The organism is Rhizobium sp. BK602 (assembly GCF_014195095.1).
Taxonomy (GTDB): Bacteria; Pseudomonadota; Alphaproteobacteria; order Rhizobiales; family Rhizobiaceae; genus Rhizobium.
Window position 1 is genome coordinate 1 of sequence record NZ_JACIBC010000002.1, and the last position, 112,404, is coordinate 112,404.

The window sequence follows — 112,404 nt, forward strand, 5'->3', positions numbered from 1 at the left end:
TATCGATATCCATGACCGAACTCCAAAAGTCAGCCTTGAATCTGATTTGCTCCTTCTTGGAAATCCCAAACCCTTAATTCGTCACCACAGCCTAGAGCATTTCCGTTTTAGATGGAGGCACGGAAATGCTCTATCACTTTGTTTTCACGCAGTTCCGGAGGCAAAACTGCTTCGCACCCTTGCTGGAATTGCTCCAGGTCAGATCGAAGCGCCTCCATCGATAATGATATCCTGGCCTACGACATAGGCGGCGGCACTGGAAGCGAGCCAGATCGCCGCAGTCGCGATTTCATCTGGCCGCGCGACGCGCTTCGACGGATTGGTCGCGGCGATTCGACTGTCACGGGCGGCGCGATCCTCGCCCGGCCGCATGGACATGGTCGTATCGACAGGGCCGGGGCAAAGGCAGTTGATCCTGATGCCATGAGGGATCGCTTCGAGCGCGGCCGTGCGGCTCAGCGAGCTGACTGCTGCCTTGGATGCCGCATAAGCGCCCAGCGACGGACGTACAAGCTTTGCGCCGATGTTAGAGCCGATATTGATGACCGCGCCGCCACCGCCTGCTTTCATCTTCAGGATTTCGTGCTTCATCGACAGCCAGAGACCAAGCACGTTAACCGAGAAAACGCGCGAAAACTCTTCTGCCTCCATCTCGTCCGTGGTGCCGGAGGCGATCATGCCGGCACAGTTTACCGCAATGTCAAGCTGGCCGATCTCGTTAAAGGCCGCCGAAAGGGCAGCCTCGTCCGTAACGTCCACGGCGAAAATCCTCGCAGTTCCACCAGAGCTGCGGACTACTTCGGCGGTGTCTTCCAACTCGGACCTGCGCCGGCCGATTAGGATGAGGCTGGCTCCCTCAAGCGAAAAAGCGACGGCGATGCCGCGCCCAATCCCGCCGCCGGCACCGGTCACGAGGACGGTCTTGCCGATGAATGCTGCGTTGCCCATAATTGCTCCATTTATGTAATGATCGACACATAATTATGCAATTGGCGAAGCGTTGTCGAGCGCATTATATGTTGAACGACACAGAAAGGGAGCGGCTTATGACCGAGCGTGGGCGTCCGCGGCGCTTCGATAGAGTGGAAGCCTTGGAAAAGGCCCTGATGGCATTTTGGCATAGAGGCTATGAGGCGACCTCAATGAACGATCTTGTCGTGGCGATGGGAATAAATTCGCCCAGTATCTATGCTGCTTATGGTTCGAAAGAGGCATTGTTTTCCGAAGCCGTGCAGCATTATCGTTCGCATTACGCAGCGGCTTTGCTTGAGGCGCTAAACGGCGCGCCGGACGCGGCGACCGGCCTCTCGGCCATGTTCGAGGCGGCGATCGATCTTTTTACTGGGCCGGATCGTCCGCACGGATGCTTCATTGTCTCGGCGGCGGCTGGGAATGCGCCAGAGGCCAGCGCAATACAGGAGGAACTTTCCCGGCTTCGTCGCGAGCGAAGCGACGAGATCGCCGCGCGGATACATCGGGATGCAATCGCCGGCCGACTCCACTTGGATTTAGAGATCCAAGCTCTGGCGGATCTTTATACGGCGATCCTTCAAGGTATGGCGATCGCTGCACGCGACGGTGTTACGAGAGCAAGATTGTCCAAACTATATGTTCCGTCGATCACTGCATATCTCACGACCTGTTCCAATCAGTAGGAGTGAGAGGATGCGCTCTAGCAATTCCAGAAAAGAGCATGGCGGATTTCCGTCCGATGGCACATTCATACGGCAGGCCATGCGATACCCGTCACTATCGTGATTTTCAGCGATCAACCTGTCTTGGCCGCTACGCCTTCGGATAAATCACGCCCTTGCGCAGGATGATATTCCCGTAGAGCCTCGGCTCGCTGGTCTGCACCAGCGCATGCGCCTGCTTCACCCGCTCGTAGAATTCCGCCGGCAGCAGCGGCACGACCCTGATATCGGGCACATGCCGGGCGCAGACCTCGATCATCTCCGCATGCACCGGATCGACCGCGTCGCGGTCCTGCCGCACGGTCGCCCGGAAAATCGCCTGCGGCACGAAGTCGTCGATCGGCAGGACGCTGAGCACGGCATCGAGCACCCGCACGACGCCGTGGCCATCGAGGCGGATCAGCCGGCGGGCATGTTCGAGACCCGGATAATTGCCGTCGACGAGGGCGATCTCGTCGCCGTGGCCCATGGCGCGCAGTGTTGCCAGCAGTTCGGGGCTCAACAGCGGGTCAATGCCCTTCAGCATGTTCTATCTCCTTGAAGAGGATGTTTTGGTCGATGAGGTAGCGCGCGAAGATCGGCAGGCTGGCGCCGCCGATGGCACGCGCCTGCGGTCCCACGGCGCCCTCGATGATTTCGGGCATGACGACGCCCTGCAGGTCGAGTTCCGCGGCCGCCTTGGTGGTGGCGCGCACGATCCGTTCGCGCACCCAGTCCGGAAAGCCGCCATCGATGACGGCGGCGCTGAAATCGATGACCGAGGCGGAGGCGACGATCGCCTGCGCCAGCGCCTTTGCCGTGTCCTGTATCCAGATTTCCAGCGGCTCGCCGAAATCGATCCAGTTGTCGGCGGAATACCAGAGCGGCCGGGGATCGAAACCATAGTCGCGCAGCAGGTTCTCCAGCACGAAGATCGAGGCGATCTCCAATAGCTGCCGGTTCTCGCCATTGCGGCCGCGCACCGGCAGGGGGCCGAGCGCGCCGGCGGTCCCGGTCCGTCCGACGAAGATCGAGGAGTTCAGCACGATACCGCCGCCGATGAAGGAGCCGATGAAGAAATAGACGAAATCGGGATAATGCGGACCGACGCCGAAGACGAGTTCCGCGCCGCAGGCGCTGGTGGCATCGTTTTGCATATGCACGGCATAGGGCACGCGCGTCGCGATTTCCGATTGCAGGTCGAAGCCGCGCCAGACATCCATCGCTCCCTCCGGAGCGCCGACCTCCTCCGCCCAGTTCCAGAGTTCGAACGGGGCGGCGACGCCGAGCCCGGCAAGCCGGGCGCGTTCCTCGCCGCTGAGGCGCGATTCCAGCTCCTGGATGCCGGAGGTGACGAAGGACAGGATGTCCTGGGGCAGCGGATAGGGATAGGTCTGATGGAGCTGCATCCGGATCTGCCCGACGAAGTCCATCAGCACGAGATCGGCGCTGCGCCGGCCGATCTTGACGCCGAAGGACAGCACCGCATCCGGATTGAGCCGCATCGGGATCGACGGCTGCCCGACGCGGCCGCGCACCGGCTCGCCGCGCGACAGCAGCCCGTCCTTCTCCAGCGCCCGCATGATGACGGAGACCGTCTGCGCCGACAGGCCGCTGCGCCGGGCGATATCGGCTTTCGACAGGGCGCCGTGCCGGCGCACCAAGGAGAGCACCAGCCGTTCGTTGTAGGCGCGCACGCGAACCTGATTCGCACCCCCGCTGGGGTCGAGAATCAAGGGTGATGCCGGCGCATCCGGGTGGTCTTGCAGGGGAGACATTGGCCCGCTCCTTCCATCATGGCCATGCCCTATTTTTCATCAAAATGCCATATCCGATTAATAATTCAATCGGATTTATTTATTGACAGAACGAAATCTTTAGGCTCAGATATAGGCCGTCGAGGACGCAGGCATGGCTTTGGAGGAGGTCCATTCGGGAAGAAATCCAGTGGACATGGTGCGTTCTAACCGGACTCGAAGTGAGCCGGGACTGCCGGGAGGTCCCGGTCTTTCAAACATTGGGAGGATTGAATGAAGAAATCCGTTATTTCCGCAGCATTCGCCGCTCTGGCGATCGGCGTCGCCTTTGCCGCTCCGGCCAAGGCCGCCGGCGTATCCGCCTGCCTGATCACCAAGACGGACACCAACCCTTTCTTCGTCAAGATGAAGGAAGGCGCGACCGCCAAGGCCAAGGAACTCGGCGTGACGCTGAAGTCCTATGCCGGCAAGATCGATGGTGACAGCGAAAGCCAGGTCGCCGCGATCGAAAGCTGCATCGCCGACGGCGCGAAGGGCATTCTGATCACCGCTTCCGACACCAAGGGCATCGTCTCCACGGTCAAGAAGGCGCGTGACGCCGGCGTGCTGGTCATCGCTCTCGACACGCCGCTGGAGCCGGCCGATGCCGCCGACGCGACCTTTGCCACCGACAATCTTCTGGCCGGCAAGCTGATCGGCGAATGGGCCAACAAGACGCTCGGCGACAAGGCCAAGGATGCCCATATCGGCTTCCTCGACCTGACGCCGTCGCAGCCTTCCGTCGACGTTCTGCGCGACCAGGGCTTCATGATCGGCTTCGGCATCGACCCGAAGGACCCGAACAAGATCGGCGACGAGACCGATTCCCGCATCGTCGGTCATGACGTGACCAACGGCAACGAGGAAGGCGGCCGCAAGGCCATGGAAAACCTTCTCCAGAAGGACTCCAGCATCAACGTCATCCACACGATCAACGAACCTGCCGCTGTCGGCGCCTACCAGGCGCTCAAGGCCGTCGGTCTGGAAAAGCAGGTGCTGATCGTGTCCGTCGACGGCGGTTGCCCCGGCGTCAAGTCGGTCAAGGAAGGCGTGATCGGCGCCACCTCGCAGCAGTATCCGCTGATGATGGCTGCCCTCGGCGTCGAGGCGATCAAGAAGTTCGCCGACTCGGGCGAAAAGCCGAAGCCGACGGAAGGCAAGACCTTCTTCGATACCGGCGTCTCGCTGGTCACCGACAAGCCGGTTTCCGGTCTGAAGTCGATCGACACCAAGGAAGGCCTCGCGAAGTGCTGGGGCTAAGCCTCTCCTGAATGTGATATGATCCCGTCTGAAAGCCGCGTCACCTCAAGGGTGGCGCGGTCCCTTGGGCGGGAACTACACGGTCGCGATATCAACGCCGGTCGGGTTTGACCCGGTCGGCTTCAACAGCCGGCAGTTTCCGCGTGGTTCGGCGCGGTAGCGGAGGAATACAATGTCCGGAGCACAGGAATTCGAGCGTGTTCTCGACGGCAGCGACAAGAACGTTGCCTCGTTCGAACACCGTGATACCTCTCTTCTCAAGCGCGTGCAGCATTTCCTGCATTCGACCCCGGCCGCAGTGCCGTTGATCGTGCTGGTGCTGGCAATCGCCATTTTCGGCGCCACCATCGGCGGGCGGTTCTTCTCCGCCTATACGCTGACGCTGATCCTGCAGCAGATCGCCATCGTCGGCATTCTCGGCGCGGCGCAGACGCTGGTGATCCTGACAGCCGGCATCGATCTTTCGATCGGGGTGATCATGGTCATCTCCTCCGTCATCATGGGCAATGTCGCGGTCACCTATGGCCTGCCGACGCCGGTCGCCATCATTGCCGGCATGGCCGCGGGCGGTATCTGCGGTCTGCTCAACGGTTTCCTCGTCGCCAACATGAAGCTGCCGCCGTTCATCGTGACGCTCGGCACCTGGAACATCGTCATGGCGACGAACTTCATCTATTCCGCCAACGAGACGATCCGCGACACCGATGTCGACGAAAAGGCGCCGCTGCTGCATCTGTTCGCCGCGAGCTTCAGGGTCGGCGGCGCGGTGCTCACCCTTGGCGTCATCGCCATGGTGCTGCTGGTGCTCGGTCTCTGGTATATTCTCAACCACACGGCCTGGGGCCGCCACGTCTATGCGGTCGGTGACGATCCGGAAGCGGCAAAGCTCTCCGGCATCCAGACCAAGAAGGTGCTGCTCGCCGTCTATGGCGTCTCGGGCCTGATCGCGGCCTTCGCCGCCTGGGTCTCGATCGGCCGCAACGGTTCGGTCTCCCCGTCCTCCGCCGTGACGGACTTCAATCTTCAGGCAATTACCGCGACCGTGATCGGCGGCATCTCGCTCTTCGGCGGCCGTGGCTCGATCCTCGGCACGCTGTTCGGCGCCATGATCGTCGGCGTCGTCTCCATGGGCCTCAACATGCTCGGGGCCGATCCGCAGTGGAAGGTCCTCCTGACGGGCGTGCTGATCATCGGCGCCGTCGCGATCGATCAATGGATCAGAAAGGTATCGGCATGACCACCGGCGAACCCATCCTCACCGCCCGCGGCCTCGTCAAGCGCTATGGGCGCGTGACCGCGCTCGACAATGCCGATTTCGATCTCTATCCCGGCGAGATCCTCGCCGTGATCGGCGACAACGGCGCCGGCAAGTCCTCGCTGATCAAGGCGATTTCCGGCGCGGTCGTCCCCGATGAGGGCGAGATCAAGCTGGAAGGCAAGCCGGTTCATTTCCGTTCGCCGATGGAGGCCCGCGAGGCCGGCATCGAGACGGTGTATCAGAACCTGGCGCTGTCGCCGGCGCTCTCGATCGCCGACAACATGTTCCTCGGCCGCGAGGTGCGCAAGCCTGGCATCCTCGGCTCCTGGTTCCGCATGCTCGACCGGCCGGCGATGGAAAAGCGCGCCCGCGACAAGTTGACCGAGCTTGGCCTGATGACGATCCAGAACATCAACCAGGCGGTGGAAACGCTCTCGGGCGGCCAGCGTCAGGGCGTGGCGGTGGCACGCGCCGCAGCCTTCGGTTCCAAGGTCGTGATCATGGACGAGCCGACGGCGGCACTTGGTGTTAAAGAAAGCCGCAAGGTGCTGGAACTGATCCTCGACGTGCGCGCCCGTGGCTTGCCGATCGTATTGATCTCGCACAATATGCCGCATGTCTTCGAGGTGGCGGACCGTATCCACGTCCATCGCCTCGGACGCCGGCTGACCGTGATCAATCCGAAGGAATACACCATGTCCGACGCCGTTGCCTTCATGACCGGCGCCAAGGCGCCGCCGGCCGAGACCGTCGCCGCATGAGCGCATCGCTCGACGATATTGCCGGCGCGATCATCGCGCGCGCCGGCAATGTAAAGCGTTTCCTGGTGGCCATCGCAGGCCCGCCGGGTGCCGGCAAATCGACCTTGGCCGATAATGTCGCCGAGGCGTTGAAGGCGAGGGGCGAGAGCGCCGAAGTCCTGCCGATGGACGGCTTCCATATGGACAATGCCGTCCTGATCGAGAAGGGCCTGCTGAAGCGCAAGGGCGTGCCGGAAAGCTTTGACGTCCGTGCCTTCCTCGATATCGTCAGGGCAGTGCGGGCCGCCGATCAGGAAGTGCTGGTGCCGGTCTTCGACCGCTCGCGCGAGATCGCCATCGCTTCGGCCCGCGTCGTCTCGCCCGATCACCGCTTCATCGTGATCGAGGGCAACTACCTGCTGCTCAATCAGGGCAAGTGGGCGGAGCTGGAAGGCATGTTCGACTATTCGATCATGCTCGCTCCGCCGATCGAGGTTCTGGAGCAGCGGCTGTGGGACCGCTGGAAGGGCTACGACCTCGATGACGCCGCCGCCCACGCCAAGGTCTACGGCAATGATCTGCCGAACGGCCGCCTGATCCTGGAAAACCGCCGTCCGGCAGACGCTACCGTCGACATCGTGCAGGGCTGAGCCCCCGCATCATTTCCTTGGCATCGGCGATTGTTTTACAATGGCGGTTGGTGTTATCGAAGCGCGACACCACAAAGCATGAGCCCGAAAAGTGCGAAGCGGTTTTCGGGCGAGATCATGCACCTATTTCCAGAGGTTCGCGCCCATGCAAAAGCTCACCATCCGCCGCCCCGACGATTGGCATCTGCATCTGCGTGACGGCGCCATGCTGGAGGGCGTGATCGGCGATACCTCCAGGCATTTCGCCCGCGCCATCATCATGCCGAACCTCGTGCCGCCCGTCGTCACCACGGCGGATGCGACCGCCTATCGCGAGCGCATCCTGAAGGCCCTGCCGTCCGGCGACCGTTTCGAGCCGCTGATGACGCTCTATCTCACCGAAGATACCAGCCCCGACGATCTCGAAGAGGGCAAGAAGAGCGGTCTCATCACCGCCGTCAAGCTTTATCCGGCCGGCGCGACGACCAATTCCCACGGCGGCGTGCGCAATTTCGACAAGGCGATGCCGGCGCTGGAGCGCATGGCCAGGATCGGCCTGCCGCTCTGCGTGCACGGCGAAGTGACCACGCCGGAGGTGGATATCTTCGATCGCGAGGCCGTCTTCATCGAGACCGTGCTCGACCCGTTGCGCCAGCGCCTGCCCGAACTGAAGGTCACCATGGAGCATGTGACCACGGCCGATGGCGTGAATTACATCAAGTCGGCCAAGGCCAATCTCGCCGGCTCGATCACCACGCATCACCTGATCATCAATCGCAACGCTATCCTCGTCGGCGGCATCCGGCCGCACTATTACTGCCTGCCGGTCGCCAAGCGCGAAAACCATCGCCTGGCGCTGCGGGCGGCCGCGACGAGCGGCGATGCCAGGTTCTTCCTCGGCACCGATTCAGCCCCGCATGTCGATCCCCTGAAGGAATGCGCCTGCGGCTGCGCCGGTATCTATACCTCGATCAACACCATGAGCTGCCTGGCGCATGTCTTCGAACAGGACGGCGCGCTGGACAGGCTCGAGGCTTTCGCCTCGCTGAACGGCCCGGCCTGGTACGGGCTGGCGCCGAACGAGGAGCGGATCACGCTGGTCCGCCGCCCGGAAGCCGTCACTTTCCCGGCCAAGATCGAGACCGGCGCGGGTCCCGTTACCGTCTTCGATCCGATGTTCCCGCTGCATTGGGACGTCGAAGGCTGAGACGGCTCTGTCTGGAGAGGTTCAGCGTTTGTCGGAATCGATGAACCGCTCTATCCTTTTGTTTTGACGTAATTCCGGGCGCCGATAAAGGATGTTTGCAGATCTTGAGGCATTGCAAGTAATGTCTCAATATCTATCAATGGATAGATGGCTATTTATTATCTGACGTAACCGATTTGATACCCTTGAAGGGTAGTGTGCCGCCGATCCCCTACGGTGCGGAATGAAACCGTCCAAGGAGCAGCATGCAGCTAGACTATAATTCTCTCCTGCTGGCCTTGGGGGTGTCCTCATCCTGTCTTGCGGTGACTTTGGTGGGAAGCTGGCTGGCCCGCCGGCCGGAGACGTTTCTGCTGACCTGTTCGGCGGGGCTTGCGCCCATCGTCGGCGGCATCTTCTGCTACGGCGCCTATGTCGACAATCCGCGGCCGATGCTTGCCATCCTGACCAGCCTACTGTTTTACATTGGTTTTTCGATCATATGGGCGGCGGGATACCAGTTCCGTATGCGCCGGCTTTCCATCGACCGCGTCCTGCTGGGAAGCCTTGTCGGCATTGTCGCCTCCGTGCCGGCCATGCTCGCCGGTTATGACGGTCTGGCGTTCATGGTAGAGAATAGTGTCATTGCCGTACTCCTCATGCTGACGGCGCGCGAATATTGGCTGAGCCGCTGTGAGGCGCCCGTACCGCTCTACGGCATGAGCGGGCTCTATGCGCTGACCGCCGTGTCCTTTGTTCTGTGTGCCGGGGTTCTGATCTGGGACGGCAAACTCGTGCTCGGTCATGCGCCGGATAATTGGGCCGAGGATATCAGCCTCGCCATCTGCATCGCGGGCATGACGGGCATTGGCGCCCTGTCGCTGTCGCTGCATCAGTGGCGTCAGGCGGCCCATCATCGGCTGGAGGCGATCACCGATCCCTTGACCGGACTGCGCAACCGGCGGGCTTTGTTCGATCTCCATCGGCATCGTCCCTTCGGCCCGTCGACGGCGGTGATCGTTTTCGACATCGATCGCTTCAAGGCCGTCAACGACCAGCATGGCCACGCTGCCGGCGACATCGTGCTGAAGCTTTTCGCCGAGGAACTGTCGGCTGGCTTACGGGCCTCCGATACGGCGGCGCGCCTTGGCGGCGAGGAATTTGCACTTGTCCTCGACAATGCCTTGTCCGGCCAGGCCGAGCAGATCGCCGAACGGGTCCGCTGCGCTTTCGCCGCCCGCGAGATCACCGTTGAAGGCAAGCGCTTCGCCTGCACGGTCAGCGCGGGCATCGCGCTTGGCACAGCAAAAGGCATCGCTTTCGACAGCGTACTCAGCGCCGCCGACAAGGCGCTTTACGCCGCCAAGCGCAACGGCCGAAACCGCGTCGAAGTTGCGGCCTATCTGCATACGGTCATGCCGGACGCGTCCCGCACGGCGTCCTGAGCCGGCCGGGAGGAATTTTAGAACAGGGCGCGGACGAAGGCACAGGCGGCGAGCAGCGATGCCCCCGTGCGCAGATGGTTCCATTTCGTCCAATCGCCGAGATAGGTCGCCCAGAGCGTGGCGGCCTCGGTCGTACGGCCATCGACCTTGTCCAGCGCGTCGTTCAGCGGCACGTTGAAGACGATCGTCGACACGAAGGTGGTGACGATATAGAGCGCCGCGCCGGCCAGCATCAGGATGCTGACGCCGCCGCGCCAATGCACGATCGCCATCACCGCGATGAACACCGACAAGGCAAGCGTCACAAGAAACACTGCCATGAAAGGCGATCGCAGGATCGTCGTGTTGATCGACTGCATGGCGGCGATGCCCTGTTCGGCGGGAAGCCGGGCAAAAGCCTGCATGATGAAGGTCGAGAACGCAAAGAAAATACCGGCGATGAGACCGCTGCCGAGCGCGGCGGCGATGAGAGCGATATTCGTGATCGGCACCATGAAGCTCCTCCTCTTCAAAATGTGACTGATTCTCTCACTCCCCGACTGTGATAGGCTCTTTTGCGGTGCTCTGCGACATCTTTGCCGATAGCACGGCCTCATTGAGATGCGGCGCGTGCAAATCCCCTGAACTGTCTGGAAACCGCCGCTGCTAGCTGCTATTGCCGCAGGAATGTCCCGATGAGCGAAGGAGGCCCCGCATGACCCAGATGACATTTTCCGACCGTGCCGTCATGGCCGAACTGGTGGCGAAGATGCTTTGGGAGATCAAGGCGGTGCATTTCAGTGCCGAGAAGCCCTACAAGCTCGCTTCGGGCATGGCGAGCCCGGTCTATATCGATTGCCGCAAGCTCATCTCCTATCCGCGCATCCGTTCGACGGTGATGGATTTCGCCGCGAGCCTCATCGTGCGCGATGCCGGCTTCGAGCAGTTCGATTGCGTCGCCGGCGGCGAGACGGCGGGCATTCCCTTCGCCGCCTTCCTGGCCGAGCGCCTGAACCTGCCGATGATCTATGTCCGCAAGCAGCCGAAGGGTCATGGCCGCAACTCGCAGATCGAGGGCCATATGCCCGAAGGCGCCCGCGTGCTTGTGATCGAGGATCTGACGACGGCGGGCGGCAGCATGTTCACCTTCATCGACGCCATCCGCGCTGCCGGCGGCATCGTCGATCACGGCATGGCGCTGTTTTACTATGGCATCTTCCCCGAGGCCGAGGCGCGCTTTGCCAATGGCAAGGTCCGGCTGCATCATATCGCCACCTGGCGCGACGTGCTCGCCGTCGCCAAGGAGCAGAAGCTGTTCGACGATAAAACTCTCGAGGAAGTGGAAGCCTTTCTCAATGGGCCGCTCGCCTGGTCCGGCCGAAATGGCGGCGTGGCGGAATTGCCGACGAAGTGATGCTTTGCTTTTGCCGCAAAGTTATCTAATCGATTTATAGAACCAGACCGACATGCGCTCCAGGGAGGCCGGAATGATATTGTGCTGTGGCGAAGCTTTGATCGACATGCTGCCGCGGGATACGACGTTGGGCGAAAAAGCCTTCGCGCCCTATGCCGGCGGCGCGATCTTCAACACGGCGATCGCGCTTGGCCGCCTCGGCGTTCCCACCGGTTTCTTCACCGGTATCGCCGACGACATGATGGGCGATATCCTGCGCGAGACGCTGGCGGCGTCCAAGGTGGACTACAGCTATTGCGCCATCGCTCCCCGCCCGAGCACGATCGCTTTCGTCAAGCTGGTCAATGGCCAGGCGACCTATGCCTTCTATGATGAAGGCTCCGCCGGCCGCATGATCACCACGGCCGACCTGCCGACGCTGGGCGACGATTGCGAAGCCCTGCATTTCGGCGCCATCAGCCTGATCCCCAATCCCTGCGGCGAGACCTATGAAGCGCTGCTGAAGCGCGAATATCAGAGCCGCGTCATCTCGCTCGATCCGAACATCCGCCCCGGTTTCATCAAGGACAAGGCGGCGCATCTGGGCCGCATCAGCCGCATGGCCGCCATGTCCGACATTCTGAAGTTTTCCGACGAGGATCTGGAATGGTTCGGCATTCCCGGAAACCACGACGAGCTCGCCGCCCATTGGCTGAACCAGGGCGCTAAGCTGATCGTCATCACCAAGGGTGCTGAGGGGGCCACGGGCTATACCAAGTCCCTCAAGGTTTCCGTTCCCAGCGAGCGTGTCACCGTGGTCGATACGGTCGGCGCCGGCGACACCTTCGATGCCGGCATCCTGGCCTCGCTGAAGATGAACGGCCTGCTGACCAAGGCGCAGGTTGCTGCGCTGGACGAGAAAGCGTTGCGGGATGCGTTGGCGCTCGGCGCCAAGGCTGCCGCCGTCACAGTGTCGCGTGCAGGGGCCAATCCGCCCTGGGCGCATGAGATCGGGCTTTAATCAACCCTACCCTTGAGGGGGAGGGTCGGCACGCAGTGCCGGGGTGGGGTGATTTAGCCATTCCGACGCGGAAAGCCCGTCACCCCCACCCGCCGCTTTGCGGCGACCTCCACCTCAAGGGGGAGGTAAATAGGCGCCTTACTTCTCCAGCTTCGCCAGCGCAGCCACCAGCCCCTGCGTCGAGGAATCGTGGCCGGCGGCGCTTTCCTTGCCTTCGATGACCGGGAGCAGGCCGGTGGCCAGTTCCTTGCCGAGTTCGACGCCCCACTGGTCGAAGGAGTTGATGCGGAAGAGCACGCCTTCGACGAAGACGCGGTGTTCGTAGAGCGCGATCAGGCGGCCGAGGGCAAACGGCGTCAGCTTGTCGTAGACGAAGGTGATCGACGGGCGGTTGCCAGTGAAGACGCGGTGCGGCGCGATGAAATCGGCTTGTCTGTCGTCCATGCCCTTGGAGGTGAGCTGGGCCTTGGCCTCCTCGAAGGTGCGGCCTTTCATCAGCGCTTCCGACTGCGCCAGGCAATTGGCCATCAGCAGCTCGTGCTGATGACGCAGATCCGGCTCGAAACCATTGGCGGCGATCATGAACTCGGCCGGGATGATGCTCGTGCCCTGGTGGATCAACTGGTAGAAGGCGTGCTGGCCATTGGTACCGGGCTCGCCCCAGACGACCGGGCCGGAATTGCCCTCGACCGGCGTGCCGTCGATGGTGACGCCCTTGCCGTTCGATTCCATGTCGAGCTGCTGCAGATAGGCCGGGAAGCGCGACAGGCGCTGGTCGTAGGGCAGGATGGCGCGCGTCGGATAGCCGAGCACGTTGCGGTGATAGAAGCCGATGACGCCGAGCAGCAGCGGCAGGTTTTCCCTGAAAGGCGCCTTGCGGAAATGATTGTCCATGGCATGGGCGCCATCGAGGAACTTGCCGAAATTCTCCGGGCCGATGGCGATCATCAGCGGCAGGCCGATGGCCGACCAGATCGAGTAGCGGCCGCCGACCCAATCCCAGAAGCCGAAGACGCGCTCGCTGTCGATGCCGAAGGCGGCGACCTTGTCGAGCGCGGTCGAAACGGCGGCGAAATGGTGCTGCACAGCCGCCTCGCCGAGTGCCTTGGCGATAAAGTTGCGCGCCGTCTGGGCGTTGGTCATCGTCTCGACGGTGGTGAAGGTCTTGGACGCGATGATGAAGAGCGTCGTTTCCGGCGAGACGAGCTTCAGCGTGTCGGCGATATGGGCGCCGTCGATGTTGGAGACGAAATGCGCGCGTGGGCCGTCATGGAAGGGGGCGAGCGCCAGCGTCGCCATGACCGGGCCGAGATCGGAGCCGCCGATGCCGATATTGACGACGTCGGTGATCGCCTTGCCGGTGGCGCCTTTCAGCGCGCCGGAGCGGATGCCGTCGGCGAACTTGCCCATGGCGGCGAGCACGCCGTCGACATCGGGCATCACATCCTTGCCGTCAACGAGGACGGGCGTATTGGAGCGGTTGCGCAGCGCGGTATGGAGAACGGCGCGGTTTTCGGTGAAGTTGATGGCAACGCCGGAGAACATTTCCTCGCGCTTGGCGGCGACGCCGCCCTCGGCTGCGAGCTTTTCAAGCAGTGCCAGGATCTCGTCATTCACCGCCGTCTTGGAATAGTCCATCAGCAGGTCGTCGAAGGCGGCGCTGAAGCGGGAGAAGCGTTTGGGATCAGCGGCGAAGGCGGCGCGGATATCGGTCGCTTTGGTGGCCGTTGCGGTGCTCTTCAGTTGGTCGACGAGGGCGTTCATGGGGGCTCCTTGCGGTTCGCGCCGCTTGCCGTCTGGCGAGGGCAGGGCACTTAATGTTTGGTCGCGAAAACTATTCGCTATGTAGGGCGTAAATCAAGTTCACCTATCCGGCAAAACGAAAAAAGCCGCTCGCTTTTTCAGCGAGCGGCTTTTGCAATCGCACGGAATTATGTCAACCGCGCAACTCCTTGCGCAGGATCTTGCCGACGTTCGATTTCGGCAGTTCGGTGCGGAACTCGATGAAGCGCGGCCGCTTGTAATTGGTGAGGTTGGCGGCGCAATGCGCCTTGACATCGGCTTCCGTCAGGGCCGCATCCTTCTTGACGACGAAGAGCTTGACGGCCTCGCCGGAATGCTCGTCCGGTATGCCGATGGCGGCGGCTTCCAGAATGCCCGGATGCATGGCGGCGACTTCCTCGATCTCGTTGGGATAGACATTGAAGCCCGAGACCAGGATCATGTCCTTCTTGCGGTCGACGATCTTGGTGTAGCCGCGTTCATCCATGAAACCCATGTCGCCGCTGCGGAAGAAGCCGTCCGGCGTCATCACCTTGGCGGTCTCCGCCGGCTGCTTCCAATAGCCAGCCATGACCTGCGGCCCGCGGATGCAGATTTCGCCGACCTCGCCGAGCGGCAGGGATTTGCCGTTCTCGTCGCGAATGTCGAAATCGGTGCCGCTGATCGGCAGGCCGATCGTGCCGGAGAATTCCGAACTGTCGAAACGGTTGGCGCTGGCGACTGGCGAGGTCTCGGAAAGACCGTAACCCTCGGTGATCCAGGAGCCCGTCATCTTCTGCCAGCGCTCGGCAACCGGCCGCTGCACCGCCATGCCGCCCGCCAGCGTAGCGGTCTGCGACAGGTCGAGCTTGGCGAATTCCGGATTGTTCATCAGCGCGTTGAACAGCGTGTTGAGGCCGGGGAACATGTCGAACTTGTGTTTGCCGAGTTCCTTGATGAAAGCGGGAATATCGCGCGGATTGGCGATCAGCAGATTATGCGCGCCGAGCGACACGCCCATCAGCGAATTCACCGTCAAGGCGAAGATGTGATAGAGCGGCAGCGCGCAGACGAAGTTGAGCTGCTCGGGCCGTGGTTTGTTGATATAGGCGCTCGCCAGCCAAAGCTGCAATTGCAGCTGGTTGGCAAGCAGATTGGCATGGGTCAGTATCGCGCCCTTGGCCACGCCCGTCGTGCCGCCGGTATATTGCAGGAAAGCGATGTCGCTGCCGGTGAGCCCTGCCGCGTGCAGCGGCAGCCGCGCGCCTTCGGCAAGCACGGAGGCAAAGCCGCGATGGCCGGGAATGGACCATGCGGGCACCAGTTTCTTCACCTTGCGGACGATGAAATTGACGATATGACCTTTCACACCGAGCATCTCGCCGAGCGAGGTGACGACGACATGGCGCACATCCGTATGCGTCAGCACCTGTTCGACCGTATGCGCGAAATTTTCCAGAACGAAGATCGCCTTGGCGCCACTGTCCCGAAGCTGGTGCTCCAGTTCGCGCGGAGTGTAGAGCGGATTGACGTTGACGACGACGAAGCCGGCACGGAGGATGCCATAGGCGGCGATCGGGTTCTGCAGCACGTTCGGCATCATGACGGCGACGCGGTCGCCCTTCTGCAGGCCGAGGCTTTGCAGCCAGGCGCCGATCTTGCGCGTTTGGGTGTCGAGGTCGCGATAGGTGATGGATTTGCCCATGCTGGTGAAAGCGGGCCGGTCGGCGTAGCGGATGCAGCTTTCCGCCAGCAACTCCGCAAGCGATGCATGCTCCAGTGGCGGCAGTTCGGCCGGCACGATGTCGGGATAGGAATTAAGCCAGATCTTGTTGACGACCGGTCCACCCGAAGGAGCGGAAACTGAATTCATGCGCACGTCCTCCCTGACGCATCCTCGCGCGCCGCGCTTGGGCCGCGGCGCCTATCTAGCGTGGCATTCTCCGGCTGAAAAGTCTCCCACTTTTCGCGCCGCCAACGCTAGGTTCTCAAGCCTTGGCATCGAACTGCATGGACGCTATCTAACTTTAACGTAAACGTCAACAATTGCGCGATGTTAATCCTTTTTTCATAATTTTGAAAAAAGCACTGGAACTTTTGCGATAACAGCGCGTTAATGGGCCGTGGGCGAAAACCCATCGGAGCATCGTGCCTTTCGCAAGTGCGAGGGATCTCGGACGCTCCAAACTTTATGTGAAGCGTATCCAAAGGGAGGTGCGCACATGCATAAACAGAGTGCCGATACGATGAGCCATGACCTCTATGTCAAGGACATGTCGATGCTGGTCGCATGCGACCGGGTCGAGGGGTCCAGGGTATTCGGTTCGGACGGCAAGCAGATCGGTCATATTGAGCGCCTGATGCTGGAAAAGAGCGATGGGCGCATTGCTTTCGTCATTCTGAGCTTCGGCGGCTTTTTCGGCATCGGTCAGGAACACTACCGGCTGCCGTGGGAAAAGCTGCGCTATGACGCCCGCATTGACGGCTATCGCATCAACATGACCAAGAATGATGTCGAAAAGGCCTGCCGATTCATCGGCAAGGACGATGCCGCCCTTCAAAAGGACCACGGCCACAAGAGCCACGACTATTTCGGCGTGCCGCCTTACTGGATGTAGGCGCGCGAAAGGGCAGGGCGGATGAGCCTCGCTTGCGCGGGGCTATAGGCATGTCCGGCCTATTGAAACCGCCCGTGCCTCTGGAGCACTTCGATCCTGTAACCATCGGGATCGGTGACGAAGAAGAAGAGCCCGAAGAGCTTTCCATCGCGATTGAGTTCGGTGATCTTGCCGGGGGTCAGCCCCAGCGAGGAAAACCGGGCATGCTCCTCGTTGAGTTCGTCGACCGAAACGGCGAGATGGCCATAGGCCTCGCCGAGCGGATAGGGCTCCGTGCGGCCCTGATTGACGGTCAGTTCCAGTTCGAAGCCGGTCTCGCCATTGCTGAGATAGATCAGCGTGAACGTCGGAAAGGCGATGCGGTCGGCGACCTCCAGCCCGAAGGCCTTGCGATAGAAATCGACCGAGCGCGCCTCGTCGAGAACGCGGATCATCGAGTGGATCATCTTGGCCATCGGTATCTCCATAGCTCGTTCCAACATCGCAATGACGCCAATGCCATCCGCTGCCGGTCAAGGCAAGCGGCGGCGATGTCATATGCCGCATTTAAACTTACATTCGGGGCTTCTGAATTTCGAGATGCCTGCGTAGACTGCCGGACGGTCTTGGGGGAGGAAATTCATGTACTACGCCATCCTGGCCTATCACGAAGAAGGCGTCGTCGAATCCTGGAGCAAGGAGGAGGATGCGGCGCTGATGACCGAGTTGCTGGAAATCAACGACCGTCTCGTCGCCGAGAAGTCGCTCGGGCCGGCGGCGCGCCTCGGCGCGACCCGCGGCGCCGTCACCTTGCGGGGCAAGGGGGCGGGACTGGTCATCGACGGCCCCTTCGCGGAAACCAAGGAACAGTTGCTCGGATTCTACGTGGTTGATTTTCCGACGCTCGATGCCGCGGTCGCGGCGGCGCGCGACCTGCGCCGCGTCAATCCGACCGCCGTCTATGAGATCAGGCCGATCTCGCTCTATCTGCCCGGAGCGCCGTTGAATTCGGGGGAAGGCGGTTAGAAAGGCCAACTACGCTTCAGAGGCGCACTAATCTCAAGCTGTGAACAAGCTGATAGTTATTGTTGCCCTGAGCAACCTCTGTAAGCTCATTGCCTCCCCACGTTTTTGTTGTCAAATGGAGATGGTCTCTATTATCGGCGAGATAGCTCAGCTTCTTTAACAGTAGCGATAACCCTTCAGAATCGAAGCATATTGAAATCTCGCCGTGTGAGCCTTTTTCGTGCTCGACTGTTAGTATCACTGGCCTCGCCCCCTCATTTCAAATTTCCTAATCTCCGATGGACAAAAATAGCTATCCCATCAATTGACATCGACGCGCAGCTTTTCGCTAGAGCCGTTTTGTTATCAATGCGCCTGCACGCCGATCTTCCGTGTCACGGCATGCTCGATCATCTCCATGCCATCATAGATCAGCACCGCCATCAGGCCGACGATCAGGCCGCCCTGCAGGATGAAGGCGGTGTTGTCGTTGACCAGCCCGGCGATGATGACTTCGCCGAGTGACTTGGCGGCGACGGTGGAGCCGATCGTCGCCGTGCCGATATTGATGACGGTGGCGATCTTCAGCCCCTCGATGATCAGCGGCAGGGCAAGCGGCAGCTCGACGCGCAACAGCCGCTGCCAGCCGTTCATGCCCATGCCGTCGGCGGCATCGAGGACCGAGGCCGGCACCTGCTGCAGCCCGGCCACGGTGTTTTCGAAGATCGGCAGCAATGCGTAGAGGAACAGCGCGATCAGGGTGGGCACCGCGCCGAAGCCGGTGGTCGAGATGGCGAGTGCCAGCACGGCAACCGGCGGAAAGGTCTGCCCGGCATTGGCGATCGCCCGCGACAGCGGCAGGAAATCGGCGCCGATCGGCCGCGTGACGAAGATGCCGCCGAGAACGGCCAGAATGCCGCTTGCGGCGATCGAGATCAGGATCAGTTCGAGATGGCTGAGCGCCAGGCTCGGCAAGCTGTTTTGCGTATAGATCGGCGACGCCCCGAATTTGGTCAGCGGCGCGAGGACGGGCGTCAGCCATTCCGGACGGAACAGCAGCACCAGCAGCAGCGCCAGCGCCAGAAGGCGGAAGAGGTTGGCGGCGAGAAATTTCATGCTTTGCGGCCCAGCTCGATCAGATGCCGCATCGAGATCGAGCCGACAGGCACCTTGCGCTCGTCCTCGACCGCCGCCTCGTCGGCGCCCTGCCAGATCATCTCCGCCAGCGCGTCGCGCAGGTTGAGCGTCTGCGACAGGCTATAGCCGAGGCCCGGCCGTGGCGGCTGCATGCTTTCCTTCAGCGGCAGCAGCGACATCAGTTTCAAGGCGCGGTCGGACGTACCGGTCAGCTGCTGGACGAAGGGATCGGCCGGCTCGGTCAGGATCTTCTCCGGCTCCGAACATTGCAGCAGCTTGCCGCCGCTCATGACGGCGATCTGGTCTCCGAGATGGAAGGCCTCATCCATGTCATGGGTGACGAGGATGACGGTCGTGCCGAACTGCTTCTGGATGGCGAGAAGATCGTCCTGCGCCTTGCCGCGGATGACCGGGTCCAGCGCGCCGAAGGGCTCGTCCATCAAGAGCAGTTCCGGCTCCGCCGCAAGCGCGCGGGCGACGCCGACGCGCTGCTGCTGGCCGCCGGAAAGCTGGCTCGGATATTTGCCGGCAAAGGTGCCGGGATCGAGGTGAAAGAGAGCGAGGAGCTCTTCGACGCGGCGGTCGATCCGCGCCTTCTCCCAGCCGAGCAGCTCGGGAACGGTGGCGATGTTCTGCGCGACGGTTCGATGCGGAAACAGCCCGTGTCCCTGGATGGCATAGCCGATACGGCGGCGAAGCTCGGTCGCCGGCACGTTCATGATGTCCTCGCCGCCGACCGAGATGTGTCCATCGGAGATCGGCACCAGCCGGTTGATCATCCGCATCAGCGTCGATTTGCCGGAGCCCGACGTGCCCACGATGACGGTGATCGTGCCCTTTTCCATGCTCATGCTGACATTGTCGACCACGGTGGCGCTGCCGTAGCGCTTGGTGACACCCTTGAGCTCGATCATGCTGGTCATGCGCTTTGTCCCCGGATGCTGTCGATGACCGCATCGAGGATGACGGCCGATGAGAAGGCGAGAAAGACGGTCGGCACGGCGCCGAGCAGCACCAGGTCGTTGGCGGTCTGGCCGATGCCCTGGAAGATGAAGGTGCCGAAGCCGCCGCCACCGATCAGCGCCGCGACGGTGACGAGACCGATCGCCTGCACCAGCACGATGCGGATGCCGGTGAGGATGACCGGAAAGGCGAGCGGCAGGTCGATGCCGGTCAGGATCTGCCGGCGCGTCAGGCCCATGCCGGCGGCGGAATCGCGCACGGAAGGATCGACGCCGGCAAGGCCGACGACGGTATTGGCGACGATCGGCAGCAGCGAATAGATCACCAGCGCCACCAGGGCCGGCGCCACGCCGATGCCCTTTACGCCGATCGCGGCGGCCAGTGGCACGTTGGCGGCGATATAGCCGAGCGGCAGCATCAGGATGCCGAATAGCGCCAGGCTCGGAATGGTCTGCACCAGGCTCAGCGCCCGCAGCACCACGGCGCGTATGCGCGGTTGCCAGTAGCAGAAGATACCGAGCGGCAGCGCAAGCAGGATGGCGATGGCGACCGAGCCGAGCGACAGGACCACATGGCCGAGTGCCTCGCTCCAGAACTTGTCGGCATTGTTGGCGTATTCCTTCATGATCGACAGGTTGTCGAGCAGGCCGGACCGCAGCACGCCGCCGAGGATCGCGGCATAGAGCGCGAGCGAGGCGACCCGAAGCCAGGGCGTCAGCTGCAGCTTCACCAGCGCATCCGAGATCACCAGGCCGAGGGCGGCGAGCAGCGCCCAGAAAGCGCCGCCCGGCGTGATGCGGGCGACGGTACTGCCGGCGGGCGTCGCCGCCGTCGAGACGAGACCGAGCGTGACGATCAGGAAGGCGATGGTCAGCGTGGCGATGCCGAGGCGGGCAAGCGGGCTGCGCAGGAAAATCGCGGCAAGGGCGGTGGCGGCGAGAAGAACCAGCAGCGTGAGCGCGGCCGGCTGGGCGAGGAGCTGCGTCAGCAGCTGCGGCTTGCCGGCGGCGATGCGGTTCGCCTTGACGATGATGAACGGCATCAGCGCCGCCGCCGCCACGCCTCCCGTCACCAGCACCACCCCGAGGCGGTCCACCCTGCGAACCGCGCGCGCATCTTCCATCAGGCAAGCTCCGTCAGCGTATGGTCCGGAAGAGCGCGTAGCCACGCATCCGCCGGATCATGCCCCATCAAATTCCTGCGGTCCCACTTTATCAAAGCGGGACCGCAAGGGTAGCCGGTCGAGATTACTTCAGGAAGCCATTGTCCTTGAGGTAGGATTCGGCGACGGCCTTGGCCGGTTCGCCATCCACCTGGATGCGGCCGTTGAGCTTGCGCAGCACGTCGGCGGTAAGGCCCTTGAAGACCGGAGCCAGAACCTCTTCGATCTTCGGATTGGCCTTCAGCACGGCTTCGCGGACGATCGGCGTTGGCGCGTAGACCGGCTGCACGCTCTTGTCATCCTCGAGAACGGTCAGTTCCGCCGCTTCGATGGCGCCATCGGTGCCGTAGACCATGGCGGTGTTGACGCCGTTGGTCTGGTCGGCCGCCGCCTTGATCGTCGCCGCGGTGTCGCCGCCGGACAGCACGACTTCCTGGTCGGGCTTCAGCTGGAAGCTGTAGGTCGTCTGGAAGGCCGGCAGCGCCGCCGGCGAATTGACGAATTCGGAGGAGGCCGCGATCTTCACCGGCCCGCCGCCGGCAACCCATTTGCCGAAATCGGACATGGTCTTCAGCTTGGCCGGGCCGGCGACATCGTTGCGCACGGCAATCGCCCAGGTGTTGTTGGCGGGCGACGGCGTCAGCCAGACGATCTTGTTGGCGTCGTAGTCGAGCTTCTTGGCGAGGTCATAGCCCTGCTGCAGGTTCTTCCAGGCCGCGTCGTCGGCCTTGTTGAAGAAGAAGCCGGCATTGCCGGTATATTCGGCATAGATGTCGATTTCGCCCGAGGTGATCGCCTTGCGCACGACCGGCGTGGTGCCGAGCGCGATGCGATCCTGCGCCTTGATGCCGTTGGCGTTGAGCGTGGCAAGGATGATATTGCCGAGCAGGGTGCCCTCGGTGTCGATCTTGGACGAAACCACGACATCGGCGGCGCTGGCGCCGCTGGCAACGAAAGCCGCGAGCGTGGCGGTGAGTGCAAGCTTCTTGAACATGACGTTTCCCTCTGTACCCCGTTGAACCTTTGTTTGCGTATCCGCTCGGATTTCAGGGCCGGTCCGGACACGCAATCTGTAACCGCGGGTCGAAATACCCGCGGGCGAAGTCCTGTCTGCATCGGGAAGTAGCGCTCATCCTCGAAAAATCGATGATGCGCCGATCCGCCACCCGCAGTCGCCGCGCGATTATGACGAGGGTGCCCGGCATAATCGCGGAAATAGTTTTCTTTTTTCGGGGGCAAGCGTGTTTGTTTTTGTTCCCCTTACCCGTTTGCCGCTGTTCCGATCTCCTTTTGATTGTGGGATCAGCTGGACGGCTCCCGCACGATAGCCGCTACCTCTCTGTTTTGGGATATCTTTTTTCAAGAACACATCATATCGTCGCGCGTCTCGGCCGGAAGCATTGGGCGCCGGCCTGAAAGGAGCCTTGGCTTGTATCTCGGGGCATTGTTCGTCGCCGACATGGTGTTTTCCGTCGGTTCCGTCCGGGAGACCGCCCGCCGGCTCTCCTTTTCCGCCTCGACCGTATCGGGCGCGCTTCGGCGGCTGGAGACGGAGCTGGCGATGAAGCTCGTCGAGCGTGCCTCCGGGGAGCTTGCCACCTTGCTCGCCAGCGCCAAGGTGAAGAAGGGCCTGCAGCCGATTCTCGCCGGCATGCGCGCGCTTTCCGCCCTGACCAGGGAGCCGCCGGCGCCGGAAGCCTATGCGCAATGGGCGGCCCGCCTGCCGTTGAAGATCGCCACCATCGAGCGCTTCCTCGAGGTCGCCGATCAGGGGAGCATCAATCGCGCCGCGCGCCGGCTGCGGCTCGGTCAGCCGCAGCTTTCGCTGCAGATCGCCAATCTCGAGGAACTGTTCGGCTGCCGCCTGTTCGAGCGGCAGGCGCAGGGCTCGATGTTGACCGAGGCCGGGCGCGAGATCCATGCCATCCTTGCCGGGATCGCCCATGCCTGGGACGAGATGAAGGCGACTTCGGACGAGCGGTTCCAGCGGGTGGCGCGCGCCGTGCGCATCGGTTCGATCATTCCGACCGGCTCGGAAAGCTGGGTGGCCCGCTCGCTCGCCAGCCTCGTGGCCCGTTGGAATGTCAGCGGCAACCGCAACATGCTGTCCTTGATGCTGATGACTGCCGACGATCTGCGCGAGGCGCTGCGATCCGGCCGCATCGATGTCGCGATCGTCGATTCCGTCTTCGGCCTCGACGCCTTCGAGCATATGGAGCTGCTGGCGACCGACATGGTGGCGATCGCGCCGCCCGACAGCACGGAGGCGACGGTGGCGGCGCTGGTGGACAATCATCCGCTCTGCGTGCCGAGCCCGCGCACCGGTATCGGCAATGCGGCGACGGCCTTCGGCTATGACAGCGGCGACCGGCGCCGCTTTCGCGGCCGCGACATCACCTCGGCCGATTCGCTGCCCGTCATCGTCGATCTCGTCGCCAATCACGGCTATGTCTCTTTCCTCGGCCGCGTCAGCGCCATGCCGATCGCCGACAAGGTCCGCATCGTCGATCCGGAAAAACCGCTGCCGCTGTCCTATTATCTCGCCCATAACGGCCGGAAGGCCTCGGTCGATGCCTGCCGGCTGATCCAGCAGGCCGCGCATGAACTGGCGGCGGGGTAATAGCGGCTCGGCACTGCATTTTCCCGCAAGGATTACTGGGAACCGCCGGCCGGCAATCCGGAACCATGGCCTTACCTTCGGCGTTATTCCTCTGCCCGCGCGAATGCGGGAAATGATGCGATCCTCGGGGCCGGCGCGGCGTCGCCGGCCCGGGCGGATCGCTTTGGAGGAGAAGAGAAATGAGGATCGTTGCAACAGCTCTGCTGGCGCTGGGTATCCTCGCTTTGCCGGTGACCAGTGCCGACGCGCATCGCCGCCACCATGGTCACTGGCATCATCGCTACGGCCCCAGCGTGATGATCGCGCCCGGTTTCTTCGGCGTCTATGTCGGCCCGAGCTACGGTCATCGCTACTATTACCGCGACCGCTACTGGCGCGGCGATGACTGGGAATATCGTCGTTGGCATCGCCCCTATTGGCGCGATCGCTATTACGACCCGTGGGATTGATCGCGCGGGACGGATCGCCGGCGCGGCGAGTGGAAGCATGATGTGAAAAACGGCGCTGGAGGGCGCCGTTGAGATGCGATTGTTCGTCGAGATCGCCGGTCAGACCGGGTTCAGCACATGCACGGCGCGGTCGGCCATCAGATCCTTCACCTTCTCGCCATAGGCGGCCATATGCGCCGCAGCCGCATGCGCCTTCAGCGCCGCCAGGCTTTCCCATTTTTCAACGACGACGAAGGTATCCGGCCCAAACGCCGGATCGGCCCCCTCGACATCCACCACGGCGGTATATTCGATGCAGCCGTCTTCGGCATGCACGGCCGGAACATTCGCCTGAAAGGCTTCGAGCACTTCGGCCCGCTTGCCGGGCTTGGCGGTGAGGATGGCGAGAACGTGGATCATGGTGTTTTCCTTGAAAGACGTGGGTGAGGCTGTCGTGGACGTGCCAGGCGGGGGCCGATTCAGGGGCCGGGTTTGAGGAATAGCATAGATCGGCAAAGGCTGAATGCTTGACTTCATTTTTGTGGAGACGCAATTTCTAGTCAGGCGTGAACTTTGACACGTCTAGCCATTATCGCGCGAGAGGGGCTTGCGCCGGCTAATCATGTGAGAGGGAAAAATGGGGCTTTCCGTACAAGAGCAGATGCTGATCGAACAACGCGTGACCAATGAGGCGAAATCCGTTGGCGCGGCCTATCTGCTTTGGTTTTTTCTCGGCTATTTTGGCGCCCACCGCTTTTATCTCGGCAGGGTCGGCAGTGGCGCCGCGCAGTTAATCTTGCTGGTGTTGGGCTGCCTGACGGCGTTTGTTTTTGTTGGCGTCGTTCTTCTGGCCGCGCTCAGCATCTGGTGGGTTATCGACGCGTTCCTCATCCCGGGAGTGATTGCCGAACAAAAGGGTATAGTTCGCCAGCGTCTGACCGATGATGCTCTCTATATGAACCGGCAGGCGGAGGAGCCGAAGCGCACCGTCATTCCAGGGCATGTGTGAAAGACACGCGATTTAATCAGCCAGATGCTCGCCGTCGTCCTTCGCCGGGACGATGGCTTTTATATCGAACCTCGTGCGTTTTAGCTTCGCCATGGCGGCGCAATGCAATGGCATCTTCGGGCGTATATATTTGAGAAAACTGGTGCCGCTTACGTGACTCGAACACGTGACCCCATCATTACGAATCTTAGACTCTGAGTTGAGTACGTTGACGAGTGTAACTCTCATTCACTGACGCTCATGCGTCTAACCATGCCGTGTTTCAGCCCCGTATGGTGTCTGTTTTTCATTTCGCTGGCTCAGACCTATCATCAGGCAATAAATGGCGGCTTGGGCCTATGGTTCATGCCCTTGAGACTATGAAAATAGACAGAAAATCAATCTGTTAGCTAATGGCGGCTTTGGAAACTTCCTCCGATATGGTTCACATATGGCGCCATGCACCATGAACTCTCCAAATTCCCAGTTTTCTTTCCTCAATTTCTACTTAAATTATTGATTTCATATAACAAATCTCATGATGAGGATTCACTTCTATCCCCAAATATGCTATCAGGGAGAGTCCACTTGGAGTCCTGTAGGTGGATGCCGCTAAGGCTATTCATTGGGGTATTCCATGGCTACACTTCGCCTCACTTCTAAGTCGCTTATCCAACCCGTCAAAGTCGCTATCGCTGACCAAAGATCATTACATATTTGGGACACAGAACTGTCCGGCTTTGGCTGCTATATCTCTCCGAAAGGCAAGATCAGTTGGCTTGTTCAACGATGGACAGGTGGCAGGGAGAGCGGCAAGGCTACTCGGCAGGTCATCGGTAAGGGTGATCTGATTGATCTACAAGAAGCCCGTCAGATTGCGAGGCGTGTCCTCTTGGATATCGACAGCGGGATTGATGTCGTAGAGAGGAAGCGTGAAGCGCGTAAGCCCAAGGTTCAGCAAGCTACGATTACCGTCTCTGAGGCTATCGAAAAATTCTCCGATCTTTCCGCACCATGGAATTCAGGCAGGACGGAAACATACCTGTTAGAACGACAGCGGAGATTATCGGTAGGGCTGGCTGAACATTTGTCTAGTCCCCTGTCTGGAATTCAAAAGGCTGATATCAGGGTAGCGCTCGATAAGAAGGAAACTCAGAGCACAAGACAAGCTTTGTATGCCGCTTTGTCGCCGTTCCTATCATGGTGCCTCGAAAACGATCTGATCGAAATAAATCCTTTGGCCTCGATATCGGCAATACCGCCTGTCGCATCTCGTGAGCGTGTCCTTACGAAACCGGAGATCAAAGCCCTATGGTCGGCTTCATATCATATGCCTGATCGTTGGGGTTCATTCTATCGGCTTCTCCTGTTGACCCTACAACGTCGCGAAGAGGTGTCCGGGATGCACTCGTCTGAGATTGATTTCGATAAGGTAGAATGGACAATCCCGAAGGAGCGGACCAAAAACGGCAAGGTTCATATCGTCCACCTATCATCAATGGCGTCGGCTGAGCTGGCTCAAGCTCAAGGGTATATATTCCCTGCTTCCAAGGTCAGATTGAGGGGCGAAAAGACAGAGGCTCATATCTCTGGGTATTCGAAAATGAAGTCCAAGCTAGACGGATATATGAAGGCGGAGCTTGCCAAAGAAGAGCACGAATTCAAACCGTGGCGTGTTCATGATCTTCGAAGGACTGCGGCGTCTGGACTGGCTGAAATGGGTGTCCTACCCGAGGTGATCGAACGGATACTCAACCATACATCGGGTGCAGCGGGTGGATTGAAAGCGGTCTACCAGCGATACGAATATATGAAGGAACGGAAAGAGGCGCTTGAGGCTTGGGGCGGATGTGTCGCTGAGTTGGTCGGGGCGAAGATGAAAGCAGTTGCGCAAGCCTCTTGATTTCTGCCTGAATATGATGCTCAATCGTGCCTATGAGGCTGCTCTCAGAGAAACGGCCGTCATTGTACTACTTTGGCAAGTAGCAGATTGTTGCCCCCGCGTGAGCGCATAAGTGCGGATCGAAAGGCTAAGTGAAGCGGATAAGGCAAGCTGCTACGAGATAGGTGCCTAGGGCAATCGCCCAGAAGAGACCTATTGATGTGGCTACTGTCCCGGAGAGGGTGTCTTGCTTTAAGCGACCCTTATTCAGTTTACGGGACTACTGAATCTCCCTTCTTTTTTGACGTGTTAAGTTTGCCCTCAAGGGGACATGCTTTCCTTGACTCATGGAGGCTTGCTGGCGAGCTTAGGTTATCTCACGCTACATTCTACCCGCAAGAAGAGGAGCGCTCTCTGTGGCCTTCTGTGTGGCAAAGGGAGTTATGTGCTTAGATATGCAATGAAGTGGAAGTAAATTCTTAGAATATCAGGTTCAATTAGGGCGGATGACCTATCATCTATAAATATAATTCGAAATAATTTGTTTAAATTTAATTTTTTGCTTGACTTTTTCGAAAAAATAATGAATGTATAAGTATAGGATTAAGTGATTCTATGTATATATTTTAAATAATCCACTCGAATTTCAATTTTATATCTTGACAAATCGAGAAAATTATTGCAAGGATAACTGTAAGGATAGAGTGATTTTGCTCGTCCTTAAATTGACTAACGTCTTAGTTGGTCTAATTCTTGATGCTGGCTGATTACGCCAGAGGACACAGGCTCCTAGAAGCACACGGTCCAATAACCTCAACCACATCTAAAATCGAACGAATCTTCATGCCGTTCCCGGTTCAGCACGGAACGAAGTTCCTTTGAGGGCTTCGCCCGAAATGAGCTCTGAGCGGACGAACCATGATTCCAGAAAGGAACACGCATACAAACATGAAAACGAGAACGAGTTACGTCGTTTATGGGGGGACGCCAAATCCTCCTAGCAAAGAACCAATAACCATTGACGGCTCATTTCCCAACGCAGGGAAGATTTCGGATTATTTTCCAGAGAAAGCCGAAAACAAGAATATGATCCGTGAAGTCGAAGATTGGATGAAAGTCATCGTCAAAGAAAAGAAGTCTGGCGATCTAATCGACTGCGTCATCTTCAAATCGGAAAGCAACAGTGGGACTAAGTTCTTCCTGATTGGCTTTTCAAAGTCCCGACCTGAGGGTGCGCGTGGGCCAATAGGTAAATTCGATACGCCCGAGCAATGCAATGGGAAGTTTAGAAGCTTCCAAGATGCACAGCAAGCACTCAGGTTCTGGATAGATAACCCCGCATCTGGTGTCGAATACGTCGATGATGAGCGGAAGTACAGAACGTGGACTCGGTAATCCGGGCGACACCTCATGTCTTCGCGACTGAGGAAACTAACTTAAAAAGTATTTTAAAGCAAAAGGATAAATAACAATGGCATTCAACTTTTACAAAGACCCTTCTTTCAAAAAGCCGTTTAGCGAAATGAACAAGGCGGAACGCGATCTCGCTATCTATGAGCTTAACACGTATATCAATGAAGTCTTCGATTCCCATCTCTCCGACGACATGATTGCCTATCTCGGCCAAAATCTCGCCCGTGCCAAGCGAGGGCAAAAGCCCAATGAACATTTGGGTTTGTCTGACACTCCGGTTCAGTCAGGCGGGGCTCATGAGGGGGAGTACGTCAAGAATATCTTCAGCTTGAAGACTAAGGACCCCTTCGACTTTTAAGGAAACGCTGATGAAAGCTAGGCCCATTACGATTGGCCCTGATGGAAGTGTCCGTGTTCCTCTTGCTCGAAACGGAGAGGCCGAAGCGATGATTGATTTCGAGGATTATCAAACCCTCATTTCACTCGGGGTTTCTCCGAATTGGCAACAGACTGGCCGGTCAGTATCGGCAAGGACACCTAAGGGTAACATGCTTGTCGGACGCATTCTGATGGATGCTAAGGCAGGGCAGAGAATGCAATACAAAGATGGCAATCCGCTGAACCTCAGACGAGATAATCTCTCGATACGGGAAGGTGGCTTTTCTGTCGTGAACAACCTTGAGCAACTGACTGCGGCTTGAGGCGAAGTACGGCTACGACAAGCGTAGCTTGGAAGTACCTTCTATTTGACTCATAGAGGCTCATGGAGAGCGTTCCGTGTATTTTGGTTATAGATGTAGCTGAAATGGATGAATGACTCTGTACGGGCTTCCGTGAGTCAATGAGGGCAGTAATCCGTAGTATATAGGATGTATATAGGAGAATATGGATACGAACGAAGCAACTAGATTTCTGAAATACCTGACGCATAAAAATATACACGATAAATATGTTTCGGACCAAGATCATTTGTTTCAACTATACCCTGAGAAGGGGCGAGATGGATTGGTCCCAAGGAAGGCACAGCTAGGACGATTGGCGTCGTCCCTCAAAGATTTCGAAAAGGCTCAAGAAGACGGTTATGCAATTGGTGTCACTGTCAATTTCGTTACTGGCAACAATCGGGTAAATGAAAACGTCCTGTATTACCGTGCTGTCTGGCATGACGATGACGGCAAGGGCTTCAATGGGGACGGCATGCCGGAGCCAACACTTGTAGTGGAGACCAGTCCTAATCGATTCCATCGTTATTGGTTTATCGACCGAAGCAAGGGCGAGATGACGACAGACGAATGGACGGGTATCATGGAAGTCATGGCCTGTGTGTATGGTTCCGACAAGGGACACCCTTGCCAAGCTCTCCGGTTGCCCGGGTCCTATCATCAGAAGGGCGAACGTCATCGTGTCGAGATCGTTGGCGGGACTGAAAATCTGTATTCTGTATCTGAACTGCGGGAAGCCTTCGGGACGATGGCGGATTACGGCCTAGATGAGGTTGATGATCTTCGGGCAACACCGATTCCTGTCGATTGGGAGCAAGACCGCGAGCGGATAGCAAAGGCCCTGAAGTCCCTGTCTTCCGATCGCCGGGATAAATGGTTTGCCTATGGCGGAGCGATCTATGACGCCTGTGGTGGTGCCATCGAAGGATTTCGGATTTGGGATGATTGGTCCCGAACTTCCGAGAAATATGATCCGGCTACCCAGGTTGAATATTGGAACAAGGAATTTCCAAAGCGAGGGAATGCCTCCAACAAAACTGGTCTCGGGACGATTTTCCGGGATGCCATCGAAGCAGGTGCTAACCCGGATAATGTCTTTCTACTCCCCCATGAGGAGCAGCAACCCGAGTACGATTACATCGATTTCTCGACCGCAAAGCTTGATGATGACGAGTTTCCGAAAGCCGTCATAAACGAGGTACGAAAGACATTTGACGGGTTCGGCCATAAGCCTTCTGAGGCGCACTATGGCGGATTGGAGGATATTGCCAAGACGTTCCACAGGATGGCTGGCGGGGCTCTCGCTCCCAATTTTTTCCTAAGCGCACTGCCTTGCGGGATGGGAAAGACGACGGTCGTAACCGAATGTACCAAACAGCTTTTGGATTGGCCGACGTATAAGAACGCTGGCGTCATTTATTTTCTGTCGAGGATTGTGGAAATCAACACTCTTGTCGAGCGTATGGGACTATCGAAAAATGATTTCGCGGTTCTGGTATCGGAAGGTCGGCAAGGCGATGTCAAAAACCACGGCAACCCCGAGCCAACGAAAGCCAGAGTCCTCTTTACGACGCACGAGCAACTGAAGAGGCGGCTTGAAGGCGGACAACAGTTCGAAGAAATCGACAAGCTCTTTTACAAGAGCCGTCCTCGAACGGTTCGGGTTTGGGATGAAACGATTGTCCCAAGTAGGGCGCTGACATTGGAGAAATACGGCGTTAGCAGCCTCCTGCGTACTCTGGCAAAGAATGGCTATGGCGAGCTTGCACACGAGCTTGATTGCTGGACTGGCGCAATCGGGGGCTTAGAGACAGGCGAAACCGTCAACGTACCTGTCGTGAATGAAGTCCTGACATCGCTTCAGGATTTCCGCGAGATGTTCAACGATACCGACGACAAAGATAATGCCGAAGCACTGTGGAAGCTGTCGGGACGTAGAGCACGAATTAGGCGGGATAACCTATACGGCGCAACGACCCTTGATTACGACGACACTCTACCCAAAGACCTAACCCCAATGTTGATCCTTGATGCAAGCGGGGAGCTTCGGAAGACATACGCCTTTTGGGAGAAATACCGGAAGGACTTGGGCGGCTCGCTAAAATTTCTGCGTTCACCCCCGAAAACGTATCATGGACTGACGATCCATCATTGGAACAAAGGGGCTGGTAAGGCTGCGAGCAACGATTGGAAGAGGGCCGGGGAGATCGCTGAGGGCGTCGTCAAGGCAATCAATACCTGCGTTCCGGTAGGCGAGGAAGTCTTAGTTATCCATCATAAACAGGGGAGGGTCAAAGGCAAACCCGGTCCTGATATGGAAAGGCTTGTCCGCGAGGGCGGGTTAAATCCGAATGCCAAGGTTCAATTTCTGACGTACGGGAATCACACGGCGACAAACGAATTTGCTCACGTCAAACACGTCGTCCTTGCTGGTATCCTCCAATACAATGAAGCTCAGTACGAGGCGTATGGACGCGGTGCGAAAAAATCGAAAACAGAAGACGAGTTTTCGGATAGCGATTTGCACAACGTTCGTGTCGGAGAGATCGCCCATAATATCTTTCAGGCAGCTTGTCGCGGTCAAGTCAGGGTAGCTCAAGGCGGGGATTGTCCAGAAGGGTGCCACCTTTGGATCATCTTCCCGAACGACAGAAAGAAAGGCTTCTCTCAGAACCATCTAGCGAGAGTCTTCCCTAGGGCTGAAATCATCGATTGGGAACCATTCGGAAAGCAGCTTACCGGGAAAGCAAAGCAAGCTTTCGAATTCATTCAGAGCGTCTTTGCTGGCCCGACTATTGAGCTAAAGGCATCCGCCGTCATGGAGCACTTGGGAATGCAGAAGTCTGACTTCTATAAACTCATGGTTAGGCCAGATGTGAAAGCGGCTCTTGAGACCGAAGGCATCGAATTGGTCAAACCGAGAGGCCTGCCCGCCTACCTCACACTGGAAGTTCCATCCAAAGCCTTACCTTGGGAGACAGGGACCATCGAAGGCGCGGGGGCTTTAAGCTTTTAGTTCGAGGAAAAAACATGGTGTGGGGAAACGCTTATATAGATTACCCCTTATAAGTGAATCCCTACACCTACCTTGGGGATGACGGGCGGGGATACCAGAAGAATTTCCGTTTCGAGAGCCTGAGGCAGTCCCTCTTCTTTCTTCTCGTACTCATGAACCGAAGGTTCCTTAGGCCCCGCCCGGGTCCATAGATAAATACATATCTTTGATGCCGACAGGAATTGAGACACGAATTCCTTGGTTGATAAAATGCTGAAGTACATCTTCGAAGTATGCCTTAGATGGTCGGCTCCCCGCTATAACGGCAAGTTCACGACCCGCAGATGTAAGAATGGCTGACCCCGTAGAAAGGCTATTTCCTTGGTCTCTCTGAAATTCAAGGACTACAGTACGTCCATAATACCATACGTGAATATATTTAGGGAGATTAGGTCGGATATAGCCTGATGCTGTTGCATGTTGAATCAATCCCATGCTTTCGAGTTCCGCCAGATCGCTAAAACTCATTGAATATCCATCCTCATCTCTGGATGCCTTGACTTCTTTTGTAAAGATTGGGGTAAGATTACCGACCACCCATAAATTTCGGCAGAACCTTGTAAAAAGCTCCGCCTCTGTCCTACTCATTTGAGCAACGATATCCATAGTTCTCCGAGAAAACGAACCGGTCTTGTTGGCTTCCCCTGCTAGTATCTTTGCCCAGACAGATTGCATCTCTTCGTTCGAGACCAATCGGGCCTTCTCAAAAAGATACCTGACAAAATCTTCGTCTAGCTCTTCCGGCTTCGCTTCCGCCGAGAGGTGAGGAATAGCCTGTGCTGTCACAGATTCGATGTTCTCTTGATTCTTTTCCTCTTCGAGAACCATCCGCTTGACGGCACGCTCTCGGGTTTCCGTAATCTCAAGGTCAGTGAGTGCTAGAATCTTCTTTGCGTCAGCTTCAGCTTGCGCCACCCTTCTAATTTGCCAAGGCTTTGCAATCCCGCCTACTGCATCCGACACACGATTGATCAGAGCCTCTCCAGTCTTGCCTGTTGGAATCGGTACAAGCATTTTAAACCTCTAAGCCCTGCCAAATTTTCCAAAGACAATGAAAAGAGTAGCACCAGCCAATGCGCCTAATAGCGCATAGTAGCTACCGTCCTGTGTTGGGCTCCAAAGCCATTCTCTGAAGCTCAATAAACCTTTGAATTTCTCTGCTGCGATAAACCCTGCTAGGATTGCCAAGGTTGACCCTGCGATAGTTGCTGCTAGAAGCTTTGTCAGATATCCGCCTTGCACCTGCATCCCCGACTGATTCTTGAGTTGTACAGAGATTCAGCCAGATTCAACTTAAAGAGTCGAGGACATTTCGAATGACTATCCTGTGAATAGCCTTTGCCGAAAACAGGGTAATTTCTGTGAGAAAATTTCAGGGTGCCATACACTATACACCCTTGGGGACCGAACCCCCTGCTACCCCCTGAAGGGCTTTTCGACAGGGTGAGGATATTCTCTGTATCAATGTGAGCGAAAGCGAATACCCATCGAGCACGCGGGCCGTCGTTCATGTCGGTCTAGCTTAGAGATTCTTCTAATCGTGCCCGCTCATGCCAACGTCATTAGATTTATGCCGCTTTAGCTCAGCTGGTAGAGCCAGCGAGCTGGTCGAGCGCGGGTTAGTGTTCGGTATCTAATTGAATATGCACAGGGAATGACAAAAGGAAATGGTGCCGCTTACGTGACTCGAACACGTGACCCCATCATTACGAATGATGTGCTCTACCAACTGAGCTAAAGCGGCATTCAAGGGGCGTTCGGTGCGGCCCCGCGATTTGCATGGCGCTGATACAGTCAATGCGGAGAGATTTCAAGCGCTCAAATCGTCAAATGGCAAAAAAGCGGTCGGCTTGTGAAAAACCGGCCGCCTTCAGAGGGTGTCTCAGAGCGCGAGCCGGGCGCGGGCCTGGTGGTATTCTCTCTCCAGCCGGTCGACCAGTGCGGCGGCGGGCTCGATGGCCTTGACGGCGGCGATGCCCTGGCCGGAGCCCCAGATGTCCTTCCAGGCCTTGGCGCCGGTCGTCGCCGTTTCGAAATCCATTTTCGAGGGGTCGGCTTCCGGCAGCTTGTCCGGGTCCATGCCGGCGGCGAGGATCGAGGGTTTCAGATAATTGCCGTGTATGCCGGTGAAGAAGTTGGAATAGACGATGTCGGCCGCCGCGCCGTCGACGATCGCCTGCTTGTAGGCGTCGACCGCGCGGGCTTCTTCAGTGGCGATGAAGGGCGAGCCGATATAGGCCATGTCGGCGCCCATCGCCTGGGCCGCCAGGATCGCGCCGCCATTGGCGATGGCACCGGCCAGCAGCAGCGGCCCGTCGAACCATTCGCGGATTTCCTGCACCAGCGCGAAGGGCGAGAGCTGGCCGGCATGGCCGCCGGCGCCGGCCGCCACCGCGATCAGCCCGTCGGCGCCCTTGCGGATCGCCGAATTGGCATGGCGGTTGTTGATGATGTCATGCAGGACGATGCCGCCATAGGAATGCACCGCCGCATTGACCTCCGGCACGGCGCCGAGCGAGGAGATGACGATCGGCACCTTGTATTTGACGCAGAGCATCAGGTCGTGCTCCAGCCGCTTGTTCGAGGTGTGGACGATCTGGTTGACCGCGAAGGGTGCCGACGGGCGCTCCGGATGGGCGGCGTCATAGGCGGCGAGATCCTCGGTGATCATCGCCAGCCATTCGTCGAGCTGGCTTTCCGGCCTTGCATTCAGCGCCGGGAACGAGCCGACAACGCCGGCCTTGCATTGTGCCAGCGTCAGCGCCGGATGCGAGATGATGAAGAGGGGCGAGGCCACGACCGGCAGCCGCAGGCGTTCGGTCAGGATTGCAGGAAGAGCCATGAACATCATCCGTATTTGACGTTTACGAAAACGTCAAAGGGATAGCAGATGTGTTGCGGGAGGGGAAGATGGTGATGAGGCAGTGGGCAGTAGGCAATAGGCAATGGGCAATAGGAAGGGGGATGGAGAGGCTTGACCGGCCACGCACCCGGAGTTTCCTCTACTGCCTACTGCCTACTGCCTACTGCCTACTGCCTACTGCCTACTGCCTACTGCCTACTGCCTACTGCCTACTGCCTACTGCCTCCCCATTTGTGTCGTCTTTCCCCTTTATCCCCGCCCGACTGTCCGCCGATGATTGGCAGAGACTTGCACATTGCCGGTCGGCACGTTACCGAATCCGGTTAGCGAATGGTAAAGAAGCTGGTTGTTTTGCCGCCAGAGCAATTTCCAGGAAAACTGCGCAGCGGTTTTCCGTCCAAATTGCGCAAAAACAATCGCTCTAGAGTATGCGGGCGTATTGCGAGTAAGAGTAAAGGACCTGATGTGAGCGGATTAGAAACGGCTATCAGAAATGCCCTGGAGCGATCCGATCGCGCCAATCCGGAAATTCGGGCCCGTATCTATCAGTCGGCTCGCCAGGCACTGGAAGCCGGACTTCGCAAGCAGGACATTACCGATATCGACGTCGTTGCCGCCCAGCGCCAGCGCCTTGAGGCGACGATCCGGCAGATCGAGGGCGAGGAGCGCTCCCATCCCGCTGTAATGCCGGAGCCGCAAGCGGTGCCTATTCCCTCGGTGACGCCGCAGGCCCGGCAGCCGGCGCAGCACGAGGATCGTGAGCCGGAGATGAGCGTGCGCGGCGAGACGCGCGACCGGCCGATCGCTGCGTCCGGGCCCGACGCCATCGAGCCCGATGCGCCGGCCGGCGATTTCGGCGACATGCGCGCCGGCCCCTCCGATCATCTCGGCGTCGACAGCGACGTGCCCCATGCCCAGGCGCCGGCGGCGGCCCGGTCGATGAATTTCAAGCCGGAACGCGCCGCCGTTCGCCGCAAGCCGCGCAAGATCTTCTCGCGGCTGCTGGTCTTCTGCATCCTGCTCGCCTGCCTCGGCGTCGGTGCCTGGTGGGTGAAGACCTCGGGCGTGTTCATGACGGCGGCGCAGCGCGACACCAGCGTTCCCAATCCGCCGGCCCATGTCGATTCCCAGGATTTCAGCGGCAGCAACAGCGACGACGATACCGCCGATGACGACGACAATAGCGGCCCCGTCAATCCGGGCCTGGCGACGATCGATCCGCAGAACAGCTTCTCCGACGAATGGATCGAGATCTTCAAGCCGACCGATGCGGCGAAGGTCGTCAACGGCATCCAGTCGAAATCCGAGAACGTCTCGGAAAACGAAGGCCCGGCGGTGCGGCTGACCTCGGCGAGCGTCGGTCCGGACGGCAATGCCTCCATCGAAGTGCCCGCCAACGTGTTGCAGCAACTGGCCGGCAAGTCGTCGACCGTCGCGCTGACGCTGCAATCCACCTCGGACACGCCGACGCAGATCACCGTCGAATGTGATTTCGGCTCGCTCGGCAATTGCGGACGGCATCGTTTCAACGTCACGCGCCAGAAGACCGACGCCCTGTTCCAGGTGCGCTACGATCGTTCGCTCGCGCCGACGGCGGCGGGCCATCTGGTCATCAACAGCGATCTCGACGGCAAGGCACGCGGCGTCAACATCTACGCCATCCGCATCCTGCCGGGCCAATGAGGCGTTCGCGCCGTCCTATTTGAGGATCTGCGCTCCCGAGCCGAGGATCTTGTCGTCGATCTTGCCGATCGCCTTGTCGTCCTTGCCGTCGTAATCGAGCGTCAGCAGGATGTGACGGATGAGGTTCAGGCGGGCGCGGCGCTTGTCGTTGGCGCGGATCACCGTCCAGGGCGCATAGTCCGTATGCGTGTCCTTCAGCATGCGGTCGCGCTTCTCGCTATAGTCCTTCCATTTCGTCAGCGCCGCGATATCCATGGAGGAGAGCTTCCAGACGGCGCGCGGATCGTGGCGCCGGTCGTGAAAGCGCTTGAGCTGCATTTCCCGGCCGATATCGAGATAGAATTTGAAGAACAGGATACCGTCCTGAACGATCAGCCGCTCCATCCGCGGTGCCTGCTTCAGGAATTGCTCGTATTGCTGCGGTGTGCAGAAGCCCATGACCGGCTCGACACCGGCGCGGTTGTACCAGGAGCGGTCGAACAGCACGAATTCGCCCGCCGTCGGGAACTGCGCGACATAGCGCTGGAAATACCACTGCCCCGCCTCGCGGTCGGTCGGCTTGGTCAGCGCCACGACGCGCGCAAGGCGTGGGTTCATATGCGCCGAGGTCGCCGCGATCGAGCCGCCCTTGCCGGCAGCGTCGCGTCCCTCGAACAGCGCCATCACCCGCTTGCCGGTCGCCTGCAGCCAGAACTGCACCTTGATGAGTTCGATCTGCAGCTTTTCCAGCTCTTCGAGATACTCCTCATCCTTTAGCTTCTTCTTGTAGGGATAGCCGCCCGAACCTAGCGCTTCCGTGTCGATCCATTCGGGCAGCACGGGATCGTCGACATCGAATATGCGTTTCTGACCGTGGATATCCAGTTCCACCGCGCGGCTTTCCACTTCTTCCGCCATGCGCTCTGCTCCCCGCAATTGGCGCCCTCCGGGCGTTGCCCTTTGGACGCGGCAAAAAGACCACACGGGCAAGTTGGGATATTTATCCTGTCTTTTCAAGCCTTTTGCCGATCGCCACCCTCGCTGTTACATTTATTGTTGTCAGTGGCCCGCCGCTGTGGATAGGGCCAAAAACTTCTGTCATGAATCGTCGCTAAGACGCGGAGTCTTGATGTCCGCGATGGCAGGCGAAGGGACGGGTGCACTTGCAAGACGAATGGTCATTCCTCAGGAAGCTGGCGGCGCGGTTGCGGCAGGAGATCGCCATTCTCATCCTGGCCACGCTCATCGCCATCCTGGCGCTCATCGAGGGGATCGGTGCGGGCTTCGTCTTCTGGCTCTGGGCGGCGGCCGTTTTCGTGGCGTTGACCCGCGCGCCGCTGGTCGAGCAGGCGGAACCTCCGCCGCCCGCCGAGCCGCGGCCGGTCGATCCGGAAACCCTGCTGCGCACCGTCTCCGCCGGCCTCGCAGCCCTTGACATGCCGGCGCTGATCATCGACCGCGAGGCATCGGTCCTGGCGCAGAACCCGGCGGCCGAAAAGGCATTCGGTGCCTTTCCAGCCGGCGCGCATATTTCCGCCAAGCTGCGCTCTCCGAGCGTGCTCGACATGGTGCGCGAGACCATCGCCACCAATGCGCCCAACCAGATCGAACATTCCGAGCGGCTGCCCTCCGAGCGCGTCTACATCATCCGCATCGCACCCGTCGAGCTGCCGGATATAGAGATCGAGCCGGGCATGTTCTTCGTGCTGTCCTTCCGCGATATTTCGGAGCTTCGCCACATCGACCGCATGCGTTCCGATTTCGTCGCCAATGCCAGCCACGAGCTGCGCACGCCGCTCGCCTCGCTGCGCGGTTTCATCGAAACCATCCAGGGACCGGCCAAGGCGGACCCGAAGGCGCAGCAGCGTTTCCTCGGCATCATGTTCGATCAGACGACGCGCATGAGCCGCCTGGTCGACGATCTCCTGTCGCTGTCGCGGCTGGAACTGAAGTCGCATATCGCGCCGGATCAGAAGGTCGATCTCGTGCCTCTGCTCGGACATGTGCGCGATTCACTGCTGCCGTTGGCCGGCGATCTCGACGTCACCATCAACCTGCATCTGCCGCCGGCAAAGGCGGAGGTGCTCGGCGATCGCGACGAACTGGTGCAGGTTTTCGAAAACCTCATCGAGAATGCCTGCAAATATGGCCAGGAAGGCAAGGTGGTCGACGTTTCGCTTCTGAGCGAGCCGGGTCAGGCCGTCGAAGTCGTCGTCTCCGACCGGGGGCCGGGCATCCCGGCCGAACATGTGCCGCGTCTCACCGAACGCTTCTATCGCGTGAATGTCGAGGACAGTCGTTCCAAGAAGGGAACCGGCCTCGGACTCGCCATCGTCAAGCACATTCTGACCCGCCACCGCGCCAGACTGATCGTCAAGTCGGAAGTCGGCAAGGGAACGGATTTTACCGTCCGCTTCTGACAGCTTCTGTGAATCCCCGTCATCATGTATGAATTATCCCATTATTTTCAACGGGATGACTCGTCATAATTGTTTCATGCGCCTGACATAAAAGGTCGATGCTTCGACCGGTAAGAAGGGGATGCTGAAAAGGTGGGTGCGCCGTCCGCCACAGTGCTCTTCAAAGCTTGTTAGGGGATTCGTCATGAATGCTTTGAAATTGTCCATTCTTGCATTGGTTGCATCGTCCACCTTTGCCGGCGTTGCCGCGGCCCGTGATCAAATTCAGATCGCCGGCTCCTCCACCGTGTTCCCTTATGCGAAGATCGTTGCCGAAACCTTCGGTGAGACCTTTACCGGCTTCAAGACGCCGGTCGTCGAATCCGGCGGTTCCGGCGCTGGCCTGAAGGAATTCTGCAAGGGCGTCGGCGCGGATTCGATCGATATCGCCAATTCCTCGCGCCCGATCAAGGGCAGCGAAGTCGAGGCCTGCAAGGCGGCGGGCGTCACCGATATCCAGCAGGTCAAGATCGGCTATGACGGCATCGTCTTCGCTTACGACAAGGGCAATCCGGACATCAAGTTCGTGCCCGCCGATCTCTACAAGGCGCTCGCCGCCGAAGTTGTCGTCAATGGCAAGCTGGTCGCCAACCCTTACAGGAAATGGTCTGAGATCAATCCGGCGCTGCCGGATTTCGAAATCGCCACCTATATTCCGGGCGAAAAGCATGGCACGCGCGAAGTCTTCGAAGAGAAGGTGCTCGCCGCCGGCTGCAAGGAGTCCGGCGCGCTCGACGTCATCAAGACGACCGTTTCCGATGCCGCCCAACAGGCCAAGACATGCATCGCCGTGCGTAAGGACGGCGTGGCAGTCGATATCGACGGCGACTATCCCGAGACGCTCGCCCGCATCAACGCCAACAAGCACGGCGTCGGCGTCTTCGGCCTGTATTTCTTCCAGAACAATGCCGACAAGCTGAAGGTCGCGACCGTAAGCGGCGTCGTACCATCGGGTGCCACGATTGCCGACGGTACCTATCCGGTCTCGCGCCCGCTGTTCTTCTACGTCAAGAAGGCGCATCTCGGCGTCATTCCCGGCCTGAAGGAATATGTCGACTTCTTCACCAGCGACCAGATGATCGGTCCGGACAGCCCCTTGGCCGAATATGGTCTGGTGCCGGCGCCGGATGCCGAGCGTGACCAGATCCGCAAGGATTTCAGCGACGGGAAAATCATGTGATCGCACAGGAATTGCCCGCCGGCGTGGATTTCACCGTGCCGGCGTTCGCCGGGGAGTAGGCCGGGAATTGGAAATGAGTGTATCGCTGCTGCTGCTGTGCCTGTCGATCGTCGGCGCCTCCGTTTTCGTGCTGGGGCGCACGCGGGCGGCTGCGCTATCGGGCGGCAGATCGTCGGCGATGCATTCGCGGCTCGGCTATTACGGCGCCTATGCCGCCATTTGGGCGACCCTGCCGGCACTTGCGCTGATCGCGGCCTGGCTATGGATCAGTCCGCAGGTGATCGATCGCCTCGTGGTCAAGTCCTTTCCCGACGAGGTGAAGGCGCTGCCGGCTGCCGAGCTGAACCTCAGCTATGGCATGGTACGCAGCATTGCCCATGGCATGCGTCTGCTGGATGACCGGCAGCGCGCTGCCGTCGGCGATGGCACCGCCGATCTGCAATTGATCCTGGCGCAGAAGGGTGTGCCGCTAGCGACGAGGCCGACCGGCTATATGATCGACGCCGCCAACAGCTACAACGGCATGCGTCATCTGAGCCGCGTCGTCATGTCGGCCGCGGCGATCGCGCTTTCCCTCGGCTGCGGCATTTTCGGCCTGCGGGCCATCGCGCCGCGCTTTCGCGCCCGCAACCGGGTGGAGCAGGTCATTCTCGGCGGCCTGATCGTCGCCTCCTCCATCGCCGTGCTGACGACGGTCGGCATCGTCGCCTCGATGCTGTCGGAGGCGGCCCGCTTCTTCGGCATGGTCCCCGCCGCCGAATTCTTCTTCGGCACGGTCTGGGACCCGCGCTTCGCCGGCGCAGGCTCGCAGGCTTCGGGAACCTTCGGCCTCGTGCCCTTGCTGGCCGGTACGCTCTATATCGGCCTTGTCGCCATGCTGGTTGCCGTGCCGATCGGATTGTTCGCCGCCATCTACATGGCCGAATATGCCTCCGCCCGCCTGCGCTCCGTCGCCAAGCCGATGCTGGAGGTGCTCGCCGGCATTCCCACGATCGTCTACGGCTTCTTCGCCCTCGTCACCGTCGGGCCGTTCCTGCGTGATCTCTCGGCCGATCTCAACGGCCTGGTGACGGGCAATTATGCGAGCTTCATCGAAGCCCAGAGCGTGCTGACCGCCGGTTTCGTCATGGGCGTCATGCTCATCCCCTACGTCTCCTCGCTTTCCGACGACATCATCACGGCGGTGCCGCGCTCGCTGCGCGACGGTTCGCTCGGCCTTGGCGCCACCCGTTCGGAAACGGTCAAGCGCGTGCTGCTGCCGGCGGCACTGCCGGGCATCGTCGGCGCACTGCTGATGACCGCGTCGCGGGCGATCGGCGAAACCATGATCGTCGTGCTGGCTGCCGGCGTCGCCGCCCGCATGCAGCTCGATCCCTTCGAGCCGATGACGACGGTCACCGTCAAGATCGTCAATCAGCTGACCGGCGATCTCGAATTCACCTCGCCGCAGACGCTGGTCGCCTTCGCGCTCGGCATCACGCTCTTCTGCCTGACCCTGTGCCTGAACGTTTATGCGCTCTACATCGTGCGCCGCTACAGGGAGCAATACGAATGAGCGGCGCCCTATCCTCCGCAAAGCCGCCGATGCCGCGTGGCCTGACGGCTGGCGCGATCCGCCGCGATATCGGCATCAAGCGCCGTTACGCGGCCGAGCGCCGTTTCCGCGCCTATGGCATGGCCGCGGTCATCTTCGGTCTCGTCTTTCTCGCCATGCTGCTCTTCTCGGTGGTGCGGCATGGCTATACGGCCTTCGTACAGACCTCGATCACGCTGCCGATCGAGTTCAGCGAGAGGGTGATCGATCCCGCTGGCAAGCGCGGCGGCGATCCGAATGTGCTGATGGCGGCCAACTATCCGCTTCTGGTCCGCGACGCCCTGGTGGCGATGCTCGGCATCGACCCCGCCAACCGGCCCTTGGTGCGCGAGGCGACGGCGATGGTCTCGGACAGCGCTCGCACCGTGCTGCGCGACAAGGTCATGGCCGATCCCGCAATCATCGGGAAGACGGTGAAGGTCACGCTGCTTGCCGGCGCCAACATCGACTCCGCCAACAAGGGGCAGATCGATCTGACGGTGGCTGAAAAGGACCGCAAGGTCTCCGACCGGCAGCTCGCCTGGATGAAGCAGCTCAGCGATGGCGGCGCCCTCGACGAGGCGTTCAACACCGGCCTGTTCCTGTCGGGCAATTCCAGCCGTCCGGAGGCCGCCGGTCTCGGGGTGGCGCTGATCGGTTCGTTCTACCTGATGCTGACCGTGCTGGCGCTGGCACTGCCCATCGGCGTCGCCACCTCGATCTATCTCGAGGAATTTGCGCCGAAGAACCGGCTGACGGATCTGATCGAGGTCAATATCAACAATCTCGCCGCCGTACCCTCGATCGTCTACGGTCTGCTCGGTCTTTCGGTCTTCATCAACGTCGTCGGTCTGCCGCGTTCCGCCTCGCTGGTCGGAGGGCTGGTGCTCAGCCTGATGACGCTGCCGATGATCATCATCGCCACCCGCTCGGCGCTGCGCGCCGTGCCGCCGTCGATCCGCAGCGCGGCTCTGGGCCTCGGCGCCTCACGCATGCAGGTGGTGTTCCATCACGTCCTGCCGCTCGCCATGCCCGGCATCCTGACGGGCACAATCCTCGGGCTGGCGCATGCGCTCGGCGAGACCGCGCCGCTGCTGTTGATCGGCATGGTCGCCTTCGTCGCCAACTATCCGTCCTCGCCGCTCGATCCTTCGACGGCGCTGCCGGTGCAGATCTACATGTGGGCGAGCGAAGCCGAGCGCGCCTTCGTCGAACGAACCTCTGGGGCGATCATCGTCCTGCTCTTCTTCCTTGTTGCGATGAACATCGGGGCCATCCTGCTGCGCCGTCGCTTCGAGCGGCGCTGGTGAGGGGAGATGCTGCAATGAACATGATGACGGAAGCAGCGGGCGAAAAGGCACTGGCCAGGAAGATGACCACGATCCCCTACAAGATGATCGGTCAGGACGTCTCCGTCCATTACGGCGAGAAGCGCGCCCTGTTCGACGTGAACCTGAAGATCCGCGCCAATACGGTGACTGCGCTGATCGGCCCGTCGGGATGCGGCAAGTCCACCTTCCTGCGTTGCCTCAACCGCATGAACGACACGATCGAGACCTGCCGCGTCACCGGCAGGATCACGCTCGAGGATCAGGATGTCTACGAGAACATCATCGATGTCGTCGAGCTTCGCGCCCGCGTCGGCATGGTGTTCCAGAAACCCAATCCCTTTCCGAAGTCGATTTACGAGAACGTGGCCTATGGCCCGCGCATTCATGGCCTGCATCGCTCCAAGGCCGATCTCGACCATATCGTCGAGACCAGCCTGCAGAAGGCGGGTCTCTGGGGCGAGGTGAAGGACCGGCTGCAGGAGGCCGGCACCAGCCTGTCCGGCGGCCAACAGCAGCGCCTGTGCATCGCCCGCGCCGTCGCCGTCAGCCCGGAGGTCATTCTGATGGACGAGCCCTGCTCGGCGCTCGACCCGATCGCCACCGCCAAGGTCGAGGATCTCATTCACGAGCTCAGGGAAAACTTCACGATCGTCATCGTGACCCACTCCATGCAGCAGGCCGCCCGCGTCTCGCAGCGCACCGCAATGTTTCACCTCGGACATCTGGTCGAGGAGAACGATACCGATAAGATGTTCACCAATCCCGACGATTTCCGCACGCAGGATTACATCATGGGCCGTTTTGGTTGATGATGATCCCCGCGCGGCTCCTTTCACACGTTTCACCTTGAGGATAGCAAAATGGTCTCCACCCACATTCTTTCTGCCTATGACGAAGACCTGAAGTTCCTGACCCGCCGCATCGCGGAAATGGGCGGTCTGGCGGAACAGATGGTCAGCGACAGCGTCCGCGCGCTGGTGCATGGCGATGCCGCCCTCGCACAGAAGGTCATCTCCGACGATGTCGTCCTCGACCATGCCGAGCGCGAAGTCGGCGACAAGGCGATCGTCACCATCGCGCGCCGCCAGCCGATGGCGGCCGACCTGCGCGAGATCATGGGTTCGATCCGCATCGCCTCCGATCTGGAGCGCGTCGGCGATCTCGGCAAGAACACCGCCAAGCGCGTCATCGCCGTGCAGGGCCACGGCGTTCCCCGCCGTCTTGCCCGCGGCATCGAGCATCTGTCCGAACTGGCGCTCAGCCAGCTCAAGGAAGTGCTCGACGTCTACACGACCCGTTCGCCCGACAAGGCCGTGTCGATCCGCGAGCGCGACGAGGAAATCGACGCCATGTACACCTCGCTCTTCCGCGAGATGCTGACCTACATGATGGAAGATCCGCGCAACATCACCACCTGCACGCATCTTCTCTTCTGCGCCAAGAACATAGAGCGCATCGGCGACCATGCCACCAATATCGCCGAGACGATCTATTACATGGCGACCGGCGCCCAGCCCGAAGGCGAGCGCCCGAAAGACGATACCGCCAACACCGTCGGCGCAGTGACGGAATAATCTGGAAGCGAAGAAAAGGAGACCATAGGCGCATGGTTCCGAGAGTTGCTGTTGTAGAAGACGAGGAAGCGCTCAGCGTTTTGCTGCGCTATAATCTCGAGGCCGAGGGCTTCGAGGTCGATACGATCCTCAGGGGTGATGAAGCCGAGTTGCGTCTCCAGGAGCGCACGCCCGATCTTCTGATCCTCGACTGGATGCTGCCGGGCGTGTCCGGCATCGAGCTCTGCCGGCGGCTGCGCATGCGGCCGGAGACGGAGCGCCTGCCGATCATCATGCTGACGGCCCGCGGCGAGGAGAGCGAGCGCGTGCGCGGCCTTTCCACCGGCGCGGACGACTATGTCGTCAAGCCGTTCTCGACGCCGGAGCTGATGGCCCGCGTCAAGGCGATGCTGCGCCGTGCCCGTCCGGAGGTTCTCTCCACGGTGCTACGTTGCGGCGATATCGAGCTCGACCGCGAAACCCATCGCGTTCACCGCAAGAGCCGCGAAGTGCGTCTGGGTCCGACCGAATTCCGCCTGCTGGAATTCCTGATGTCGTCGCCCGGCCGCGTCTTCTCGCGCTCGCAACTGCTCGACGGCGTATGGGGGCATGATATCTATGTCGACGAACGCACCGTCGACGTCCATGTCGGCCGCCTGCGCAAGGCGCTGAACTTCTCCAATATGCAGGATGTCATCCGCACCGTTCGCGGCGCGGGCTATTCCATGGAAGCCTGAAGCATGTCGCGCAAACGTGTATGCGGTTTTGCGACCACGACATGCGCAGGTCAAAGATTTGAAGCGCGAGACGCGGATCTGAAAGATCGCGATGCGCTTTAAGCGGGAAACCGCTCAGGCTTCCACCATAGCGGCGGAAACAGAAAACGGGCCTTTCGGCCCGTTTCTTTTGTCTCGATGATAGGCAGGTCAGCCGCGCGACTGCGGCGCCGCCCGGCGCCGCTCGTGCACCGGCTGATAGGCCAGCCGCTGATGGTAGCCGCAATAGGGCGAGGCATCCGGGCTGTCGTTGCCGCAGAAATGGAAATCATCCTTCAGCGGGTCGCCGACCGGCCACTTGCAGGTGCGCTCGGTGAGCTCCGTCAAGCCGAGGCGACGCGAGATCGGAACGACCACATTGGCGGCCGGACGATATTCGATCTCGTTGACGGCATCGACCTCGATCTCTTCCTTGAGCATCGTCGCACCCTGCTGGCGGGTGATCGTGCGGGTAGCGACGCGCGAGGCGTAGTTCGGCGCACGCGGCGCCGAGGTGCTGCGCTTCGGCGCTCGGGCAGCCGTCGCCGTGCCGCCGGCCTTTGCCCGGCCCGGAAGGCTCAAGCGATGCACCTTGCCGATAACGGCGTTACGGCTGACGCCACCGAGCTGTGCCGCGATCTGGCTGGCGCTCAAACCTTCGGACCACAGCTTCTTCAGCTTCTCGACGCGTTCGTCTGTCCAATTCATGCCCTGTCTCCGCTGTCGCGTTTCCGATGGCAGAATCCTTCACCATTGCCCCGCATTTGGTCGAGGCGCGAAACGCTCTAAAATTGTGGTGACTAGTTCCGCCGCATGCAGTCTAGCAATTGCTTTTTAACCTAGTGTGAGGCTGACTCCGTGACAAGAGTCGCGGGAATCCTGAGGAATCGATTTCGAGGTTTTCCCCAACTTGCTGTGGCGGCGTGGCATTTATGCCATATGAACGATCACGCATGTCCCGTTCGTTCCGAAGCGCTGTTTCGCACCTGCTAAAGCGCCAGTTTTGTTGACATCGCGGTGCAAAACATCAATAGTGCCCAGGCCGCCGCAAGGCGGCATTTTTGATTTTTCCGGGCCCGTTTCCTTGGAGGGAAGCGCTTGGCCCTAAAGGTTGTGATCAGGGAGAATAGGCCATGGCTGAAACCGCGCCGCTTTACGACACCTATATGCGTGCCCCGCTGCGGTTTGAGCGAGGCGAGGGCGTATGGCTGATCACGGAAACCGGCGAGCGCTATCTCGATTTCGCCGCCGGCGTCGCGGTGAATTCGCTCGGCCACGCGCATCCCCATCTGGTCTCGGAATTGAAGGCGCAGGCCGACAAGGTCTGGCATCTGTCGAACCTCTATGAAGTGCCGGGCCAGGAGAAGTTGTCGAAGCGGCTGACGGAAGTCACCTTCGCCGACAAGGTGTTCTTCACCAATTCCGGCGCAGAGGCGCTGGAATGCGCGATCAAGACGGCGCGGCGCTATCAGTTCGCCAAGGGCCATCCCGAGCGCTACCATATCATCACCTTCGAGGGCGCCTTCCACGGCCGTACCATCGCGACGATCGCCGCCGGTGGCCAGGAAAAGTATCTCGAAGGCTTCGGCCCCAAGGCGCCGGGCTTCGACCAGGTGCCCTTCGGCGATCTCGACGCGGTGCGCGCCGTCATCACCGATGCCACGGCCGCGATCCTGATCGAGCCGGTGCAGGGCGAGGGCGGCATCCGGGCCGCGACCAACGAGTTTCTGCGTGGCCTGCGCCAGATCTGCGACGAGCATGGTCTGCTGCTGATCCTCGACGAGGTCCAGTGCGGCGTCGGCCGTACCGGCAAGCTCTTTGCCTATGAATGGTCCGGCGTCACGCCCGATATCATGGCCGTGGCCAAAGGTATCGGCGGCGGCTTTCCGCTGGGTGCCTGCCTTGCGACGGCGGAGGCCGCTTCGGGCATGAAGGCCGGCACGCACGGGTCGACCTATGGCGGCAATCCGCTCGCCATGGCCGTCGGCAATGCCGTGCTGGATGTCGTGCTGGCCGAAGGCTTCCTGCAGCATGTGCGCGATGTCGCGCTGGTGTTCCGCCAGGGTCTCGCCTCGCTCAAGGATCGTTTCCCCGATATTATCGAGGATATCCGCGGCGAGGGGCTGATGCTCGGCATCAAGGCTGCCGTTCCGCAGGCGGAGTTGCTGCAGGCGATCCGCGCCGAGCATCTGCTGGGCGTGCCGGCCGGCGACAACGTCATCCGTTTGCTGCCGCCGCTGGTGGTGACCGCCGAGGAAGCACGCGAGGGGCTTGCCCGCATCGAACGCGCCGCCGAAAGCGTGCGTGCGGCTCGCGTCAAAAAGTCGGCCTAAATCCAGCGCCCGTTGATTGGGGCGTTTTTGCCCCGCGCGGGCGTTGTTGTTTTCTAGAGTACAGGTAGGGACATGGCTTCTCCGAAACACTTCCTCGATCTCTCGGCCGTCGCGGCCGCCGATCTGCGCAGCATCATCGACGATGCGATCGTACGAAAGAAGGCGCTGAAGGCGGGCACCGCCGACAAGCCGCTTGCCGGCAAGATGCTGGCGATGATCTTCGAGAAGCCGTCCACCCGCACGCGCGTCTCCTTCGATGTCGGCATGCGCCAGCTCGGCGGCGAGACGCTGTTCCTGTCGGGCACGGAAATGCAACTCGGCCGCGCCGAGACGATCGGTGATACCGCCAAGGTGCTGTCGCGCTATGTCGACGCGATCATGATCCGCACGACCGAGCATTCGCGCCTGCTGGAGCTCGCCGAACATGCGACCGTGCCGGTCATCAACGCGCTGACCGACGACACGCATCCCTGCCAGATCATGGCCGATATCATGACCTTCGAGGAGCATCGTGGCCCGATCAAGGGCAAGACCATCGCCTGGACCGGCGACGGCAACAACGTGCTGCATTCGCTGGTCGAAGGCGCCGCCCGTTTCGGCTATCGCATGAATATGGCCGTACCCCTTGGTTCCGAGCCGAAGGATCACTATCTGAACTGGGCCCGCAACGAGGGCGCCGAAATCATGCTCTCGCATGATGCCGACCGTGCGGTCGCCGGCGCCGATTGCGTGGTAACCGATACCTGGGTTTCCATGAATCAGGAACACCGGGCCCGCGGTCACAACGTCTTCCAGCCCTATCAGGTCAACGCGGCTTTGATGGCACAGGCCGGCAAGGACGCTTTGTTCATGCATTGCCTGCCCGCCCATCGCGGGGAGGAAGTGACGGACGACGTGATCGATGGTCCGCAATCCGTTGTTTTCGATGAGGCGGAAAACCGTCTTCATGCGCAAAAGTCGATTCTTGCTTGGTGCCTGGGCGCGATCTGAGGATATGAACCGCGTCTGACGGCGCGGGCCCTAGAGCCGGATGGTCTTAGGTCGAAGCGACCTAAGACCTGAATCCGGTCTAGAATCAAAGAAATAGAGCATGACGTCGCCCGAAAACCGCTCTCACTTTTCGGCGTCATGCTCCAGGAGTAAAGCAATGGCGGAAAGTGCAGCCTCGCTGGGTCAATTCGATTTTGCCGGCGACGATCATGTCGTTCCTTTCCAGGTCGAGGGTCTGGACGTGCGCGGCCGCGCCGTGCAGCTCGGGCCGATGCTGGACGCAATTCTTGCCCGGCATAATTATCCGGCCCCGGTTGCCCGGCTTCTGGCCGAGGCCGTGGTGCTGACGGTGCTGCTCGGCACCTCGCTGAAGTTCGACGGCAAGTTCACCGTACAGACGAAGGGCGACGGTCCTGTCGATCTTCTCGTCGCCGATTTCTCGACCCCGGAAAATGTCCGCGCCTATGCCCGCTTCGATGAAGAGGCGTTGGCGAAGGCCGTGGCCGCCGGCCAAACCGAGCCGGAACAGCTGCTCGGCAAGGGCGTGCTCGCCTTTACCATCGATCAGGGTCGTTTCAGTCAGCCCTATCAGGGCATCGTGGCGCTCGACGGCGCCTCGCTCGAAGAGATCGCGGGCACCTACTTCCGCCAGTCGGAACAGATCCCGACCCGCGTTCGTCTGGGCGCCGCCGAACTGTTCGACCGTGACGAGGCCGGCAAGCCGCGCCATCGCTGGCGGGCGGGCGGTCTCATCGCGCAGTTCCTGCCGGAAGCACCGGAGCGCATGCGCCAGCCGGACCTTCATGGCGGCGACGGCGACACCAGCCTGCGCGAACATGCCGAGGATGATGCCTGGGCGGAGGCCCGCACGCTGGTGGAAACGATCGATGCCGACGAGCTGACCGATCCGCAGGTCGGCACCGAGCGTCTGCTGTTCCGCCTGTTCCATGAGCGCGGCGTACGCGTCTACGAGCCGCAGGCGGTCTTCGATCGCTGCTCCTGTTCGCGCGACAAGCTGAAGGGTGTGTTGCAGGGCTTCTCCGCCGAGGAGATCGAGGCAAGCGAGGAGAATGGCGAAATTGCCGTCACCTGCGAATTCTGCTCGACCACTTACCGTTTCGAGGTGGCCGAGGTGACGGAAGCCTGATCGGGCTCAGTTCAGCGTCCGCAAGAGATTGGGCGTATCCAGCGAGAAGGCGGGGATCTTGACGTGAAAGAGCTCTCCGTCGTCCGTTTCCATCTGGTAATGGCCGAACATCATGCCCGACGGCGTGTCGAGCGGGCAGCCTGACGAGTATTCGTAGGTATCGCCGGGTCTGAGCCGCGGCTGTTCGCCGACGACGCCCGGTCCAGTCACTTCATCCACCAGCCCGTTCTGATCGGTGATATGCCAATAGCGTGTCACCAGCCGGACGGAGACTGTCGAGTGATTGGAAATGACGATGCGATAACCCCAGACATAACGGTCATCCTCCGGATCGGATTGCTCCTCCAGATAGAAGGGTTCGACAACGACTTCGATATCCCGTGTTAGAGCGCGATACATGCCTGACACCTTGGTCACCAATCCGGAACGTCATGCGTTCGATCAAACGTACACAGGGCGCTCCAGCATTTTAAGTCTAGGGCATCTGATCCGCTTTCTATGATCCCACGAAAGCAGGACATCTAGCGGTATCCTATAAGCAGTCTGCTCCGTCAAGGAACGGATCGATGAAAATGGCTATAATGGAGTAATTCTGCCTGTTTTTCAGATATTAAGGCTGAAATCGAAGATTAGCCGGCGCACACCGGAAGTATGGGAGGGGGACTGCATCCTCGTTGCGCAAACCCGCCCGAACGATATTCGGGCGGGTTCCAATGAGAGGCTTAGGCCGAGACCTGAGCCAAGGCGCGGGCGAAATCCTCGACCAGATCGTCGCCGTCCTCGATACCGGCGGAGAAGCGCACGGTGCCCGGCGAAATGCCGAGTTCGGCACGGGCTTCGTCGGTGAGGTTCTTGTGCGTGGTGGTGGCCGGATGGGTGATCAGGCTCTTCGAGTCACCGAGGTTGTTGGAGATTTTCACGATCTCCAGCGCGTTCTGCAGCTTGAAGGCGGCTTCCTTGCCGCCCTTCAGTTCAAAGGCTACCAGCGTCGAGCCGCCGCTCATCTGCTTGGCGATGATATCGGCCTGTGGATGGTCCTTGCGGCCGGGATAGATCACGCGGGCGACCTTGTTCTGCTCGGCGAGGAAGTCGGCGATCTTGGCGGCGTTCGCCGTCTGCTGCGCGACGCGCAGCGGCAAGGTCTCGATGCCCTTCAGCAAAGTCCAGGCGGTAAAGGGCGACATGGCCGGGCCGGTGTGGCGATAGTAATCCTGCAGGTTCTCGTCGACCCATTGCTTGTCGGACAGGATGACGCCGCCGAGCGAGCGGCCCTGGCCGTCGATATGCTTGGTGGCGGAATAGACGACGATATGGGCACCGAGTTCCAGCGGCTTCTGGAACAGCGGCGTGGCGAAGACGTTGTCGACCACGACCTTGGCGCCGATCTGGTTGGCGAGCCTGGCGACGGCGGCGATATCGACCACTTCCAGCGTCGGGTTGGTCGGGCTTTCCAGGAAGAACACCTTGGTGTTCGGCCGGATCGCCTTTTCCCAGTTCTCGGCGAAGCGGCCGTCGACCAGCGTGCATTCGATGCCGTATTTCGGCGCCAGCGTCTCGACCACCCAGCGGCAGGAGCCGAACAGGGCGCGGGCCGCGACGATATGGTCGCCGGCCTTCAGCTGGCAGAGGATGGCGGCGGAGACGGCAGCCATGCCCGAAGCGGTGGCGCGGGCTTCTTCGGCGCCTTCCAGCGCGCACATGCGCTTTTCGAACATGTCATTGGTGGGGCTGCCGTAGCGAGCATAGATGAAACCGTCGGTCTCGCCCTTGAAGCGCGCTTCCGCGGCTTCCGACGTGTCGTAGACGAAGCCCTGGGTCAGATAGATTGCTTCGGAGGTCTCGCCGAATTGCGAGCGCAGCGTTCCGTTGTGTACGAGCTGGGTTGCGGGGCGCCAAGTCTTGCTCATGCCATCACCACTTTCAAAACAAAAAAACCGGTCGCGAAAGCAGACCGGTTCAACCCCGGTCTTTTTAGCCACTTGTTTAACGTGGCTGCAAGCCGACCGGCCAAATCACCACGGGATAAGTTGCAATACTGCTGTTGACGGCTTGCGTCAATTCCCCGAGTTTGGTTTTGTCTGCCACGAATTATGGAGGCATGATGGCTCGCAATACTGGGATTTTGGCCGATCGCGCCATTGCAGCGCTTTTCGAAGCCGGACGGCTGACGAGCGAACGGGAACTGGACGTCGATCAGATCCAGCCGGCGAGCCTTGACCTGAGACTCGGCTCGCATGCCTTCCGCGTCCGCGCCAGCTTCATGCCCGGTCCGTCACATCTGGTCGCCGACAAGCTTGACCGGCTGAAGCTGCATGTGGTCGATCTTTCCGAAGGCGCGGTGCTGGAAACCGGCTGCGTCTACATCGTGCCCTTGATGGAGCGGCTCGACCTGCCTGAGGACATGTCGGCCTCAGCCAATCCGAAAAGCTCGACCGGCCGCCTCGATATCTTCACCCGCGTCATCACCGACCGGGCACAGGAATTCGACAAGATCCCCGCCGGCTATTCCGGTCCGCTCTATCTCGAGATCAGCCCGCGCACCTTCCCGATCGTCGTGCGTCGCGGCTCGCGCCTGTCGCAGATCCGCTTCCGCGTCGGCCAGGCTCTGCTCACCGAGCCGGAACTTCTGGCGCTGCACGAGACCGAAACGCTGGTTGCCAGCAAGAAGCCGAACATCACCGGCGGCGGCATTGCACTGTCGATCGATCTCGCCGGCGACAAGGAAGGCCTGATCGGTTATCGCGGCAAGCATCACACCGCCGTCGTCGATGTCGACAAGAAGGCGCAGCACGATATCTTCGATTTCTGGGAACCGCTCTATAGCCGCGGCCGCACCGAACTGATCCTCGACCCGGATGAATTCTACATCCTCGTGTCGCGCGAGGCCGTGCATGTGCCGCCGCATTATGCGGCCGAGATGACGCCCTTCGATCCGCTGGTGGGCGAATTCCGGGTTCATTATGCCGGCTTCTTCGACCCCGGCTTCGGCCATGCGCCGGCCGGCGGCCGCGGCAGCCGCGCGGTGCTGGAAGTGCGCAGCCACGAAGTTCCCTTCATCCTCGAAGACGGCCAGATCGTCGGCCGCCTCGTCTACGAACACATGCTGGAACAGCCAAGCAGCCTCTACGGCTCCGGCCTCGGCTCGAACTATCAGGCGCAGGGCCTGAAGCTGTCGAAGCATTTCCGGCTGTGATTGGTCTTCAGCCGGCCTTGACAGAGGCCGGCAACTGTTGGACATCTCAGGGTGTCAGGCGGGTGTAGCTCAATGGTAGAGCAGCAGCTTCCCAAGCTGAATACGAGGGTTCGATTCCCTTCACCCGCTCCAGCTTTTTCATTTTGTCGTTATAGACCTGCAGCCTTGCGTAGAGCTTCGTTTATCCGGCTTTGCCAGCCCTCACCGTTTGCCTTGAAAGCTTCGATGACATCACGGTCGAGGCGGATACTGACGGCAAGCTTGGGATTTTCTGATTTCGGACGCCCGCCCAGATTCCTGCGGATTTCCTCGGTGAGTTCGGGGAACGCTTCGGTAAACGGCTTGGCCTTTCTCAACGCTTCTTCCGTGACCGGGGGATTGTCGGAAACCTCGTCCCAATCCTGCTTCGTATAACCTCGGCCTTCCTTGAAGGAACGCGGGCGTTCAAATTTGACAACCATCAGAGCAGGCTCCTCTCTTTACTACTGGTTACTACTGGCACGCCGCATGGAAATGACGGAAATACCTTCCGAACCAAGGGTGCAGAAGATCACTGAAATCGTGTCGTCTTGCATCTTGCCGATAGCTTGGAAGCGATTCTTCTTCGCCTGAATCACAACGGAATTCAGGAAAAACTCGAGAGATAATGCGGCAAAGTCGAGACCGTGCTTCTCCAAGTTAGCTATTCTTTTCGGCTCGTCCCAAGTGATTTTCATTCAATTTTGTATATACGAAAACTAGGGGCTCGTCTATGGTTTCCGTATATACAAAAAGGTTACTGTGAGAGGAACGGAAACTCCCACATCAGACCCTTGTGTAGCGCGGCATCGCTGTTCGGACTCACGACGATGATGTAAAGCACCCCACTGCGGCGATCGGATGCCGCCTCAATAAAACCTTCCTTCGTTCAGGTTGCTGCCAGACAATCGTGACAGAAGGTCGTTCCCAATCGGAACGGATGACATGCCGAACTTTGCATCACTTTACAGGTTGAAGGCCATCTTCACGCGCGGCATGCTGCGGATATCCCGCCATACCAAGGTGCGGCGCGGCACGACGATCCTTTGGAAGGATGGCCGCGTCACCATCGGCGAACGTGCCTATATCCGCAAGGGCGCCGTCATCGACGCGCAGCGCGGCAGCATCGATCTCGGCAATCATGTCTCGCTGAACGACTATGCCGTCCTGCTCGGGCGCGGCGGCATCACCATCGGCAATGATGTGCGCATCGCCGCTCATGCCATGGTGGTCTCCTTCGATCACAATTTCGACGATGTCACCCAGCCGATCCGCCTGCAGGGCGTCACCATGAAGCCGGTCGTCATCGAGGACGATGTCTGGATCGGCGCCGGCGCGAAGATCCTCGGCGGCTCCCATATCGCCAAGGGCTGCGTCATCGGCGCGAATGCCGTCGTCAAGGGCAGGACCGAGCCCTATGGCGTCTATGTCGGCTCCCCCGCAAGGCTGATCAAGCGGCGAGGGGAGAAGAGCAAGCTTAAGCCCGCAAAACTCGAATTGCTTCCCGGCTCCAAGCGGACGCTTGACCGTTAGCCGCGACGATCGCGGCTGAGGACTATCCTTGTCCGTTGCATGACGTGATATTCCCCCTTCGGCGTGACTCTGTTACATCGGTTGAGACACCAGAAGCAGAGAACATCCGACCGGAGGCCCGACCATCCTCATGCGCCTTTGCCTTTCGTCGCTGATATCCGGAGGCAGGTCCATCGCGGCAGCGGCGGTGATTGCACTGTCCTTCGCCATGCCGGTCGCCGCGCAGGATGCGCCGGCCTCCAATCTCCCCATCCTCTTCGATGCGCGCGAACGCCTGCCCAAGCCCGATCTGTCCTCGCTGGTCAGGCTGCGCTTCCTGACCTCGGTCGATTTCCCGCCCTTCAATTTCGTCGATCAGAACGGCAAGCTTGCCGGCTTCCATGTCGATCTCGTCCGCGCGATCTGCGACGAGCTCGGCATATCCGACAAATGCCAGATCCAGGCGCTGCCCTTCGAGGAGTTGCAGGGCGCACTTTCGGCCTCCCAGGGCGATGCGGTGATCGCCGGCGTCGCGGTGACGCCGGAGCTGCGCAAGCGTTTCGCCTTCTCGCGCCCCTTTCTGATCCTGCCTGCTCGCTTCGTGCGCAATCTCAAGGCGCCGATCGACGGCCGGACGGCGGCGGCCCTTGCCGGTCATTCCGTCGGCGTGGTCAAGGGCACGGCGCATGAGGCGATGCTGTCAGCCTTCTTCCCGGCGCTCAAGCCCTCGACCTTCGACGACAAGGACGCGCTGCTGGCGGCCGTCAAGGATGGCAAGGTCGATGCCGCCTTTGCAGACGGCTTGCAATTGTCCTTCTGGGTTTCGTCGCCGTCGGCTGAAAAATGCTGCGCGCTGTTCGATGGTCCCTATCTCTCGCAGCAATTCCTTGGCGAAGGCCTGACCATCATGCTCCGTCAGCAGGACGGCGACCTGACGGCCGCCATCAACCATGCGCTCGCCACCCTGTCGCGCGACGGCCGGCTGCAGGAAATCTATCTGCGCTATTTCCCCTACGGGCTCTATTGAGCCCGTTTCAGCCCTTGCGATAGCGGGCGATGGCGCTGCGCTCGATGGCGGCGCAGGTGAGCTTGTCGAGGCCGAGACGGTCGCGCAAGAGGCTCAGCAGCCGCAGCTCCTCTGCCTTGACCGAAAGATCGGCGGACGCAACCTCGACGGCAAGCGCATAGGCCGTGTCGTAGAGCTTTGCCGGCAGGGTGTCGCGCACGGTTTCCAGCACGATGTCGAGGCCTTCATCGCGCGCCAGTAGCTTTGCGCAGTCGCGCGACACGGAGATCAGGCGCTCGTCGTCAAAGCCCTTGAAGACCGGCAGCGCATGGATCAGCTCGCCGATCCGGCCGAGTTCCCGGTCGTTCATCGTCCGGTCGACGGCGGACGCGATGACCATGACGTAGATCAGGGCCTCTTGGGCGGAAAGCGGCTTATTCATGTCGAAACAATATCCTTTGAAACTGTCGGCAGATTAGAAATGGATGTCTTTCATGACAAGAGCTGGTGGCGGAAGCGTGACGTCAGATCGGATTGAGCGGATCTTCCTTGGCTGGCGCCGGCGCCAGCGTTGATTTGTGGCCCTTGCGCGGATCGTCGCCATAGATGCCGCGCTTCTGCTGCTTGGCCTGTTCCGCGACGGCGGCCAGCGGAGATCCCGGTTCCGGCTCGGCCCAGCCGAAACGCACCAGCCATTCGCTGAGGTCGACGCGGACATAGCGGCAGCTTGCCGTCACCGTGCCTTGCCAGGTCTCGCTCGGCAGGTCGCAATCGACGGTACGGCCGCGCAGATACATGCGGAAAGCGGTGCGCGCCGCCGTGCCGCAAGGCCAGCTTGAGCCGTCCGACCCGGTGCACATGCGGCCGACATCGGTGGGGATGATGCCGGAAAGCTGTACGCTCCGGTTGCCGATGGTCAGCACGCCGGCGCGATCGGAGAAGGGGTGTATCAGTTCCACGGGCTTCGTCGCCTCGGGGGGCGTAGGGCTGTCGCCCGTTTTCTGCGTGTCGCCGGGTGCGGCCTGTGGCGCCGGCTGCTGCACCGGGGTAGGGGTGGAAGCAGATTGAGCCGGATCGTTTGCTTCCGGGGTTTTGGCAGGCTCCTCCGCCTGCGCGGCACCCAGCGTCAGCCAAGAGCCGACGATCATACCTGCCACAGCTGCAAGCCAAATATCACGACGCATGGGGAGAAAACTTTCCTATTGGCTGGCCCAGATAATCCGGGCGATCCATTCCACATCCGCAAGATCGAAGCTGCGGTTGGGATGGTCTGGGTTGAGCGACAGCAGCTCGATCGATTTCGCGCTCTGCCGCAGCAGCACCTTGGCCATGACCTCGCCCTCGCGGGTCTTGACCACGACGCGGTCATTGCGCCGGATCTGTGCGCCCGGCTCGACGATCAGGATATCGCCGTCGCGATACAGCGGCAGCATGCTTTCGCCCTGAACCTCAAGGGCATAGACGCCACCCTTCTGTCCGGGGGCGGCGGGAAACTCCACCATGTCCCAGCCCTGGCCGGCTGGAAAACCACTATCGTCGAAGAAGCCGCCGGCGCCGGCCTGTGCGAAACCGAGCAGCGGGATGGAGCCGTTCGAAAGGGAAGAGGCGTGACCGGAGACGCCGCCGATGCCCGTCAGGGGCCGCAGGAAGCTGAGAAACTGTTCCATGCTGGCGCCGGTCGCATCCAGCACCTTGGCGATCGATTCCGTCGAAGGCCAGCGCAGCCGTCCGTCCTGGCTCAGCCGCTTCGATTTGTTGAAGGAGGTGGGGTCGAGACCGGCGCGGCGGGCGAGGCCGGATGGCGTCAAGGCGTGCCGCTCGGCAAGCCTGTCGATCGCGTTCCATATCTGCTCGTGTGACAGCATCGCCGCTCAGCGTTCGGAATGCCGGATATCCGGCGTTGACCTTTAAGGGAAAGGTTAGCCGAGGCCCATTTTCGAGTAAAGGGCAGCCTAGGAATACGGTCCTTTATCCCCTTGCTTTCGGTCCGCAGGCTTCAGGTTTTCTGCGGCTGCGCCTTGCTGTCAGGCTGCTCCTCGTTCTGGAACTCCTTGGCCAGCCCCATGAAGCCGCGCATGAATTTCTGCATGATCCCGAGTGTGCGGTCGACCTCTGCATCGCTGGGCAGGCTCGATCCGCCATTGGCGGCCACGGCCTTTTCCAGCTTGGAAACGCGGTCGGACAGGCGGTCCAGCTCGTCGTCATAGGCGGAGCGCTCGTCGGCGGCCATGCGGCAGACCAGATTGCCGTTCTGATCCTGGCAGATCGACATGGCGCCCGTCTGCTTGTCGAGGCGGATGAAATGATCGCCGCTGCGCTCGAGCTGGAAGCGCGCCGCATCCGGCTCGACTGCCTTGGCGGGCACCGCGAGAAGAAGAGCGGCGGGCAAAAGCATCGCCGCGAGACCGATTCCGATTTCCTGTGTCATGCCATCCTCCGGATTTCTGCGTCAAAACCCTGAATCCGCCACGGAAACCGTGGACATCGGCGGCGGTTTTCGTCAAAGCCCTATCAGGACATGTTTACACGGGGATGATGACCGCGATGCCAGTGGTTTACAAGATCGTGCCGGATGCGCTCTGGCAGCAGGCCAGACAAAGCGGCGTTTTTCATGGCGCCTCGATCGATCTGACCGACAATTTCATCCACCTGTCGACGGCGCGGCAATCGAAAGAGACGGCGGCGCGGTATTTTGCCGGGCAGGATGGCCTGCTGCTGGTGGCGATCGACGGCGATGCGCTCGGCGACAAGCTCGTGTTCGAGCCGTCACGCGGCGGCGAGCTCTTCCCGCATCTCTATGCGCCGCTTTCGCTCTCGGCCGTGCTCTGGGCCAAGCCGCTGCCGCTCGGCCCCGACGGCGCGCATGTCTTTCCGGAGATGCCGGAATGATCGGCGCTTTCCGTGACCTCGGCCGGCGCGGCCTCTTTATGTTCGATCCGGAAACGGCCCATGGCATGTCGATTGCCGCTTTGAAGTCCGGCCTTGTCCCGGCCTGCCGCACCAGCAACGATCCCCGCCTGCGCCAGACGGTCGCCGGGCTCGATTTCGCCAATCCGATCGGCATGGCGGCCGGCTACGACAAGAATGCCGAGGTGCCGGAGGCACTGCTGAAGCTCGGTTTCGGCTTTACCGAGATCGGCACGGTGACGCCGAAGGCCCAGCCCGGCAATCCGCGCCCGCGCATCTTCCGCCTCATCGAGGACGAGGGCGTCATCAACCGCCTCGGTTTCAACAATGAAGGCCATGAGGCGGCTCTGCGGCGTCTGCAGGCGGTGCGCGGCAGCGGCATCATCGGCGTCAATATCGGTGCCAACAAGGACAGCGAAGATCGCATTGGCGATTATGTTGTCGGCATCCGCCGCTTTTATTCCGTGGCGCGCTATTTCACCGCCAATATCTCTTCGCCCAACACGCCGGGCCTGCGCGACCTGCAGGCGCGCGAAAGCCTCTCGGCGCTGCTGTCGGCCGTGCTTGCCGCGCGCGACGAAGAGGCGGCGAAGGCCGGCAAGAAGATCCCGGTCTTCCTGAAGATCGCGCCGGATCTGACCGAAGAGGGCATGGACGACATCGCCGCCGAGGTGCTGGCGCATGCGCTCGACGGGCTGATCGTTTCCAACACCACGCTTTCGCGTGACGGCCTGAAGGATCAGGCGCAGGCGAAGGAGGCCGGCGGCCTCTCGGGCAAACCGGTCTTCGAGAAGTCGACCGCCGTCCTTGCCAAGATGCGCCGCCGCGTCGGCGCCGTCCTGCCGATCATCGGCGTCGGCGGCGTTTCCTCGGCGGAAACGGCGCTGGAGAAGATCAAGGCCGGCGCCGATCTGGTGCAGCTCTATTCCTGCATGGTCTATGAGGGGCCGGGCCTGCCCGGCCGCATCGTCGCCGGCCTGTCGACGCTGCTCGACCGCGAGCGCGTCGCCTCGATCCGCGCGCTGCGCGACGCCAGGCTGGATTACTGGGCCGACCGGAACGTCTGATCGACGCGTTTCTTCAGGCCGATGAGCAGGAAAAGGCCGCGGAAGAGCAGGAAGGCGTTCATCGCCATCCACAGGCCGTGATTGCTGAGCGTCGGCACGAGGATCGCAAGCGCGACCAGATAGCCGGCGAAGGACAGCAGCATGCGGTTGCGCATCGCTGCCGACCAGGTGGCGCCGATGAACACGCCGTCCATCAGGAAGGCGAGGACGCCCGCCAGTCCGGAGACGGCGGCCCAGGGCAGGTAGCTCCCGGCAGCGGCGCGAACCTCTTGCGAGGTCGTCAGCAGCCGGATCAGCGCCGGGCCCGCCACCAGGAAGAAGAGCGTGGTGGCCAGCGCCAGCCCGAAGGACCAGAGGCTGGCCAGCTTCAGCCCACGCTCGAAGGCCGGACGATAGTTGGCGCCGATCGAGCGCCCGGTGATCTGCTCGGCGGCATTGGCCAGCCCATCGAGATAATAGGCCGACAGCAGGAAGAAGTTCATCACCACCGCATTGGCGGCAAGCGTGACCGCGCCGAAGCTGTTGCCGATGCGGGTCATCAGGGTGAAGGCGCCGAGCAGCACGAAAGTGCGGATGAGGATGTCGCGGTTGAGCGCGAAGAGCTGCCTGAGCTTGGCGGGCGACAGCAGCTCGGCTCGGCTGGGGCGTGGCTCGCCGGAGAAGCCTTTGAGCACGATGGCAAGGCCGGTGAGCATGCCGGCGGCTTCGCCGATCAGCGTGCCCCAGGCGACGCCGGCCACGCCCCAGCCGAGCCAGAGGCCGAGCATAAGGGCGAGGAGGATGTTGACGCCGTTGATCACCGTTTGCAGCAACAGGCCGATGCGGCCCTGGCCGCGCCCGAGCACGAAGCCGAGAATGGCATAGTTGGCGAGCGCCATTGGGCCGGACAGCATGCGGATCGAGAAATAGGTGCGTGTCGCCTCGGCGACGCCGCCTCCCGGCCCCATCAGCTTGATCCCGAGCCAGAGGAGGAGGGGCGACAGCAGGACGATCAGGATGCCGCATGCGAGCGCGGACAAGAGCGCTCGCCAGAAAACCGCCTGCTGCTCATGCCGGTCGCGACGGCCGAAGGCTTGCGCCGTGAGGCCGGTGGTCGAGGCGCGCAGGAAATTGAAGCTGGCGAAGAGGAGATCGAAGAGCATGGCGCCGATCGCCAGGCCCGCCAGCGCATCCGGCTGGCCGAGATGCCCGACGACGGCCGTGCCGACAATGCCGAGCAGTGGCGTCGTCATGAAGCCGAGCGTCATCGGAAGGGCGATCGACAGCACCAGCCGGTGCGTCACGTCAAAGGGCAGAACGTTGCCGCCATGCTCTCGTTGATCCATCCGCGGTCGGTCTTTCCCTAGAGCATGTCGCGCAAAACTGCGCAGCGGTTTTGCGGCCACGACATGCGTAAAATCAAAGATCTGAAGCGCGCGGAGCGAATCTGAAAGATCGCGACGCGCTTTAGTTCGAGGAGAGCACCATGGACCAATATGGCTTGCCGCCGGAAGAGGGGGCATAGGCAAGAGCGACGCCAAGCCCGTCATATTTCCCGAGCATGTTGTGCAAATGCTTCGGAGAGTTGATCCAGGCGGTCACCGCGGCGTCGACGCTCTTCTGTCCCTCGGCGATGTTCTCGGCGGCCGGCAGCTTGACGCCGCTTGACTTGACGCGCTTGCCGAAGTCGTCGCCGATGCCGATCAGGTGCTCCATCTTGCCGGCATCGGCCATGCGCCGGGCCTGGTAGACGGCCGCGGTGCTGGCGGCGGTGTCGATCCTCAGCGGCGGCAAGCCGTTCTTGGCGCGCAGCGCATTGACGAGAGGCAAAGCAGATGCCGTCTGGTCGCTGGCCGGAATGTTGGAAACGCGGCTTGGCGGCGTGGCGCAGCTTGCGACGGATGCGGCGAGCGCAAGGGCGGCGAGGCGCAGCGCATCGCGGCGCGTGCAGGGCAGTGTCTGGGAATTCATATCAGCGGCGGTAATTGAAGAGACGCAGGAGGATGAAGAGCGGGATGACGATGGTGGCGCCAAGCACCAGATAATCGCCGAACTCGCCGAGTGCTGCAAAGCCGCTGTGCCAGAGATCCAGCAGGAAGCGGCGGACACCATACAGGAAGTCGAGCGGACGCCAGCCGAAGAACTTCATCGTGAAGCCGACGATCAGCGACACGATGATAAGCTTCACCAGCGTGCGGCCGGGCGAGTCGCCGAGGAACTTGTTCACCTGATCGGACATGCTGTCGTCTCCATAATGCCTGTCGAGCGGTCTTGAGATAAGGCGGCGCGCGGTGACTCGCAAGCGCCTTTGCCCCAAGGGCCATCTGAAACAGCCGCCTGCCTGAAATAGGACTTGAGTTTTTTTGTGGCCGCGTCCAAAGGGCGAAGATCAAAACAGGACCCTGATCATGCTGCCGAGCCAGCTTTCCTCCGGCGACGTCATTGCCGACCGCCGCGCCGACTATGCGAAGATGCTTGCCGAAAGCGGCGAGCCGGCGAGCGCCGCCGAGCTGATGGAACAGGCGCTGGAGCTGGTGCCGTCCTGGGCGGCCGGCTGGTTCAGTCTTGCCGCCTATCGCGAAAAGGCGGGAGATGTGCCGGGCGCCGTCGCGGCGCTGAACGAGGTGCTGGCGCTCGATGAAGGCGATGTCTTCGGCGCGCGGCTGAAGCTTGCGGTTCTCGGAGGCGCCGAGATGCCCGATCGGCCGCCGAGCCGCTATGTGGAGCGGCTGTTCGACGATTATGCCGAGCGGTTCGAAACGTCGCTGGTCGAAAAACTCGGCTATAGCGTGCCGCAGAAGCTTGCCGTCCTGATCGCGCAGGCCGCCGATATCCCCACCCATTTCCGCCTCGCCGTCGATCTCGGCTGCGGCACCGGCCTGCTCGGCCCGGAAATCCGCGACAGGGTCGACCGGCTGGAAGGGTTCGATCTGTCGAAAGGCATGCTCGCCAAGGCGGCGGAGAAGGGCGTCTACGATCACCTCGGCCAGGCCGACCTGTCGCTCGCACCGCCGCAGTCGGGTATCTTCGAGGCGGGACTTGCGGCGGGACGCGCCGATCTCATTACCGCCGCCGACGTGCTGATGTATCTCGGCGATCTCGACGGCGTATTGACGATCGTCGCGGCGCTGGCGGCCGACGGCGCCGTCTTCGCCTTTTCGGTCGAGGATGCGGGGGACGCGGAAGGCTATGTGCTGCGGGAATCGCTGCGGTTCGCCCATTCGGAAGCCTATGTGCGGGCCGTTCTGGGCGCGCACGGCTTCACCGTCCGCGATCTCTCCCGCAGCATCATTCGCATGGATGGCGGAAAACCGGTGCATGGCATTCTGTTCGTTACACGAAAATCCGCCTGACCGATCGATTCTTGCGAATTTGCAATAGGTCAGCACTGCTTACATATTCCGCTTGATTGTCGTCCCCGCTTTCCGCAGAATTCCCGGCAAAAAGGGAAACTACATGGCGAAGCTGAAGAGCGCTTTCGGCGTCTGGAATACCGCGGCCACGCGGCATTCGTTGGTCGAGGATATTCAGGGCATATTGTCCGGCAGTCTGATTGCATCGCTCGGGCTCTTCTGCCTGTCGAGCGCGGGCCTGTTGACCGGCAGCACGGCCGGCGTCGCCTTTCTGCTGCATTACGCCATCGGCGTGAATTTCGGCCTGGCCTTTTTCCTGGTCAATCTGCCCTTCTTCTATCTGTCATGGAAGCAGCTCGGTCCCGTCTTCACCGTCAAGACCTTCATTGCCATCGCGCTGACCTCGCTTCTGACCAACCTGCAGCCGCGATTGTTTGAAATCGCGCATATCAACGCCGTCTGGTCGGCGCTGCTTGGCGGCATTCTGCTCGGTTTCGGCTTGCTCGCGCTCTATCGCCACCGCGCCAGCCTGGGCGGCGTCGGCATATTGGGCATCTATCTGCAGGAACGGTTCGGGATACGTGCCGGGCTCGTCCAGCTTGCAGTGGACCTGTGCGTGCTCGCGGTCGCCTTCGCGGTGACCACGCCCTTCGTGGTCATCTGCTCCGTGATCGGCGCGCTGGCGCTCAATCTCTTCCTCGCGATCAACCACCGGTCGGATCGCTACATCGCGCTCTGAGCGCGCATATCCTATTATTGTTTGCGGCTCTGGTCGGAGTCCGCGATCGCGGCCTCGTGATACCAGCTGTCAAAGGCGGCAGCGGCGATGCTCGGGCCGATGTCCGGCTCAAGGTTGACCTTGCGCGGGTTCAGGGCCGTCGGGCGGGCCTTGATGGGAAACTGATAGATCTTTGCCGTTTCATGCTGCGGACTGATCGCCATTCTCCGTCTCTCCCTTGTTGGTTTGAAGCGGGCGCGCTTCAAGAGACGAATTGAATATAGCAGAGCCGAAGGCCGTTTTTGAGAGTCTTGCTCAAAAAAAATGCTAAACGTCGAAATTATAGGCAATTTTCATGTCGATGGCCTGTCCGGTCGTGCCTCCGATTGCCCATTTGTTGCGCTGCTTCGATTCTGCCGCACTGCGACAACTTGACCACCTCTGTCGCCAATCCACATCCGATTTGGCGCGATCTGAAAAGAATCCAAGGTTTAGCCGCCGGAAACCGTCGCGGCACCGGGCAGTTTTACAGTTTTTTGCCGATTTGAGCCGCCTGCTCATGCGATCTGGCATGTCATGTGCATGTCATAGGGCAGCCGTTTGTAGCGAAGATTTTCCGGACGGGCGCGTCCTCGAATTTTCCTGCTTCGCGTGATTAACTGTTATGAGGTGCGTAATGACGAAATTTAAGCTCGAGTATATCTGGCTCGACGGGTACACCCCGGTGCCGAACCTGCGCGGTAAAACGCAGATCAAGGAATTCGACGCATTTCCGACGCTCGAACAGCTCCCGCTTTGGGGCTTTGACGGTTCGTCGACGATGCAGGCAGAAGGCCGCAGCTCCGATTGCGTGCTGAAGCCCGTTGCCATCTATCCGGACCCGGCCCGCACCAACGGCGCGCTCGTCATGTGCGAAGTCATGATGCCGGACGGCGTCACGCCGCATCCGTCGAACAGCCGCGCGACCATCCTCGACGACGAGGACGCATGGTTCGGCTTCGAGCAGGAATACTTCTTCTACCAGGACGGCCGCCCGCTTGGCTTCCCGGAATCCGGCTACCCCGCTCCGCAGGGCCCGTACTACACCGGCGTCGGCTACAAGAACGTCGGTGACGTCGCTCGCGAGATCGTCGAAGAGCATCTCGACCTTTGCCTGGAAGCCGGCATCAACCATGAAGGCATCAATGCCGAAGTGGCCAAGGGCCAGTGGGAATTCCAGATTTTCGGCAAGGGCTCCAAGCGCGCTGCCGACCAGATCTGGATGGCACGCTACCTGCTGCTGCGCCTGTGCGAAAAGTACGGCATCGACATCGAGTTCCATTGCAAGCCGCTCGGCGATACCGACTGGAACGGTTCGGGCATGCACTGCAACTTCTCGACCAAGTTCATGCGCGAAGTCGGCGGCAAGGCCTATTTCGAAGCGCTCATGGCTCAGTTCGACAAGAACCTCGAAGCCCACATCGCCGTCTACGGCCCGGACAACCACATGCGTCTGACCGGCAAGCACGAAACGGCTCCGTGGAACAAGTTCAGCTACGGCGTTGCCGACCGCGGTGCTTCGATCCGCGTTCCGCACTCCTTCATCAAGAACGACTACAAGGGCTACCTCGAAGATCGTCGCCCGAACTCGCAGGGCGACCCCTACCAGATCGCTTCGCAGGTTCTGAAGACGATTTCGGAAGTCCCGACCGAGGGCTTCGCTTCGGCTGCTGCCTAAGTTGTTTTTCGGTCCCGCTTCGGCGGGACCATCACAAACAAAAAAGCGCGGGATTTCGGTCCCGCGCTTTTTGCTTTTCGAAGTAATATTCAAGCCGCCTTGCTGGTCGCGTCGATCGGATGTTGCGAGCGGAAGCCGACGGCCAGCCGGTTCCAGACGTTGATCGTGCCGATCGCAATCGTGATCTTGACGATTTCCTCTTCGCTGAAATGCTGCTTCAGCGCTTCGAAATCCGCGTCCGGCGCGCCGGTTTCGGCGATCTTCGTCACTGCGTCGACCCAGCCGAGCAGGGCACGCTCGCGGGCGTCGTAGACGGGCGATTCCCGCCAGACGCACATCAGGTTGATCCACTGTTCGCTGAGCCCGTCATGCCGGGATTCCTTGACATGCATGTCGACGCAATAGGCGCAGCCGTTGATCTGCGAGGCGCGCAGCTTGATCAGGTGGATGAAGCGGCGCTCGAGGCCGCTGTTCTGGACGGCGTTTTCCAGCGCGACGACGGCCTTGTAGGAGTCCGGCGAGGCTTTGGCGAAATTGAGACGCGGATGCATGGTCTTCTCCTTGGTTTGGATTTCCGGTGAGTCAGTTCTTGGTCTTGCGCTCATGAAGCGCGAGGAAGGCGCAGCCCCTCGCGGCGATGCTGCCGTCGGTGTCCGTCTGCTGGAGATCGGCCATCAGGTCGGCAATGCTTGTTTTGGCCAGTTCGGCCCGATAGACGCGTTCGGCCGCCAGCATGGCGGCGTTGATGCCGCAGGGCTTGGCGAAATAACGCCCCGGCAAGGGGTTGGGGCCGCGCTGGCGGATTTCGGCGCAACGGAAGGCCGGGGCGGGTCCTTCGGCCGCCAGCACGATGTCGAGCAGGCTGATCGCCTCCGGCTTGCGCGCCAGCCGATAACCACCCTTCGGTCCCGGCACCGTATCGAGAATGCCGGCCCCCGAAAGCGCCTGCAAATGCTTCAGAAGATAGCTGACCGAAACGCCGTGAAATTCGGCGAGCGCGGCTGCCGAAAGCACGCCGCCATCGGACAATCCCGCCAGCATCGCAACGCTGTGTATGGCCTGTTCGACGCCTTCACCGAGTTTCATATCCTGTCCCTTTTTTATCCTGGATATTTTTTATCCGTGATTATGATTGGTGTCAAGGCCCCTTCTTTTTCCTGATTTTCCCGTTAGTTTCGCAGCGTGGACCAGACCGACACCGAGCGCCGCCTTGTCTTGCCTGCCCCCTTCACCCGCTGGTTCGCGGAAAAGGGCTGGCAGCCGCGTGCGCATCAGCTCGAATTGCTCGCCCGCGCCGAGGCCGGCGAAAGCACGCTGCTGATTGCCCCCACCGGGGCGGGCAAGACGCTGGCCGGCTTTCTGCCGTCGCTCACCGATCTGACGCGTCGCGGCAAGATCCCGCCAGGCTCGGCCTTCACCGGCATCCATACGCTTTACATCTCGCCGCTGAAGGCGCTGGCCGTCGATATCGAGCGCAACCTGATGAAGCCCGTTTCGGAGATGGGTCTGCCGGTTTCGGTCGAAAACCGCACGGGCGATACGCCTGCCGGCAAGCGGCAGCGCCAGAAGCTCAATCCGCCCGACATCCTGCTGACGACGCCGGAGCAGGTGGCGTTGCTGCTCGCCAATCGCGAGGCCGAGCGCTTCTTCAAGGACCTGAAATACATCGTTCTCGACGAGCTGCATTCGCTGGTGACGTCGAAGCGCGGCCATATGCTGTCGCTTGGTCTCGCCCGCATCCGCAGGCTGGCGCCGCATGTGCAGACCATCGGCCTTTCGGCCACCGTCGCCGAACCGATGGATCTGCAGAAATGGCTGGTGGCGCAGGAAGAGGGGCAGGTGCGCCATGCCGGACTGGTGACGGTCGAGGGCGGCGCCAAGCCCGACATCTCGATCCTCGCAACGGATGAACGCATCCCCTGGTCCGGCCATTCCGCCAAATACGCCATCCCCGATATCTATCGCGAGCTGAAGGAGCATCGCACGACGCTGCTCTTCGTCAACACGCGCTCGCAGGCCGAGATGCTGTTCCAGGAGCTGTGGGCGGCCAATGACGACAATCTGCCGATCGCGCTGCATCACGGCTCGCTCGATGTCGGCCAGCGCCGCAAGGTGGAGGCGGCGATGGCGGAAAACCGGCTGCGCGCCGTCGTCGCCACCTCGACGCTCGATCTCGGCATCGACTGGGGCGATGTCGATCTCGTCATCCATGTCGGCGCGCCGAAGGGTGCCAGCCGTCTTGCTCAGCGCATCGGCCGCGCCAACCACCGCATGGACGAGCCATCGAAGGCGATCCTGGTGCCGGCCAACCGCTTCGAGGTCATGGAATGCCAGGCGGCGCTCGACGCCAATTATATCGGCGCGCAGGATACGCCGCCGGTGGGTGCCGGCGCACTCGACGTTCTCGCCCAGCATATTCTCGGCATGGCTTGTGCCGAGCCCTTCGACATGCTGGAGCTCTACGACGAGGTGCGCAGCGCCGCGCCCTATGCCGCGCTTTCCTGGGAGACCTTCGAGCGTATCGTCGATTTCGTCGCCACCGGCGGCTATGCGCTCAGAACCTACGAGCGCTACGCCCGTATCCGCAAGACGCCGGAGGGACGCTGGCGGGTCTCCAATCCGCAGGTGGCGCAGCAATATCGCCTCAACCTCGGCACCATCGTCGAAGAGGCGATGCTGAATATCCGCCTGGTGAAGCGCAATGCGCTGGGCTCGCTCGGACGAGGCGGCGCTCCGCTCGGCAAGGTCGAGGAATATTTCGTCGAGCAGCTTGCGCCCGGCGACACCTTCCTGTTTTCCGGCAAGGTGCTGCGCTTCGAAGGTATCCGCGAGAGCGAATGCCTGGCCTCGCAAGCCTTCTCGCTCGACCCGAAAATCCCCTCCTATGCCGGCGGCAAGTTTCCGCTGTCGACCTATCTCGCCGATCAGGTGCGGGCGATGATCGCCGATCCCGACCGGCGGCATCGCCTGCCGGATCAGGTGCGCGACTGGCTGGAAATCCAGAAGGAGAAGTCGCTGCTGCCGAAGCGGGACGAATTCCTGATCGAGACCTTTCCGCGCGGCAGCCGCGCCTATCTGGTCGCCTATCCTTTCGAAGGACGGCTGGCGCATCAGACGCTCGGCATGCTCCTGACCCGGCGGCTGGAGCGGGCCGGCGCCAGGCCGATGGGCTTCGTCGCCACCGATTACTCGCTCGGCATCTGGGGACTGGAGGATATGGGGCTGATGATCGCCAATGGCCGTCTCAGCCTTTCTGACCTCTTCGATGAGGATATGCTCGGCGACGACCTGGAAGTCTGGCTCGACGAATCCTTCCTGCTGAAACGCACCTTCCGCAATTGCGCCGTGATTGCCGGCTTGATCGAGCGCCGCCATCCCGGCAAGGAAAAGACCGGCCGTCAGGTGACGGTATCGGCCGATCTGATCTACGACGTGCTGCGCAGTCACGAGCCCGATCACATATTGCTGCAGGCGACGCGGCAGGATGCGGCCACGGGACTTTTGGACATCGGTCGTCTTGGGGATATGCTGAAGCGAGTCAGGGGTCACATCACCCATCGGGCGCTGGATCACATCTCGCCGCTCGCCGTGCCGGTGATGCTGGAAATCGGCAAGGTGCCGGTGCCGGGCGAGGCGCATGATGTCCTGCTGGCGGAAGCGGCCGACGATCTGATCCGCGAGGCAATGGAATAGGGCATGATCCCAAAACGTGTGAAGCGGTTTTTGGATCAGGTCATGTGAAACGGACGACGAAGGTAGACTAGGGTGATGAACCGCCTGGCGCTTGCGCGCGAGATGAATGGCAGTGGAAACGGCGCGATGCCCGCCTCGGGCGTCGAGACCGCCGTGCAGGGCGTCGCCGCCGTCTGCGATCCGCTGGGCGCGCTCTATCTGCCGGATGCCGGCATTCTCGTCGTTTCCGATCTGCATCTGGAAAAAGGCGCGGCCTTCGCGCGGCGCGGCATGCTGCTGCCGCCTTACGATACGCTGGCGACGCTGACCGTTCTTGCTGCCGTCATCGCCCGTTACGACCCGAAGCTGGTCGTCTCGCTCGGCGACAATTTCCATGACCGCGTCGGCTCGCAACATCTGCCGGAGGAGTTCCGCAGCCGGATCGTCACCATGGCGCGCGGCCGCGAATGGATCTGGATCAACGGCAACCACGATCCCGACGGCACGGTCGACCTGCCCGGCCGATCCGCCGATGTGATGCATTATGGCGGGCTGACCTTCCGTCACGAGCCGGAGGCTGGCCGCCAGGCCGGCGAGATCGCCGGCCATCTGCATCCCGCAGCCACCGTGCGCCGCCGCGAAAAATCGGTGCGCCGCCCATGCTTCGCGACGGATGGCGCCCGTCTGCTGATGCCGGCCTTCGGTGTGATGACCGGCGGCCTCGATCTGCGCCACAAGGCCATGGCCGGTCTGTTCGACCGGGAGAGCCTGATCGCCCATCTGCTCGGCCGCGACCGGATCTATTCGGTGCGGTTCGGCAATCTCTCGGCTTAGGCCACTTTCACAGGCGCGTAGCGCAGGATCACCGCGCCGGTCTTGAGGGGCCGGGAGTCGATGAGCTTCATTGGCCGTTGTTCCGAAGCCGGCTTGAAATGCGGGTTGCCGGCACCGAGAACCACGGGGACGAGGCAGAGGCGGATTTCGTCCACCAGGCCTGCCTTCAGCAAGACATTCGTCACCTCGGCGCTGCCGAAGACGAAGATGGTCTTGCCCGGCTCATCCTTCAGCGTCCGGACTTCCGAAACGATGTCGGCGACGACGCGGGTATTGTTCCAGTCGGCGCTGGTCATCGTCCGCGAGGCGGCGATCTTGGCGATGCCGTTCATATAGCCGGCAATGTCAGGCGTTTCCGTCGCGGTCGGCCAATAGGCGGCCATGCCCTCATAGGTCTTGCGGCCGAAGATCAGGAGATCGCTTTCCTGGCCCAGTTCGGTCGCGTAGCGCTCCAGTTCGTCGCCCCAGGCGAGCATATGGAAATCGAGATCCCAGGGTTTCGTTCCCTCGAAATATCCGTCGAGCGTCATGAGATTCCAGATGACAAGCTTCCTCATTGGTTCCTCCTCGGTGATAACCGTATCATAATCGAAACTGGTTGTTAAAAGCAAGCAGTTGAAAGCTAGATTGACTGATGGCAAAATGCAAGCGGTTTTTTGGAGACCTCTATGGACGCACATCATCGTTCCGGCTGCCCGATCAATCTGACGCTCGAAATCCTCGGCGACCGCTGGAGCCTGATCATCATCCGCGACATCATGTTCGGCAATCGCCGCCACTTTCGCGAGCTTCTGCAGCATTCGGAGGAAGGCATCGCCTCCAACATCCTCGCCGACCGGCTGAAGCGGCTGGTGGAGCGCGGATTGCTGACCCGCGAGGACGATCCGACCCACAAGCAGAAGGCTGTCTACAGCCTGACCGAAATGGCGATCGAGCTGGTGCCGCTGTTCGCCCATATGGGCGCCTGGGGCCGCAAACACCTGCCGGTTTCGGAGGAGCTGTCGATCCGCGCCGAGCTGCTGGAGGATGGCGGGCTGGCACTCTGGGAGGATTTCATGGAGGAGCTCAGGGCAAAACACCTGGGCAAGGTGCTGCCGCCAGGCACGCCATCGGTGCTTGGACGATTGACCGAGGCCTATCTGGAGGTGGTGGCGCGGAAGAAGAGTGCCTGATCAGCTCTTCCTGAACACAAAGCTCGCCGTCCATCCCGTGATCACCGCCAGCAGCACCGAGAAGGCGCCATAGGCGATCGGTTGCCCATGCGCCGCATCGGTGATGGTCTGTTCGATACCGGTCTTGATGACGCGCAATGGCAGGGTTTTCTCGGTCAGGAACTTGCCGCTCTTGAACAGGGAAGCACGCACGGTATGCACGCCGTTCGGCACGTTGGCCGGCAGCCGAAGCGTCGCCTTGAACAGGCTGGAACTGACGAAGCGGACACCGGCCGGCGTGCTCTCGTAAAGGCCGCCGCCCACCTGCAGCCGCCGAAAGGCTTCGCGGAACTCCGAAATATTCGCCCCGTCACCGACGAAGCCGATGGGCGACAGTGGAATATGGTCGACGCCGATGCCGCGGTCGTTGAGCTCGAATGGCGTGGTGATGTTGTCGATGGCGCGCGTGCTCGATAGCGAATAGGCCTGCGGCACGCGCTCGAAGGTCATGGAGCGGGTGTTGACCCAGATGCCGAAGACGCGCTCCTTCTTGCGCACGGTGGCGTTCTCGCGCGGGCCTTCCAGCACGACGACGATATCGTACTGGCCGATCGCCAGCAGCAATTGGTCGGTATTGCCGAGGGCGCCGAAGATCGTCAGGTCCGCGCCGGTGAAATCGGAGGTGATGGCGATCTCGCTGGTCGAGGTGCCGATTTCCATCGTCTCGCGCGCCGTCGTCGAGGTCGTCGGCTGGTCGAGCAGCACCTGCGCCCCGGCGCCGAGCGGCGCAACCAGGAGAGCGGCGGCGATGAGCGGGGTGAGGCGTCTCATCGGCCGGCCCCTTCGAGGACGATCGAATAGACGTCGGCCGGCGTGACCACCAATGCGATCGCCAGACGCAGGCCGACGGCAAGCACCAGCAGGCCGAGCAGGGCGCGCAGCTGCTCGCCGCGCAGCTTCTGGCCGACGCGCACGCCATATTGCGCGCCGATGACGCCGGCCACCATCAGCAGGAAGGCGAGCACGATATCGACGGAATAGTTGGTCGCTGCCTGGACGATGGTCGTATAGGCGGTGACGAAGATGATCTGGAAAAGCGATGTGCCGACCACGACGTTGGTCGGGATGCGCAGCAGATAGATCATCGCGGGCACCATGATGAAGCCGCCGCCGACACCCATCACCGATGTCAGGATGCCGATGCCGAAGCCGAGGCCGATCACCGGGATGACGCTCAGATAGATCTTCGATTTCTTGAAGCGCATCTTCAGCGGCAGCCGGTGCACCCAGCTGTGATGTCCCGGCCTGCGCGGCGTGGCCGGCTGGTTGCGGGCGGCGCGGCGCATGGCGTTCAGGCTTTCCCACAGCATCAATCCGCCGATCGTGCCGAGGAAGATGACGTAGAGCAGCGAGATGAACAGATCGAGCTGGCCGATGCGGCGCAGCAGCGAGAAGATCCAGATGCCGACCGTCGCGCCCGTAAGGCCGCCGATCAACAGCACCGAGCCGAGCTTCATGTCGAGCGTGCCGCGCCGGAAATGCGTGATGGCGCCGGAGATCGACGAGGCAACGACCTGGTTGGCGCCGGTGGCGACGGCGACGACGGGCGGGATATTGTAGAAGATCAGGAGGGGCGTGATGAGGAAGCCACCGCCGACGCCGAACATGCCGGAGAGAAACCCAACGGCTGCGCCCATGCCGAGAATAATGAAGATATTCACCGACAATTCTGCGATCGGCAGATAGATCGTCACGGTCTGATCCCAATTGCAGATATCCGGGCCCGAACGCGGATATCCATGAACAATTCCCCTTTTAAACAGACGATCCTAATCTGAAATGATTGCCAGAGCCTTAGGAAAAGCCGTGGAATCGCTCAGCTTTTGAATGCCTTGTCCAATTTAGCGCGATTTTTTCCGCGATTGTGTGACGGCCATTCTTGCCGACGCAAGGCTGCCATCGGCCTTTTATCGTCGACGGCGCACTGCTAGGACCGGTTGGGCGTGCAAAATCTAATATGCGAGGCGATCGATTGCAAAAGCTTACTCTCCTGATCTTGGTCGCCGTCCTAAATGCCGTGCCGGCCGCCGCCGCGGATCGGTTGGCGCTGATCGCCAGGCAATACGGGGTCGCCACCGGCCTTGCCGCCAATTGCCCGAACCTGACCCTCAACGAGAGCAAGGTGGACGCATTTCTGGATGCGGAGGGGATCCACAGGGTCGACCGCGTCGAAGGCACGCCGTTTCACCAGACGGTCAGCGAAGCAGTCAAATCCGCCGACGACCTGATCCGGCAATCGGCGGCAGGACGGAAAAACGACCGCAAGGCCAAACAAGCTTTCGCCTGCAAGACGCTGCTCGATGTCGTGCATGGCGACGACAGCGTGCTCAAGGGCTTCCTCGACCCGAAATAAAATCTCGGACGAGCGCCTGGAAGCTTAGTTGTTGCGCGCCAGCAGCTCCTTGACCACCTTGTCGGTCACGCGGCCGTCCTGCGGCAGGCCGACCGATTTCTGGAAGCTTTTCAGCGCCGCCACCGTCTTTTCGCCCATGGTGCCGTCCGGCGCGCCGGCGTCGAAGCCGTTGTTGTTGAGGATCGCCTGGATGTTGCGGATGGCCTTCTTCATGTCGACCGTGGCCGTGTTGACACCCTTGCCGGTCGTCCATTCCTCGGGAATGTCGTTGCCGTTGACCTTCGCATCGGCCGGCTGTGCTTTCCAGAGATCGACCTTGGCGCGGGCATTTTCCAGCTCGCCCTGCTTCATGGCATTCGCCACTTCGTCGCGCTTCTGCGCGGCATCCTGGTCACCGCTCTTGGCGGCGATCGCGAACCATTTGTAGGATTCCTGCAGATCCTGCTTCACGCCGTTGCCGCGTGCATAGAGGATGGCGAGATTGAACTGGCTGTCGGATACGCCGAGATTGGCGGCCTTGGTGAACCAGCCCGCCGCCGTCGGATAGTCCTGCGGGCCTGCCGCACCCGAGGCATAGAGGACGGCGAGATTGTGCATGGCGCTGGCATTGCCCTGGTTGGCGGCCTGCTCGTAATAGCTCTTCGCCTTGGCGAGATCGCGGTCGAGGCCATTGCCCTTCTCATACATGCTGGCAAGCCGGTACTGCGCCGGTGCGTAGCCCTTGTCGGCGGAGAGCCGATACCAGTTGGCCGCCTGCTTGAGGTCGGCGGCAACGCCCTTGCCATCCGTATAGCGCGCGCCGATCTCGAACAGGGCGACCGGATCGCCGGATTTGGCGGCGGCAACCAGCGTCGGCGGTTGGATGCCGTCAGGCACGGTGATGGCGTCGGCCGGCGGCGTGATGGCGGAAGCGGCTTCGCTCGCGGCGGGTGAGGGTACGAAGGCTGCGGTCTGCTGAACGGGCGCCGCGCTGCCGGCGGGTGTCAGCGTCTCGCTGGCCGAAGTGCCGGCGAGGGGAGCTGCGGCGGTCAGATGACCGCCGACAGGCGTGGTCGCTTGACCGGCAGGTGCCGAGGATGCCTGCGCTGCTACGCCGGTGTCGCCGGCGGAGGCCTCAGCCGCTGTCGCCGGAGTGGCTTGCGTGTTCGCCTGGGCCTTACTGTCCTGTGCCGGCGTTTGAGCGGCGCTGGCGAGCATGCCGATCGTTCCGGGGTTTTCGGTCGAGGACGTCCGCACCGAGATTTCGGCCGGTGCCTTCTGGCCCCGCGTCAGGGTATTGACCAGCGGGAAGGCCATGATGGCCAGCAGAGCGGCGCCGACGGCGAGCAGGATCGGCCGGCGGAAGCGCGAGAAGGCGCCCTGCTTCCTGCCATCGGTTCTGGCGGCGGCGCTGCCGCGCTGTGTCTGGTCCACTTCCATTGCGGCGGCCTGGGCGGCGCGGCGGGCGGCGGCGATATAGTCGGCGCGCTCGTTTTCGGTCGCCGGCTTGGCGCCGCCGTTACGGGCGGCATTCTGGCTGGCGCGCACGCGCTCCAGGATTTTCTTGATGTCGGGAGCGCCGGAGCCCGGCTCGAGCGGTTCGTTCGGCTCATCGGCCGGCATCAGGTCGACCGGATCGATCGACGGTGCCGGTTCGATCACCGGCCGGTCGGGCGTGAAGATCGGCTCGGCCTTTTCCGGTGTGAAGAAGCGCTTGCCGAGGCTGGCGAGCAGGCCGGGCTTGGCGCCGTCCTTCTTCTCCTTCACCGCTGCCTTGATCTCGGCCTTGGTGAGGGCATCCACAGCCTGGGCGACGGCGGCTTCGGGCGAAGCGGCCGACTCGGCTGGGACGATGGTGCGGATGATCGGCCCGGCGGTCTGCGGCGCGGCCAGCGGCGGCTTGATGGCCGGAGCTTCCGCCTCGGCGAGAACGTCGCTCTCGAAGCTGGCGGCCGGCATGGCCGGCGCCGGTCGGCGATGTTCCATGTGATCCAGCCGGTCGGCGATCTGCAGCAATGTTTCGTGCAGCGCCTCGAAGGTGCGATGGGTGCGCTCGTCGCTGCTGCGGCTCAAGTCTTCGAGATGGCGGAGATCCTCGGCCAGCGCCGTCATCGCCGACATGTCGGCGCCGTGCGCTGCCTGGCCGAAGGCGCCTTCGCGCGAATAGGCCTCGACGACGGCTTCCGCGGCGTGGCGGGCCGCCTCGATGATATATTCGTCATTGGTCGCCATATAGTCCTCGATCGCGCTCATGCGGCGATCGAAGTCGGCGGGGATCGGGTCCGCAGCCGCGCGCGGCTCGCTTGTCAGCAGCGTCGAGAGATGGGCGATCTGCTCCTCGAGATGCCGCAGCGCCTGCGCGTCGGACGGCGGTGCCGCCGTGCTCGCTTCCAGGCGCGTGGCGATATCGGAAAGGCGGCCCTCCAGCCGGCGCACCGCGCCGTCGTCGAAGGCGGCTGCCGGCTGCGGCGGATGGATATCCATCGCGTCGATGCGGCGCGCCAGGTAATCCAGCCGTTCGGCCAGCGCATTGTCGACCGAGCCCTGCTCCAGCGCATCGATCTTGCGCGAGATATCGGCGAGATGGCCGACGAGCTCGGGCTGCGGTGCGGCTTTCTGCGAGCGCTCCAACAGATGGGAGAGCTGGTCCAGGCGCTCTTCCAGCCGGGCAACGGCCTTGGCATTGCCGAGATCGTCGATGCGCATGGTCAGCGCTTCGAGACGATTGGAAAGATCGTCCGAAGGCCGATGCCGCGCGGCGTCGCGGTTCATCAGGTCGATCTGGTCGGCGATCCCGCTGATGCGGCCTTCCAGCCGCTGCATGGCCTGATCCTGCGGCTGCATCAGCCCGCCCAGGCTTTCCATGGCGGTGGCGATCGTCAGCAGCTTGGTTTCCAGCGCCTGCACGGCGGGGCTGTCGCTGGTGCTGCCGAGATGCTGCTTGATGTCGTCGAGGCGATAGGCGAGCGACACCAGCTCGTCCTGCAGGGTCACGGTATCGATCGCCTGAACCTGGCGCTCGACATGGTGGAGGGAGTCTTCGCGGGCAAGCCCGTCCATGAGGGAGCGCAGCTCGTCGAATTCCGCCTTCAGGCCGGCGGTTTCGGGCTGGCCCGGATGGGCGGCGAGCTGGCTGATGCTGTCGGCGAGCCGCGCCATGTCCTCGCGCACGTCGGCGGCGAAATGCTTGTCCTCGGCATTGTCGCGGATGTCGCGGATTTCGGCGCGCAATGCGCTGACTTCGCGGGTGACGCTTTCGGCGATGTCGCGCTTCAGGTCCTGGCGCAGATTGACCAGCGCCTGGGCGATATCGACCGAGCTTTCGGCGGGCCGCAAAGCCGAGGGCAGCGGCGGACGCGGAGCGGGGCTGTCGGCAAAGCGCCGGCCGGGCGGCTGCTCGGCGGCAGCGGTTTCGTCGCGGCGGCCATAGGGGCGTTCGCGGCTGGCTTCCAGCGCCTGCTGCCGCTGGCGGATTTCCGCAAGCGGATCGGGCCGCGCTTCCGTTTCGGCGCGCAGGGGACGTTCGTAGGGGCGCCCGGCGGGGGCTTCACGCTCGCCGCGCGCCGCTCGCTCTGGAAAAGATGGCCGCTCGGGAAGGGGCGCGCGTTCCGGTATCGGCCGGCGTTCGGGCACGGCACCATAGCCGCCCGCGACGCGCTGGCGCGTCTCATGGCCGGCGGCCGTGCCCATCAGGCCCTCGATGCGTGCTTCCAGCCCCTCGATGGTGCGGCTTAGCGCATCCAGCGACGTCCAGTCGCCCGTGCCGGTGGGATTTGATCGCGATCCGCTCATCTTTTGCTCGCCTCGACCCTCAGGGCCATCTTGCTGTGTGGAACCGCGATCTGGCGTCATCTGCGCTGGACCGCATCCCGCCGTTCGAAAAGGGATGGTTCGTTGAACTTTCCTTAGATTGAGCCGCGAAACGGCGCTTCCGCATACGGTGAAGACAAGGAAGCGCGAAGCATCGCCGCTCAACCCGCACAATCCATGAAACGTGGTAAACAACCCGTTAAGTTCTGCCGAAATCTTAACCTTTTATTTTGGTCTTGTTATTGAATATGCTCATGTTCTTATAAAAGAGCGATGTGCCAAGAAGTTAATGCCAAGAGATTTTAACCTTCCGGTCATGCTGTCCTGGCATCGATAAGCGGTGCACCGACATGATCGGAGGCAGTCTATTCGCAGCCGGCCCGCCCAGCCGCCTATGGTTTCGCGCGATACGACCATCAGCATTTCGCAAAATGCCGCTACCAGCGAAAAAATCCACCGATCAGCGAAATTTGACGTTTACGCAAACGTCAATATTTTGTAAGACTAGCGTAACAGCCGGAGTGCGAGGTCCGGCGACGAATTGGAGGAATTCGAAAGATGCCAGTCTACAAGGCTCCGGTGACCGATACGCTCTTCGTCCTGAACGATGTGCTCGGGCTGGAACGCTATAACAACCTGCCGGGATTTGCCGAGGCCAGCCCCGACATGATCGAAGCGATCGTCGGCGAGGCGGCCAAGCTGGCCGAAGAGGTGCTGTTCCCGCTGAACTATTCCGGTGATCAGGAAGGCTGCGTGCGTCACGACGACGCCACGGTCTCGACGCCGAAGGGTTTCAAGCAGGCTTATAAGGCCTATTGCGAGGCCGGCTGGATGGGTCTTGCCGTGCCGGAGGCGTTCGGTGGACAGGGCTTGCCCTATACGCTGCATGCTGCAATCGGCGAATATACCTCTGCCGCCAACATGGCGCTGATGATGTATCCCGGCCTGACGCAGGGCGCGATCGCCGCCATCCTCGTGCATGGCTCCGACGAGCAGAAGCGCACCTATCTGCCGAAGATGGTCGAGGGCATCTGGTCCGGCACCATGAACCTCACCGAGCCGCATTGCGGCACCGATCTCGGCCTGCTGCGCACCAAGGCGGTGCCGCAAGGCGACGGCAGCTACAAGATTTCCGGCCAGAAGATCTTCATCTCCGCCGGCGAGCACGACATGACGGACAATATCGTCCATCTGGTCCTTGCCCGTATCGAGGGTGCGCCGGAGGGCACCAAGGGTATCTCGCTGTTCATCGTGCCGAAATACATGGTGAAGGAAGACGGCTCGCTCGGCGCGCGTAATCCGGTCTCCTGCGGCGCGATCGAGCACAAGATGGGCATTCACGGCAACGCCACCTGCGTCATGAATTATGACGAGGCCACCGGCTTCCTGATCGGTGCCGAGAACAAGGGCCTCAACGCCATGTTCGTGATGATGAACGAGGCGCGCCTCGGCGTCGGCCTGCAGGGTCTCTCCATCGCGGAGATCGCCTATCAGAATGCTGCCAACTATGCCCGCGAGCGCATCCAGGGCCGCTCGCTCTCCGGCCCGAAGGCGCCGGACAAGAAGGCCGATCCGATCATCGTCCATCCGGATATCCGCCGCACGCTGATGACGATCCGCGCCTTCAACGAGGCCGGCCGCGCTTTCCTGCTCTGGACGGCGCTGAAATCGGACATCGCCCATCGCTCGCAGGACGAGAAGGAACGGCAGGCAGCCGACGATATCCTCGGTCTGGCGACGCCGATCCTCAAGGGCGTCATGACCGACAAGGGCTTCGACCATGCGGTCATGGCGCAGCAGGTGTTCGGCGGTCACGGCTATATCGAAGAACACGGCATGAGCCAGTATGTTCGCGACGCCCGCATCACCATGATCTACGAAGGCGCCAACGGCATCCAGGCGCTCGATCTCGTCGGCCGCAAGCTGGCGCTGAACGGCGGCCGCGCCGTCATGGCGCTCTTCAAGGAAATCGGCGACTTCTGCGAAGAGAACCGCAACGACGAGCAGATGGCCTTCTTCACCAAGCACCTGAAGAAGGGCTTGAACGACGTGCAGGCCGCGACCATGTGGTTCATGCAGAACGCCATGGCCAAGCCCGACAATGCCGGCGCCGGCTCGACCGACTACATGCACCTCTTCGGCCTCGTCGTCCTCGGCTATATGTGGGCGAAGATGGCCAAGGCGGCGCAGGCAGGCCTTGCGAGCGGCGACACCGCGCGCGAGGATTATCTGAAGAACAAGCTTGTCACGGCGCGATTCTACATGGAGCGCATCATGCCGGAAACGGCGCTGCGCAAGGCCCGCATCGAAACCGGCGCCGACACGGTGATGGAACTGGCGGCGGAAGCGTTTTGATAAAAATCCCCTTCTCCCCAGCGGGGAGAAGGTGCCCGAAGGGCGGAAGAGGGGGGCGAGGAGCAGAGCTCCGAGGCCTTGAGCGGCAAGCGAAAGGCAGCCTTACGGTGCAACGGCCCCTCAATCCGCGCGTGCCGCGCGACCTTCTCCCCGTGGGGAGAGGGTGGAAACGGTGGCTTACGCCGCCGTATCTTGATTTCGTAGACGGCGCTCGCCGCCGCAGGGAGATGAGACATGACCGAGGTTTTCATTTACGACCATGTGCGCACGCCGCGCGGGCGCGGCAAGAAGGATGGATCGCTGCACGAGGTGCCATCCGTCCGTCTGGCCGCCAAAACGCTGGAAGCGATCCGCGACCGCAACGGGCTCGACACGAAGACGGTGGACGACATCATCATGGGCTGCGTCGATCCGGTGATGGATGCCGGCGCCGTCATTCCGAAGGCGGCCGCCTTCGAGGCGGGATATTCGACCACCGCGCCCGGCATGCAGATCTCACGCTTTTGCGCCTCCGGCCTCGATGCCGTGAATTTCGGCACGGCCAAGATCGCCCAAGGGGCTGACGATATCGTCATTGCCGGCGGTGTCGAAAGCATGTCGCGCGTCGGTCTCGGCATGTCCGGCGGCGCCTGGTTCATGGACCCCTCGGTGAACTTCCCGGCCTATTTCATGCCGCAAGGCGTGTCGGCCGACCTGATTGCCACCAAATACGGCTTCTCGCGCGATGACGTCGACGCCTATGCCGTCGAAAGCCAGAAGCGGGCGGCCAATGCCTGGGAGAAGGGCTATTTCAGCAAGTCCGTCGTGCCGGTGAAGGACGTCAACGGCCTGACCATCCTCGACCGCGACGAGCATATGCGTCCCGGCACCGACATGCAGGCGCTGGCCTCGCTCAATCCGTCCTTCCAGATGCCCGGCGAAATGGGCGGCTTCGAAGCCGTCGGCATCCAGGCGCATCCGGAAATCGAGCGCATCAACTATGTGCATCACGCCGGTAATTCCTCCGGCATCGTCGATGGTGCCGCTGCCGTGCTGCTCGGCTCCAAGGCGGGTGGCGAGAGCATGGGGCTGAAGCCGCGCGGCCGCATCAAGGCCTTCGCCAATATCGGCTCCGATCCGGCGCTGATGCTGACCGGCCCGGTCGACGTCACCGAAAAGCTGCTGAAGCGCACCGGCATGAAGCTCGCCGATATCGATCTGTTCGAGCTCAATGAGGCTTTCGCCGCCGTCGTGCTGCGCTACATGCAGGCATTCGACATTGCGCACGACAAGATCAACGTCAATGGCGGCGCCATTGCCATGGGCCATCCGCTCGGCGCCACCGGCGCGATGATCCTCGGCACCGTGCTCGACGAACTGGAACGCCGCGATCTCAACACCGCACTCGTGACACTTTGCATCGGCGCCGGCATGGGCACGGCCACGATCGTCGAACGCGTCTGAGGGGAGGAAACCAATGGCTTACACGAATTTCACCGTCGAGACCGACGCGGACGGCATCGGACTCGTCACCTGGGACATGCCGGGCAAGTCCATGAACGTCTTCACCGCCGAGGTGATGGACGAGCTGAACGCCATCATCGACGCGACCGTCGCGGACGCCGCCGTCAAGGGCGTGGTCTTCACCTCAGGCAAATCGTCCTTCTCCGGCGGCGCCGACCTGTCGATGATCAAGTCGATGTTCTCCTTCTATCAGGATGAGAAGGCGAAGGACCCGGCCGGCGCCGCGCAGAAACTCTTCGAGCTTGTCGGACGCATGACCGGCCTGTTCCGAAAGCTGGAAACCTGCGGCAAGCCGTGGGTTTCGGCCATCAACGGCACCTGCATGGGCGGCGCTTTCGAGCTGTCGCTCGCCTGCCATGGCCGCGTCGCCTCCAGCGCCAAGAGCGTCAAGATCGCGTTGCCCGAGGTCAAGGTCGGTATCTTCCCCGGCGCCGGCGGCACGCAGCGCGTTTCGCGCCTGACGGATGCGCAATCCGCCCTGCAGATGATGACAACGGGCCAGTCGCTGACGGCGGCGCGCGCCAAGGCGATGAACCTGGTGCATCAGGTGGTCGAGCCGGATCAGCTGATCCCGGCGGCCAAGCAGATGATCAAGGATGGGCTGAAGCCTGTGGCGCCCTGGGACGAAAAGGGCTTCAAGGTGCCCGGTGGCGGCATCTGGACGCCGGCATCCGCCCAGCTCTGGCCGGCCGCACCGGCTATCCTTCGCCGCGAAACCGCGGGCAATTATCCGGCCGCGCTCGCCATCCTGAAATGCGTCTATGAGGGCCTGCAGGTGCCCTTCGACACCGGCCTGAAGATCGAGCAGCGCTATTTCACGCAGGTCCTGCAGACCAGCGAAGCCTATTCGATGATCCGTTCGCTGTTCATCTCCATGCAGGAACTCGGCAAGGGTGCCCGCCGCCCGGCCGGCCAGCCGAAGACGGTGCTGAAGAAGGTCGGCGTCGTCGGCGCTGGCTTCATGGGCGCTTCCATCGCCTATGTCACCGCCGCCGCCGGCATCCCGGTCACCCTGATCGACCGCGACATCGATGCGGCGACCAAGGGCAAGAGCGTCGGCGAAGGTCTGGTGAAGGATGCAATCGGTAAGGGAAGGCTGACGCAGGAAGATGGCGTGGCGCTGCTGTCCCGCATCACGCCCTCGGCCGACTATGCCGATCTGAAGGATGCCGATCTCGTCATCGAGGCGGTGTTCGAGGATCGCGAGGTCAAGAAGGCGGTCATCGAGGCGGTGGAAGCCGTACTGCCGGAAGGCGCCGTCTTCGCCTCCAACACCTCGACGCTGCCGATCACCGGTCTCGCGAAGAACTCCAAGCGTCCGGCTGACTTCATCGGCGTCCATTTCTTCTCGCCGGTCGAGAAGATGATGCTGACCGAGGTCATCCTCGGCAAGGAAACCGGTGATCGCGCGCTGGCCGTGGCGCTCGATTATGTCGCCGCCATCCGGAAGACGCCGATCGTCGTCAACGACACGCGCGGCTTCTTCGTCAATCGCTGCGTGCTGCGCTACATGTCGGAATCCTACGACATGCTGATCGAAGGCGTGCCGCCGGCGATGATCGAGAATGCCGCCAAGATGGCCGGCATGCCCGTGGGGCCGCTGGCGCTCAACGACGAAGTGGCCATCGACCTCTCGCTGAAGATCCTCAAGGCGGCTGTCGCTGATCTCGGCGAGAAGGCGGTCGATCCGCGCCACATGCAGCTGATCACCCGCCTGGTCGAGGGCGAGGGCCGCTTCGGTCGCAAGAATGCCAAGGGCTTCTACGACTACCCGCCGAAGCCGGCCAAGAAATCGCTCTGGCCGGGCCTGACGGAATTCTATCCGCAGAAGAACGCCGATGAGGTCGACGTCAACGTCCTGAAGCAGCGTTTCCTCGCAACCGTTGCGCTGGAGGCCGCCCGCACGGTCGAGGAGGGTATCGTCACCGACCCGCGCGAAGCCGATGTCGGCTCCATCCTCGGCTTCGGTTTCGCGCCCTATACTGGCGGTGCGCTCTCCTATATCGACGGCATGGGCGTCAAGGCCTTCGTGGAACTCTGCGAGACCCTGGCCAAGAACTATGGCCCGCATTTCAGGCCGACGGCGCTGTTGAAGGATATGGCCGCGAAGGGCGAGACCTTCTACGGACGCTTCGATCCGTATGGTGTCAAGAAGGCGGCCTGAGGTGGCCGTCTTTCCCTGACGGCAAAGAATGGGCCGCTCCTGCCGGGGCGGCCCTTTTTGTATGGATGGAGACAGTTCGGTGAAGTTGGCATCTAATTGGTAAGTATTATCTTACGCTGATACTGCCATTTTTCCCCGTCCGATTCTCAGAGCAAATATACCGCCGCCAACCAGTAGCAGGATCGCCGCCGCATAGATGTCGGCGGTCTCCGCGAAGCCGAGCGCCCTGGACAGGAAGCCGGCGAGGATGGCAGGCAGGCTGAAGGCAAGATAGCTCTGGATGTAGAAGGCCGAGAGCAGGCCGGCGCGCTCATCCGGCTTGGCGAGCGGCATGATGCTGCGCACCGTGCCGAGAAAGGTTGTGCCGAAGCCGGCGCCGGCGATCAGCGTGCCGATGGCCAGAAGCGACACCTGCGCGATGTGCACGCCGGCGATGACGGCCAATATGCCCGGAACCATGGTGGAGATGCCGAAAGTCAGCGCCCTTGCGGCGGAGGCCCTGCGCATCAGGAAGACCGAGCTTGCGCCGCTGATCGTCAACGCGGCGACCACCGAGCCGCCGACCAGCGGCGCGGCGCTGCCGGTCGTGGCGCTGACCAGCGACGGCACCAGCGAGAGATAGAAGCCGGCCAGCGCCCAGACCGAGATATTGATCGGCGTCAGGACCAGCAATGTCCGGCGGACCTGCGGTGGGACGGCAACCTCGGGCTTCAGCGAGGCCAGAAGCCCCGGTCGGCGAATGGTCGTTTCGGGTATCCGCCAGATCAGGACCGCGTGCGCCACCAGCAGGGCAAGAAAAACGGCGTAGACGAGGAACATCGGTGCCGGGGCATATTGTACCAGTATGCTGGTGCCGAGCGCACCGACCGCCATGCCAGACAGTGGCGCGATGCTGTTGGTCACCGACCCCTTGATCGGATCGAGATCGACGAGGGCGGCGCCGATCGAACTTGCCGCCGCGCCCGTCGCGAAACCCTGCACGATGCGAGCGGCGATCAGCCAGTTCGGGCCGTCAGCCATTAAAAACAGCGCCATCGCCACCATATTGAGAAGGAGCGACGCGAAGATCACCGGGCGTCGCCCGAGATGATCGGAGATCGAGCCGGCGATCAGCAGCGAGATGAGGAGGGCGAAGGCATAGACGGCAAAGATCACCGTGATCACCACCGGCGAGAAGGCGAAGGCCTGCTGGTAGATGCGATAGAGCGGTGTCGGCGCGGAGGAGGCGGCAAAGAAGGTGACGCTCGTGGCAGCATAGAAGAGCGAGGCTAGCCTCGATGCGGAGTGATGCGGCGCGCTGGCGGTGGATTCGATCGCGTTCATCGGCTATATCCTGGCTTAAAGCTAAGGTTTTGCGTTAGACTGATATAGGGTGAGGCGCAGCTAAAAGCAAATAATTTGCGTTAGTGCGAGGCTTTCATGCTTCTGTGCTGGCGTAAACAACGGGAAAGATTGGCACAACACGAATGGTTTCGAAGGAAAATCCGCGTCCTGGCGGCCGCAGCGCCAGGGTTCAGGCTGCCGTGCATCAAGCGGTTCGCGATATGCTGGCATCCATGGATCGCGCCGACGTGACGATCCCGCTGATCGCACAGCGTGCCAATGTGACGCCATCGACGATCTACCGCCGCTGGGGCGACCTGCAGGAGCTGTTGGCCGATGTCGCCGCGTCGCGTCTGCAGCCGGAGACGGAGCCGGCGAAAATCGGTAGCGCGCGGGCGGATCTGGAAGCCTGGGTCGAGCAATATGCCGACGAGATGTCCTCCGGCGTCGGCCGGGAAATGATTCGCGACATCCTCTCGGTCGCCGATACGGCCACGGCGGAAAAATGCAGCGGCTATACCCAGCAGCAATTGCGCGTCCTCGTGGCGAGGGCACAGGAGCGGGGCGAGGCGTTTCCGACATTCACCGACCTGATGGATCACGTCATCTCGCCGATCATGTATCGCATCCTCTTCGAGCAGGCGCCGGACGCCGGTTATATTCGCGGACTGATTTCGCGGCTGATGCCGCAGGACGCGGCGAAATTCTGACGCCATCAAGGGAGAGGCTTCGCCTGCCCGAGCGACTCACTTGTCACAAGATGGGACGCTTGCCTCCATTTTGCCTATGTTGCCCGCAACTGACGAATAGGTAGGCGAGTGATCACAATTAAAAATTGCCAAACCCAAGAAATTCCTTTGGGATATGCCTTCGTGCGTTAAGTATCGCTCCATTTAGCTATTGAAAAATAATACGAAAGATGATGCTAATAGTTGCCGATGAATTCAACGGCAACGCGAAGGGGACTACACAATGCTTAATGAATTCAAGGCATTTATTGCCAAGGGCAATGTCATGGATCTCGCCGTCGGCGTGATCATTGGCGGCGCTTTCGGCGGTATCGTAAAATCATTGGTTGATGATATCATCATGCCGATCGTCGGTGCGATTTTTGGCGGCTTTGATTTTTCGAATTACTTCATCGGCCTCTCCTCGGCGGTCAATGCGCCGACGCTGGCTGCCGCCCGTGCGCAGGGCGCGGTTTTCGCTTATGGTAATTTCATCACCGTTCTGATCAACTTCCTGATCCTCGCCTGGATCATCTTCCTGATGGTCAAGGGTGTGAATACGCTGCGCAAGCAGGTCGAGCGCAAGCAGGAAACGGTCGCGGAGGCCGCACCGCCGCCGGCCGATGTTCAGCTGCTCACGGAAATCCGCGATCTTCTCGCCAAGCGTTAAGACGCTTTTTCAAGATGCGTTTCAAAGCCTCGGCCTCGCAAGGGCCGGGGCTTTATTCATCACGAAAATCGATCGGTCGCTAAGGCAAAGTCATGGGATTTGTCCGCGCTTCTGCTTTATGAAGGCGAAAACCGGAGACTTTGCATGTCGATACTCAATAGCCTCAGCCCGCGTGCCCTGGCGGCACCCGAAAGCGGGATCGTGGAAGTGGTGAATTATGCGCGCGGCCGCGACGGCCTGCTGCCGCTCTGGGTGGGCGAGGGCGATCTGCCGACGCCGGATTTCATCAGCCGCGCCGCCGTGGCCTCGCTCAACGCCGGCGAAACCTTCTACACCTGGCAGCGCGGCATTCCGGAGCTGCGCCAGGCACTCTCGGCCTATTATGGCCGCCACTTCGGCACCTCCCTGCCGATGGAGCATTTCTACGTCACCGGCTCCGGCATGCAGGCGATCCAGCTTTCGGTGCAGGCGATCACCTCGCCCGGCGACGAGATGATCTATCTGACGCCGGCCTGGCCGAACATCGCCGCCGCGCTGGAGATTGCCGGCGCCCGTTCTGTCGGCGTGCCGCTGCAATTCGAAAACGGCAAGTGGACGCTCGATCTCGAGCGCCTGAAGGCGGCGATCACGCCGAGGACCAAGGGCCTGTTCATCAATACGCCGTCGAACCCGACCGGCTGGACCGCGACGCACAAGGATCTGTCCGACATACTGGCGCTTGCCCGCGAGCACGGTCTCTGGATCATGGCCGACGAAATCTATGCGCTCTATTATTATGCCGGCGGCCGCGCGCCCTCCTTCCTCGATATCAAGGAGCCCGACGACAGAATTCTCTTCGTCAATTCCTTTTCGAAGAACTGGTCGATGACCGGCTGGCGCGTCGGCTGGATCGTGGCGCCGCCGGAGCTTGGCCAGGTGCTGGAAAATCTCATCCAGTATGCGACCTCGGGCGTGGCGCAGTTCATGCAGCGAGGCGCCGTCGCCGCGCTCGACGAGGGTGATGATTTCGTTCGCTCCAACATCGCCAAGGCCACCCGCTCGCGCGATATCCTCTGCGACGCGCTGCTCGCCACCAACCGCGTGCAGACGCTCAAGCCGGATGGCGCGCTCTATGCCTTCCTCAAGATCGATGGCGTCACCGACAGCCGCGCCGCCGCCATCGATATCGTCGACAAGACCGGCGTCGGTCTCGCGCCGGGAACGGCCTTCGGCGAGGGCGGCGAACTCTTCATGCGCGCCTGCTTCCTGCGCGATCCCAGGCAGGTGGAGGATGCGGCGGAGCGGTTGAGCCGGTATATTTTGAGCCTCTAGTAGCAAGACTGTCTACATGGGAGTGCGGCTTTCGATCTGCGGCGCCTCTGATACCCCCTTTGCCGCGAGAGCGACAGAGGGGGCGCACTCTCGACAGATTCCATGGTTTCCGGCGGGATTCCGCCGCCACAGCCAAGATCGCTAAAATCCCACCAATCCCGGAAAGCCTTGCCTAACCATCGCAGCAAACTTCCCCGCCCGGCACTCCGGTTTTAATCAAATCGCACGAATGCAACCCGCATATATCCCCTGCTTGAGACTTGGCGGGGACGCGAAGAATGACGGTGTTGGTGACGGGCGGAGCCGGCTATATCGGCAGCCACATGGTCTGGAGATTGCTGGATGCCGGTGAGGACGTGGTGGTCGTCGATCGCCTGTCCACCGGCTTTCGCTGGGCGGTTCCGCCGGCGGCGCGCTTCTATCTCGGCGATGTCGCCGATCCGCTGTTGCTGCAGACGATCTTTGCCGAAAACCAGATTGATGCGATCATCCATTTTGCCGGTTCGGCTGTCGTGCCGGCCTCCATCCAAGACCCGCTCGCCTATTATGAGAACAACACCGACAAGACGCGGCTGCTGATGAGCGCGGCGATCCGCGCCGGCATCCGTCATTTCGTCTTTTCTTCCACCGCCGCCGTCTATGGCCCGCAGCCGGATGGCAAGCTGGTCGGCGAAGACGCGCCGTCAAGGCCCGAAACCCCCTACGGTCAGTCCAAGCTGATGTCGGAAATCATGCTGCGCGATGCCGCCGCCGCCCATGATTTCCGCTATGCGGCGCTGCGCTATTTCAATGTGTCCGGCGCCGATCCGCAGGGCAGGACGGGCCAATCGACGGATGGCGCCACGCATCTGATCAAGGTTGCCTGCGAGGCAGCCCTCGGCCGCCGCCGCCAGGTCGATATCTATGGCACCGACTATCCGACGCATGACGGCACCGGCGTGCGCGATTACATCCATGTCTCCGATCTCGTCGAGGCGCATCTGGCGGCCCTGCGGCATTTGCGCTGCGGCGGCCGGCCGCTTGTCGCCAATTGCGGCTATGGCGCGGGCTATTCCGTGCTCGATGTCCTGAACATGGTCATGCGCGTCCATGGCCGGGCCTTCCGGATTCATATGGCGCCGCGCCGCCCGGGCGATGCCGCCAGCATCGTCGCCGACGCCACGCTCGCGCGACGGGAACTCGGCTGGGTGCCGCAGCATGATTGCCTGGAGACCATCGTCCGCTCCTCGCTGGAATGGGAGATCCAGCTTGCCCAGCGATCCGGTTTCGATGCCGGCGGTCTGCGGAAGGTATTTGCCGCGCCGAGCTTCTAGAGCAATTCCAGGAAAAGTGCGTAGCGGTTTTCCGTCCGGAATTGCGCTGAAACGCCCTAAGCTGATCCGTGCCCGAGAAAGGCCGGGGCGTTGCGCTGCACGGCATCCATCAGAAATTCGATGACGGTGCGCACGCGCGGCGATTGCCGGAGGTCGCGGTGACAGGTGATCCAGTAATGGCGCCGCAGGTCGACCTCGTCCGGCAGCACCATTTGCAGGTCCGGATGGCGGCAGGCGATGAAGAAGGGCAGCACGCAGAGCCCGAGCCCGCTCTTCGTCGCCGATAGCTGCGCGAAGATGCTGGAGCTCTGGAATTGCGGCCGGATGCGGGGATGGATGTCGCCGAGATAATCGAGGCCCGGCGCGAAGATCATGTCCTCGATATAGCCGACGAAGGCGTGATCCGGCAGATCGTTGCGGCTTTTGACCGGACCGTGTGCGGCAAGATAGTCCCGCGAGCCGTAGACCTGCAGGTGATAGTCGGTGAGCTTTTCCGTGAAGTAGGGACCGGCCTTCGGCGGGTCCAGCACCACGACGATATCGGCTTCCTTGCGCGACAGCGACATGATCTGCTGGATCGTCACCAGTTCCAGCGCGATGTTCGGATATTTCGCCGTGAACTCCGGCAGCATGGTGGTGAAGAAGAAATTGGAAAATCCTTCCGGAGCGCTGATGCGCACGACGCCGCGCTGCGCCGCCGAGCCCGCCGCCAGGTCCGCCCGCAGCCGCTCGGTCTCCTGCTCCATCCGCTCGGCCGTGTCGATGAAGCGCTGGCCCATGCCGGTCAGCACGTAGCCGCGCGGATTGCGCTCGAAAAGCTTGACCTTCAAGGCGAATTCCAGCCGGTCGATGCGGCGCGAAACGGTGGCGTGACTGGTGCGCAATTGTCGCGCGGCGGTGGAAAGCTGGCCGGTCCTCGCCACGGCCAGGAAGAACTGCAGATCGTCCCAGGTGAAATTCGGCGCGGTCTTCATGTCTCCCCTTCTGTTCAAAAATGAACAGACCCTGTTTGGAATTAATTGCAAACGTCACTTGCGTCAACGCGCGATTTCCATGATCTTGCGGGACGGGAAAGCCGTTTTGAGGAGCTCGGCTGGCCAATTCTGAACAGATTCACGCTTGCCAAATCTTTGGCCAAATCTCTGGGAGGAGAGGATATGCGAAAGAGTCTCATAGCATCCCTGGCACTTCTGCTTGCATCCAGCGTCGCGGCTTTCGCTGACGGGGCGTCCGACGGCGTGGTGAAGATCGGCATTCTGAACGATCAATCGGGCGTCTATGCCGACTTCGGCGGCAAGTCCTCCGTGGAAGCGGCAAAGATGGCCGTCGAGGATTTCGGCGGCAAGGTGCTGGGCGTGCCGGTCGAGATCGTCAACGCGGATCACCAGAACAAGCCCGATATCGCCTCCAACATCGCCCGCCAATGGTATGACCAGGACAAGGTCGATGCCATCATGGAGCTGACAACCTCGTCCGTCGCGCTGGCCGTGCAGGCGATCGCCAAGGAAAAGAAGAAGATCGACATCGTCACGGGCGCTGCGACCACCGATCTCACCGGCAAGCAATGTTCGCCCTATGGCTTCCACTGGGCCTATGACACGCATGCGCTCGCTGTCGGCACCGGCGGCGCGCTGGTCAAGCAGGGCGGGGACACCTGGTTCTTCCTGACCGCCGACTATGCCTTCGGCTATTCGCTGGAGCAGCAGACTGGCGATTACGTCAAGGCGAGCGGCGGCAAGATCCTGGGCTCGGTCCGTCATCCGCTCTCGACCAACGACTTCTCGTCCTTCCTGCTGCAGGCGCAGTCGTCGGGCGCCAAGGTCATCGGCCTTGCCAATGCCGGCCTCGACACGTCGAACGCCATCAAGCAGGCTTCGGAATTCGGCATCACCCAGGGCGGCCAGCATCTGGCGGCGCTCCTCTTCACGCTAGCCGAAGTCCACGGCCTCGGCCTGCAGGCGGCACAAGGCCTGACGCTGACCGAAGGCTATTACTGGAACCTCGACGACAAGAGCCGCGAATTCGGCAAGCGCTTCTTCGCCCGCACCGGCAAGATGCCGAACATGATCCATGCCGGCACCTATTCCGCCGTGCTGCAATATCTGAAGGCCGTGCAGAAAGCCGGCACCGATGATACGGAAGCGGTCGCCAAGCAGCTGCACGAAATGCCGGTCGACGACGTCTTCGGCCGCGGCGGCACGGTCGGCGCCAATGGCCGCATGATCCACGACATGTATCTGCTGCAGGTCAAGAAGCCCGAGGACAGCAAGGAGCCCTGGGACTATTACAACGTGCTGGCGACCATCCCCGGCAAGGAAGCCTATATCGATCCGGCCAAGAGCGGCTGCGATCTCGTCAAGCAGTGAGGCTGCGGCCGGCCGATGGCGATGTCTGCGACCGAACGACAGGAGGAGCCGCGGGTGGTCTTGTCCGCCCGCGGCCTCCGTCGCGATTTCGGCGGCTTTACGGCCGTCAAGAATGTCGATCTCGATGTGCATCATGCCCGCGTCCATGCCCTGATCGGCCCGAACGGCGCCGGCAAGACGACGGTGTTCAATCTGCTCACCAAGTTCCTGCAGCCGACGCATGGCACGATCACCCTGCTCGGCACCGATATTACCCGGACGAAGCCGGACAGGGTGGCGCGCATGGGCCTGGTGCGCTCCTTCCAGATATCGGCGGTCTTCCCGCATCTCTCCGTGCTCGACAATGTCCGCGTCGCCTTGCAGCGGCCGAACAATCTGGCGCATCAGTTCTGGCGGCCGATCTCGGCGCTGAACAGTCTCGATGAGCGCGCCGAGCAGTTGCTGGCTGCCGTTGGGCTGACGAAGGAGCTGCACGCCATCGCCGCCGATCTTTCCTATGGCCGCAAGCGGGTGCTGGAGATCGCGACGACCCTTGCGCTCGATCCGAAAGTGCTGCTGCTCGACGAGCCGATGGCCGGCATGGGGCTGGAGGACGTCAACACCGTCTCGGCCATCATCCGCGACGTGGCGCGCGAGCGGGCCGTCCTGATGGTCGAGCATAATCTCTCCGTGGTCGCCGATATCTGCCACCATGTCACCGTGCTGCAGCGCGGCGAGATTCTGGCCGCCGGCGACTACGCCACGGTCAGCCGCGACCCGCGCGTCCGCGAGGCCTATATGGGCACGGAGGAGGCGTGATGGCGGCATTGCTGGAAGTCCAGGGTCTCAATGCCTGGTATGGCGAAAGCCACATTCTCCATGGCGTCGACATGAAGGTGGGCGAGGGGGAAACCATCACCATCCTCGGCCGCAACGGCGTCGGCAAGACGACGACGCTGCGCACCATCGTTGGCATCGTCCGCGCTCGCAAGGGCAGGATCGCCTTTGCCGGCGCCGACATGATGCAGGTGCCGCTGCACAGGACGGCGCACAGGGGCATCGGCTTCGTGCCGGAAGAGCGCGGTATCTTTTCGACCCTCAGCGTCTACGAGAACCTGATGCTGCCGCCGGTGGTGGCCGGGGGAGGCATGACGGTGGACGAGATATTCGAACTGTTTCCCAATCTGCATGAACGCCGCAACAGCCCTGGCACGAAACTTTCGGGTGGCGAGCAGCAGATGCTCGCCATGGCCCGCATCCTGCGCACCGGCGTACGCATGCTGCTGCTCGACGAGCCGACGGAAGGCCTCGCGCCGGTCATCGTCCAGCGCATCGGCGAGGTGCTGGAGAAACTCAGGGAACGCGGCATGACCATCCTGCTGGTCGAGCAGAATTTTCGCTTCGCCAGCCGCATCGCCGACCGCTTCTATCTGATGGATCACGGCCAGATGGTCGCGGAATTTCCCGTCGGCGAACTGCCGGAGCGCATGGACATGCTGCACAAGGTTCTGGGGGTCTGACGCCATGACCACGATATTCGGCATCCCGCTCCAGGCGCTGCTCGGCCAATTGCTGATCGGGTTGATCAACGGCTCCTTCTACGCGCTTCTGAGCCTCGGGCTCGCGATCATTTTCGGCATGTTGAGAGTGATCAATTTCGCCCATGGCGCCTTCTATATGCTCGGCGCTTTCGTGGCCTATCTGCTGCTGGCCTATACCGGCATCGGCTATTGGCCGGCGCTGGTGCTGGCGCCGCTGATCGTCGGCCTGTTCGGCGCCGTCGTCGAGCGGCTGTGCCTGCGCCGGCTCTACGGCATCGACCCGCTCTACGGCCTGCTCTTCACCTTCGGCATGGCGCTGACCATCGAGGGCACCTTCCGCTACATCTACGGCTCCTCCGGCCAGCCCTATGCCGTGCCGTCGGCGCTCGCAGGCGCACAGAATATCGGCTTCATGTTCCTGCCGGTCTATCGCGGCTGGGTGGTCATCGCCTCGCTCGTGGTCTGCATAGGCACCTGGCTCCTGATCGAGAAGACCAAGCTCGGCGCCTATCTACGGGCTGCGACGGAAAATTCCGTGCTGGTGCAGGTCTTCGGCGTCAATGTGCCGGTGCTGTTGACCCTGACCTATGGCTTCGGCGTGGCGCTCGCCGCCTTTGCCGGCGTGCTGGCCGCACCCATCTATCAGGTCTCGCCGCTGATGGGCTCGAACATGATCATCATCGTCTTCGCCGTGGTCGTCGTCGGCGGCATGGGCTCGATCATGGGCGCCATCGTCACCGGCTATGTGCTGGGTGTCGCCGAAGGCTTGACCAAGGTCTTCTATCCGGAGGCCTCCAACATCGTCATCTTCGTGATCATGGCGATCGTGCTGCTTATCAGGCCCGCGGGCCTCTTCGGCCGGGATGTGTGACATGGCAGATACCGCAACGCTCAATACCAAGGCTCGGCCCGCTCTCACGGTGCAGAAGCTGCTGCTGCTCGCCGGCCTCGTCGCCTTGATCTGGGTGCCGTTCTTCATCTACCCGATCTTCGTCATGAAGGTGCTCTGCTTCGCGCTGTTTGCCTGCGCCTTCAATCTGCTGCTCGGCTATACCGGGCTTTTGTCCTTCGGCCATGCCACCTTTTTCGGCGGCGCGGCCTATTTCACGGCGCATGCGGTGAAGGAATGGGGCCTGCCGCCGGAACTCGGCATATTGATCGGTGTCGCCGGCGCGGCATTGCTCGGCCTGGTCATGGGCTTCGTCGCCATCCGCCGCCAGGGCATCTATTTCGCCATGATCACCCTGGCGCTCTCCTACATGTTCTATTTCTTTTGCCTGCAGGCGGAGTTCACCAAGGGCGAGGACGGCATCCAGTCGGTGCCGCGCGGCTACCTCTTCGGCGTGCTCGATCTGAGCAATTCCTTCAACATGTATTATTTTGTGCTCGCCGTGTTCGTCGTCGGTGTGCTGATCATCTGGCGCTTCATCAACTCGCCCTTCGGCATGATCCTGAAATCGATCCGCGAAAACGAGCAGCGGGCGGTTTCGCTCGGCTATTCCGTCGCCCGCTACAAGCTCGGCGCCTTCGTGATGTCGGCGGCATTGGCGGGGCTTGCCGGCGCCGTCAAGGCGCTGGTCTTCCAGTTCGCCACGCTGACCGACGTCGCCTGGCAGATGTCCGGCGAGGTGATCCTGATGACCCTGCTCGGCGGCATCGGCACGATGATCGGCCCGCTGTTCGGCGCCGGCTTCGTGGCGACGCTGGAAAACTATCTCGCCACCTCGGAATTCCCCGTCACCGTCATCACCGGCATCGTCTTCATGGTCTGCGTCCTGCTCTTCCGCCGCGGCGTCATCGGCGAGTTCTATGCGTCGCGGCTGGGGCGGAAGCTGGGGTTCGAGTATCGGCGGTGACTGTTTGATTTTCCTTCTCCCCGTGAGCGGGGAGAAGGTGCCCGAAGGGCGGATGAGGGGCCCGCGCGAACTTCCAGTGAATACGAAGTTTGCCGGACCCTCCCGCCCCTCACCCTAACCCTCTTCCCGTCGGCGGCGAGGGGGACGACAGAGTCTTTGGAATGGATCGCTTCGACTATATCATCATCGGCGCCGGCAGTGCCGGCTGCGTGCTGGCCAACCGGCTGTCGGCGGATCGCAATACCAGGGTGCTGCTGCTGGAGGCGGGCGGCAATGACAATTATCACTGGATTCATATCCCGGTCGGCTATCTCTATTGCATCAACAATCCCCGCACCGACTGGTGCTTCACCACGACCGCCGAGACCGGATTGAACGGCCGCGCGCTGAACTATCCGCGCGGCAAGGTGCTCGGCGGCTGCTCCTCGATCAACGGCATGATCTACATGCGCGGCCAGGCGCGCGACTACGATCTCTGGCGACAGCTCGGCTGCGCCGGCTGGGGTTGGGAGGATGTGCTGCCCTATTTCGTGAAGTCCGAGGATCATTACCGGGGCAGGGACGAGATGCATGGCGCCGGCGGCGAATGGCGGGTGGAGAAAGCCCGCGTGCGCTGGGCCGTGCTCGACGCCTTCCAGGCGGCGGCACGCGAGGCCGGTATTCCGGAGACTGCGGATTTCAACCGCGGTAACAATGATGGCTCCGGCTATTTCGACGTCAATCAGCGCTCCGGCATTCGCTGGAACACGGCGAAGGCCTTTCTGCGGCCGGCGTTGAAGCGAGGCAATCTCACCCTATTGACCAAGGCGCAGGTTCGCCGCCTGCTGATCGAGGGCGATGCCGTCGCCGGTGTCGAATTCCAGCATGACGGCATGGCGAAGCGCGCCTATGCGACCAGGGAGACGGTCCTGTCCGCCGGGTCGATCGGCTCGCCGCAGATCCTCGAACTCTCCGGTGTCGGTCGCGGCGAAGTGCTGAGCCAGGCCGGCATCGAGGTGGTGCGCGAGGTCAAGGCGGTCGGCGAGAACCTGCAGGATCATCTGCAATTGCGCATGGCCTACAAGGTGACCGGCGTGCCCACGCTGAACGAGAAGGCGACGTCCTTGTTCGGCAAGGCGGCCATCGGTTTGGAATATCTGGCGCGCCGTTCCGGGCCGATGGCGATGGCGCCGAGCCAGCTCGGCATCTTCACCCGCTCCGGCCCCGACAAGGAAACGCCGGATCTGCAATATCATGTGCAGCCGGTCTCGCTCGACAAGTTCGGCGATCCCGTCCATCCCTTTCCGGCGATCACCGCCAGCGTCTGCAACCTGCGGCCGGAAAGCCGGGGTTCGGTGCATATCCAGAGCCCGGATTTCGCCCTGCAGCCGGCGATCAGCCCGAATTACCTCTCTTCGCCGCGCGATCGCGAAATCGCCATCCGCTCCATCCGCCTGACGCGGCGCATCGTCGCGCAGCCGTCTTTCGCCAGGTTCCGGCCGGAAGAGTTCAAGCCCGGCCCCTCCTATCAGACCGATGCCGATCTGGAGCGCGCTGCCGGCGATATCGGCACGACGATCTTCCATCCCGTCGGCACCTGCCGCATGGGCGGCGATCAGCAGAGCGTGGTCGATCCGCGCCTGCGGTTCCGGGCGCTGTCGAGGCTCCGGATCGCCGACGCCTCGGTCATGCCGTCGATCACATCGGGCAATACCAACTCGCCGACCATCATGATTGCCGAAAAAGCCGCCGAGATGATCCTTGCCGACAACAGCTGAGCGCCTATTGATTAGGTAGGCAGGGATACGGAGTTTGGGAATGAGCAGCATAGACGAGGTCATCATCGAACGGCGGGGATCGGCCGGTCTTATCCGCCTCAACCGGCCGCAGGCGCTGAACAGCCTGACATTGCCGATGGTCCGGGCGATCGCCTCGGCGCTGGATGCCTTCGCCGCCGACCCCGCCGTGGCGAGCGTCATCGTCAAGGGCGAGGGCGAGCGCGGTTTCTGCGCCGGCGGCGATATTCGGCTGCTGCATCAGAGCGGCCAGGAGAAATCCGATGGCGCCGAGAGTTTCTGGCGCGAGGAGTTCCGCCTCAACCACACCATCGCCCATTATCCCAAGCCCTATGTGGCGCTGATGGATGGCATCACCATGGGCGGCGGCGTCGGCCTTTCCGCACATGGCAGCCACCGTGTCGTCACCGAGCGCACCCGGCTTGCCATGCCCGAAACCGGCATCGGTTATTTCCCGGATGTCGGCGCCACATGGCTCTTGCCGCGCGCGCCCGGCGAGGCTGGCATCTGGATGGGCCTGACCGGCCTGATCATCGATGCTGCCGACGCCATCCATGCCGGGCTGGCCGATCATGCCGTTGCATCTTCGGACCTGCCGGCCCTGATCGAGGCGATCGCCGCATTGCCCGTCACGTCATCGCCGGCAGATGCGCACAGGACGATCTCGGCTATGGCGCTCGACACCGGGACGAGCCGCCTGGCCGCCAACCGGGATGTGATCGACCGGGCCTTCGCCCAGGATGCCGTCGAGGACATTCTGCAGGCGCTGGCGCAGGAGCCCGGTGATTTTACCGCCGAAGCGGCGCAAGTGATCGCCACCCGCTCGCCGACCAGCCTGAAGCTGACCTTGCGGCTTTTGCGGGCGGGACGGACAAGCGCGAGCCTAGCCGAGTGCCTGAACCGCGAACTCGGCGCCTGCCTCGGCATATTGTATAATCCGGACTTCTACGAGGGCGTGCGCGCCGCCGTCATGGACAAGGACCGCAATCCGAAATGGTCGCCGGCAAGCCTTGCCGAGGTCGATGCCGCGAGTATCGACCGCTTCCTCGTGCCGGCGCAGCCGCCGCTTTTCGCATAATGAGAATCTGGGAGGAGAGCATCATGACACGGATCGCATTCATCGGCCTCGGCAATATGGGCGGTCCCATGGCCGCCAATCTGGTCAAGGCCGGCCATGCCGTTACCGGTTTCGACCTCTCGCATGACATGCTGAAAGCTGCGGAGGCGACGGGCGTCAAGGCCGCGAGCGTGCTGACCGAGGCGCTGGCCGACGCGGAAACGGTTATCACCATGCTGCCGAAAGGTCAGCATGTGCTGACCGTCTGGACCGATATCCTGCGCTCGGTGCCGAAAGGCACGCTCCTGATCGATAGCTCCACCATCGATGTCGACAGCGCCCGCAAGGCGCATGCCATGGCCGGTGATGCCGGTTGCCTGTCGCTCGACGCGCCGGTTTCCGGCGGCACCGGCGGCGCGGCGGCGGGAACGCTGACCTTCATGGCCGGCGGCTCGGCGGAGAGCTTTGCGGGGGCCAAGCCGCTGCTGGACGTCATGGGAAGGAAGATCGTCCATTGCGGCGAGGCCGGGGCCGGTCAGGCGGCGAAGATCTGCAACAACATGATCCTCGGCATCTCCATGATCGGCGTCTGCGAGGCCTTCGTGCTCGGCGAAAAGCTTGGCCTGTCGCATCAGGCGCTGTTCGACGTCGCCTCGACCTCGTCGGGCCAGTGCTGGTCGATCAACACCTATTGCCCGGTGCCGGGTCCGGTGCCGACGTCGCCGGCCAACAACGACTACAAGCCCGGTTTTGCCGCGGCGCTGATGCTGAAGGATTTGCGGCTGGCGCAGGAAGCGGCCCTGTCGAGCGGCGCATCGACGCCGCTCGGCGCCGAGGCGGCGCAGCTCTTCGCACTGTTCGAAAAGCAGGGCAATGGCGGCCGCGATTTCTCGGCAATCATCGAGATGTTCCGGGAGGCAGACTGAATATTATGCGTGACGATCGAGCGAGTTGAAAGCTCCGATGCCCCTTACTTGCGATCGCAGGGCAATCGCATGTGAGATGAGGTCGTTGCGGCGCCCTCCTTCTCCCCGCTGGGGAGAAGGAGCTTAGGGTGCTCATCCGCCTCATATGCGATTGCCCTGCCCTCAAGGGGAGGGGGCTTTGCCGAAGCTGCGGCCCTTAGCGGGCAGTTCCCAACTCACCGCCACATGCCACGCATGCGCGCACCCACATCGACCCTGACCTGCCGTGCCTGGATCGCAGCCGGGCTTTCCGCGCGGGCCGGCGGCCAGCCGCAGACCTCGAAGAATTGCAGGAGCGTTACCGGAATGAAGCGCGTGCGCGAGGCGAAGACATGCCGGTCGCCTTGCGCATGCTGGCCATGGACGAAGAAGCGTTGCGGGATGACGAGGTCGAGGCTGTCCTTGGCGCGAGTCATGGCGACATAGAGCAAGCGCCGTTCCTCCTCGATTTCGGCGGACGAGCCGACGGCGAGGTCGGCCGGAATGCAGCCGTCGACGGCGTTGAGGAGGAAGACCTTCGTCCATTCCTGCCCCTTGGCGGAATGGATGGTCGAGAGGATGAGATAGTCCTCGTCGAGCAGGGGAACGCCGGCCTGATCGCTGGTAGCATCCGGCGGGTCGAGTGTCAGTTCGGTGAGGAAGCGCTCGCGCGAGCCGTAGCCGCCGGCGATCTGTTCGAGCTGGATCAGATCCGCCTGCCGGGTTGAAGCGTCCTCGTGCGCCCGCTCCAGATGCGGCTCATACCATTGCCGCACGAGGCCGATCTCCGCCGGCCATCCGGCCTTGCCGCCCTTTAGCGCCTGCATGGTCGCAACGAAATTGGTCCAGTCCTCGCCCGAGCGCGGCGGCGCGGGACATTCGGCCAGCGCTGCCACCGGATCGGCCTCTTCGCCGATATGGTCGAGCACGCGCTGGGCGGTGGAGGGGCCGACGCCGGGCAGAAGCTGCATCAGCCGGAAGCCGGCAACGCGGTCGCGCGGGTTCTGGGCAAAGCGAAGCGCGGCCAGCATGTCTTTCACATGGGCACTGTCGAGGAACTTCAGCCCGCCGAATTTGACGAAGGGAATGTTGCGGCGAGTGAGTTCCACCTCCAGCGGCCCGCTATGATGCGAGGCGCGGAAGAGCACGGCCTGCTGCTTGAGCCTGGCGCCGCCCTCGCGGTTTTCCAGCACCTGGTCGGCAACGAAGCGCGCCTGATCTGCCTCGTCACGCACCGTTACCAGCCGCGGCCGCTCGGCGCTCTGGCGCTCGGTGCGCAGGTTCTTGGTGAAGCGTTCGGAAGCGAGGTCGATCACCGCATTGGCGGCGGCGAGGATCGGCTGCGTCGAGCGATAATTGCGGTCGAGCGTGACGATATCGGCCGATGGCGTGAAGGCCGTGGGGAAGTCGAGAATGTTGCGCACCGTGGCGGCGCGGAAGGAGTAGATCGATTGCGCATCGTCGCCGACGACGGTCAATCCCCGGCCATCCGGCTTCAGCGCCAGCAGGATCGACGATTGCAGTCGGTTGGTATCCTGATATTCGTCGACCAGCACATGATCGAAGCGGCCGCCAATGTCTTCGGCGATCAACGGCTCGTGCAGCATATGCGCCCAGTAGAGCAGCAGATCGTCGTAATCGAGCACGTTCTGCGCCTGCTTGGCCTCGACATAGGCGGCGAAAAGTTCGCGCAACTGCTTGTCCCAGGTAGCGCACCAGGGAAAGAAATCGCGCAGCATCTCTTCGAGCGGCGCTTCGGAATTGACGGCGCGGGAATAGATGGAAAGGCAGGTCGCCTTGGTCGGAAAGCGGTTTTCCAGCTTGGAGAAACCGAGATCGTGGCGGATGAGGTTCATCAGGTCGGCACTGTCTTCGCGATCGTGGATCGTGAAGGCCGGGTCGAGGCCGATCTGCTCGGCATAGTCCCGGAGAAGCCGTGCGCCGATGCCATGGAAGGTGCCGCTCCAGGCAAGCGCGTCGGCCATGATGCCGGCATTGGGACCAAGCACCTCGCGGCAGATGCGCTCGACGCGGCGGCCCATTTCGGCGGCGGCGCGGCGGGAGAAGGTCATCAGCAGGATACGGCGCGGATCGGCGCCCTTGACGATGAGATGCGCGACGCGGTGAGCGAGCGTGTTGGTCTTGCCGGAGCCGGCGCCGGCGATCACCAGCAGCGGTCCGGCGATATGGCTGCCCTCGGCCGTGGTGCCATGTTCCACCGCCTGCCGCTGCTCCGGGTTCAGCTTTTCCAGATAAGCTGCTGTCATGGGCTCTCCTGAAGGCGTCGGACGCAAATGCGAATCATGATCGCCGGATTGTCCAAGTGTTCGATGAATGTTCCGAATCGGCTAAAACTGTCAAGATCGGCCGGAGCCACACATGGTTGTGATCCCCACGGCCAGCGGACGGCTTCAGATTTAATGAATGCCTGCTCGAAAACGTTCTTTTGTGTTCTTATGTAACAATTATGACAGGTGCGTTTCGCAGTGCTGAGGTGAGGGTTTCCGAGAATGAACGAGACGATCGCCACCGGATTGCGCCAGCCTGGAGGGCCGGTTGCCCTGACGGACGGGCGCGTCGCACTGGTGGAGATGGACGATAGCCGCCGCTGTCTGACCGTGATCGCCGCCAACGGCGCGCGGCAGGAAATCGGCCGGGCCGGTGGCCGCCCCAGTGGGCTGGCGGTCGACGGCAATGATTGTTTCTGGGTTGCCGGCGGTCCGGAAAATTCTCTCGTTCGTCTTTCTGCCGAAGGCCGGACCCTGCAGGTGATCGAAGGCGGCGCGGATGGGCCGTTCGTCTATCCGAACGATCTTGCTTTCGGCCCGGACGGCTTGCTCTACATGACCGATTCCGGCGTCCGCATCTCCGATCTGCGCGAAGGCGGCGATATCAATCCCGATTTCTTTCATGCCTCCTATAATGGCCGCGTCTATCAGATCGACCCGGCGGAGGGGCGGGTGCTGCGGGTGTTGGCGACCGGCCTGCTGCATGCCGGCGGCATCGCCTTCGGCCCCGATGGGCGGCTCTATTACAGCGAGACGCTGACCGGCAAAATCCATCGGCAGGTGGTCGGAGCGCGGCAGGAACTCTTCGCGCAGGTCATGCCGTCGCCGGCCGTCAACACGCTGCGCGGACCGGCCGGCATGGCTTTCGATCGCGACGGCGTGCTTTATTGCGCGCTCTACGGATTGGGAGAGATCGGCTTGATCGATCGCTCGGGGAAGATCGCGGGCCGCATCCGCACCAACGGCATGCGCCCCGGCAATCTCGCATTCACGCGCGATGGCAAATATCTGCTCGTGACCGAACAGGAAAACGGTGCTTTGGAAAGAATGGCGGCGCCACGTCCAGGCCTGCCGCTGTATATGCCCTCGATCTAGAGCAATTCCAGGAAAACCGTGCAACGGTTCTCCGCCCGCAATTGCGTAAAAACAACAGGATGGGGCATTTCCCGCCTGATGGCGGATGGACATGCCCGCAACCGGGCATGTCCTCATTCGGATCGGCCCGCCGCTTATTCGGCGGCCGGGATCTGCTTGTTGTCCTTGCCGGACTTGCCGTCGGCCGCATTGGCGTCGTTGGCGACGGCCTTGGCATGACGGCGGCGCCAGTCGCCGAGGAAGAGCAGGATCGGCGCTGCGATGAAGATCGACGAGGCGCCAGCGACGAGGATGCCGAATACCATCGGGATCGCGAAGCTGGAGACGGCGCTGCCGCCCCAGATCGCCATCGGCACCAGCGCCAGGAAGGCGGTGGCGTTGGTATAGAGGCTTCGCGCCAGGGTCTCGTTGATCGACTTGTCGATGATGTCGCGCAGCGGCATCGATTTGTAGAGCCGCATGTTTTCACGCATGCGGTCATAGACCACGACCTTGTCGTTCACCGAATATCCCACAAGCGTCAGGACCGCGGCGATGGCCGTCAGGTTGAAATCGAGGCCGGTGATCGCGAAGAAGCCGATCGCCTTGGTGACGTCGAGCACCAGCGTGACGATGGCGCCGACCGCGAAGGGCCATTCGAACCGCACCCAGATATAGACGAGCATCGCCAGGCTGGCGATCACGACCGACAGGATGCCGGCCCAGGCAAGCTCGCCCGAGACCTTCGGACCGATGACATCGGTGCCTTCGATGGTCGCGCTTGGGTCGATCTTGACGATTTCCGCCTTGAGCTTGGTCACCGCGGCCGTCTGCGCCTCTTCGCCGCCGTCCTGGCGCTGGGCGCGGACGAGGAGGCTGTTGTTGTCGCCGAAGGACTGCAGTGCGATTTCGCCGAGGCCAAGCGTGTTCAGGCCTTCGCGGAAGGTCGCCAGATCGGCCGCGTCCTTGGTCTTGACCGACATCTGGATGCCGCCGCGGAAATCGACGCCGTAGTTGAGGCCCGGATGGATGAACAGTACCACCGAGGCGATCGACAGGATCGCCGAGACGGTGACGCCGAAGAAGCGGGCCTTCATGAACTGGATGTGCTTGTCATAGGGGCTGAAGGGGATGAGCGGCCTGATGTTGACAACCTTCAGCTTGCGGCGACGGGTGATGGCGATCATCACGACGCGCACGAAGGCGACGGAGGTGAACATCGAGATGATGAGGCCGAGACCCATGGTCACGGCAAAGCCGCGAACCGGGCCGGAGCCGAAGTAGAACAGGATGGCGGCCGCGATCAGGGCCGTCATGTTGCCGTCGATGATCGTCGAATAAGCCTTCTTGAAGCCGTTATCGATGGCGGAAAAGGCGCTGCCGCCCTTGCGGGTTTCTTCGCGGATGCGCTCGTTGATGAGAACGTTGGCATCGACCGCAAGGCCGATACCGAGGACGACACCGGCGATGCCGGGCAGCGTCAGCGTGGCGCCGACCAGCGTCAGGGCCGAGAAGGTCAGGATCGTGTGGATGAGCAGGGCGACATTCGCGAGGATGCCCCAGGCGCCATAGAGCACGAAGATGAAGGCGGCAACCAGGACGAAGCCGATGAGGCCGCTGTAGATGCCCTTCTGGATGGCGTCGCTGCCGAGGTCGGCGCCGACGGTGCGCTCTTCGATGACCGTCAGCTTGGCCGGCAGGGCGCCGGCGCGCAGCAGCGCTGCGAGCGTCGTTGCGCTGTCGGCGGTGAAGTTGCCGGAAATCTGGCCGGAACCGCCGGTGATCGGCTCGCGGATATTCGGAGCGCTCAGCACCTTGTTGTCGAGGACGATGGCGAAGGGTTTGCCGACGTTTTCGCGGGTGATTTCCGCGAAACGATTGGCGCCGGCGCTGTCGAAGCGGAAGGTGACGAGCGGCTCGTGCGTGTTCGGATCGAAGCTGACGCGGGCGTCCGTCAGGCGGTCGCCGGACAGTTCGATACGGTCGAGCACCGGATAGCTCTGGCCCTGTTCGTCCTTCAGGATGGTGACGCCGGGACCCGGATTGTTCGGATCGACATTGTCGGCCAGCAGATGGAAGGACATTTTCGCGGTCGAGCCGAGCAGCTCGCGCAGGTGCGACGGGTCCTGTGCGCCCGGAAGCTGGACGAGAACGCGGTTCGGGCCGACACGCTGGATGGTCGGTTCGGCGACGCCCACCTGGTCGACGCGCTTGCGGATGACTTCCAGGCTCTGCTGGACGGCGGAATCGACATTGCTGGCGATACCGGCCTTGGAGAAGGACAGGGTGATCGTGCCGCCGTTCGGGGCGACAGTCAGGTCCGACTGGCCGGCGGAAAGGCCGGATGAGATCGTATTGGCAAGCGTCTGCAACTGCGTCACCGCATCGCCGCTCTGCGAGGGATCGGTGAGCGTCACGACGATCTGATCGCCATTGCGGACGATCGAGCGGGTCAGGATGTTCTTGTCGCGCAGGACGCGGCGCGAATCCTGTTGCAGCGATTGCAGCCGCCCGTTGGTCAGATCCTTCTCGTCGACTTCGAGAACGAGATAGGAGCCGCCGCGAAGGTCGAGGCCGAGGGAAACCTGGCTATGTGGAAGCCAGGAGGGGATCTTGCTCAGGACCGACTGCGGAAGCACGTTCGGCAGGGCAATGAAAAGGCCAAGCACGATGATCACTGAATAGAGTGCCACCAGCCATGGGGAAGTGCGCATGGGTATTATCCTTGGAGATACGCTGATACCAGCGGCAGGGCCGCTGGCGGACGTAGATCATGTCGGGGATGCGCCGATGGGCGCAGGAACCGGTCAGGCGAGGCTGGCCGGCGGAGCGCGTGCCAGATAGGCGCGAAGCGCTAGAATGTCGGGCCTGGTGATGTCGCCGCCATCGCGCGGTTGCCAGGGACCGGTAAGAGGGCCGAACGATGGAACGGCCGCGAGCAATGCCGGGCCGACATCATGCCAGGCGGCTTTCGGCAGGGCCGTGCGGTCGGCGACCACGAAGCCCCGCACGGGATCGCGCAGGCTGAGATAAAGCGGCTGGCTGTCCTTGCCGGAGGAGAAGCTTTCCGCATCCGCCCGCGCCGCGAGGTTGATGCCGCCGCCGAGCGCCAGTCCGAGATAGGCGAAAAAGGCGACGAACAGCGAAGCGATCACGCGCGTTCCGGCGTGGTGCGTCCTGTCATCGTTTTCTTCGCTGTCGGCGGCGCCGAATTCGAACGGGTTCAACGGTTATAAGGGCCTTCATTCCTTTGCCGGAGCGGCGTCAGACGGTTCGGTGATGATATCAGGACGCTCGGCATCTTCATAGTGCGGCCTGTCATGATGCACTTGCGCCAGCCGGTCAACCATGCCCAGCGCAATTTCCCGTTCTCCCATGATGACGGTATCGGCGCCATATTGCTGCAGCACGTCGATCTCGGCATCGGAATGCGCGCGGGCGACGATCAGAATCGACGGGTTGATGGCGCGCGCCTGTTCGGCCACGCTGCAAGCCTCGAAAGTATTCGGAATGGCGATCACCAGGCTGCGGGCCTCGGCGATATTGGCGTAGCCGAGAACCTGCGCCGCCGCGGCATTGCCGTAGATCGCTTCGATCCCCGCCTGTTTCAGCTCGCCGATGCGCTTGTCGGAATCCTCGATGACCACGAAGGGCGTGCCGGCGGATTTGAGATTGGCGCCGACGATGCTGCCGACGCGGCCATAGCCGATCAGCACGGCATGACCGGTCAGCGACACCGTCCGGTGTTCCTCGTCGATCTCAGCCGCCACGGGCTGTTCGGCGGGTGCGGGCGCGGCATCGCCGGTTGCGGGGACTTCCGCCGGTGCTGCGGGCTCGGCGCTCTCCGGCATTTCGCCCTGCTTCTTGCCTTCGATGACCTTGCGCAGCCAGTCGCAGCCGATGAAGACGAGCGGATTGAGGATGATCGAGATGATCGCGCCCCCGAGGATCAGATCGCGTCCTTCCTCCGGCAACAGGCCGAGTTCGACGCCGAGGGCTGCGAGGATGAAGGAGAATTCGCCGATCTGCGCCAGGCTGGCGGAAATGGTGAGCGCCGTACTGAGTGGTTTGCGGAAGGCAAGCACGATGACGAAGGCGGCGACCGATTTGCCGATGACGATGATGAACACGGTCGCCAGCAGCGGCAGCGGATTGTCGATCAGGATGTTCGGATCGAACAGCATGCCGACCGAGACGAAGAACAGCACGGCGAATGCGTCGCGCAGCGGCAGGCTTTCCTGTGCCGCCCGATGGCTGAGCTCGCTCTCCGACAGGATCATGCCGGCAAAGAAGGCGCCGAGCGCCAGCGACACGCCGAAGAGCTTGGCGGCCCCGAAGGCGACGCCGAGTGCGATGGCCAGCACGCCGAGGCGGAAGAGCTCGCGTGAGCCGGTATGGGCGATGCGATGCAAAATCCAGGGAATGATTCGCCGGCCGAAGACCAGCATCAGCCCGACGAAGGCGGCGACCTTGAAAAGCGTCATGCCGATGATGCCGGTGATGCCCAAATCAAGGCCGAGCAGCCGGTTGAGGCCGGCCGACAGCGGCTCGACCGTGCCGTGGCCGTCGCCGGAAATGCTGGCGGCGGCGGGAATGAGGACGAGGGCCAGCACCATGGCCAGATCCTCGACGATCAGCCACCCCACGGCAATCTTGCCGCGGTCGGTCTCGACCAGCCGTCGCTCCTGAAGCGCCTTCAGGAGAACGACGGTCGATGCGACGGAGAGGGCAAGACCGAAGACCAGGCTGCCCCCGAGCGGCCAGCCCATCAGCGCGCCGAGCCCCCAGCCGAGCAAAGTGGCAAAGCCGATCTGGACGATCGCGCCTGGAACGGCGATGCCGCGCACCGACAGCAGGTCCTTGAGCGAGAAATGCAGGCCGACGCCGAACATCAGCAGGATGACGCCGATTTCGGCAAGTTCCGGCGCCAGGCTCTGGTCGGCGACGAAGCCCGGCGTATGCGGCCCCGCCAGCACGCCGGCGATGAGATAGCCGACCAATGGCGGCAATTTGAACCGGTTGGCGATGGCGCCGAGGATGAATGCCATGACGAGGCCCATGACGATGGTCGAAATCAAAGGCGTATCATGTGGCATTGCCATCTCCTCGATGCTGGAAATCCCGTGCGAACTGTGATAAATTTGGCTTATGTTGACCAATATGGTTGGTTTTAGATCGTGAATCAAGGCGGCAAACCAATGATTCTTACCCCCGCGCTCTGCCGCGCGGCGCGTGGGCTCCTTGACTGGACACAGTCGGATATAGCCGAAAAGGCCGGCGTGTCACGGAGCACGATTCGTGACTATGAAGGCGGCCATCACGACATCCATCGGGCGACGGAGGCGCAGCTGCGTCTCGCCTTCGAGGAGGGCGGCGTCGTCTTCGCGGACATGCCTGAGTTCGGCTGGGGCGTCTGTCTGCGCCGCCAGCCTTCCGGCCCGAAGCAGGATTAGGGTTTGGGCGCCAGGCAGCTCGCCGAAACGCGATAGGCGTAGAGCGTCTTGCCCCTCTTGTAGCCGAAGTCGGGCGTCCAGCTCTTGATGAGTTCCGAGCGGCCCGTCGCGCAATCGAACGGTTGGTCGTCGACATAGAGCAGGTCGCCGGTGACGCTCGCGGGCAGCGAGAAGTTCTGCTCGTAATAGCTCTTCGGGAAGCCGCCGAGATTGCGGGCATGGATGCGATAGGGCTGACCCTTCAGCGTGTAGAAGAGATCGGCGAGAATATCGCGGTCGCTGGCGACGATATCGGGCGTGTTCGCCTTGGCGGCGATATCGGCGACCTCCAGGCTGATGGCGCTGCGGCCGACATAGCGCTTCATCACCAGATCGCCGTTCGGCACCTTGATATCATAGGCGAAGACCGTCAGCACCGGCAGCACGAAGGCGACGACCGCGCCGATGATCAGCGAGGTGACGAGCCCCTTTTTCGTCAGGCGATAGAGCAGCCAGACGGCGAGGATGGTGCCGGCGGCATAGGCGCTGACGGCCCAGTTGGCATAGGCCTTGGCAAACAGCGCCTGCAGCGTGATCAGCGCCACGACCGGAACGGACAGCCAGAAGAGCAACGTCTCCCTGTCGTCGCCTTGCCGGCGGATCAGGCGCCAGGCGGCCCAGAGCAGGGCATAGAAGATGATGGGGCCGACGACGCCGAACTGTGCGCCGAAGAAGCCGAGGCCGCTCAGCAGATGTTTCAGCGGCCCGGCGCCTTCGCCGGCGCCGTTCCATTGCGCGATGCTCTGGGTATGGCGCACCGTCGCCGCATCATGGGCGAAGTTCCACCAGAGGTTCGGGGAAACGACGATGGCGCCGGCAATGGCGGCGATGATCACGTCGCGCCAGGCAATGCGCGCCGAACGCAAGGTCAGCATGGCGATGCCGACGCCCGGCAGCAGGAAGAGCACCGAATATTTCGTCAGGAAGGCGATGCCGAGACTGACGCCGAGGATCAGCGCTTCGAGGAGGGACGAGCGGCGCGTCAGTCCGATGAAGGCCCAGATGGCGATGGTGATGAACAGGATCTGGATCGTATCGGTCGACACCAACACCGCCGAAAGCGAGGCGGCCGGCAGGGTGATGAAGATGACGCCGGCCCAGGGCGCGATGTCCCGGCCCGTCTCGTCGTCAAACAGCCGCCGTGTCGTGCACATCAGCATCAGCGCGGTGGCGAGATGAAAGAGGGGGGCGGACACGCGAATCCAGAAGGTCGAGTCCGAGCCTGATATCGTGTTGAAGAAGCGGATCACCCAGGCGATCATCGGCGGCTTCGAATAATAGCCGAAATCGAGATTCTGGCCCCAGAACCAATATTGCGCCTCGTCGACGAACAGATCGGTCCTGTTGAAGGCGAGCATGACCACGCGCCAGAGCGTGATGCCGAAGATGATGGCAAGACCGAGCTTAAGCGACAGCGCCTGACGGTTTGTTTCGGAATGGGTCGTTTCGGACATTGACGGATCGATCTCTGCGCCTGGTGGTGAGGCTTCATACGGAACTATCAAGCGCTACGCCAGCGTCCGTTATCAGAGAATGATGGCCGTCGGCGCGTGCGATGTCGCGCCGTTAAGGTGCTTTTGTGAGAGATTTGTGTCGTTCGCGTCCGTCGGGAGGGCTTTTCAAAGCACGCGAGAGGCGATCCTGGCGCGTGCCTGTTCGAGGCGGCTCAGAAACGCGAAGGCGGCGAGCGTCAGGCCGGCGGTCAGCGAGGCGGTCAATCCAAGAACAATCATTGCTCTCTCCCAATCGACATTGAGCCCAGTCAAGGTGGAGACTGTCTCTGCCTGCCGGATTAGAGCACGAAGCTTGCCCCTGACTGACCTCGGCATGGCAAAAGGGAACGCCCGTTCAGCCTATTAACCTTCAAGCAAGGAATTAACCATAAATATTGAAGCTGCACGTCGGAATGGGAAAACTGTTACTCGTTTCCACCAGGCATGAAGCCGCCCCGTCGTACCGGGTCCATCCGGTATCCATGTCATCAAACAGGTCCGTAAGCAGACTTTGATGAACGAGCGAGCTTCAGAGCCCCGGTTTTTCGGCCGGTGGCACCGTGCGCCTATCCTCGTCCTCCCATCGCGTCTGAAGCGGATCATCAGCGGTTTCGCCGGGGCTCCTTGCGCCCGGCAGTTCGGCAGGGACGATTTTGGCGCAGGATTCGCCGTCAGATCAGGCAGGACGGGCGCAGGCAGGCAGCCTTCGCGACCGCTTGCGCTTTGCGGGCCTCGATGCCGCGCAATGCGAGATCGTGCGCCGCAACCGGCCGATGCTCGATATCAGCCTGAAGTCGGGTCTGCGCGATCTTTTCCATCGTTTCCAGAGCTTTCCGGATGCCGCCCGCAACTTTGCCGGGGAAAGCCAGCTCGAACGGCTCCAGGACCTGCAGGCCTCGCATTGGGGCGTGCTGACGGACGCCCGCTTCGATAGCCTCTATGCGGAGCGGGTCAAGGTTCTCTCCGATACCGAAAGCAAGATGGGGCTCGACCCGCGCTGGCATGTCGCCGGCCATGGCGTGGTTCTGGAGCACATTCTGACCGGTATCGTCGAGGAGATGGGCGGTCGGGCGATCCTGCCCGGTGCCAAGCGCCGGGCTCGCGAACTGAACACGCTGATCGCCGCCATCGTTCGCCTCGTCATGGTCGATGTCGAGATTGCCGTATCGCTGCGTTTCAACGAGCTGCGCCTCAGCCATCAGCGCGCGCTTGCCGAGCAGCGAGAGGCCGATCAGGCCGAGGCGGCCGGCCTCTTCGTCGATGTCATTCGCGGTCTGGCCGAACGCGACCTCACCGTTCGCGCCCCGGCCGATGTTCCCGCCGCCTATGCCGAACTGGTCGAGGCGCTGAATGCCGCGCTGGACGATATCGCCCGGCAATTCGCCGCGCTTTCCGGCGGCGTGCAGACGGCCGAGACGACGGCGGATGCCATCGCCCGCGAAAGCCGATCCCTCGCCAAAGGCACTGCGGAACAATCCGCCGGGCTGACGGCCGCGGCAAGGCAGCTTGCCGAACTGGCGGATCAGGTTCGCAGCACCGCCTCGAATAGCCGCTCGGCCGAACGCGCCGCCGGGTCCACCCGCGCAGCGGCCGAAGACAGCGGTCGGATCGTCGGCCAGGCCATTTCCGCCATGGCCGATATCGAGACCTCGGCCGAAAAGATCGGCCAGATTACCGGCGTCATCGACGAGATCGCCTTCCAGACCAATCTCCTGGCGCTCAATGCCGGTATCGAAGCCGCCCGCGCCGGCGACAGCGGCCGCGGCTTCGCCGTCGTCGCCCAGGAAGTGCGCGCGCTCGCCCAGCGCTCCGCCGATGCCGCCCGCGAGATCAAGGTGCTGGTGAGCGGAACCAAGGCGCAGGTCGACGCCGGCGTGCAGATGGTCGGACAAACGCAGGATGCGATCGGCAGCATCGTGCGCCAGGTGGCCGATATCAACGATGCCATTTCCGGCATTGCTGCCGCCACTGACGAACAGGCTGCCGGCCTGCGCACGGTGACGGCCGAGATCGACGGCCTGGGCGACCGTGCCGCAGCCGCGGGCGGCTTTGCCCAGCGCTCGCAGGAAGGGGCCGATCACCTTCACGACACCATTCTCGAACTCGGTCGCACCGTTCGCGAATTCCGTATCGAGCGCGAACGGCGTCAGGCGCGCCCGCCGGTTTCGCGGCCGCGCGAGGTGCCGGTCGAGCCGGAAGAGGATCACGCCGCCGCATTCGATTTTCCGCTCCGCCGGACAGGTCTCGGGGGTGTGCGGAATGCTTATTGATAGTTCTGTTTCATGCGCATGCGGGCCATCGGGCCCGGTTTCAGACAATAAGGATTAAGCGATGCCGAGCAGGAAAGGCGAAAAGACATTCAGTCTGGCCGCGGTGCTGGACCTCAACGAGGCCTCGGCACTTCGCGGCAAATTGATGGGTTTGCGCGGCAGCAATGTCGCGATCGATGCGTCCGGCGTCGAGAGGATCGGGGCCTTGTGCATTCAGGTCATCATGGCCGCCGCCAAGACCTGGGAGGAGGACAAGCTCTCCTTCACCTTCTCGAAGGCGTCGGATGCGTTTCAAAAAACGATGCAGATGATCGGGATCGATATCGATCACCTGCTTGCCAAGGAGATCCGGCAATGAAGAAAAAAGTGCTGACCGTGGACGATTCACGGACCATTCGAAACATGCTTCTCGTCACCCTCAACAATGCCGGCTTCGAGACCATTCAGGCCGAAGACGGCGTCGAGGGTCTCGAGGTTCTCGAGGAAGCCAATCCCGATGTCATCGTCACCGACATCAACATGCCGCGTCTTGACGGCTTCGGCTTCATCGAGGGCGTGCGCCGCAACGACAAGTACCGCGCGATCCCGATCCTGGTGCTGACCACCGAGAGCGATGCCGAAAAGAAGAACCGTGCCCGCCAGGCCGGTGCGACGGGTTGGATCGTCAAGCCGTTCGACCCCGCCAAGCTGATCGATGCCATCGAGCGCGTAACCGCTTAAACAGGATTCGCCACCCATGGATATGAACGAAATCAAAGAGATCTTCTTCCAGGAATGCGAGGAGCAGCTCGCCGAACTGGAATCTGGTCTCCTGAAAATGAATGACGGCGACCGCGATCCGGAAACCGTCAATGCCGTCTTCCGCGCCGTTCATTCCATCAAGGGTGGGGCAGGGGCCTTCGGTCTCGACGACCTTGTCTCCTTCGCGCACGTCTTCGAGACGACGCTCGATTGCGTTCGATCCAACAAGCTGGAGCCGACCCAGGATGTCCTGAAGGTCATGCTCAAGGCCGCTGACGTACTGGCGGATCTGACCAATGTGGCCCGCGACGGCGGCAGCGTCGATCCCGCGCGCAGCAGGGGACTGGTCAAGGAACTGGAAGCACTGGCGCTCGGCCAGTTGCCGCAGGCGACGGCGGTTGCCGAAGCCGCGCCGAAGCCGGCAAAGGCCGCCGCGCCGGCACCCGCCGAGATCGCGCCCGCGCCTACGCCTACCGATGACAGCGGCTTCCAGCCGATCCCCTTCAGCTTCGACGACGATTTCGGCGCCGACGACGCATCAGCGGACATGCCGGAGTACCGGGTCAGTTTCAAGCCGCGCGCCGATCTCTATGCCAAGGGCAATGATGCGACGCTGCTGCTACGCGATCTCGCGCGCATCGGTGAGCTCGGCGTTCATTGCGACATGGATGCCTTGCCGGTGCTCGACCAGCTCGACGCGGAAGGTGCCTATTTCGCCTGGACGATCTCGATCAAGACGGACAAGGGCGAAGACGCTATCCGCACCGTCTTCGAATTCGCCGAGTGGGATTGCGAACTCGATGTCCAGCGCATCGACGGTGCCGCCACGTCCAAGGATGGCGAAGAGCTGCCGATGGTGCCCGTGCCCTTCGA

General features: G+C 61.8%; 105 protein-coding genes, 2 tRNA genes and 1 riboswitch (1 of these 108 only partly in view). Of the genes, 64 read left to right on the plus strand and 43 right to left on the minus strand.

Annotated elements, in window-relative coordinates; genetic code table 11:
- Positions 1-198: 198 nt before the first annotated feature.
- Positions 199-912, minus strand: coding sequence for an SDR family oxidoreductase (locus tag FHX11_RS05405; protein WP_348649687.1), 714 nt, complete (start codon positions 910-912; stop codon positions 199-201).
- A gap of 104 nt (positions 913-1,016) precedes the next feature.
- Between FHX11_RS05405 and FHX11_RS05410 the strand changes: the two genes are divergently transcribed.
- Complete coding sequence (locus FHX11_RS05410) at positions 1,017-1,655, plus strand: TetR/AcrR family transcriptional regulator (protein ID WP_246780906.1); 639 nt, start codon at positions 1,017-1,019, stop codon at positions 1,653-1,655.
- Between the two features lie 130 nt (positions 1,656-1,785).
- On the opposite strand, the gene FHX11_RS05415 is transcribed toward FHX11_RS05410, so the two are convergent.
- Positions 1,786-2,220 carry an RbsD/FucU domain-containing protein gene (locus tag FHX11_RS05415; protein WP_184355852.1) on the minus strand — a complete coding sequence of 145 codons (435 nt, stop codon included), beginning with the start codon at positions 2,218-2,220 and terminating at the stop codon, positions 1,786-1,788.
- Positions 2,204-3,451 (minus strand): ROK family transcriptional regulator, encoded by a 1,248-nt coding sequence (locus FHX11_RS05420; RefSeq protein ID WP_184355854.1) that lies wholly within the window; start codon positions 3,449-3,451, stop codon positions 2,204-2,206. Before FHX11_RS05420 ends, FHX11_RS05415 begins: the two co-directional genes overlap by 17 nt.
- Before the next feature lie 252 nt (positions 3,452-3,703).
- Here FHX11_RS05420 and FHX11_RS05425 point away from each other — a divergent pair, with 252 nt between their 5' ends.
- The 6 genes from FHX11_RS05425 to FHX11_RS05450 all read left to right on the plus strand — a co-directional run bounded on the left by FHX11_RS05425 (position 3,704) and on the right by FHX11_RS05450 (position 9,987).
- Positions 3,704-4,729, plus strand: coding sequence for a sugar ABC transporter substrate-binding protein (locus tag FHX11_RS05425; RefSeq protein WP_184355856.1), 1,026 nt, complete (start codon positions 3,704-3,706; stop codon positions 4,727-4,729).
- 172 nt (positions 4,730-4,901) lie between these two features.
- Positions 4,902-5,966 (plus strand): ABC transporter permease, encoded by a 1,065-nt coding sequence (locus tag FHX11_RS05430; protein WP_184355858.1) that lies wholly within the window; start codon positions 4,902-4,904, stop codon positions 5,964-5,966.
- On the plus strand, positions 5,942-6,748 hold the full coding sequence (locus FHX11_RS05435) for an ATP-binding cassette domain-containing protein (protein WP_184355860.1): 807 nt from the start codon (positions 5,942-5,944) through the stop codon (positions 6,746-6,748). The genes FHX11_RS05430 and FHX11_RS05435 overlap by 25 nt, the downstream gene beginning before the upstream one ends.
- Positions 6,745-7,377, plus strand: coding sequence for a nucleoside triphosphate hydrolase (locus FHX11_RS05440; protein WP_184355862.1), 633 nt, complete (start codon positions 6,745-6,747; stop codon positions 7,375-7,377). The genes FHX11_RS05435 and FHX11_RS05440 overlap by 4 nt, the downstream gene beginning before the upstream one ends.
- A 145-nt stretch (positions 7,378-7,522) precedes the next feature.
- Positions 7,523-8,563, plus strand: coding sequence for a dihydroorotase (gene pyrC, locus FHX11_RS05445; RefSeq protein ID WP_184355864.1), 1,041 nt, complete (start codon positions 7,523-7,525; stop codon positions 8,561-8,563).
- Positions 8,564-8,808: 245 nt separating this feature from the next.
- Positions 8,809-9,987 (plus strand): GGDEF domain-containing protein, encoded by a 1,179-nt coding sequence (locus tag FHX11_RS05450; RefSeq protein ID WP_184355866.1) that lies wholly within the window; start codon positions 8,809-8,811, stop codon positions 9,985-9,987.
- Positions 9,988-10,004: 17 nt separating this feature from the next.
- On the opposite strand, the gene FHX11_RS05455 is transcribed toward FHX11_RS05450, so the two are convergent.
- Positions 10,005-10,481, minus strand: a complete 477-nt coding sequence (locus tag FHX11_RS05455) for an anthrone oxygenase family protein (protein ID WP_184355868.1) — start codon at positions 10,479-10,481, stop codon at positions 10,005-10,007.
- Positions 10,482-10,681: 200 nt separating this feature from the next.
- Here FHX11_RS05455 and FHX11_RS05460 point away from each other — a divergent pair, with 200 nt between their 5' ends.
- Together FHX11_RS05460 and FHX11_RS05465 are read left to right on the plus strand one after the other, a co-directional pair.
- On the plus strand, positions 10,682-11,380 hold the full coding sequence (locus tag FHX11_RS05460; RefSeq protein WP_184355870.1) for an orotate phosphoribosyltransferase: 699 nt from the start codon (positions 10,682-10,684) through the stop codon (positions 11,378-11,380).
- Between the two features lie 73 nt (positions 11,381-11,453).
- On the plus strand, positions 11,454-12,380 hold the full coding sequence (locus FHX11_RS05465) for a carbohydrate kinase (protein WP_184355872.1): 927 nt from the start codon (positions 11,454-11,456) through the stop codon (positions 12,378-12,380).
- 138 nt (positions 12,381-12,518) lie between these two features.
- Here the strand turns inward: FHX11_RS05465 and pgi are convergent, their stop codons facing one another.
- Entirely contained in the window at positions 12,519-14,144 is a 1,626-nt protein-coding gene (gene pgi, locus FHX11_RS05470) for a glucose-6-phosphate isomerase (RefSeq protein ID WP_184355874.1), read from the minus strand.
- A 172-nt stretch (positions 14,145-14,316) separates the two neighbouring features.
- Positions 14,317-16,014 (minus strand): long-chain fatty acid--CoA ligase, encoded by a 1,698-nt coding sequence (locus tag FHX11_RS05475; protein WP_184355876.1) that lies wholly within the window; start codon positions 16,012-16,014, stop codon positions 14,317-14,319.
- Between the two features lie 349 nt (positions 16,015-16,363).
- Here FHX11_RS05475 and FHX11_RS05480 point away from each other — a divergent pair, with 349 nt between their 5' ends.
- On the plus strand, positions 16,364-16,759 hold the full coding sequence (locus FHX11_RS05480; RefSeq protein ID WP_184355878.1) for a PRC-barrel domain-containing protein: 396 nt from the start codon (positions 16,364-16,366) through the stop codon (positions 16,757-16,759).
- Between the two features lie 59 nt (positions 16,760-16,818).
- Here the strand turns inward: FHX11_RS05480 and FHX11_RS05485 are convergent, their stop codons facing one another.
- Positions 16,819-17,214 carry a VOC family protein gene (locus tag FHX11_RS05485; protein ID WP_184355880.1) on the minus strand — a complete coding sequence of 132 codons (396 nt, stop codon included), beginning with the start codon at positions 17,212-17,214 and terminating at the stop codon, positions 16,819-16,821.
- A 166-nt stretch (positions 17,215-17,380) separates the two neighbouring features.
- On the opposite strand from FHX11_RS05485, the gene FHX11_RS05490 reads away from it, so the two are divergent.
- On the plus strand, positions 17,381-17,764 hold the full coding sequence (locus FHX11_RS05490) for a YciI family protein (RefSeq protein WP_184355882.1): 384 nt from the start codon (positions 17,381-17,383) through the stop codon (positions 17,762-17,764).
- A gap of 16 nt (positions 17,765-17,780) precedes the next feature.
- On the opposite strand, the gene FHX11_RS29890 is transcribed toward FHX11_RS05490, so the two are convergent.
- From FHX11_RS29890 to FHX11_RS05515, 5 genes are all read right to left on the minus strand, one after another.
- The gene (locus tag FHX11_RS29890) at positions 17,781-18,005 is read right to left on the minus strand and encodes an Imm32 family immunity protein (RefSeq protein WP_184355884.1); all 225 of its coding nucleotides are present in this window, start codon (positions 18,003-18,005) and stop codon (positions 17,781-17,783) included.
- A gap of 104 nt (positions 18,006-18,109) precedes the next feature.
- Complete coding sequence (locus FHX11_RS05500; protein WP_184355885.1) at positions 18,110-18,859, minus strand: ABC transporter permease; 750 nt, start codon at positions 18,857-18,859, stop codon at positions 18,110-18,112.
- Positions 18,856-19,803 (minus strand): ABC transporter ATP-binding protein, encoded by a 948-nt coding sequence (locus tag FHX11_RS05505; RefSeq protein ID WP_184355887.1) that lies wholly within the window; start codon positions 19,801-19,803, stop codon positions 18,856-18,858. Before FHX11_RS05505 ends, FHX11_RS05500 begins: the two co-directional genes overlap by 4 nt.
- Positions 19,800-20,966: an ABC transporter permease gene (locus FHX11_RS05510; protein WP_184355889.1), complete on the minus strand. Its 1,167-nt coding sequence runs from the start codon at positions 20,964-20,966 to the stop codon at positions 19,800-19,802. Before FHX11_RS05510 ends, FHX11_RS05505 begins: the two co-directional genes overlap by 4 nt.
- 124 nt (positions 20,967-21,090) lie before the next feature.
- Positions 21,091-21,999 (minus strand): ABC transporter substrate-binding protein, encoded by a 909-nt coding sequence (locus FHX11_RS05515; RefSeq protein ID WP_184355891.1) that lies wholly within the window; start codon positions 21,997-21,999, stop codon positions 21,091-21,093.
- A gap of 435 nt (positions 22,000-22,434) precedes the next feature.
- Here FHX11_RS05515 and FHX11_RS05520 point away from each other — a divergent pair, with 435 nt between their 5' ends.
- Together FHX11_RS05520 and FHX11_RS05525 are read left to right on the plus strand one after the other, a co-directional pair.
- Positions 22,435-23,625, plus strand: coding sequence for a LysR family transcriptional regulator (locus FHX11_RS05520; protein WP_184355893.1), 1,191 nt, complete (start codon positions 22,435-22,437; stop codon positions 23,623-23,625).
- A gap of 179 nt (positions 23,626-23,804) precedes the next feature.
- Entirely contained in the window at positions 23,805-24,074 is a 270-nt protein-coding gene (locus tag FHX11_RS05525; protein WP_184355895.1) for a hypothetical protein, read from the plus strand.
- A gap of 99 nt (positions 24,075-24,173) precedes the next feature.
- On the opposite strand, the gene FHX11_RS05530 is transcribed toward FHX11_RS05525, so the two are convergent.
- On the minus strand, positions 24,174-24,473 hold the full coding sequence (locus FHX11_RS05530; protein WP_184355897.1) for an antibiotic biosynthesis monooxygenase family protein: 300 nt from the start codon (positions 24,471-24,473) through the stop codon (positions 24,174-24,176).
- Between the two features lie 217 nt (positions 24,474-24,690).
- Here FHX11_RS05530 and FHX11_RS05535 point away from each other — a divergent pair, with 217 nt between their 5' ends.
- The 6 genes from FHX11_RS05535 to FHX11_RS05560 all read left to right on the plus strand — a co-directional run bounded on the left by FHX11_RS05535 (position 24,691) and on the right by FHX11_RS05560 (position 32,074).
- The gene (locus FHX11_RS05535; protein WP_184355899.1) at positions 24,691-25,062 is read left to right on the plus strand and encodes a TM2 domain-containing protein; all 372 of its coding nucleotides are present in this window, start codon (positions 24,691-24,693) and stop codon (positions 25,060-25,062) included.
- Between the two features lie 616 nt (positions 25,063-25,678).
- Entirely contained in the window at positions 25,679-26,944 is a 1,266-nt protein-coding gene (locus FHX11_RS05540; protein WP_184355901.1) for a site-specific integrase, read from the plus strand.
- A gap of 927 nt (positions 26,945-27,871) precedes the next feature.
- Complete coding sequence (locus FHX11_RS05545) at positions 27,872-28,318, plus strand: hypothetical protein (RefSeq protein WP_184355903.1); 447 nt, start codon at positions 27,872-27,874, stop codon at positions 28,316-28,318.
- Between the two features lie 76 nt (positions 28,319-28,394).
- Positions 28,395-28,694: a hypothetical protein gene (locus tag FHX11_RS05550; protein ID WP_184355904.1), complete on the plus strand. Its 300-nt coding sequence runs from the start codon at positions 28,395-28,397 to the stop codon at positions 28,692-28,694.
- Positions 28,695-28,704: 10 nt separating this feature from the next.
- Complete coding sequence (locus tag FHX11_RS05555; protein WP_184355907.1) at positions 28,705-29,037, plus strand: hypothetical protein; 333 nt, start codon at positions 28,705-28,707, stop codon at positions 29,035-29,037.
- A 184-nt stretch (positions 29,038-29,221) separates the two neighbouring features.
- Positions 29,222-32,074 carry a PriCT-2 domain-containing protein gene (locus FHX11_RS05560; RefSeq protein WP_184355908.1) on the plus strand — a complete coding sequence of 951 codons (2,853 nt, stop codon included), beginning with the start codon at positions 29,222-29,224 and terminating at the stop codon, positions 32,072-32,074.
- Between the two features lie 168 nt (positions 32,075-32,242).
- On the opposite strand, the gene FHX11_RS05565 is transcribed toward FHX11_RS05560, so the two are convergent.
- The 3 genes from FHX11_RS05565 to FHX11_RS05575 all read right to left on the minus strand — a co-directional run bounded on the left by FHX11_RS05565 (position 32,243) and on the right by FHX11_RS05575 (position 34,955).
- Positions 32,243-33,127 carry a DUF2806 domain-containing protein gene (locus FHX11_RS05565; RefSeq protein WP_184355910.1) on the minus strand — a complete coding sequence of 295 codons (885 nt, stop codon included), beginning with the start codon at positions 33,125-33,127 and terminating at the stop codon, positions 32,243-32,245.
- A 654-nt stretch (positions 33,128-33,781) separates the two neighbouring features.
- Positions 33,782-33,857 (minus strand) — tRNA-Thr (locus FHX11_RS05570).
- A gap of 138 nt (positions 33,858-33,995) precedes the next feature.
- Positions 33,996-34,955, minus strand: a complete 960-nt coding sequence (locus FHX11_RS05575; protein WP_184355912.1) for a nitronate monooxygenase family protein — start codon at positions 34,953-34,955, stop codon at positions 33,996-33,998.
- Between the two features lie 486 nt (positions 34,956-35,441).
- On the opposite strand from FHX11_RS05575, the gene FHX11_RS05580 reads away from it, so the two are divergent.
- Positions 35,442-36,659 (plus strand): hypothetical protein, encoded by a 1,218-nt coding sequence (locus FHX11_RS05580; protein WP_184355914.1) that lies wholly within the window; start codon positions 35,442-35,444, stop codon positions 36,657-36,659.
- A 15-nt stretch (positions 36,660-36,674) separates the two neighbouring features.
- On the opposite strand, the gene ppk2 is transcribed toward FHX11_RS05580, so the two are convergent.
- A complete protein-coding gene (ppk2, locus tag FHX11_RS05585; protein ID WP_184355916.1) occupies positions 36,675-37,556 on the minus strand; it encodes a polyphosphate kinase 2 in 882 nt (293 codons plus the stop codon).
- Positions 37,557-37,801: 245 nt separating this feature from the next.
- On the opposite strand from ppk2, the gene phoR reads away from it, so the two are divergent.
- The 7 genes from phoR to phoB all read left to right on the plus strand — a co-directional run bounded on the left by phoR (position 37,802) and on the right by phoB (position 45,471).
- Positions 37,802-39,058, plus strand: a complete 1,257-nt coding sequence (phoR, locus tag FHX11_RS05590; protein WP_184355918.1) for a phosphate regulon sensor histidine kinase PhoR — start codon at positions 37,802-37,804, stop codon at positions 39,056-39,058.
- Positions 39,059-39,242: 184 nt separating this feature from the next.
- A complete protein-coding gene (locus FHX11_RS05595) occupies positions 39,243-40,277 on the plus strand; it encodes a substrate-binding domain-containing protein (protein WP_184355921.1) in 1,035 nt (344 codons plus the stop codon).
- Between the two features lie 73 nt (positions 40,278-40,350).
- Positions 40,351-41,832, plus strand: coding sequence for a phosphate ABC transporter permease subunit PstC (gene pstC / locus FHX11_RS05600; protein ID WP_184355923.1), 1,482 nt, complete (start codon positions 40,351-40,353; stop codon positions 41,830-41,832).
- 29 nt (positions 41,833-41,861) lie between these two features.
- On the plus strand, positions 41,862-43,160 hold the full coding sequence (gene pstA, locus FHX11_RS05605) for a phosphate ABC transporter permease PstA (RefSeq protein ID WP_246780935.1): 1,299 nt from the start codon (positions 41,862-41,864) through the stop codon (positions 43,158-43,160).
- A 14-nt stretch (positions 43,161-43,174) separates the two neighbouring features.
- The gene (pstB, locus tag FHX11_RS05610) at positions 43,175-43,990 is read left to right on the plus strand and encodes a phosphate ABC transporter ATP-binding protein PstB (RefSeq protein WP_184355928.1); all 816 of its coding nucleotides are present in this window, start codon (positions 43,175-43,177) and stop codon (positions 43,988-43,990) included.
- 51 nt (positions 43,991-44,041) lie between these two features.
- Positions 44,042-44,755: a phosphate signaling complex protein PhoU gene (gene phoU / locus FHX11_RS05615; protein WP_184355931.1), complete on the plus strand. Its 714-nt coding sequence runs from the start codon at positions 44,042-44,044 to the stop codon at positions 44,753-44,755.
- Between the two features lie 32 nt (positions 44,756-44,787).
- A complete protein-coding gene (gene phoB, locus FHX11_RS05620) occupies positions 44,788-45,471 on the plus strand; it encodes a phosphate regulon transcriptional regulator PhoB (RefSeq protein WP_184355933.1) in 684 nt (227 codons plus the stop codon).
- A gap of 189 nt (positions 45,472-45,660) precedes the next feature.
- On the opposite strand, the gene FHX11_RS05625 is transcribed toward phoB, so the two are convergent.
- Positions 45,661-46,197 carry a GcrA family cell cycle regulator gene (locus tag FHX11_RS05625; RefSeq protein WP_184355935.1) on the minus strand — a complete coding sequence of 179 codons (537 nt, stop codon included), beginning with the start codon at positions 46,195-46,197 and terminating at the stop codon, positions 45,661-45,663.
- A 425-nt stretch (positions 46,198-46,622) separates the two neighbouring features.
- Here FHX11_RS05625 and FHX11_RS05630 point away from each other — a divergent pair, with 425 nt between their 5' ends.
- From FHX11_RS05630 to FHX11_RS05640, 3 genes are all read left to right on the plus strand, one after another.
- A complete protein-coding gene (locus tag FHX11_RS05630) occupies positions 46,623-47,822 on the plus strand; it encodes an aspartate aminotransferase family protein (RefSeq protein ID WP_184355937.1) in 1,200 nt (399 codons plus the stop codon).
- A 72-nt stretch (positions 47,823-47,894) separates the two neighbouring features.
- On the plus strand, positions 47,895-48,812 hold the full coding sequence (argF, locus tag FHX11_RS05635; RefSeq protein WP_184355939.1) for an ornithine carbamoyltransferase: 918 nt from the start codon (positions 47,895-47,897) through the stop codon (positions 48,810-48,812).
- A gap of 157 nt (positions 48,813-48,969) precedes the next feature.
- Positions 48,970-49,959 (plus strand): Hsp33 family molecular chaperone, encoded by a 990-nt coding sequence (locus FHX11_RS05640; RefSeq protein ID WP_184355941.1) that lies wholly within the window; start codon positions 48,970-48,972, stop codon positions 49,957-49,959.
- Positions 49,960-49,965: 6 nt separating this feature from the next.
- On the opposite strand, the gene apaG is transcribed toward FHX11_RS05640, so the two are convergent.
- Both apaG and FHX11_RS05650 read right to left on the minus strand, forming a co-directional pair.
- A complete protein-coding gene (gene apaG, locus FHX11_RS05645) occupies positions 49,966-50,358 on the minus strand; it encodes a Co2+/Mg2+ efflux protein ApaG (RefSeq protein WP_184355943.1) in 393 nt (130 codons plus the stop codon).
- A gap of 323 nt (positions 50,359-50,681) precedes the next feature.
- Entirely contained in the window at positions 50,682-51,866 is a 1,185-nt protein-coding gene (locus FHX11_RS05650; protein WP_184355945.1) for an O-succinylhomoserine sulfhydrylase, read from the minus strand.
- A 43-nt stretch (positions 51,867-51,909) separates the two neighbouring features.
- Positions 51,910-51,988, minus strand: a riboswitch (SAM riboswitch).
- Between the two features lie 69 nt (positions 51,989-52,057).
- Between FHX11_RS05650 and FHX11_RS05655 the strand changes: the two genes are divergently transcribed.
- Both FHX11_RS05655 and FHX11_RS05660 read left to right on the plus strand, forming a co-directional pair.
- A complete protein-coding gene (locus FHX11_RS05655) occupies positions 52,058-53,152 on the plus strand; it encodes a 2'-deoxycytidine 5'-triphosphate deaminase (protein WP_184355947.1) in 1,095 nt (364 codons plus the stop codon).
- Positions 53,153-53,210: 58 nt separating this feature from the next.
- Positions 53,211-53,284 (plus strand) — tRNA-Gly (locus FHX11_RS05660).
- A gap of 17 nt (positions 53,285-53,301) precedes the next feature.
- On the opposite strand, the gene FHX11_RS05665 is transcribed toward FHX11_RS05660, so the two are convergent.
- Both FHX11_RS05665 and FHX11_RS05670 read right to left on the minus strand, forming a co-directional pair.
- On the minus strand, positions 53,302-53,613 hold the full coding sequence (locus tag FHX11_RS05665; protein WP_184355949.1) for a BrnA antitoxin family protein: 312 nt from the start codon (positions 53,611-53,613) through the stop codon (positions 53,302-53,304).
- Between the two features lie 21 nt (positions 53,614-53,634).
- Positions 53,635-53,868 (minus strand): BrnT family toxin, encoded by a 234-nt coding sequence (locus FHX11_RS05670; protein WP_184355951.1) that lies wholly within the window; start codon positions 53,866-53,868, stop codon positions 53,635-53,637.
- A 247-nt stretch (positions 53,869-54,115) separates the two neighbouring features.
- Here FHX11_RS05670 and FHX11_RS05675 point away from each other — a divergent pair, with 247 nt between their 5' ends.
- Together FHX11_RS05675 and FHX11_RS05680 are read left to right on the plus strand one after the other, a co-directional pair.
- A complete protein-coding gene (locus FHX11_RS05675) occupies positions 54,116-54,703 on the plus strand; it encodes an acyltransferase (protein WP_184355953.1) in 588 nt (195 codons plus the stop codon).
- Positions 54,704-54,911: 208 nt separating this feature from the next.
- On the plus strand, positions 54,912-55,709 hold the full coding sequence (locus FHX11_RS05680) for a transporter substrate-binding domain-containing protein (protein ID WP_246780936.1): 798 nt from the start codon (positions 54,912-54,914) through the stop codon (positions 55,707-55,709).
- 7 nt (positions 55,710-55,716) lie between these two features.
- Here FHX11_RS05680 and FHX11_RS05685 read toward each other — a convergent pair whose 3' ends face one another.
- The 4 genes from FHX11_RS05685 to FHX11_RS05700 all read right to left on the minus strand — a co-directional run bounded on the left by FHX11_RS05685 (position 55,717) and on the right by FHX11_RS05700 (position 58,116).
- Positions 55,717-56,130 (minus strand): tellurite resistance TerB family protein, encoded by a 414-nt coding sequence (locus FHX11_RS05685; protein WP_184355956.1) that lies wholly within the window; start codon positions 56,128-56,130, stop codon positions 55,717-55,719.
- Positions 56,131-56,212: 82 nt separating this feature from the next.
- Positions 56,213-56,872 (minus strand): thermonuclease family protein, encoded by a 660-nt coding sequence (locus tag FHX11_RS05690; protein ID WP_246780907.1) that lies wholly within the window; start codon positions 56,870-56,872, stop codon positions 56,213-56,215.
- Between the two features lie 15 nt (positions 56,873-56,887).
- Complete coding sequence (locus FHX11_RS05695; RefSeq protein WP_184355958.1) at positions 56,888-57,553, minus strand: helix-turn-helix transcriptional regulator; 666 nt, start codon at positions 57,551-57,553, stop codon at positions 56,888-56,890.
- 131 nt (positions 57,554-57,684) lie between these two features.
- Positions 57,685-58,116 carry a hypothetical protein gene (locus tag FHX11_RS05700; RefSeq protein ID WP_184355959.1) on the minus strand — a complete coding sequence of 144 codons (432 nt, stop codon included), beginning with the start codon at positions 58,114-58,116 and terminating at the stop codon, positions 57,685-57,687.
- A gap of 104 nt (positions 58,117-58,220) precedes the next feature.
- Here FHX11_RS05700 and FHX11_RS05705 point away from each other — a divergent pair, with 104 nt between their 5' ends.
- Positions 58,221-58,577 carry a DUF952 domain-containing protein gene (locus FHX11_RS05705; RefSeq protein ID WP_184355961.1) on the plus strand — a complete coding sequence of 119 codons (357 nt, stop codon included), beginning with the start codon at positions 58,221-58,223 and terminating at the stop codon, positions 58,575-58,577.
- Positions 58,574-59,662, plus strand: a complete 1,089-nt coding sequence (locus tag FHX11_RS05710) for a quinone-dependent dihydroorotate dehydrogenase (protein WP_184355964.1) — start codon at positions 58,574-58,576, stop codon at positions 59,660-59,662. Before FHX11_RS05705 ends, FHX11_RS05710 begins: the two co-directional genes overlap by 4 nt.
- On the opposite strand, the gene FHX11_RS05715 is transcribed toward FHX11_RS05710, so the two are convergent.
- The 3 genes from FHX11_RS05715 to FHX11_RS05725 all read right to left on the minus strand — a co-directional run bounded on the left by FHX11_RS05715 (position 59,638) and on the right by FHX11_RS05725 (position 61,880).
- Entirely contained in the window at positions 59,638-60,987 is a 1,350-nt protein-coding gene (locus tag FHX11_RS05715) for an MATE family efflux transporter (RefSeq protein WP_184355966.1), read from the minus strand. The two genes, FHX11_RS05710 and FHX11_RS05715, sit on opposite strands and share 25 nt — an antisense overlap.
- Positions 60,988-61,108: 121 nt before the next feature.
- Positions 61,109-61,612, minus strand: a complete 504-nt coding sequence (locus tag FHX11_RS05720; protein WP_184355968.1) for a CAP domain-containing protein — start codon at positions 61,610-61,612, stop codon at positions 61,109-61,111.
- 1 nt (position 61,613) lies between these two features.
- Positions 61,614-61,880 (minus strand): DUF6460 domain-containing protein, encoded by a 267-nt coding sequence (locus tag FHX11_RS05725; protein ID WP_184355970.1) that lies wholly within the window; start codon positions 61,878-61,880, stop codon positions 61,614-61,616.
- 169 nt (positions 61,881-62,049) lie between these two features.
- Between FHX11_RS05725 and FHX11_RS05730 the strand changes: the two genes are divergently transcribed.
- Positions 62,050-62,994, plus strand: a complete 945-nt coding sequence (locus tag FHX11_RS05730) for a methyltransferase domain-containing protein (protein ID WP_184355972.1) — start codon at positions 62,050-62,052, stop codon at positions 62,992-62,994.
- 103 nt (positions 62,995-63,097) lie between these two features.
- Positions 63,098-63,733, plus strand: a complete 636-nt coding sequence (locus FHX11_RS05735; RefSeq protein WP_184355973.1) for a YitT family protein — start codon at positions 63,098-63,100, stop codon at positions 63,731-63,733.
- Between the two features lie 14 nt (positions 63,734-63,747).
- On the opposite strand, the gene FHX11_RS05740 is transcribed toward FHX11_RS05735, so the two are convergent.
- Entirely contained in the window at positions 63,748-63,936 is a 189-nt protein-coding gene (locus FHX11_RS05740; RefSeq protein ID WP_184355975.1) for a DUF2735 domain-containing protein, read from the minus strand.
- A gap of 452 nt (positions 63,937-64,388) precedes the next feature.
- Between FHX11_RS05740 and FHX11_RS05745 the strand changes: the two genes are divergently transcribed.
- Complete coding sequence (locus FHX11_RS05745) at positions 64,389-65,429, plus strand: glutamine synthetase beta-grasp domain-containing protein (RefSeq protein ID WP_184355977.1); 1,041 nt, start codon at positions 64,389-64,391, stop codon at positions 65,427-65,429.
- 89 nt (positions 65,430-65,518) lie between these two features.
- Here the strand turns inward: FHX11_RS05745 and FHX11_RS05750 are convergent, their stop codons facing one another.
- Positions 65,519-65,980, minus strand: a complete 462-nt coding sequence (locus FHX11_RS05750; RefSeq protein ID WP_184355979.1) for a carboxymuconolactone decarboxylase family protein — start codon at positions 65,978-65,980, stop codon at positions 65,519-65,521.
- A 31-nt stretch (positions 65,981-66,011) separates the two neighbouring features.
- Complete coding sequence (locus FHX11_RS05755; RefSeq protein ID WP_184355981.1) at positions 66,012-66,515, minus strand: Rrf2 family transcriptional regulator; 504 nt, start codon at positions 66,513-66,515, stop codon at positions 66,012-66,014.
- Positions 66,516-66,611: 96 nt separating this feature from the next.
- On the opposite strand from FHX11_RS05755, the gene FHX11_RS05760 reads away from it, so the two are divergent.
- Both FHX11_RS05760 and pdeM read left to right on the plus strand, forming a co-directional pair.
- Complete coding sequence (locus FHX11_RS05760; RefSeq protein ID WP_184355983.1) at positions 66,612-69,122, plus strand: ligase-associated DNA damage response DEXH box helicase; 2,511 nt, start codon at positions 66,612-66,614, stop codon at positions 69,120-69,122.
- A gap of 75 nt (positions 69,123-69,197) precedes the next feature.
- On the plus strand, positions 69,198-69,935 hold the full coding sequence (gene pdeM, locus FHX11_RS05765; RefSeq protein WP_184355985.1) for a ligase-associated DNA damage response endonuclease PdeM: 738 nt from the start codon (positions 69,198-69,200) through the stop codon (positions 69,933-69,935).
- On the opposite strand, the gene FHX11_RS05770 is transcribed toward pdeM, so the two are convergent.
- Positions 69,932-70,492: a dihydrofolate reductase family protein gene (locus FHX11_RS05770; protein WP_184355987.1), complete on the minus strand. Its 561-nt coding sequence runs from the start codon at positions 70,490-70,492 to the stop codon at positions 69,932-69,934. The genes pdeM and FHX11_RS05770 overlap by 4 nt on opposite strands.
- A 111-nt stretch (positions 70,493-70,603) precedes the next feature.
- On the opposite strand from FHX11_RS05770, the gene FHX11_RS05775 reads away from it, so the two are divergent.
- A complete protein-coding gene (locus FHX11_RS05775; protein ID WP_184355989.1) occupies positions 70,604-71,107 on the plus strand; it encodes a helix-turn-helix domain-containing protein in 504 nt (167 codons plus the stop codon).
- Here the strand turns inward: FHX11_RS05775 and FHX11_RS05780 are convergent, their stop codons facing one another.
- Entirely contained in the window at positions 71,108-71,917 is an 810-nt protein-coding gene (locus FHX11_RS05780) for a TIGR02186 family protein (RefSeq protein WP_184355991.1), read from the minus strand.
- Positions 71,914-72,840, minus strand: coding sequence for a sulfite exporter TauE/SafE family protein (locus FHX11_RS05785; protein WP_184355993.1), 927 nt, complete (start codon positions 72,838-72,840; stop codon positions 71,914-71,916). The genes FHX11_RS05780 and FHX11_RS05785 overlap by 4 nt, the downstream gene beginning before the upstream one ends.
- Positions 72,841-73,118: 278 nt before the next feature.
- Between FHX11_RS05785 and FHX11_RS05790 the strand changes: the two genes are divergently transcribed.
- The gene (locus FHX11_RS05790) at positions 73,119-73,499 is read left to right on the plus strand and encodes a hypothetical protein (protein WP_246780908.1); all 381 of its coding nucleotides are present in this window, start codon (positions 73,119-73,121) and stop codon (positions 73,497-73,499) included.
- 24 nt (positions 73,500-73,523) lie between these two features.
- Here the strand turns inward: FHX11_RS05790 and FHX11_RS05795 are convergent, their stop codons facing one another.
- Positions 73,524-77,270: a peptidoglycan-binding protein gene (locus tag FHX11_RS05795; protein ID WP_184355995.1), complete on the minus strand. Its 3,747-nt coding sequence runs from the start codon at positions 77,268-77,270 to the stop codon at positions 73,524-73,526.
- 576 nt (positions 77,271-77,846) lie between these two features.
- On the opposite strand from FHX11_RS05795, the gene FHX11_RS05800 reads away from it, so the two are divergent.
- The 3 genes from FHX11_RS05800 to FHX11_RS05810 all read left to right on the plus strand — a co-directional run bounded on the left by FHX11_RS05800 (position 77,847) and on the right by FHX11_RS05810 (position 83,310).
- Complete coding sequence (locus FHX11_RS05800) at positions 77,847-79,643, plus strand: acyl-CoA dehydrogenase C-terminal domain-containing protein (protein ID WP_184355997.1); 1,797 nt, start codon at positions 77,847-77,849, stop codon at positions 79,641-79,643.
- A 234-nt stretch (positions 79,644-79,877) separates the two neighbouring features.
- Positions 79,878-81,086, plus strand: a complete 1,209-nt coding sequence (locus tag FHX11_RS05805) for an acetyl-CoA C-acetyltransferase (RefSeq protein WP_184355999.1) — start codon at positions 79,878-79,880, stop codon at positions 81,084-81,086.
- A gap of 13 nt (positions 81,087-81,099) precedes the next feature.
- On the plus strand, positions 81,100-83,310 hold the full coding sequence (locus tag FHX11_RS05810) for a 3-hydroxyacyl-CoA dehydrogenase NAD-binding domain-containing protein (protein WP_184356001.1): 2,211 nt from the start codon (positions 81,100-81,102) through the stop codon (positions 83,308-83,310).
- 111 nt (positions 83,311-83,421) lie between these two features.
- Here FHX11_RS05810 and FHX11_RS05815 read toward each other — a convergent pair whose 3' ends face one another.
- Positions 83,422-84,633, minus strand: coding sequence for an MFS transporter (locus tag FHX11_RS05815; RefSeq protein WP_184356003.1), 1,212 nt, complete (start codon positions 84,631-84,633; stop codon positions 83,422-83,424).
- Between the two features lie 143 nt (positions 84,634-84,776).
- Here FHX11_RS05815 and FHX11_RS05820 point away from each other — a divergent pair, with 143 nt between their 5' ends.
- The 4 genes from FHX11_RS05820 (at position 84,777) to galE (ending at position 88,655) form a co-directional block, all read left to right on the plus strand.
- The gene (locus tag FHX11_RS05820; protein WP_184356005.1) at positions 84,777-85,343 is read left to right on the plus strand and encodes a TetR/AcrR family transcriptional regulator; all 567 of its coding nucleotides are present in this window, start codon (positions 84,777-84,779) and stop codon (positions 85,341-85,343) included.
- Positions 85,344-85,605: 262 nt separating this feature from the next.
- Positions 85,606-86,031 carry a large conductance mechanosensitive channel protein MscL gene (mscL, locus tag FHX11_RS05825; RefSeq protein WP_184356007.1) on the plus strand — a complete coding sequence of 142 codons (426 nt, stop codon included), beginning with the start codon at positions 85,606-85,608 and terminating at the stop codon, positions 86,029-86,031.
- A gap of 144 nt (positions 86,032-86,175) precedes the next feature.
- Positions 86,176-87,342, plus strand: coding sequence for a pyridoxal phosphate-dependent aminotransferase (locus tag FHX11_RS05830; RefSeq protein ID WP_184356009.1), 1,167 nt, complete (start codon positions 86,176-86,178; stop codon positions 87,340-87,342).
- Positions 87,343-87,620: 278 nt separating this feature from the next.
- A complete protein-coding gene (galE, locus tag FHX11_RS05835) occupies positions 87,621-88,655 on the plus strand; it encodes a UDP-glucose 4-epimerase GalE (RefSeq protein WP_184356011.1) in 1,035 nt (344 codons plus the stop codon).
- A 56-nt stretch (positions 88,656-88,711) separates the two neighbouring features.
- On the opposite strand, the gene FHX11_RS05840 is transcribed toward galE, so the two are convergent.
- Complete coding sequence (locus tag FHX11_RS05840) at positions 88,712-89,629, minus strand: LysR family transcriptional regulator (RefSeq protein WP_184356013.1); 918 nt, start codon at positions 89,627-89,629, stop codon at positions 88,712-88,714.
- A 183-nt stretch (positions 89,630-89,812) separates the two neighbouring features.
- On the opposite strand from FHX11_RS05840, the gene FHX11_RS05845 reads away from it, so the two are divergent.
- The 8 genes from FHX11_RS05845 to mmsB all read left to right on the plus strand — a co-directional run bounded on the left by FHX11_RS05845 (position 89,813) and on the right by mmsB (position 98,155).
- Positions 89,813-91,021 carry an ABC transporter substrate-binding protein gene (locus FHX11_RS05845; protein ID WP_184356014.1) on the plus strand — a complete coding sequence of 403 codons (1,209 nt, stop codon included), beginning with the start codon at positions 89,813-89,815 and terminating at the stop codon, positions 91,019-91,021.
- A gap of 15 nt (positions 91,022-91,036) precedes the next feature.
- Positions 91,037-91,819: an ABC transporter ATP-binding protein gene (locus FHX11_RS05850; protein WP_184356016.1), complete on the plus strand. Its 783-nt coding sequence runs from the start codon at positions 91,037-91,039 to the stop codon at positions 91,817-91,819.
- A complete protein-coding gene (locus FHX11_RS05855) occupies positions 91,819-92,520 on the plus strand; it encodes an ABC transporter ATP-binding protein (protein WP_184356019.1) in 702 nt (233 codons plus the stop codon). The genes FHX11_RS05850 and FHX11_RS05855 overlap by 1 nt, the downstream gene beginning before the upstream one ends.
- 4 nt (positions 92,521-92,524) lie before the next feature.
- Positions 92,525-93,412, plus strand: coding sequence for a branched-chain amino acid ABC transporter permease (locus tag FHX11_RS05860; RefSeq protein ID WP_184356021.1), 888 nt, complete (start codon positions 92,525-92,527; stop codon positions 93,410-93,412).
- Between the two features lies 1 nt (position 93,413).
- A complete protein-coding gene (locus FHX11_RS05865; RefSeq protein WP_184356023.1) occupies positions 93,414-94,397 on the plus strand; it encodes a branched-chain amino acid ABC transporter permease in 984 nt (327 codons plus the stop codon).
- A 161-nt stretch (positions 94,398-94,558) separates the two neighbouring features.
- On the plus strand, positions 94,559-96,154 hold the full coding sequence (locus FHX11_RS05870) for a GMC family oxidoreductase (RefSeq protein WP_184356024.1): 1,596 nt from the start codon (positions 94,559-94,561) through the stop codon (positions 96,152-96,154).
- Positions 96,155-96,194: 40 nt separating this feature from the next.
- Positions 96,195-97,250 carry an enoyl-CoA hydratase/isomerase family protein gene (locus FHX11_RS05875; RefSeq protein ID WP_184356026.1) on the plus strand — a complete coding sequence of 352 codons (1,056 nt, stop codon included), beginning with the start codon at positions 96,195-96,197 and terminating at the stop codon, positions 97,248-97,250.
- Positions 97,251-97,273: 23 nt separating this feature from the next.
- Complete coding sequence (gene mmsB / locus FHX11_RS05880) at positions 97,274-98,155, plus strand: 3-hydroxyisobutyrate dehydrogenase (protein ID WP_184356028.1); 882 nt, start codon at positions 97,274-97,276, stop codon at positions 98,153-98,155.
- A gap of 215 nt (positions 98,156-98,370) precedes the next feature.
- Here mmsB and FHX11_RS05885 read toward each other — a convergent pair whose 3' ends face one another.
- Positions 98,371-100,440, minus strand: coding sequence for an ATP-dependent helicase (locus FHX11_RS05885; RefSeq protein WP_184356030.1), 2,070 nt, complete (start codon positions 100,438-100,440; stop codon positions 98,371-98,373).
- A 243-nt stretch (positions 100,441-100,683) separates the two neighbouring features.
- Here FHX11_RS05885 and FHX11_RS05890 point away from each other — a divergent pair, with 243 nt between their 5' ends.
- Complete coding sequence (locus tag FHX11_RS05890; RefSeq protein ID WP_184356032.1) at positions 100,684-101,556, plus strand: SMP-30/gluconolactonase/LRE family protein; 873 nt, start codon at positions 100,684-100,686, stop codon at positions 101,554-101,556.
- 134 nt (positions 101,557-101,690) lie between these two features.
- Here the strand turns inward: FHX11_RS05890 and secD are convergent, their stop codons facing one another.
- From secD to FHX11_RS05905, 3 genes are all read right to left on the minus strand, one after another.
- A complete protein-coding gene (gene secD / locus FHX11_RS05895) occupies positions 101,691-104,249 on the minus strand; it encodes a protein translocase subunit SecD (RefSeq protein ID WP_184356034.1) in 2,559 nt (852 codons plus the stop codon).
- A gap of 93 nt (positions 104,250-104,342) precedes the next feature.
- Positions 104,343-104,762: a hypothetical protein gene (locus FHX11_RS05900; RefSeq protein ID WP_184356037.1), complete on the minus strand. Its 420-nt coding sequence runs from the start codon at positions 104,760-104,762 to the stop codon at positions 104,343-104,345.
- Positions 104,763-104,777: 15 nt separating this feature from the next.
- A complete protein-coding gene (locus FHX11_RS05905; RefSeq protein WP_184356039.1) occupies positions 104,778-106,631 on the minus strand; it encodes a cation:proton antiporter in 1,854 nt (617 codons plus the stop codon).
- Positions 106,632-106,733: 102 nt separating this feature from the next.
- Here FHX11_RS05905 and FHX11_RS05910 point away from each other — a divergent pair, with 102 nt between their 5' ends.
- Complete coding sequence (locus FHX11_RS05910) at positions 106,734-106,988, plus strand: helix-turn-helix transcriptional regulator (RefSeq protein WP_210292356.1); 255 nt, start codon at positions 106,734-106,736, stop codon at positions 106,986-106,988.
- On the opposite strand, the gene FHX11_RS05915 is transcribed toward FHX11_RS05910, so the two are convergent.
- Positions 106,985-108,481 carry a glycosyltransferase family 39 protein gene (locus FHX11_RS05915; RefSeq protein WP_246780909.1) on the minus strand — a complete coding sequence of 499 codons (1,497 nt, stop codon included), beginning with the start codon at positions 108,479-108,481 and terminating at the stop codon, positions 106,985-106,987. The genes FHX11_RS05910 and FHX11_RS05915 overlap by 4 nt on opposite strands.
- Before the next feature lie 692 nt (positions 108,482-109,173).
- On the opposite strand from FHX11_RS05915, the gene FHX11_RS05920 reads away from it, so the two are divergent.
- The 4 genes from FHX11_RS05920 to FHX11_RS05935 all read left to right on the plus strand — a co-directional run.
- On the plus strand, positions 109,174-110,790 hold the full coding sequence (locus tag FHX11_RS05920; RefSeq protein ID WP_184356043.1) for a globin-coupled sensor protein: 1,617 nt from the start codon (positions 109,174-109,176) through the stop codon (positions 110,788-110,790).
- A gap of 61 nt (positions 110,791-110,851) precedes the next feature.
- On the plus strand, positions 110,852-111,148 hold the full coding sequence (locus FHX11_RS05925) for an STAS domain-containing protein (RefSeq protein WP_184356045.1): 297 nt from the start codon (positions 110,852-110,854) through the stop codon (positions 111,146-111,148).
- Complete coding sequence (gene cheY1, locus FHX11_RS05930; protein ID WP_028751177.1) at positions 111,145-111,510, plus strand: chemotaxis response regulator CheY1; 366 nt, start codon at positions 111,145-111,147, stop codon at positions 111,508-111,510. The genes FHX11_RS05925 and cheY1 overlap by 4 nt, the downstream gene beginning before the upstream one ends.
- Before the next feature lie 16 nt (positions 111,511-111,526).
- Positions 111,527-112,404, plus strand: partial view of a chemotaxis protein CheA gene (locus FHX11_RS05935; protein WP_184356047.1) — the 5' end (the start) only. Its footprint extends 1,432 nt past the window's final position; 878 of the gene's 2,310 nt are visible here — the first part of the coding sequence; the start codon lies at positions 111,527-111,529; its stop codon lies off the right edge, out of view.

What these genes read in the sequence shown, in the direction of transcription:
- FHX11_RS05410 (WP_246780906.1), top strand. Translation starts at nt 1,017, where the DNA reads ATGTTGAACGACACAGAAAGGGAGCGGCTTATGACCGAGCGTGGGCGT.
- FHX11_RS05415 (WP_184355852.1), bottom strand. Translation starts at nt 2,220, where the DNA reads ATGCTGAAGGGCATTGACCCGCTGTTGAGCCCCGAACTGCTGGCAACA.
- FHX11_RS05420 (WP_184355854.1), bottom strand. Translation starts at nt 3,451, where the DNA reads ATGTCTCCCCTGCAAGACCACCCGGATGCGCCGGCATCACCCTTGATT.
- FHX11_RS05425 (WP_184355856.1), top strand. Translation starts at nt 3,704, where the DNA reads ATGAAGAAATCCGTTATTTCCGCAGCATTCGCCGCTCTGGCGATCGGC.
- FHX11_RS05430 (WP_184355858.1), top strand. Translation starts at nt 4,902, where the DNA reads ATGTCCGGAGCACAGGAATTCGAGCGTGTTCTCGACGGCAGCGACAAG.
- FHX11_RS05435 (WP_184355860.1), top strand. Translation starts at nt 5,942, where the DNA reads ATGGATCAGAAAGGTATCGGCATGACCACCGGCGAACCCATCCTCACC.
- FHX11_RS05440 (WP_184355862.1), top strand. Translation starts at nt 6,745, where the DNA reads ATGAGCGCATCGCTCGACGATATTGCCGGCGCGATCATCGCGCGCGCC.
- pyrC (WP_184355864.1), top strand. Translation starts at nt 7,523, where the DNA reads ATGCAAAAGCTCACCATCCGCCGCCCCGACGATTGGCATCTGCATCTG.
- FHX11_RS05450 (WP_184355866.1), top strand. Translation starts at nt 8,809, where the DNA reads ATGCAGCTAGACTATAATTCTCTCCTGCTGGCCTTGGGGGTGTCCTCA.
- FHX11_RS05455 (WP_184355868.1), bottom strand. Translation starts at nt 10,481, where the DNA reads ATGGTGCCGATCACGAATATCGCTCTCATCGCCGCCGCGCTCGGCAGC.
- FHX11_RS05460 (WP_184355870.1), top strand. Translation starts at nt 10,682, where the DNA reads ATGACCCAGATGACATTTTCCGACCGTGCCGTCATGGCCGAACTGGTG.
- FHX11_RS05465 (WP_184355872.1), top strand. Translation starts at nt 11,454, where the DNA reads ATGATATTGTGCTGTGGCGAAGCTTTGATCGACATGCTGCCGCGGGAT.
- pgi (WP_184355874.1), bottom strand. Translation starts at nt 14,144, where the DNA reads ATGAACGCCCTCGTCGACCAACTGAAGAGCACCGCAACGGCCACCAAA.
- FHX11_RS05475 (WP_184355876.1), bottom strand. Translation starts at nt 16,014, where the DNA reads ATGAATTCAGTTTCCGCTCCTTCGGGTGGACCGGTCGTCAACAAGATC.
- FHX11_RS05480 (WP_184355878.1), top strand. Translation starts at nt 16,364, where the DNA reads ATGCATAAACAGAGTGCCGATACGATGAGCCATGACCTCTATGTCAAG.
- FHX11_RS05485 (WP_184355880.1), bottom strand. Translation starts at nt 17,214, where the DNA reads ATGGCCAAGATGATCCACTCGATGATCCGCGTTCTCGACGAGGCGCGC.
- FHX11_RS05490 (WP_184355882.1), top strand. Translation starts at nt 17,381, where the DNA reads ATGTACTACGCCATCCTGGCCTATCACGAAGAAGGCGTCGTCGAATCC.
- FHX11_RS05500 (WP_184355885.1), bottom strand. Translation starts at nt 18,859, where the DNA reads ATGAAATTTCTCGCCGCCAACCTCTTCCGCCTTCTGGCGCTGGCGCTG.
- FHX11_RS05505 (WP_184355887.1), bottom strand. Translation starts at nt 19,803, where the DNA reads ATGACCAGCATGATCGAGCTCAAGGGTGTCACCAAGCGCTACGGCAGC.
- FHX11_RS05510 (WP_184355889.1), bottom strand. Translation starts at nt 20,966, where the DNA reads ATGGAAGATGCGCGCGCGGTTCGCAGGGTGGACCGCCTCGGGGTGGTG.
- FHX11_RS05515 (WP_184355891.1), bottom strand. Translation starts at nt 21,999, where the DNA reads ATGTTCAAGAAGCTTGCACTCACCGCCACGCTCGCGGCTTTCGTTGCC.
- FHX11_RS05525 (WP_184355895.1), top strand. Translation starts at nt 23,805, where the DNA reads ATGAGGATCGTTGCAACAGCTCTGCTGGCGCTGGGTATCCTCGCTTTG.
- FHX11_RS05530 (WP_184355897.1), bottom strand. Translation starts at nt 24,473, where the DNA reads ATGATCCACGTTCTCGCCATCCTCACCGCCAAGCCCGGCAAGCGGGCC.
- FHX11_RS05535 (WP_184355899.1), top strand. Translation starts at nt 24,691, where the DNA reads ATGGGGCTTTCCGTACAAGAGCAGATGCTGATCGAACAACGCGTGACC.
- FHX11_RS05540 (WP_184355901.1), top strand. Translation starts at nt 25,679, where the DNA reads ATGGCTACACTTCGCCTCACTTCTAAGTCGCTTATCCAACCCGTCAAA.
- FHX11_RS05545 (WP_184355903.1), top strand. Translation starts at nt 27,872, where the DNA reads ATGAAAACGAGAACGAGTTACGTCGTTTATGGGGGGACGCCAAATCCT.
- FHX11_RS05550 (WP_184355904.1), top strand. Translation starts at nt 28,395, where the DNA reads ATGGCATTCAACTTTTACAAAGACCCTTCTTTCAAAAAGCCGTTTAGC.
- FHX11_RS05555 (WP_184355907.1), top strand. Translation starts at nt 28,705, where the DNA reads ATGAAAGCTAGGCCCATTACGATTGGCCCTGATGGAAGTGTCCGTGTT.
- FHX11_RS05560 (WP_184355908.1), top strand. Translation starts at nt 29,222, where the DNA reads ATGGATACGAACGAAGCAACTAGATTTCTGAAATACCTGACGCATAAA.
- FHX11_RS05565 (WP_184355910.1), bottom strand. Translation starts at nt 33,127, where the DNA reads ATGCTTGTACCGATTCCAACAGGCAAGACTGGAGAGGCTCTGATCAAT.
- FHX11_RS05575 (WP_184355912.1), bottom strand. Translation starts at nt 34,955, where the DNA reads ATGGCTCTTCCTGCAATCCTGACCGAACGCCTGCGGCTGCCGGTCGTG.
- ppk2 (WP_184355916.1), bottom strand. Translation starts at nt 37,556, where the DNA reads ATGGCGGAAGAAGTGGAAAGCCGCGCGGTGGAACTGGATATCCACGGT.
- FHX11_RS05595 (WP_184355921.1), top strand. Translation starts at nt 39,243, where the DNA reads ATGAATGCTTTGAAATTGTCCATTCTTGCATTGGTTGCATCGTCCACC.
- pstC (WP_184355923.1), top strand. Translation starts at nt 40,351, where the DNA reads ATGAGTGTATCGCTGCTGCTGCTGTGCCTGTCGATCGTCGGCGCCTCC.
- pstA (WP_246780935.1), top strand. Translation starts at nt 41,862, where the DNA reads ATGCCGCGTGGCCTGACGGCTGGCGCGATCCGCCGCGATATCGGCATC.
- pstB (WP_184355928.1), top strand. Translation starts at nt 43,175, where the DNA reads ATGAACATGATGACGGAAGCAGCGGGCGAAAAGGCACTGGCCAGGAAG.
- phoU (WP_184355931.1), top strand. Translation starts at nt 44,042, where the DNA reads ATGGTCTCCACCCACATTCTTTCTGCCTATGACGAAGACCTGAAGTTC.
- phoB (WP_184355933.1), top strand. Translation starts at nt 44,788, where the DNA reads ATGGTTCCGAGAGTTGCTGTTGTAGAAGACGAGGAAGCGCTCAGCGTT.
- FHX11_RS05625 (WP_184355935.1), bottom strand. Translation starts at nt 46,197, where the DNA reads ATGAATTGGACAGACGAACGCGTCGAGAAGCTGAAGAAGCTGTGGTCC.
- FHX11_RS05630 (WP_184355937.1), top strand. Translation starts at nt 46,623, where the DNA reads ATGGCTGAAACCGCGCCGCTTTACGACACCTATATGCGTGCCCCGCTG.
- argF (WP_184355939.1), top strand. Translation starts at nt 47,895, where the DNA reads ATGGCTTCTCCGAAACACTTCCTCGATCTCTCGGCCGTCGCGGCCGCC.
- FHX11_RS05640 (WP_184355941.1), top strand. Translation starts at nt 48,970, where the DNA reads ATGGCGGAAAGTGCAGCCTCGCTGGGTCAATTCGATTTTGCCGGCGAC.
- apaG (WP_184355943.1), bottom strand. Translation starts at nt 50,358, where the DNA reads ATGTATCGCGCTCTAACACGGGATATCGAAGTCGTTGTCGAACCCTTC.
- FHX11_RS05650 (WP_184355945.1), bottom strand. Translation starts at nt 51,866, where the DNA reads ATGAGCAAGACTTGGCGCCCCGCAACCCAGCTCGTACACAACGGAACG.
- FHX11_RS05655 (WP_184355947.1), top strand. Translation starts at nt 52,058, where the DNA reads ATGATGGCTCGCAATACTGGGATTTTGGCCGATCGCGCCATTGCAGCG.
- FHX11_RS05665 (WP_184355949.1), bottom strand. Translation starts at nt 53,613, where the DNA reads ATGGTTGTCAAATTTGAACGCCCGCGTTCCTTCAAGGAAGGCCGAGGT.
- FHX11_RS05670 (WP_184355951.1), bottom strand. Translation starts at nt 53,868, where the DNA reads ATGAAAATCACTTGGGACGAGCCGAAAAGAATAGCTAACTTGGAGAAG.
- FHX11_RS05675 (WP_184355953.1), top strand. Translation starts at nt 54,116, where the DNA reads ATGCCGAACTTTGCATCACTTTACAGGTTGAAGGCCATCTTCACGCGC.
- FHX11_RS05680 (WP_246780936.1), top strand. Translation starts at nt 54,912, where the DNA reads ATGCCGGTCGCCGCGCAGGATGCGCCGGCCTCCAATCTCCCCATCCTC.
- FHX11_RS05685 (WP_184355956.1), bottom strand. Translation starts at nt 56,130, where the DNA reads ATGAATAAGCCGCTTTCCGCCCAAGAGGCCCTGATCTACGTCATGGTC.
- FHX11_RS05690 (WP_246780907.1), bottom strand. Translation starts at nt 56,872, where the DNA reads ATGCGTCGTGATATTTGGCTTGCAGCTGTGGCAGGTATGATCGTCGGC.
- FHX11_RS05695 (WP_184355958.1), bottom strand. Translation starts at nt 57,553, where the DNA reads ATGCTGTCACACGAGCAGATATGGAACGCGATCGACAGGCTTGCCGAG.
- FHX11_RS05700 (WP_184355959.1), bottom strand. Translation starts at nt 58,116, where the DNA reads ATGACACAGGAAATCGGAATCGGTCTCGCGGCGATGCTTTTGCCCGCC.
- FHX11_RS05705 (WP_184355961.1), top strand. Translation starts at nt 58,221, where the DNA reads ATGATGACCGCGATGCCAGTGGTTTACAAGATCGTGCCGGATGCGCTC.
- FHX11_RS05710 (WP_184355964.1), top strand. Translation starts at nt 58,574, where the DNA reads ATGATCGGCGCTTTCCGTGACCTCGGCCGGCGCGGCCTCTTTATGTTC.
- FHX11_RS05715 (WP_184355966.1), bottom strand. Translation starts at nt 60,987, where the DNA reads ATGGATCAACGAGAGCATGGCGGCAACGTTCTGCCCTTTGACGTGACG.
- FHX11_RS05720 (WP_184355968.1), bottom strand. Translation starts at nt 61,612, where the DNA reads ATGAATTCCCAGACACTGCCCTGCACGCGCCGCGATGCGCTGCGCCTC.
- FHX11_RS05725 (WP_184355970.1), bottom strand. Translation starts at nt 61,880, where the DNA reads ATGTCCGATCAGGTGAACAAGTTCCTCGGCGACTCGCCCGGCCGCACG.
- FHX11_RS05730 (WP_184355972.1), top strand. Translation starts at nt 62,050, where the DNA reads ATGCTGCCGAGCCAGCTTTCCTCCGGCGACGTCATTGCCGACCGCCGC.
- FHX11_RS05735 (WP_184355973.1), top strand. Translation starts at nt 63,098, where the DNA reads ATGGCGAAGCTGAAGAGCGCTTTCGGCGTCTGGAATACCGCGGCCACG.
- FHX11_RS05740 (WP_184355975.1), bottom strand. Translation starts at nt 63,936, where the DNA reads ATGGCGATCAGTCCGCAGCATGAAACGGCAAAGATCTATCAGTTTCCC.
- FHX11_RS05745 (WP_184355977.1), top strand. Translation starts at nt 64,389, where the DNA reads ATGACGAAATTTAAGCTCGAGTATATCTGGCTCGACGGGTACACCCCG.
- FHX11_RS05750 (WP_184355979.1), bottom strand. Translation starts at nt 65,980, where the DNA reads ATGCATCCGCGTCTCAATTTCGCCAAAGCCTCGCCGGACTCCTACAAG.
- FHX11_RS05755 (WP_184355981.1), bottom strand. Translation starts at nt 66,515, where the DNA reads ATGAAACTCGGTGAAGGCGTCGAACAGGCCATACACAGCGTTGCGATG.
- pdeM (WP_184355985.1), top strand. Translation starts at nt 69,198, where the DNA reads ATGAACCGCCTGGCGCTTGCGCGCGAGATGAATGGCAGTGGAAACGGC.
- FHX11_RS05770 (WP_184355987.1), bottom strand. Translation starts at nt 70,492, where the DNA reads ATGAGGAAGCTTGTCATCTGGAATCTCATGACGCTCGACGGATATTTC.
- FHX11_RS05775 (WP_184355989.1), top strand. Translation starts at nt 70,604, where the DNA reads ATGGACGCACATCATCGTTCCGGCTGCCCGATCAATCTGACGCTCGAA.
- FHX11_RS05780 (WP_184355991.1), bottom strand. Translation starts at nt 71,917, where the DNA reads ATGAGACGCCTCACCCCGCTCATCGCCGCCGCTCTCCTGGTTGCGCCG.
- FHX11_RS05795 (WP_184355995.1), bottom strand. Translation starts at nt 77,270, where the DNA reads ATGAGCGGATCGCGATCAAATCCCACCGGCACGGGCGACTGGACGTCG.
- FHX11_RS05800 (WP_184355997.1), top strand. Translation starts at nt 77,847, where the DNA reads ATGCCAGTCTACAAGGCTCCGGTGACCGATACGCTCTTCGTCCTGAAC.
- FHX11_RS05805 (WP_184355999.1), top strand. Translation starts at nt 79,878, where the DNA reads ATGACCGAGGTTTTCATTTACGACCATGTGCGCACGCCGCGCGGGCGC.
- FHX11_RS05810 (WP_184356001.1), top strand. Translation starts at nt 81,100, where the DNA reads ATGGCTTACACGAATTTCACCGTCGAGACCGACGCGGACGGCATCGGA.
- FHX11_RS05815 (WP_184356003.1), bottom strand. Translation starts at nt 84,633, where the DNA reads ATGAACGCGATCGAATCCACCGCCAGCGCGCCGCATCACTCCGCATCG.
- FHX11_RS05820 (WP_184356005.1), top strand. Translation starts at nt 84,777, where the DNA reads ATGGTTTCGAAGGAAAATCCGCGTCCTGGCGGCCGCAGCGCCAGGGTT.
- mscL (WP_184356007.1), top strand. Translation starts at nt 85,606, where the DNA reads ATGCTTAATGAATTCAAGGCATTTATTGCCAAGGGCAATGTCATGGAT.
- FHX11_RS05830 (WP_184356009.1), top strand. Translation starts at nt 86,176, where the DNA reads ATGTCGATACTCAATAGCCTCAGCCCGCGTGCCCTGGCGGCACCCGAA.
- galE (WP_184356011.1), top strand. Translation starts at nt 87,621, where the DNA reads ATGACGGTGTTGGTGACGGGCGGAGCCGGCTATATCGGCAGCCACATG.
- FHX11_RS05840 (WP_184356013.1), bottom strand. Translation starts at nt 89,629, where the DNA reads ATGAAGACCGCGCCGAATTTCACCTGGGACGATCTGCAGTTCTTCCTG.
- FHX11_RS05845 (WP_184356014.1), top strand. Translation starts at nt 89,813, where the DNA reads ATGCGAAAGAGTCTCATAGCATCCCTGGCACTTCTGCTTGCATCCAGC.
- FHX11_RS05850 (WP_184356016.1), top strand. Translation starts at nt 91,037, where the DNA reads ATGGCGATGTCTGCGACCGAACGACAGGAGGAGCCGCGGGTGGTCTTG.
- FHX11_RS05855 (WP_184356019.1), top strand. Translation starts at nt 91,819, where the DNA reads ATGGCGGCATTGCTGGAAGTCCAGGGTCTCAATGCCTGGTATGGCGAA.
- FHX11_RS05860 (WP_184356021.1), top strand. Translation starts at nt 92,525, where the DNA reads ATGACCACGATATTCGGCATCCCGCTCCAGGCGCTGCTCGGCCAATTG.
- FHX11_RS05865 (WP_184356023.1), top strand. Translation starts at nt 93,414, where the DNA reads ATGGCAGATACCGCAACGCTCAATACCAAGGCTCGGCCCGCTCTCACG.
- FHX11_RS05870 (WP_184356024.1), top strand. Translation starts at nt 94,559, where the DNA reads ATGGATCGCTTCGACTATATCATCATCGGCGCCGGCAGTGCCGGCTGC.
- FHX11_RS05875 (WP_184356026.1), top strand. Translation starts at nt 96,195, where the DNA reads ATGAGCAGCATAGACGAGGTCATCATCGAACGGCGGGGATCGGCCGGT.
- mmsB (WP_184356028.1), top strand. Translation starts at nt 97,274, where the DNA reads ATGACACGGATCGCATTCATCGGCCTCGGCAATATGGGCGGTCCCATG.
- FHX11_RS05885 (WP_184356030.1), bottom strand. Translation starts at nt 100,440, where the DNA reads ATGACAGCAGCTTATCTGGAAAAGCTGAACCCGGAGCAGCGGCAGGCG.
- FHX11_RS05890 (WP_184356032.1), top strand. Translation starts at nt 100,684, where the DNA reads ATGAACGAGACGATCGCCACCGGATTGCGCCAGCCTGGAGGGCCGGTT.
- secD (WP_184356034.1), bottom strand. Translation starts at nt 104,249, where the DNA reads ATGCGCACTTCCCCATGGCTGGTGGCACTCTATTCAGTGATCATCGTG.
- FHX11_RS05905 (WP_184356039.1), bottom strand. Translation starts at nt 106,631, where the DNA reads ATGCCACATGATACGCCTTTGATTTCGACCATCGTCATGGGCCTCGTC.
- FHX11_RS05910 (WP_210292356.1), top strand. Translation starts at nt 106,734, where the DNA reads ATGATTCTTACCCCCGCGCTCTGCCGCGCGGCGCGTGGGCTCCTTGAC.
- FHX11_RS05915 (WP_246780909.1), bottom strand. Translation starts at nt 108,481, where the DNA reads ATGTCCGAAACGACCCATTCCGAAACAAACCGTCAGGCGCTGTCGCTT.
- FHX11_RS05925 (WP_184356045.1), top strand. Translation starts at nt 110,852, where the DNA reads ATGCCGAGCAGGAAAGGCGAAAAGACATTCAGTCTGGCCGCGGTGCTG.
- cheY1 (WP_028751177.1), top strand. Translation starts at nt 111,145, where the DNA reads ATGAAGAAAAAAGTGCTGACCGTGGACGATTCACGGACCATTCGAAAC.